Source organism: Pontibacter ramchanderi (assembly GCF_002846395.1).
GTDB classification, from domain to species: domain Bacteria; phylum Bacteroidota; class Bacteroidia; order Cytophagales; family Hymenobacteraceae; genus Pontibacter; species Pontibacter ramchanderi.
In genome coordinates, this window is record NZ_PJMU01000001.1 from 1,326,444 (window position 1) to 1,441,786 (window position 115,343).

The window sequence follows — 115,343 nt, forward strand, 5'->3', positions numbered from 1 at the left end:
ACGCTGAGAAGCCGGAAGTGACCGAGTATACCATCGGCCAGTATCGCTTCCAGTACAAACTGCGCTTGCTACATCACAACGGCGACATCCAAAAGCTATCGCCAAAAGAAACGGAGCTATTGCACCTGCTCTGCGAGCACCTGAACGATGTGCTGCCGCGCGACCAGGCACTTTTGCGTATCTGGCACGAAGACAGTTACTTCACAGGCCGCAGCATGGATGTGTACATCGCTAAGCTTCGCAAATACCTCCGCCACGACCCCAGCGTGGAGATCATTAACATTCATGGGCAAGGCTACAGATTGTGCGCCTATAATGGGGTAATGCTTTAATTTCATTTGCATAGCCCATCTTCGGGCAACCTGCCATCAATTGTTTTGCCACCACCTCCCCGGTGCAGGTGTGGTTGGCTACACCTTATGCAATTTATACCTGCCAGTGGGTTAAAATATATTTTACCATAACACTAGATATATATAACCATAATATTATATTTGATCCGCAATTTTTTAAACAAACTTAACCTCCATTCAAATTTCACACATGAAAAAAATTCTACTCTTTTTGTTGCTGGCGGTAACTTTCACAGCCTGCGGACCTCAAATCTACACGGCTGCCTCTTTTAAGGAGGTGAAGGCGAAGCATCAAACGCTGGCCATTGTGCCTTTCGATGTACTGATCGAGTCCAGAAAGCTTCCGAAAGGCGTGACACCCGACATGATGAAGCAACAGCAGAAAGACTATGGCTATGGCTTGCAGGGCGATGTGTATGGATTTTTCCTCAGGGAGATGTCGAAGAACAAGTACACGGTTAATTTCCAGGATGTGAACAAGACGAATGCACTGCTTTCGGAGGCCGGCATCACGTACGAAAACATGAACACCGTTTCAAGAGATGAGATCTGCCAGATACTGGGCGTGGATGCGATCATTTCCGGAAAGGCCACCATGTCGCAGCCGATGTCTGATGGGGCCGCTATTGCGGTGGGCCTGCTGGTGGGCGCCTGGGGGCCTACCAACAGCGTGAACACATCCATTACAATACATGAAGGCGAAAAGGGCGATCTGCTCTGGAAATATGACTACACTGCCTCCGGAAGCATCGGCAGCAGCAGAAAGTCATTGTCGAATGCGCTGATGAGAAACTCCTCCAAGAAATTCCCATACAAAAAATCTTAATCCGGAGCGTACGCTCGTCCCTAGCACTGTTCTCACTATACCTATTCAAACAAGAAATCCCTGCGGCTTATACCTGCAGGGATTTTTTTTGGGCTTACATAAAAAAAGCGCAGGCCGCTCCCAAAGGGAACGGCCTGCGCACCTCACCAAAACACATCTACAAACAGTAATACTTAACCAATCATCTATTTTTAGAAAGTAAATCCTACAGAAGCCTTGATCACCCGGTTGAAGGTGTCGAAGTTGCGGTTGGAATCCACGGTGGTCAGGCCGTAGTCGTAGCCGGCGCTGATGTTGAAACCACTGGCAAAACGGTAGCCTATACCTCCGGTGGCCGCCACATCCAACTCACGGAAGCCATTGTTTACATCCCACTCCTGGTTCAGGGCGTTAAAGCCCAGGGCGCCGGCCCGTACCTGCACTTTGTTCGAAACCAGGTATGAGAACTGCGGACCCGCAAAAATATGGAAGCCGTCGCCGATGAACACTTTGGCCAGTATCGGGAGGTCTATGTATTCGGCTTTGTTGGTTACAGTAACGCCCGCATTAAGGAAATCGAACTGTTCCAATGGAATTTTACCTGTCAGGCGCATACCTTTCTGTGAGTATAAAAGGCCCGGTTCAATCTCGAAACCAGGTGCCACAGGTATAGACACCACGCCACCCACATGGAAGCCTTCGCGCATTTCGCGGTTTAGGGAGCCGTTGGTCATATCCATCAGATCCTGGGCGCTGTTCACAGTCTGGCCTTGCCATTCGGCCATGTTCACGCCTGCTTTTATACCGATGCGCACAGGTTGTTTTTGCTGCGCATTTGCCCGAGTAGCCGCTATCCCCAGAACGACGGCCAGTAGTAAAAATATCTTTTTCATCACTCCTATCCTTAAATTTTGAATACTAAAACTCCAAGCTGCGCTGCTTGCCGGATGGAATGAAAGAACCGTGCCAATTTGTTATAAATAATTTCCAAAAAAGTTCATTATCAATTATAAATAATTAAATATCAATCTGTTAGCAATTAAAATATTTTTCAAAAGAAGAAAACTGCTTAAAATAAAGCGCATTTAATGATGCTGTGTATTTGCCCGCAGGTATAGTTACACCTTACCTTTGCAGCCCCATGGCTCCAAGACGAAGACAGGTATAAAGCAACAGGCAGATGAATGATAAAAGACAGGTGCGGCTGAACAGGCTGGCCGTGCACCGGGTAGGCAACAAGGCAAAGGAAGAAGGCGTGATCGCTTCGAAAGAACTCGTCGACTTGCGCGACGAGCAGCTGACGGATCTGCTGACCAATTACTTTCTGGCCCCCTTTAAGCAGGAGGAGTTTTTCCGCTTCCACCATACCTCCGACCTTGCCCTGAATGAAATGTTCGCCTACTCGGCGCTGATGTTCACGGAGCCCCGAAAGTTTCTGGAGTATTCGGTGCATGTGCTCAACCACCTGTACGAGCAGTCGGACCACCCCAAAGTGAAAAGCGGCGAGCTTTACGTGGTGCATCTCTCAGGGTGCGTGATGGAAGACGACATTGTGGATGCGATCGGCATTTTCAAGTCGGAGAACAAAGACACCTTCCTGACCTTTCAGGAAGAGAACGATGACCTGAGCATGAACTACCACTTCGGGGTGAACATCAAGAGCGTGGACAAGGGCTGCCTGATCTTCAACACCGAGGCCGAAGACGGTTTCCGGGTTAAGATCGTGGACGCCAACAGCACCGACGCCGTGTTCTGGAAAGAGGACTTCCTGCACGTAACCGAGCTCAAGGACACCAACTTCAACACCAAAACGGCGCTCAACCTCTGCAAGGATTTCTCGGAGGAGGTGTTTGCCCAGACCGACAGCAAAAAAGCGCAGGTGGACTTCATCAGCCGCTCCGTGGACTATTTCTCCAAAAGCGAGACCTTTGACCTGGAGGAGTTTACGAGCAGCGTGATCGACGAGCCGGAGACGGCAGAGCGCTTTAAGAACTATACCCAGGCCTTTGCCGAGGAGCGCGACATCGAAGGCTTCACGGATTTTGCCATCAACAAGAACACGGTGAAGAACATGAAGCGCAAGTTTCGCAACTTCATCAAGCTCGATACCCAGATCGAGATCAAGTTCAGCGGGTATAACCCGGAGCAGAGTGAGCAGTACGTAGAGCGCGGCTTCGATCAGGAGCGCGGCATGCATTTCTACAAGGTATACTTCCACTCGGAGTCATAGCGTTAATTGCTAAGCACACAGGTATAGAAACTATACCTAGACAGGCCGTGTTGCAAATAGACTTGTGCCAAAATACCGGAACAGTATTTGATAGAGAAGAAAGCACCGATGATAAGCTTTAAAAGAGATATGAAAAAGTCAGTTTTTGCTGCAGTATTTTTTGCCTTTACCGCCACCGCAGTGTTGGCACAAGCACCCGCTCAAAAGGCCCGAACCGCCCAGAGTGCCCCGACTACCATCGAGCAGCGGGCCGATGAGATAACCGCCGGTATGGTGAAAAACCTGCGGCTGAGCCCAAAGCAGGCGGCTCAGTTGAAGGATGTGAACCGCAGCAGCATGAAGTTTGCAGAAGAGGCACGCAAGAAATACCGCGATAATCCGCCTAAGCTGGCCCAGCAAATGGACATCATCAGCCAGACCAGACTATCACAGATCAAAGATATCCTCACTGAGCAGCAGTTTGCCCAGTACCAGTCACGACGCGAAGAGAAAATGGGTGTGCCGCGCGAAGCCAGAAGCAACCCCAGTCAAGGCCAGGGCCAGCAGTACGATAACAATTACTAAGCTGCCAAGTGTAGCCCAAACAGAAAAGCATGGCGGAGGCCATGCTTTTTCTTTTAGCCCACTTGCCTACCCCCGGTCGGGCTAATCTGTTGCTCCAATACCCCCTCGCCAGGTATAGCCGAAGCCACATGCAAGGCGGGCGCATCATCCAACACCTCATTCTCCTGTGCTCCCAGTGCCTCCTGCTCCCGTTGGTAGGCCGTCACGATGGCTCCGGGCGGCTTGAACAGGATATCCCATGCCTCCCGGAATGAACGGGCGTGCCGCAGGTCTTTCCAAATATCCACCCACTCATGAAACACCAGGTAGATGGGGTTAAATGAGTTAACAGGCTTGGTCAGGCCATAAACGGGGGCCTCTTCCTCCTGCTGAAAAGTACCGAACAGCCGATCCCAAACGATGAAAGTTGAGCCGTAATTCTTGTCGATGTACTGTGGGTTGGAGCCGTGATGAACCCGGTGGTGAGAAGGTGTCACGAAGATGTACTCGATGGGCGCGGGAAGCCTGCGCACCAGCTCGGTATGCACCCAAAACTGGTAGAGCACAGCCAACTGGTGACACACGAAAAAGGTAAAAGGGTCGAAGCCCATAAAAGGCACTGGCAGGAAGAATAGAAACTTGATGTGCTGGGTCCAGCCGGTGCGAAACGAGACGGAGAAGTTCATTTTCTCAGACGAATGGTGCGTGACGTGCGTTGCCCACCAGAAGCGCTGCTCGTGCGAGATGCGGTGCGCCCAGTACCTGCAAAGGTCCACCAGCACAAAGGCTAGCGCAAAGCCCCACCAGGATCGTGGGATAGCCCACGGCACCGCATTGTAGATCTCCAGTGAGATGTAAAAGAGCGTAACCTTGAGCATGGCCCCCAGCACCACACTCCCCACCCCAATCGCTACGGCCGCCAGAAAGTCGCGCTTTTCGTAGTAGTTTCTTTTTTTCCGGATGCCTACGTACCACTCTAGCAGCACAGAGGCCACGATTATGGGCGCGGCAAAATGCATGATGGTGAGGTTATCCAACTCCGCAATCTGGTCCATTGTAAAAATTTCTTTCTCCATAAGCCAACCGTTCGTGCAGGGGTATAGCTTATAGTAACGATGTCTCCGGCCCAGAGTTAATCAAGAAAATGAAATTGCGGACCTGAGCTCGTGTCACTAAGCCAGAGGCTGTCCATTCGGCCGAAATGCAAATCCATTAATTGCTTTTGTAGAAACCCATGCGTAATCTTGTTAAAAGCTAAAGCGACATGAACATCCGAAAGAAAGTAAAAGCTACTATACCTGCGGGCACAAACCGTTACGCCGCCATCAACCTGTTTGTGAAAGCAGCCGAGAAAGAGCATTGGAGCGAGCAGGAGATCCAATTTGTGATTGATGAAATAGTGGAAGCCGAGGACAATGCCAAAGGGTTGGAAGCCCTGCAATATTACCTGGCCTAAAGCGAAAGCCGTGCCGGCGCAACAACATGCACCGACACGGCCCTTGAATCTTGCAGCACCTGTTCTCAGGCTTCGTTTTGCGTTATAGGCGCTAGCTGCAGCTCAGCCTGATGCTGTTGCAGCACGCCAATAATAAAGTCAATGTGCTCGTTCAGGTTCACCCCGAAAAGTTCGGCGCCTATGCGCACCTCTTCGCGGTCAACAGAGGCAGCAAAGCCGCTTGTCTTCAGTTTCTTTATCACCGATTTGGCCGTTAATCCCTCCAGGCGCTGGGGACGTACCTGGGCACAGGCCACAATAAAACCAGTTATTTCGTCGCAGGCGATCAGGGCTTTGTCGAGCGTGGTTTCGTAGGGCACGCCCCAGTGGGTATAGTGCGCCGATATGGCGTGGGCAATGTGCTCCTCACCTTTCTCACGCAGCATGTCCACGATCACGTTCGGGTGCCTGTCCGGGTAGGCCTGGTAGTCGGCGTCGTGCAGCAGCCCTGCGATGGCCCATGCTTCCGGGTTTTCGCCCAGTTTGTTGGCGTAGGCCTCCATTACGAGTTCCACGGTACGGGCATGGCGCAGCAGGCTTTCGCTGGTTGTCATTTGCTCCAGTATGGTGCGGGCTTCTTGTCTTGTCATAGGTATGGCTTTTACAAACCTGAAGTTAGCAATTTCGATCCATACCTGTATACCAGGCAAGCTTAATCCCTCATGGCAAAACCAAAGTCACTTGGCTGGAAATTTATCTCGCTTTCGTCGGAAAATTCTGATTTGGCAATTTTAACGTTTTCCCACCTGCCGTAGATGTTGTCTTTGCGTCCCACCAGAATATCGATGCGGTTGCGGAAGCGGCGGTTCATGGTATCCCGGACAATGTACTGCCCGTCCAGCTCTTCTGAAACCCCACGCACCCAAACGGTGTCGCCATATTGAATGTCGCCACCCCAGCGCGCCAGCATATCGCGTGAGAGGGCAATCCAGCGGTGTTTTTTAGGGTTTTTGGGGTTGATGCGGGAGCCGTCCGCTGTGATGAAGGGGTTTCCGTCTGTCTGGCCTTTTTCGGGGTAGTAGACTGTGGCCGTTACGGTGAAGGTTTCCGGATAATCGGGGTAACTGGGGTAATCTTGTACTTTTTTTATGAGTCGGGGTGATAACAGTTCCTGTGCTTTTTCCTCGCTTGGAGGGCTTGATTCTTCTGGGTTGAATATCGCCATTTCATCGAAAAAAGTGACATAAATGGAAATCACTACTGCTAGTATTTTGACCCTAAACATATGCAATCCATTTCGTGAAACATCATTTCTATAACAATAAACCGCTTAAACGGCCAGTTTAGAAAATAGGTTTTAAGCACTGCATGAATCTAGGACTGTTAAAGGCTGTAGAATAAAGTCTTAAAAATGCCTAAATACGGGCAATGAATTCAAAATTCGAAAGGAATAGCGGAAAATTGTTATCCAGAGAAAACGACAAATGTCACTAATTTTTCATAAAATAAATTACAATAGTTTCATTATAAAGGTGTACAAACATACCCAAATAAACCATTTACTATGATCCTAATTGTAATTTATAAAGCCTACTCATTTAATGATCAGAGCCGGCCTACGGGCCCTGAGGCTACTGCCCTTTCTTGAAATACTTGTCGTAGACGACATAGCCAATAAAGACGACCAGGCTTGCTCCTCCAACCCAGATCAATCCGTTCATCAGGCGGTCTTTGTCTTCCCCGAGCCAGGCCAGCAGTATAGTGAGCGGTGTAATGCCTGCCACAGTGGCCCCTATAAATTTAAGATAGCCCATTTTAGTGAGGCCTGCCACAAAGCTAACCGCATCATTCGATAGGAAGGGAGAAATACGCGCAATGATCACGGCCCAAATTCCATAGTCCGACACAAAACCGCACACCTTCTCCTCTGCCTTGTGCCCAATGATTTTGCGCACGCCCGTTTCGCCGAGACCGCGGCCAATCAGGTACCCGATGGTGGAGGCAACCAGCACCGCCACAATGGCAATCCCCGAGCCCCAGACCGGTCCGTACGCAATAATGGCCACCAGCATCAGGGCCACCACGTTCACCACTAACAGAAACATCTGGGCCACCATTGCCAGGATAATGAAGAAAGGTCCCCAAAAGCCGAACTGCTCCACCCAACTGGAAATGCGCTTTTCTTCCCCGCTCGTCAGCACCTCCCAGCCTTCTTGAATATTGGCCTGAAAACCGGGAAAAACGAAGTAAGCCAGCACCAGCAAGGCGACAATGCCTGCCGTGACCATTAAGGGCCATTTGCTCTGCTTTGTTTCTACTTGGGGGGCGGTTGTATTTTGCGACATAGGTGCTCGTTTCTGTGTTTAGACGTAGGTTAGTCTGCCTGGGTTAGGGCTCCAGCATACCTGTTTTAGGGTGAAGCCGGGCTTTTTGGTCATACTTTCTAGCAGGTTCATCGCTCGCCAGGGTATAGCGCCAGGTATAGCGCACTGCGCCGAGCGTACTGCTTTGGTGTAGCTCCTGCGCCGTATATTCATTCTGGCTGAGTGGTGGCTCTGCAGGTATAGCAGGCTGCTTCTTATCGATGTGTTCGCCGTAAAGCACGGCCGCAACAAGTCCTGTCAGTAGGCCGCCCAGGTGCCCTTCCCAGGAGATGCGCTCCTCTGAAGGAAACAGGCCGTAAAATAAACCGCTATACAGAAACAGAATGGCCAGCGATACAGCCAGACCCGCCCTGTCGCGACGCGCGATGCCGTTGAACAGCAGGAAACCCGCCAGGCCATACACAACCCCGCTGGCGCCCACATGATACGCATCGCGGCCGATGAACCAGGTGAACAGTCCACTGAGTACGTAGACCAGCACAAACACCCGCAGCGCAACAGAACGATGCAAAAACAGGATAAAGCCCGAAAGCAGCACCAGCGGAAACGAATTAGAAAGCAAATGGATGAGCCCGGAGTGGATGAGCGGCCCCAGGAAAACGCCAACCAACCCGAGGAAATCGCGCGGGTGGATGCCCAGCCAGACCAGGTTCACATCGTTCAGGTATGAGAGAAGCGCTACCAGCCAGATGAGGCCCACAAACAAGGCGCCTGGCAGAAAACTATAGGCAAAGCGTTCATTTTCGGCTTTCAGGTTTTCGGGGCTTTGCAATGGAGTGGCTCGCATCATAGGGCTTCGTGGGGAGAAGGCAATTCTTCTCCTGCTGTGTCGTGTCAGGCTATACGTGCAAGGGTACTGTCAGATCGTAAAGAAACAGCACCCGCACAACAGCAAGATACAGGCTGCCGGGCAAAATTCGTATGCGTTATCCGTACTTTTCACGTTCTATACCGTATCACTTCCATTTCAACTATGCCCTGAAGCGTATAAGACCTGTAGTCCTAAACCTAACCCGAAAGTGAGAAGCAATAAAGGTGATTTCACCACGCGTACCATGCATGTCAACCCTCTTCACCCGATTACCTATCTATACCTTGGTCTGCTTTGCTGCCTTCTGCTATTGCCTTCCTGCGAGAGCACAGACACTAAAGGGGCATCTTATGCAAGCAATGAGGAGGTGCATCGTGAGTTTTTTCCAGAGGAGGCGCCCTATACCCGACCAAACTCCCTGATCGAGGCGATCGAGCGCCCATCGCCCTGGGTTGATTCCGTTTTCAATACGCTGAGTCCGGCGGAGCGCATCGCCCAGCTGATCATCATCGAGGCGTTCTCCAACAAAGGGCCCAAGTATGAGGCCGATGTGATGAACCTGGTAAAGCGGTATAAAGTGGGAGGCGTTATCTACTTTCAGGGAGGGCCTGTGCGGCAGGCCGTACTGAACAACCGCCTGCAGGCCGCTTCCAAAGTGCCGCTCCTGATCTCGATGGACGCTGAAACTGGGGTGGGCATGCGACTCGACAGCACGGTGCAGTATCCGTTCCAGATGATGATGGGCGCCATAGAGGACAATGGCCTGATCTACCGCATGGGCGCCGAAGTGGCGGAGGAGTTCAAACGGCTGGGCATGCACGTCAACTTCGCCCCCGTGGCCGACATCAACAACAACCCGCAGAACCCCATCATCAGCTACCGCGCCTTTGGCGAAGACAAACTGGACGTGACCGCCAAAAGCCTGGCCTATATGCGGGGCATGCAGGAAAACGGTATCATTGCGGTGGCCAAGCATTTCCCAGGCCATGGCGACACCGATGTGGACTCGCATTACGACCTGCCCATTATCCCGCACGACCGCGCCCGCCTCGACTCACTGGAGCTATACCCTTTCCGGGAACTGATCAAGCACGGCATCGGAGGCATTATGGTGGCGCACATGCACATGCAGCAGCTCGACACCACGCTTAACTTACCCTCTACCCTCTCCAAACCCATCGTGACCAACCTGCTCAAAAACCAACTGGAGTTCAAGGGGCTGGTCTTTACAGATGCCATGGTGATGAAGGGAGTTACCAAATTCTTCCCGCCGGGCGAGGCGGAAGCGCGCGCCCTGATTGCAGGCAACGATGTGCTGGAGCGGCTCAACAGCGTTCCGAAAGCCATACAGGCCATACAGCATGCCATTGCCGAAGGCTACATTACGCAGGAGGAAATTGACCGACGTTGCAAGAAAATGCTGGCTGCCAAAGCCTGGGTGGGGCTGGACAGGTATAAGCCCATTGAGTTGGAAAACCTTTACGAAGACCTGAACCCAGGTATAGCCGATAGTACCAACCACGCCCTGGCCGAAGCCGCCATGACCCTGCTCAACAACCGGAAGAACTTTCTGCCTATCCGACAGAAAAAGCGCCAGCGCATTGCCACGCTCTCCTTTGGTGCGGTGCGGCCAAGCATTTTCCAACGTGAGGTTAACAAGTATGGTCGCATTGGTGATGACTTTGTGATATCCCGGAAGGCCAACGCCAAGGAAATAAAGCAGCTCAGGCAGAAACTGAAAGGCTACGACCTGGTGTTGGTGGGGCTTTATGGCCCGAGTGTGGCGCCCAGCAACCGACTGGGTTACTCGAAGGAGGCTACGCAATTTGTGACAGAACTGGCCCGCTCCAACCGCTCTGTCATCACGCTGTTTGATAACCCCTATACCTTGAACCAGTTTCCGGACATACACAAGAGCCGCGTGCTCATACTGGCCTACCAAGCCCACAAGCACGCACAGGTGGCAGCAGCCAAATTACTGTTCGGCAAAATACCTGCCCGTGGCAAGCTGCCCGTTACCGTAAACAGGCATTACCAGTATGGCCATGGCATCAGCAAAGACAAGCCTTTGTTGGCCGTTAAACCGTAATAAGTATCTTGTAGGATTGCTTTGCGTATTATGGCAGATACAGGCACCGCCTGAGAACACCAACCCTAAAACTGTGAAAAAGAAATGATTGTTAATAGAACAACCTTGATCGCCGGTGCGATGTCTGCTTTGCTGCTCTGGGGCTGCGAAGGCAACCGCACCGCGCAGGAAACAGAAGAGATAACCGTAGACGTCCCCGCCGACACGGCCCGCGTGGAGCGCACCGGTCGCACCGTGGGCGAGCGCCTCGAATCGCTGCGTGGCTGGATGAACGAGAAAGTGGAACGTGGCGATACGGCCATACAGCGCGAGATGCCAGGTATAAAAGAAGACTTCAGGAAACGATCTGAGGAGATAGAGCAGAACCTGGACAGCCTTTCAGCCGACTCCAAAGCAGAATACGCCCGCCTGAAGGAGCGCTACGAACGCTGGGAGAACAGGCAGGAAAGACGCCTGAACACTCCGCTCGACCAGGCCGAGCTGGAGCAATGGGAAGAGCAGTTGCTTCGCGAATTCCAGGAAATTGAGAGCATCGCCCCACAGGACATGCGCGAAGCTTACCTGACCTTTATGGGTGTGATCAGGGCCAAGCGCCGCAACTGGACGCAAAACGACTGGGACTATGTGGACAATGTGTACGGGCAGCTCAACCAGCGACGCGGCCAAGTGGAGAACCAGATCTCGAACAGCGATAAACTCAAGATCAGAGCCTTGCAGGCCGAATACCTGACCCTGGAGGGTGCCGCCGACGCCCAAAGCACCATGCGCAACATGCGTAACTAAACCAAAGGAGGACATTTTGGTTTAGTACCTATACCTTTGCACAGGTATAGCACACTTACTTTTGAAGAAGAGGCTATACTTTAACTAAATCGAACAGAATGGAAAAAGCGACATTTGGAGGAGGATGCTTCTGGTGCACCGAAGCCGTGTTTCAGGATCTGGCGGGCGTTCAGAAAGTGGAGTCGGGCTATGCGGGCGGCCACCTGGAGAATCCTACCTATAAGCAAGTCACCTCAGGCACGACAGGGCATGCCGAAGTGCTGCAGATCACCTACGACCCGGATACCATCAGCTACGACGAGCTACTGGAAGTATTCTGGAAAACCCACGACCCGACTACCCTGAACAGACAAGGAAACGACATCGGGCCGCAGTACCGCTCTATCGTGCTTTACCACAACGACGAGCAGCGTGAAAAAGCCGAAAAATACCTGAAGGAACTCGACGCCTCCGGCGCCTTCGATGACCCAATCGTCACGACGATTGAGCCGCTGCAAGAGTTTTATCCGGCTGAAGACTATCATCAGAACTACTTCAACACGCACGGCCACGAGCCATACTGCAGCTTTGTGATCCGCCCGAAAGTGGAGAAGTTCAGGAAAGTGTTTGCCGGCAAGCTCAAACCCGGGGCGGTAAAATAAGCCTGCTAAAACGAGAAAGCCTCAGCTACCTGGAAACGGTGACTGAGGCTTTTCTATGCCTGTGTAATGGACACCTAGCCTTGCAGCTGCACCCACTGTTGTGCAATAATGGTCTTGGCATCGGCAAAGCTTTCTTTCAGCAGCTCTTCCCGGGTATAGCTGACCAGTTCTATGTCTTCATGCTCGTCGTCCTTGCCACCTCCTGCAGCATGCTGGTGCGACACTTCTGCATAGTACAACAGCACCTTTTCGGTAGTGCCGCCCGGCGATGAGTAAAAGGTATGCAGGTGCTTCAGGCTGTCAACGCTGTAGCCGATTTCTTCCTCAATCTCGCGGGCAATGCTGGCCTCCGGGTTTTCGCCATCGTCTACCATTCCGGCGACCACTTCCACCAGCTCCGACTCAGAGCCGACCCGATACTGCCGGGTCAGAATGTAGCGCTGTTTTTCGGTGTCATACACCATGGCGGCCACAGCGGTGCCCCGGTCAAACTGCTCCCGGGTAAAGGTATGGCCATTTTGCGCAACCGTCAGTTTATAGATCTTGAAATAGCCATCGTAGGCCGTTTCTCTTTTCTTGATTTCCATAAGGGTAAAGATAGGCAAAGCCAGGGTATAGCCCGCCATCAGGTATAGTTAATTGCTACAGTTCGTTATTTCGGAATGCCGCCTTTTGTGTGCGCTCCGTCAGGCCCGACATAGAAAGCGGCGTTTCACTCTCGTAGCCTTTTTTGGCCCGCTGCTCGCCGGTTGGCCCAGGGAGCATGCGGTTGAGTATGGCGAAGATATCAGTTGTGGTTTCCGGGGAGATGCCGTGTATGAACGCCCCGATCTTGGCGGGTATAGAAGTGACCACTTCCGCATCGCCGTGGCGGCAGGCATCCAGAATAGATTTGGCGGAGCTTTCCGCGCTGATGGACGTAACTGGGCTCGAGTCAACGATCTTGAACAGTGTGTATTCCTCCTCGTGCTGCCCTTTGATATTGGCGTGCCGTGGACTGCCCGTCTGCATCAGGCCCGGCGATGCACAGGTAACGGTGATGTTGTACTGCTTCAACTCCGCACGCAGGCCTTCGGATAACCCAACCAGAGCAAACTTGCTGGCGCTGTAAGGCACCAAATGCGGAACGCCCAGCTTTCCGCCAATCGAGGCGATGTTGAGGATCCGACCACCGCCACGGGCTTTCATGGAGGGCAGCACGGCCAGCGTAGTGTAAAGCGGCCCCCAGAAATGCGTCTGCATGGCTTCCTCAAAGTCTTTTACGGTCATCTCCTCCAACGGACCCGCCGTGATGATGCCCGCGTTATTGATCAGCACATCGATCTGCCCGAATTCCTGCTGTACCCGCCCAATCATCTGTTCTACCTGCGCCTGCTGGGTTACATCGCATGGGAGCACCATGACCTCGGCCCCATTGCCGGCCAGTTCCATACGGGCATCTTCCAGTTGCATTTCGTCGCGCGAGCACAATATTAGGCGGGCCCCTTCTTTGGCCAGTTGCCGGGCCATCACAAAGCCCAGCCCACGGGCACCGCCCGTTATCAGCACCGTCTTGTTTCGGAAGCTATAGGCATTCAGTTTACGGGAAATGGCACGGGCCATAAGCAATGCGCCTGCTCCGGCGGCCAGCCACCAGAGGTTTCTTTTCTGTTCTGTTTTCATGGGTTTCAGGTATAACGAAAATAGCCAGCACAATACAAACAATGCTGGCTATTTCCTGTACGGGAAGGCAAGGTATGTAGGTTCCTTTAGTTAGGAACGCATAGGTATAGCGGGGCTTACTTTTTCTTCTTGAAGGGCTTTATACCCTGCTTCTTGCTCGTAAACACTTCGTTCTTCGGCATTGGTGTGTACAGCAGCTTAACCGAAACTACACCGTAGTGATCTTTATTATTCAAACTTTGATTGTTGTTATCAAGGTAGTCTGTGGTAGTTAAGTGGTACATAACTTCTGGTGCCACACTAATTTGATCAGAAAAACGGAAGCGCATACCACCACCAACTGTAATTACACCAGCAATGGCTGGGTACGAGCGCAGGCGATCATAAGTAATATCAGAATTGGGAGGCCTATTTGTAGGATAAGAACTAGGTGTGTAATACACGAAGCCTCCCCCGCCCTTCACAAAAGGCACGGCAAAACGTTTGCGAAGGGAGCGATAGTTGTTGGAACCGGCATAGCTGTCCATCAGGTTATACACCAACATCCCAGACACATCTATAACCCTTGACTCAACAGTAATATTTTTAGAATCCTTCGATACCGCCTTCAATTTGAGATATTCTACTTCGCCACTAACTGACCAGAATGGGTTATACTTAAACAAGGCTCCTATACCGAAGGCAGAGCCAATGTCATTGCAACCATAACTCCCGCATACGTCACTCTTTATGGCTGCTACACCTGCACCAGCCTGGATAACGAGACCACGCTCCGGAATTTTGCTAATGCCCATCCGACGTATAACACCATCCTGCGCCTGAGCGGTAGTGTAAACTAAAATGGTGAGCGAGAATAGTAGTAGAAGAAAGTATGTGCTCCTGTTCATGCTTCAGACAGGTTTCTCTTTAAGGTTTGTGTGGCACGCAGCCCTGATACTGTCTGAGTCGGGCCCGTTCCCCCTATCTACGCAAGGCTAAAAGAAAGGATCATCAAAATTTATGAATACATTATAATATAGCCATGATAAAATGATTACAGCTATACCTGCATGTGTTCGGAGTTAATTTAGCGACTCTTCACAAAGGAGATTAAGCACCAGTCTCTGAATCAGTTGCGAGAAGAGCCGGGCGTTTCTTGTTGAGAAGCTTCACAAAATCGATTACCAAAGCAGCCGCATCCGGATAAAAAGTATGGTTGATGTTTTCATACACATCGGTGGGCTTATGGTAGTGCGCGTGGTCCTCAACGCCGAAATAAATGAATGGGATCTGGCGCTTGTGGAATTGATAGTGATCTGACTGCCTGGTCCAGTCGTTTTTCCCCTGCTCCGGCCGGTCGTGGCCTGTTAGCAGGCTGGCCTTTGGCCGGGGCTTCACCTGCTGCAACAGGGGCAGCAGTGCTGGGTAATGATAGGCCCCGCTGGCATAGAGCTCACCTTTTTCGTTCAGGCTGAGCATGTCCATGTTCACATTGAGCTGAATTAGCTCCAGTGCCAGCGGAGGATGCTCAAGAAAGGCATTGGCTCCCTGCAAGCCCAGTTCCTCGCCGTCGAGCGCAGCAAATACCAAAGTATAGTAAGGCTTGTTTTTCTTAAAATAGGCAGCCGCAGCCAGTAGGCCACCCACACCTGAGGCATTGTCATCGGCCCCATTAAAAACCTCGCCCTTTCGCTCGCCCACATGGTCGTAGTGCGCTGTCAGGACGATGGTTTTGTCGGTTTTGCCAGGTATAAAGCCGATTAAATTGACGGCTTTTTCTACTACAAAACCCCTGCCCTCCAGCCGGAAAGTATGGCGGTAGCTCTTGTTATAGGCTTCCAGCCCAATCTCATTGAAACGCTTCTCAATGTACTCCTGCGCCATTCGGTTGCCTTCGGTGCCGCTCAAACGGCCTGCCATCGAATCGGCGGACAGCACCTGTACATCGCGTAGCAGTTGCTGCGGGTCGAGCACCGCTTTTTGGGCTTGTGCAGAGAGTTGGAGCCCGCAAACAAGTAGTATAACAAAGGAGAGATAGCGTTTCATAGCCCTTATTTTATGCAAATTTACTACAAAATCGCCAGGGTGTCTCTAAAGAATATTAGCTGTTCACAACAGGCCACGAGATCCAGCTTTTCTGACGGGCAGTAGCTTTCTTCTGCTCCGCTACGCGTCGCTCCACTTCCTGCGTATAATTTCCGTCCTTCTCAAATACCTCACCTTTCAGCACCCAGCCAGTTTTCACGTAGTCTTGTACTCTGTTTACGAGGGCCTGCAAATCGTTTGCTTCAATTACATCGAATTCCATGTTCGTTCCTTTTCTAATGGTCTTACAAATGGTTGTCAGATGTGATTTAAACAAGGAGTGTGCCACTTACGTTCACCGGCTGCAAATGTTACAATTATTTTAAAACAAATTGCAGAAACCCTTTCTGGCACTTCAGGATATCGTTTTAATGGCCCAAAACAGCACGAGCCAGTCAGCTGACCGGCTCGTTTTAAACCTTCAAACAATTGTATTCTAATTCCTTACATTTTCTTTACATCAATAAAGGCAGGTACCTCTACCGGACCTACTGAGGTTTGGATAGTGGGTTTGATCTGTAGCAATATATCCGGTCGGCTGCCCCCCTCCTTCTCAGAAAGCATAGCAACGAGTCGCAACAGGTTGTTCAAACCGGAACTGCCGTTTTCCTCAGCCAGTTTGATGGGCGTACGCACATTGATGGTATTCAGACCATGCCGGAGTTCAACCGGCTCATCCACGATCCCGCTCAGTGTCTGTTTGCCATCCAGCAGCAATTGCCATTTAAGTTTGGTCACGGTCATGCTGCGGTCCTGGTTGGCTTCGTCCAGTTCTACATTCAGCCCCAGGCTTGAGAAAGCAGACAGGTTATTGTCAGAGAAAGCCGACAGCAGCAAGGCGGCCTCGCTGAATGAGAAGTCCTCGGGTCGCTTTTTGTTCAACACATTCACGCCGTTCAGCTTCACTTCATTAATACCCGACAGGCTATACTTTGCCTCTTTAAAAGCATCTACATCGCTCTTGGTGCCGCACGAGAATGCGAACAAGGCTATACCTAGCAACAGGGCAAAACTTAGGAGATTGATTTTTCTGTTCATCTGTTCTGTATTGCTCAGCGCTTTATTACTTTGCCTGAGCCTGAAATAGTTGAGTTAATAGTTGGACTTCCCTGGTAATACACATTGCCGCTTCCGGAGATCGTTACGGCCAGTTCGTTGGCTGCATGCACCTCCACGTTTCCCGAACCCGAGAGGTTTACACCGGCACTTCCGCTGCGCAGACCAAAGGCTTTTACGTTACCCGAGCCCGACAGGCTGATTTCCTGTGCACCCGCCTCCCCTGCAAGGTCGATGCTGCCCGAACCGGTCAGCCTGCTGGTTATTCTGCCGGCAAGCACGTTTATTCGGAGTTGGCCTGAGCCATCGAGCACAGCCAGGAAATCATTCGTCTCAAATTCATCCAGCAGCTCTATGCGCCCCGACCCGATCAGTTCAGCAGATCGCAATTCTGGCACTGTCATTTGCACCTCTATCGTTTTATGGCTGCGCAGGCATCTGTCCAGGCTAAGGTCCCACACGCCGTTCGATACATTGGTGCTGATCGCGTCCAGCACGTTTGGCTGTGCCCTCACCTCGATGCGCTGCGTGGCTCCTCGTCTAACAAATACGCGGGTATCGCCGTTCACTCGCAGTCCGTTCACCGCATCCAGGTTAAACTCGCGGGTTTCCACATCGCCCCTTCCCCGGATACAATCCGCTTCGTCGTCGCAGGAGGCAAGGAGGAGTACTGGCAGGATGAGCAGGAGCATCCGAGGCCAAAAATTTGCAGGTTTCATAGTTTTAGGTGGCTTAATGGTGAGCTGCAAGTTATAGAATCCTGCTGCAACTGCATAAAGCCTCCGGCACCGTCTACTCATTATTATGGTGCCACTACTAATTTTTAGCTAAAGTGCCCCACCGTTTGCCCGCGCTGATTCACCAGCACCCCGTTGGCTGTTACAAACAGGCCCTGCAGGTAATCGCTCTCGAAATAAAAAGGATAGTCGCGGTTATTGGTGCGGGCCAGCTTGCCGATGATGCGGGCGCCGCGTTCTGTCATATGCACCAGTTGCAGGCGCGTGGTAAGAAAGAACTGCTCACTTGGCGCGTTGTTGAATACGACCTGGCGGAGCACCAGTTGGCTGTCGAGCCCTCTCGATACGGTGTTTCCTCTGGTTGGCTGCTGCCGTACCTGTTCGCGTGGTTGCTGGGGAGGCTGGCTGCCGGCCAGGGGCTGCTGCACACGCGATTGCCCGTTGGCGCTGGCCAGCAGTTGGGCATCGGCATTGCCCCACCCTCTGCTGATGGCCGCCAGCCGGTAGCTGCGACCCGGATGTGTGGCAGAGCTTCGCTCATCTGAAAGCACTTTCATGGCAGCCTGCGCCTCTTCCAGACTCGCCCCCATCTTGCGGAGCACAAAACCAGAGAACTCATCGGCCTCCAGTTCGTCGGCATGGTTGCTGCCCTGACGCGACAAGGTATGGCCGTTCAGATGATGCCCGATCTCGTGCGCCAGAATGCTTACGCCAGCCCAGTCGGTATGCACGGCGTTGTTGATCGCGTCGAGAAAGCGCTCATTGTACAAGATATAGCGCTTGCCGTTGTAAATCACGGCAGCAGCGTTCTCGATATTGGCAGCGCGCACCTCGAAGCGCGGTTTCAGCCCAATCACATCGATTATCTCACCGATTACGTCACGGGGCGCGGCTTTGGTGGCTGCATAAAGCACTGGGGCGGGTACTGTTGCCGCCACCGAACCCAAAAGCGGAGCCAGAGACAGCAGCAGGGCCAGGCTTAGTTTACTCAATCGATTCATGATATTTCCCTTTCTGTAGCTAAACGAACACAGCATATCCAAAACGAAAAACGGACGGAAGCTGGTATACCCCACAATGCAAGTACTTTGCCAGAATTTCACCCAAATTATGACAAAGAGGCTTTTTGGCAGCTGCCCGAATTATTTCTATTTTAGCCCGACTGAATCTGAGGCATGCTGGTAATTTTTGTGATCCTCTACCTGTTCTTCAACATTGGGGTGGGTTTTTGGGCATCGAGTCGGGTACACAACACCAAAGACTTTCTGCTAGCCGGCAGGAGCCTGCCTTTCTATATCTCCACCGCTGTGGTGTTTGCCACCTGGTTTGGCTCCGAAACGCTGCTCGGCGCTTCCTCGGAATTTGCATCACACGGGTTGCTCGGCGTGATCGAGGACCCCTTTGGCGCCGCGCTCTGCCTGGTGCTGGTCGGGCTTTTCTTCGCCAGGAAACTCTATCGTCTCAACCTGCTCACCATCGGCGACTACTACCGCGTCCGCTACAACCGCACCACCGAGCAGATCGCGGCTTTCTTTATGGTGATCTCCTACTTCGGCTGGATCGCGGCGCAGCTGGTGGCCCTGGGAATAGTGATGAACCAGGTGTTCGGCATTTCTACGGCCTTAGGCATTATTATAGGCAGTGTAATTGTGGTGGGCTATACCTACATGGGTGGCATGTGGTCTGTCTCGATCACCGACTTCGTGCAGACCGTGATGATCATTGGCGGTCTCGTGTTCATTACCTATACCTTGCTGCAGCGCATGCCGCTGGAGCAGGTAACAGCCTCGCTTCCCGACGGCTTTTTCCGGATGACACCTCCTAACCATAGCCCTACAGCCTGGCTCAATTACATAGCCCTCTGGATCACGATCGGACTCGGTTCCATTCCGCAGCAGGATGTTTTACAAAGGGTGATGTCGGCCAGGTCGGAGAAGGTGGCGGTGGCTGCCTCTTTGGCTGCAGGTGTGCTATACCTGACAGTAGCCTTTATGCCGCTGCTATTGGCCCTGTATGCCCGCACCTTGCAGCCACAGCTGTTGCAGGAAGATGCCCAGTTGCTGGTTCCCGGCCTGATCATGGGGCTGGATTCCCTGCTGATCAAAGTACTTTTCTTTGGTGCTCTGATCTCAGCCATCATCAGCACGGCCAGCGGCGGCATATTGGCCCCGGCTGCTGTACTCAGCGAAAACATGCTGCGCCCCCTGCTCGGCCGGCGCAGCGACAGGCAAATGCTCCTGCTATCGCGTATCAGCGTGCTGATTGTGGCGGCTGTGGCGCTCGGTATGGCGCTGCTGCGCAGTAATATTTACGAACTGGTGAGCGAGTCGTCTGCTCTGAGCCTGGTGTCGCTGTTTGTGCCGCTGGTAGCTGGCCTGTACTGGAAACGCGCGACTGCCTTGGCCGCCAATGTCTCCATCTTAGCAGGTATGGGCGGCTGGTTGCTGTGCCTTTATCTGCAAACGGAAGTCAATCCTATACTTTACGGCCTGGCTGCCAGCATAGCCGGTCTACTCGTTGGGCAACTGTTTTCGCGGCGGCAGCCAGCGCCTATACCTGCCGAAGCAGTTGCCATAAAAAAACAGGTATAGCACACTGCCATACCTGCTTCGCGTCTACCTGAATTCTTTTACCTGAAAAAGGCGACTATACCTGTCGGTTTACTCACAGTGATATAGGCCGGAGATTCCACGTTCCCCACGGGTGTTTTGATCGTTGGCTTGATCTTGAGGGTGACATGCTGCCGTATATCCACCTTTTTCCCCAGCAGGGTGATCAAGCGGGACAGACCGGTGTAGTTGGGCAGGTTGCCGTCGTTAGCCAGGCCGACAGGTGTGGCGATTGGCAATGAGTTCATGCCCTCCTGCAATACCATGGTCTCGTCAATCGTGCCGGTCAGTGCGTCCTCTCCATCTACTTCGAGCAGCCACTTCATGCGCGTGATGGTCAGGTTCCTTTCTTCTTCGCTTTTCTCCTGCAGCGTTACATGCAGGGCCAGGGTAGCGCTTACCTCCAGGGTATGGCTGGTGACAGCGGCCAGCAGACTGTCGCGCTCCTCGTTCGAAAAGCCACGCCTTTCCTGAATACGCTGCTCTATGTCCATGCCGTTGAGCTTCACGTCACGCACATTTTGCAGGCTATACCTTGCCTCTGTAAACGCCTTTATGTCCTGTGCTTGCTTGCACGAAAAACCGGCCAGCAGCACTAGCAGCAAAGCCGTGTTCCATAGTTTGTTCATTTATAACTGGCTGTTATACATACCAATATACAAGTAACACAATAGTTTACAAAAATCTGTTTCGGGCAGCAGCAAAAAAAGCAGGTATAGCCCATGGCCATACCTGCTTTTTAGCGTGAATTCTGAAGCGCTATACCTACCGATCAGGTTGCACCCAATGGCTGGTGATGCTTGTGCACCTCCTCTCCTGTTTCCATGTAACGCTTAAAGTAGCGCAGGTCTTTCTCCACCATGCTCTTAAGCATCGGGTTCAGCATTTTGGCCGCCAAGCCGCCTACCGAACCTGCCGGTGGGCTATAGGAAATCACAGCCTGCACAATGGTACCATGCCCGTCTGGGGAATCAGAGAAGCGCACTTCGCCGGCATTGTCGATGTCTGCATTGGGCAGCGAGCGCCAGGCAATGAGCTCATTCTCTTTTTCGCTGATAATGTCCGCATCCCACGCCACGGTACCGACACCGCCCGGTATTTTGGCTACCCAATGCGAGCGCTGCGGACCGTTGGCCTGCACGCTTTCCAGGTGCTGCATAAACTTGGGCAGGTTTTCGAGCATGCGCCAGAACTGGTATACCTCAGTACGGGGCCGCTCCACGGTAATGGTCTTGATGATGTCCACCGATATATCTTCATTTTCGGCCGTGTCGCGCCCGATCATCTGGTTAAGAGGACAGTAGCCTGTAAAACCTCTGAAGAGCAGCAAGCCCCCGGCAAGGGCTGAGAGTATACCGGAAGTACCGGATTGCCGCAGGCCAACCAGCGCCATTGCCGCGCCGCCAACCGCCGAAAGCACGCGCTCCGGCCGGCTTACATTGATGTGGCTCGACCCGGAAGCAGGTGGAAATATATGCTCTGTGTGAAGCATTTTGGCATAATTGGGATTGAATGTATCCATAGCTTATTGGTTTTGTTCTATTTCGTTTTAATGGATACGTGCTTTGGGTCTATTATAGTTGCTGTGGGCTGACTTTAATGGACTGGTACTTGAGCAGAACGCCCTAAATGCAACAAGGCAGCCCTTGTGAGGCTGCCTTGTTGCTATTCTTGCGAATCAGTATGCTTATTTGCCGAACAAGTAGGCTACTGAAATACCGAGCACGCGGTTTCTGGATTTGCTTTCGCCAGACTCCGTTTCGTACAGGCTGGTAAGGCCCAATCCGTAGCGCACGTCCAGGTTAAGCGCGCCAAAGGCTAAGCCTACGCCAAAGCTTGCGCCAAGCTCCATTCTGTTGTCTTCGTCTTCAAACTCGTAACTTTCGCTCACTTCGTTGTCACCATATTTGATCGACGATTTGCCGCTTACCAGATAGCCTGCTGTCGGCCCCCCCGTTACAAAGCCTTTCACCTGCTCTGAACCAAAAGTGATTTTAGCAAGCACAGGTACTTCGATGTAGTTGCTTTTGCCTTTAATGTAAGCATCGCTGTCACCAATTTTAAAGCCCTTCTGCATAAAAAGGAGCTCTGGCTGAATAGAAACCAGCTCGCTTATAGCAAAGTTGGCCACTGCACCTACCTGCAAGCCTGGGTTATACTTAATTTCATCTTCCATTTCATCGTCTTCGCCTTCTGACAGGCTAATCTTTGAGAAGGTGGCGCCCACTCGTGGACCAAAAGAAACTGATTGCGCCATGGATGTGAAGGCCATACCTACAGCAAACAGCAACGTGAGTAAAAATTTGATTTTCATAAAAATGGTTTGGTTTAAAATATGCACAAAGCACATGATAAATATTCAAGTTTCAAAATATATAATAAACTTGATATATTTCAATTGCTGCCTGATCAGGCAACTGAGAACCTACTCAACTCATATTCAATTGCTAAGAAAACAACATATGACACAAAAAAAGGAGCCCCGGCTATGAATCAGGGCTCCTTTTGTACTAGGATCAGGTATAGCTCTTATTTAAACTTTCCTTTCAGCATGGCCAGTTTCGCTGCGAAATCATTGGCTGGCTCTTCTTCTTTTTTAGCACCGCCTTTTCTGCTGCCACCGCCGGTTGGTCGGGCTGCAGTTGGGTCGCCTTTCATGCTCAGGGAAATGCGTTTGCGCGGCACGTCCACTTCCAGCACCGTCACGTCTACCTTCTGCCCTACTTTCACCACATCGTGCGGGTTGGTCACAAAGCGGTCTGACAAGTGGCTCACGTGCACGAGGCCGTCCTGGTGCACGCCGATATCCACGAAGGCGCCAAAGGCAGTGATATTCGTTACAAGGCCCGGCAGCTTCATGCCTTCGCGCAGGTCCTTGATCTCGTTCACGCCTTCGGTGAAGCTGAAGGCTTCGAAGGTCTGGCGCGGGTCACGTCCTGGCTTAGCCAGTTCACTCAGGATGTCCTGCAGCGTTGGCAGACCAACTTTATCAGTCACGTAGTTTTTCAGGTTGATCTGCTTACGCAGCTCTTCTTTCTGCATCAGGTCCTGCACGGTCACGCCCAGGTCTTTGGCCATCTGCTCCACGATCGGGTAGCTTTCCGGATGCACGGCTGAGGCGTCGAGCGGGTTCTTGGCCTCACGAATTCGCAGGAAGCCTGCGGCCTGCTCAAAGGCCTTGTCTCCCAGACGCGGTACTTTTTTCAGTTCGGCACGGCTGCTGAACGGACCGTTCTGGTTGCGGAAATCCACGATGTTCTGGGCAAGGGCTGGTCCCAAGCCGGATACATACGTCAGGAGTTGTTTACTGGCGGTGTTCACTTCCACACCTACGGCGTTCACGCAGCTCATCACTACGTCATCCAGCGAGTTCTTCAGAGCAGTCTGGTCCACATCGTGCTGGTACTGGCCAACGCCGATCGATTTCGGATCGATCTTCACCAGTTCGGCCAGCGGGTCCATCAAACGACGGCCAATGGACACGGCGCCACGCACGGTCACATCCTGATCCGGGAATTCCTCACGGGCTACCTCGGAGGCCGAGTAGATAGAGGCGCCGCTCTCGTTCACCATCACCACCTGCACCGAAGCTGGCAGTTTCAGGCTCTTCACAAAGGCCTCCGTTTCGCGGCTGGCAGTTCCGTTACCGATGGCAATGGCCTCTACCTCAAAACGGGTCACCATATACCGGACAGCCTGGGCTGCTTCGCTTTCCTTGTGCGCACCTGTATGTGGGTATATTGTTTCGTTGTGCAGCAGTTTGCCTTGCTTGTCGAGCACGACCGACTTCACGCCGGTCCGGAAACCCGGGTCGAGGGCCAGCACCGTTTTTTGGCCAAGTGGCGAAGAAAGCAGCAGCTGGCGTAGGTTGTCGGCGAACACGCGGATAGCCTCTTCGTCAGCACGCTTCTTTGAGGTGAGGCGCACCTCCGTCTCCATACTCAGCTTCAGCATGCGCTTGTAGCAATCCTTCGCGGCCAGCTTCACCTGCTCAGAGGCGGCATTATTGCCTTTCACGAACATGCGTTCGAGTTTATCCAACGCCTCTTCCTCATCGGGTTGTGCACTGAGCAACAGCACCATTTCGGTCTCACCGCGGCGCATGGCCAGGATGCGGTGCGAAGGTGCTTTCTCGATCGGCTCTTCCCAGTCGAAGTAATCTTTGAATTTCTGGCCTTCCTCCTCTTTGCCCATCATTACGCGGCTTTTGAACGTGCCTTTCTTCTCGAACAGCTGACGCATGGTGGCACGGGCCTCGGCGTTCTCGTTCATCCACTCCGCCATGATGTCGCGGGCACCGGCCAGGGCCTCCTCTGCATCCTTCACTTCTTTCTCTTCGGAGATAAAATTGGCCGCCTCAGCAGTTACATCGAAGCTTTCCTGCTCAAACAGACGCTGCGCCAGTGGCTCCAGCCCTTTTTCGCGGGCAATGGTAGCACGGGTGCGGCGCTTCGGCTTGTAAGGCAGGTAAATATCCTCGAGAACGGCCATCGTTTCAGCGGCCATGATCTGCTCCTCCAGTTCCGGTGTGAGCTTCTCCTGGTCACGGATGGATTTGAGGATGCTCTCACGGCGCTTGTCGAGCTCACGCAGCTGCTCCAGTCGGTCGCGCACGGCAGCTACCTGCACTTCGTCGAGCGAGCCGGTGGCCTCTTTTCGGTAACGGGAAATGAAAGGCACAGTAGCGCCTTCGTCGAGCAAGGTTGCCGTCGCCTCCACCTGCTTGATGGTGATGGAGAGCTCGGTGGCAATCTTGATTAAGTGGTCAACGTTTAATTCCATGTATTTTTGTAAAAAATAAGCAACACAGTGGCGGGAAAAGATGCGTCAGCAGGGTATACAGACAGCCTTACATAATCCTTCCCACATTTTCCTCTCTCAGTAAGGAATACCCTTTTCGGATAAGGAACGTCAAATTTAAGTGATATTGCCTGAAAGCGAAACAACTTGAGCAGGTAAATTGGCTGCGCTGCCGAAAGGCCGATCTGCTGTTTGCTGATTATTTTTATACCTTCGTACGCTTGAGATCCCGGAAACACGCCCATATTGTCCTGCTGACGTTACTCAGTTTGCTGCTTTGCACAATGCAGGGCTGCCTGCTGAAACGCGTTGACCACACCCCGTACACACAGACCGATTATTACCGGGCTACCCTGCAGGAACTCGGGCAGCAACCTCCGGTTACGGGTGAGAGCGACTCGCTGCAGGTGGGGTGGGCCAAGGTGAATATCACGCCCCCTGCCGGCTCCCCGCTGGCCGGCTACGGCAAGCGAAGAGGACTCAGGTATAGTGCCGTGCACGACTCGGTGTGGGTGCGCACTTTCGCCTTCGACAATGGCCACACCGAAGTATTTTTTGTTTCGCTGGACATGCTGATCGCTCCCATGACCGTGACGGCAGAGTTGGAGAAGGCGTATCCCGAACTGGGGCTCAAACCCGGGCAGGTATACCTGAGCGCTACCCACACCCATACCAGTTTCGGAGGATGGGGACAGAAGCTGATAGGCTGGGTAATGGCCGGCAGGTATAGCGAGCAAATCGTAAAGCAAACGGCGGCACATATTGTGCGAAGCATTCAGCTGGCCAGACAAAACAAGCAGGCTGCCCGGCTCGGCTACGGCGAGGCTTATATTTCCCGCCTGGTCCGCAACCGCCTCACAGGCTCCCTTGCTGGTCGGGATACGACGGTCCGGTTTTTCAAAGTAGAGCAGGCCTCTGGCAAAACGGCTGTTCTAGCTACGTTTGCAGCGCATCCTACCATTCTGCCTTCCATGGATCCGGTGCTTTCGCGCGACTACCCGGGGGAGTTTGTCGACCAGTTAGAAAAAACTGTGGATTTTGCTGCCTTTTCAGCTGGTGCGGTTGGCAGTCAGGCGGTAGTGGCACTCCATGGCGATTCCTACCAGAGCACAGCCGCCGTCGGGCAGCAACTGGCGGCCGCCATCAAACGGAAACTGCCCGCCGTCGAGATGCAGTCTAAAGTCCGCCTCGGCTATTCCAGGCACAGGCTTTTCCTGCCCGAACCCCAATGGCGCCTGACTGACAATTACCGTTTGGCGCCTTCCCTGTTTCACTGGCTCTTCGGCAAATACCCTACTTATATGAACAGCATGCAGCTTGGGGAGGTAGTATTGCTGGGCGTACCTGCCGACTACTCGGGTGAGTTGCTGCCTGAGTTGGAGCAGCAAGGGCAACCCGTAATGGTCACCAGCTTCAATGGCGGCTATGTCGGTTACATAACGCCGGACCGGTACTATAAGCTCGATGAAAATGAAACGCGTGCCATGAACTTTTACGGCCCGCAGAGCGGAAGCTATTTCACAGAAATTATGAAAAGAATCAGGCGCAGCTATTTGTTAAAGGGGAGCAAAACAACTAAGTTGTAAAAAAGTTTAATATTTTTTAATACAATTACAGTACGCTATCACTGCGCACCAACTATCTCCAACAAATTTAATTTATCCTATTTTATATTATGTTAAAGCAATCCTTCGGTGCTTTAAAATCCAAAACACAAGTTGCCTGACACCGGCACATTATCCTACATCTTGCCTCCAGGATACTGATTTCGCTCTTTAGCCCAGCTCCTAACCCAACAGCTTCCCTCCAAGTTTTTATTGCTCAATAATTTAGCGGCCACCTTTACAATCATCCTTAAAAGGTACAAAAAGGGATCCAACCATCTGACGACTGATGTTATGACGCCTACATCCTGGGGCAATAAATTGCCGTAAATGCATCCATGTCAGCGAAAAACTGGTCGTTGCCCCAGGCGCTTCTTTTCGCTCAGCAGAATCGTCATACTTGTATAATGCAATACACAGTGACTGCACCCTATCTGTAATACCTTGTAAATAGTACCATATGTAACATTTTTAAAACAATTCTCACCTCTATGAAACTAAAATTACCGTGCAATCCGCTGTATCTACTGGGGTTGATCTTCCTGCTGGCTTCGGGTACCGCCAGCGCCCAGGCAAGCCTCGACATTGCCCTGCGGCACATCGACCAAACCAAGGCAGATTACAAGCTCAACACCGCTGACCTCTCCGACTATGTAGTAACTGACCAGTATACCTCCAAGCACAATGGCATTACACACATTTACCTGCGCCAGCGCCACCAAGGTATAGAAGTAGTGGATGCAAATATCAACATCAACATCGACCGCGAAGGCAATGTGATCAACATGGGCAACCGGTTTATACCTAACCTGCGCGGCGCCATCAAAGGCAATGCTGCCGTCCTCTCGCCTGAGCGGGCCGCCAACGCCGCCGCTGCCGCCCTCAAGCTCACACCCAAGCAGCCCATCAGGCTAAAAGAACGTAAGGCCCCCAGCCAAAAGCTGCCCGCTGCCGCAAAGGCCGTGGTGCTGACCGATGGGGGCATTTCGCTGCAGCCTATACCTGCCAAACTGGTATACCAACCCATGCCCAACGGCGATGTGCGCCTGGCCTGGGAAGTGGATATCTACAACACCGACGCACAGCACTACTGGAACATGCGTATCGACGCGGCTACCGGGCAGGTGCTGAAACAGCAGGACCTGGTTATACACGACAATTGGGGACTGCCTGTGGTGACAGACGACCCGCACCAGAAAATGGCCATTGTGCAGCAGAACAGACAGGGCCGTGTGGCAACTAAAGCAGAGCGCCTGAAAGCACAGCAGGATTTTTATACCCAGGCTTTCGCACCGCGCAGTGTGGCAGCGGCTGCAGTCGCCTCCAGCGGTACTTACCACGTATACGATGCTCCTTTTGAGACACCAAGCCATGGCGACAGAACCCTGGTTACGGGCAAGGAAAACCCGACTGCTTCACCGCTTGGCTGGCACAACGACGGTCTGCTGTCTTACACCATCACCAAAGGCAATAACGTGCACGCCTACGAAGACCGTCTTGGCGCCAATGCCGGCACCAGTCCCGACGGCGGCTTCGACCTTAACTTCGACTTCCCGCTTGACCTCTCCAAAGAGCCGGACACTTACGTAAAAGCGGCCACTACCAACCTGTTTTACTGGAACAACATCATCCACGACCTATTCTACCTCTATGGTTTTGATGAGGCAAGCGGCAATTTCCAGCAGAAGAACTTCTCCGGTGAAGGCGCTGGCCTGGATGCCGTGATGGCAGAGGCACAGGATGGCGGGGGCACCAACAACGCCAATTTCCTGACGCTGCAGGACGGTGTACCTGGCCGCATGCAGATGTACCTGTGGACTTCTTCGGTGCCTGCCAAACTGCTTCATATTACGGCTCCTTCTTCAGTGGCGGGCTCATATACCGGTGTGCAGGCTGCTTTCGGTCCGGCAGTCGACGAAACAGGCGTATCGGGCAAGATCGTGATGGCTGACCCAGCCAACGGCTGCAATGGCGCTCCTGACTTGCCAGCTGGCTCTGTACCGGTGCCTTTCAACAACCAGGCAGAGATCTCCGGTAATATTGCCCTGGTTGACCGTGGCGAGTGCTCTTTCATATCCAAAGCACTCAATGCACAAGCATCTGGCGCCACAGCAGTGATTGTGGTCAACAACATTGACGGTCCGGCCATGTCGATGGGCGGCGATGAAACAGGCACCGCCGTGCTTATACCTGCCATCATGATCAGCAAGGCCGATGGCGACAAACTGAAAACTGCCCTGGCCCAGGGTCTGACCGGCGCCCTGCGACTGGAAGGCGGCGTACCTCCGATGCGTGACGGCGACCTGGACAACGGTATCATCGCCCATGAGTATGGCCACGGCATCTCTACCCGCCTCACCGGTGGCCCAAGCACACAATGCCTCTCAGGCGCTGAGCAGGGCGGTGAAGGCTGGAGCGATTTCTTCGGCCTGATCATGACCATGCGCGATGGCGACACGGGCACACAGCGACGTGGCATTGGTACCTATGTGCTCTCAGAGGGTACAGACGGCAACGGTATACGTCCTGCCCCTTACAGCACCGACATGGGCATCAACCCTTATACCTACAAAATGATCGCTAACCCGGAGATCTCTGTGCCGCATGGAGTGGGCTTCATCTGGGCTACGATGCTTTGGGATATGACCTGGAACCTGATCGAGGAATACGGTTACGACCCGGACCTGCACAATGGCAAAGGCGGCAACAACATCGCCCTGCAACTGGTGATCGACGGCCTGAAACTGCAGCCTTGCAGCCCCGGCTTCATCGATGCCCGCGACGCCATACTGGCCGCCGACCGCATCAACAACGGCGGTGCCAACCAGTGCCACATCTGGCGTGCCTTTGCCAAGCGTGGCCTCGGCTACAGCGCCACCCAGGGCAGCAACAACGACCTGACCGACGGCACCGAAGCCTTCGACCTGCCACCATCCTGCGAGCCACAGTTTGCCATTAAACTGCAGGCTACTCCTTCGCCGGTGACGGATGGTGAGGAACTGACATACAAGATCACGGTAACAAACGAAACGGCCGGCTCAGTAAGCAATGTGGCCATCACCAATCCGCTGCCAGAGGGAACCTTGTTTGTTGAACAAGCAGGCACAGACGCCCCTAAGCTGACAAAAGGTGTCGTAACCTTCAAGTCAGTGAAAATGACGCAGGGCGAGACCATTGAGCGCAGCTTCAAAGTGCGCGTAAACAAGGGCACCGGCACCACGGTATACTTCCACGACGATATGGAGAACGGCGGCGGCAAATGGAAGACAGCCCGCGGCGTAGGCCTGAGCGACTGGCAGCTGAGCACGAAGAACCCGCATAGCGGCAGTACCTCCTGGTTTGCCGTAGACCCGGATGCCTTCAGCGACCAATACCTGATCACGGCGCAGCCTGTTGCCGTTGGAGAAAATGCCCTGCTGCGTTTCTGGCACAGCTTTGCCACCGAGGCCGGATTTGACGGCGGCGTGGTCGAGATCAGCACAAACCGCGGCCTCACCTGGAGCGACTTAGGCAGCAAGATGATCCAAAACGGATATAACAGCGAAATTCCACTGCTCAACGCCTCCACGATCGTTGGTCCGGCCTTTACGGGCAATAGCGATGGCTATATACAGACCATTGTGGACCTGAGCAGCTACAAAGGTCAAAATGTCCTGATCCGCTTCCGCATGGGCTCCGATGTGCTCACAGGAGCTACCGGTTGGTATGTGGATGATGTGGACATTGTGTCGAACCCGACTGTGGTGAGCAGCACCTCCTACGTTACCTCCCGATTCGGCGGAGATGCCAATGCGACAACTGAAACGCTCGTGCTTAGAACAGGTAGCCTGTCTCAAAGCAGTGTGCTTGCAGCCAAAGCATCTGAATCACGTGAGATTCTCTTCCCGAATCCAGCCCAGAACAGGATCAATCTTAAACTGGCTGAGCAAGCTGCGGGACCTGTGCTGATCACCATTGCCAATGCGCTGGGGCAGCAAGTGGCGCAGCACGAAATTCCGGCTGAGGATGCGGTAGGCGGCGCCTCTATTTCGCTGGAGGATCTGACCGATGGTATCTACTATTTCACGATCCAAAACGGAGAGAAGCGCAGCACCCACAAAGTGATCATTAGAAAGTAAGAAACTATAAACCCTGAGCAAAAGCCATCCCTGATTAGGGGTGGCTTTTCTCTTTCTATACCTGATCAGGCAAATAATTATAATATATCATTTCTATATAACTCATATTCATATCATTGTATTGAAATAGTTATAAACAATTCCATACCTATCCGGGTTTAAAATAGTGTAAGGCTTATGTGCCTTGCTTTGTGTTACTTAATACTTTGGATATGGAAACGTTTTTGCCGGATATAGCGAGTTTACTTTTTATTTTAACCTTTACTATTTACTCATTACTGGTAGTTTTTATGCTGGTATGGACTTATCATGATGCAGAGAGTCGTGGAGTGATGGGGTGGCTGGTGGTTATACCTGCTTTTATGACGGGTACCCTGCTGGGTGTGATCCTGTGGTTGGTGTTCAGGCCAGCCCTTAAGCCAGAGCCTGTATGGGTGCGGGTGCGCGAGTAAGGCACCTTTAAGAATATAGCTAAACAGCAGCCGGGCGACTTGTCCGGCTGTTTTTATTTTAGCCGCTCCATGCCACACTATTCTCGATTTTATAGACCATCAACCGGATTAAGTTCGTTAATTTGCAGTATAGTTTATGAATTTATGAAGTCAATTCGCTTGGTCTTATACCTGTCGCTGTTTGGTGCAAGCCTGTGGCTCGCCTCCTGCAACAATTGCGAAACCTCCGTAGCCCAGTTCCAGAACGGCGACAGCAGCTGGACCGTGTATAACTCCGGTGACTCGCTGGAGATGGTGGACAGCAGAACTCCTGACACCGTTCGCGTATTTCTGAATACCCGCGTGAACGCCGAGCCCATCCCTGGCGATGGCTTCGGTCCGGCCGATGTGTGCATTGAACAGTACTATACCCGCCGCGTCAGTGTGATGCAGCACAACAACCGTCGTTACCCGGCTTTAACAGTAGTGGCCGTTCGCATGCCCGACTCCATCCGCGTGAGCCTGGTAGTAGCCGACAGGGCCGAGCTGCGCATTCCGGACATCAACACGCCTGACCATGCTACACTGGCCGTGGGTGGCATCACCTATCGGGATGTGTATGATGTGACCAATCCGGAGAGCAGCCCTACTGGTGTTAGCCGCATTCTGTTTAACCGCGAGTTTGGATTCCTGCAGGTAGCCTATGCCAATGGCCGTACGCTTACGCGCTATGTTCCCTAAGCCTATTTCGTATTTATTTTGAGTTGCAACAATAATTTTTAGACTCGCTTGCAACGCTTTGCCTCCAAATAGACTCTTACTTTTAGATAGAGCTATACCTGATCTACAACAAAAGAACCATTTACCATTACAACCTAATTTCACCCCAATGACACAAAGTTTTAAACTTGTCGGCGTATTTGTGCTGGCAACCCTGCTTTTCACGTCTTGCAAAGATTGCGAAACCACCACCACCCAGTTTGACCAGAAGGATGTAGAATGGCTTGTGTACGAGCGCGGAGACACCATCCGCTTTCTGAACGAGACGGGCGACACCGTAACCTATGCCAACACAGCCCTTATAGCGGAGCAGGTACCTGGCGAAGGCTACAACATATCTGACAACTGCATTGGCCATTTTGATGTGCAGGCCTTTAGTGTGATGGAAGACATCGCCAAAACCACACCTGGCACAACCAAGAGCCCGGGCATCGCAACATATTTCCTGAAGCGCGAAAACAGCCTGGAAGTATCGCTGGCCGTGAACGAACGAGGAGAGTACAAACTCAACCTTGCCCAACCCGCCTACCCTTCGGTGGAAGTGAACGACATGCTCTACACCGATGTGTACGAGGTAACCAACAACGACGCCAGCAAGGCGACCAACGTGAAGCGGATCCTGTTTAACAAGCAGCACGGTTTCCTGAGCGTAGAGTTCCACAACGACAAGAAACTGGAACTGATCTCAAACCAGTAGGTATAGCAAAGGCCCGGTGCATATAACACCGGGCCTTTTCATTTATGGGTTTTACAAAACTCAGGCGTACTGTGCTACGCTGTCGTGGTTGATGTCGTACAATACATCCAACACCTGCTGCACGTGCTCGGCTGGCTTGGACAGTGAGTTGAACACATACTGCACCTCCCCTTTCTTGTCGATGACGTAGATGGCGCGGCCCGGCATGATGCCAAACTTGCGCGGCACCCCGTACAGGTTGCGGATCTGGGCATCGCAATCGCTCAGCAGGGTAAAAGGCAAACGGTACATCCGCTCAAAGCGCTTGTGGGCATCGGCCTTGTCGTAGCTGATGCAAACGATCTCCGTCTCCAGATCCTGAAACGTATCGTAATGGTCCCTGAACTCGCAGGCCTGCTTCGTACAATCAGCTGAGCTGTCCTTTGGGTAAAAGTACAGCACTACATTCTTCTTCTTCAACAACTCGTAAAGTCGGAAAAAACCACCATCCAATCGCTGCAATTCAAAATCAGGGGCCTTGTCTCCAATCTTAACAACTTCTCTGCTCATAATATAAAAAAGTGCTAACCTTCTAAAGTCTTTCGTCTACCGAAAGGTTCAATCTGCAAAGGTAATACACGAACTACCACAAAAGCCATACCTGACCCTCAATAGCTTAGGAAATTATTTTTGCCCAAATTGCAGCATGCCCCGAATCAGCGTTATCATCCCGGCCTACAACGAAGAAAAATCCATCGCACACGTTATCAGCGACATACCTGCAGAATTGGTGCAGGAAGTGGTCGTAGTGGACAACAACTCCTCGGACAGCACCCCTGAAGTAGCCCGGGCGGCCGGCGCCACGGTGCTCCACGAGCCACGGCCCGGGTATGGAAACGCCTGCCTGAAAGGTATAGCCTACTTTGCCGCCAAACCTGCAGACGAGCAGCCTGACATCCTCGTGTTTCTGGATGGCGATTACTCGGACTTCCCCGGCGAAATGCCGCAGGTGGTGCAGCCTATTCTGGAGGGACGGGCCGATCTGGTGATCGGTTCGCGGGTGCTGGGGCAGCGTGAAGCAGGCGCCCTGATGCCCCAGCAGGTTTTCGGCAACTGGCTGGCCACTACCTTGCTGCGCTGGCTCTACGGCGTGCGCTATACCGACCTGGGTCCTTTCCGGGCCATCCGCTTCAGCACGCTGCAGCAGCTGGGCATGCGCGACCGCAACTACGGCTGGACCGTAGAGATGCAGGCGCGGGCAGCGAAGCAAAAAGTAAGGTATGCCGAGGTGCCCGTGAACTACCGCAAACGCATCGGCGTGTCGAAAGTATCGGGTACGTTGAAGGGATCGGTGCTGGCAGGGTATAAAATTTTATTGACTATCTTTAAGCTCCTATAGCCTAAAAACAGAGCCGCCGCATGACGATTCTCCAGCTTCTTCTTGTTGCCGTGTATGGTCTTTGCCTGGCCTTTATTTTCTGCTACAGCCTGGTGCAGCTGCACCTCACCTACCTCTACTGGAACCGACGGAAAACGATGCCAGCCCCGGAGGCTATACCTGACGAACGCTATGCCTGGCCTGCCGTGACGGTGCAGCTCCCGCTCTACAACGAACGCTATGTGGTGGAGCGCCTGATCAACGCCGCGGCCGCCCTCGACTACCCCCGCCACCTGCTGCAGATCCAACTCCTCGATGATTCCGACGACGACACCAGCCAGCTGATCCTGCAGAAGATCGCCAGCTACGCCGACACCGGCCTGCAACTGGAACATGTGCAACGCCCCGACCGCAGCGGCTACAAAGCCGGCGCCCTGCAATACGGTCTGCAGCAGGCTACCGGCGACTTCATCGCCATTTTCGATGCCGACTTTGTGCCAAACCCTGATTTCCTGAAGCGCACGATAACTGCTTTCGATCACGGGCAGGTGGGGGTGGTGCAAACCCGCTGGGGACACCTGAACGAGGATTATTCGCTGCTCACCCGGCTGCAGGCCTTTGGTTTGGATGCGCACTTCACGGTAGAGCAAGTCGGTCGCAACAGCGGCGGGCATTTTATCAACTTTAATGGCACGGCCGGGGTATGGCGCAAAAGCTGCATTGTGGATGCCGGCGGCTGGCAGGCTGATACGCTCACCGAAGACCTGGACCTGAGCTACCGTGCCCAGTTGCGGGGCTGGCATTTCCGTTACCTGCAGGATGTAAAATCCCCCGCCGAACTGCCTGCCGCCATGGGGGCGCTTAAGTCGCAGCAGTACCGATGGACCAAGGGTGCCGCCGAAACCGCCCGCAAGCATCTAGGCAAAGTGCTGCTCGCGCCCATGCCCTGCTCTACCCGGCTGCATGCTATTTTCCACCTGCTCAACAGTAGCATCTTCGTCTGCGTGCTGCTCACGGCCTTGCTCAGCATACCCATGCTATACCTGAAACACAGCGTACCCGGGCTTGAACTGCTTTTTGCGCTGGGTTCGCTGCTGATCGTCAGTCTGCTGGCCCTGCTGGCCTTTTACTGGACCTCCCTTTACCAAAACACCGGTTCTGCATGGCATACCACCAAACGCTTTATACCTGAGTTTTTCCTTTTTCTATCCATGTCGATGGGGATGTCGCTGCACAACACGGTGGCGGTACTGGAGGGCTACCTGGGCCGGAAAACACCTTTTATCCGCACCCCGAAACATAACCTGCTGCACCGCCGCGACTCCTGGCGGCAACATGCCTACACCATTTCCAGCCTGCATCCGGTTACCTTGTTGGAGGGGCTGCTCACAATATATTTTGCGTATGGCATTCTGGTAGCTTTCAGGTTGCAGGATTATGGCTTGCTCCCATTTCATGCCATGCTGATGCTCGGTTTTGGTGCCGTTTTCGTATACTCGCTCAACCATAGCCGCAGCGCATGACCCTCACCCGAAAGCACATAGCGACCTATACCTTGCTGGGGATTTCGGCCCTGGTATACCTGGCACTGGGCTATGCGACACCCCGGGAAAATTTCACGCAACTGCTCCTGCTCACCTTACTGGCCTTTGGCATTTACGCCTACGTCACCAACCAGAAGCTTAACGTATGGCACGGCATCGGGGCCGGGCTGCTTTTCAGGCTGCTGTTTCTTTTTGCCATACCTGCGCTGTCCGACGACTACTTCCGTTTTGTGTGGGATGGGCACCTGCTGCTGGCCGGCGAGAACCCTTACCTATATCTGCCCTCGCAGTTTACGGGCGAAGGCGCCCCTGCCATACCTGGACTCACGGCCGAACTGTTTTTGCAGCTCAACTCACCCAATTACTACTCCCTATACCCGCCGGTGCTGCAAGGCGTTTTCTGGCTTGCAGCTGCACTTTCACCCGAAAGCCTGACGGGTAGTATACTGCTGATGCGCGTGATCATACTGGCCGCCGAGACCGGTTCAATTTTGCTTTTGCTTCGCCTCCTGCGCCGCATGGCCCTGCCCGACAGGTATGTACACCTTTACGCGCTCAACCCACTGGTGATTCTTGAGCTGTCGGCAAACCTGCACATGGAGGCGCTGCTAATCTTTTTCCTGCTGCTTTTCCTGTACCAGCTGCACTACCAGCGCTACCTTATTGCGGCGGTGCCTTTTGCGTTGGCCGTTGGCAGCAAGCTCCTGCCGCTTATGTTCCTTCCGGTTGTATGGCGCAAGCTGGGGCTGAAACGCTTTATCGGTTTCGGAGTAGTGGTGGGTGTTGTGCTGGTGTCGCTCTTTCTGCCGCTGCTCTCACTGGAGGTGCTGCGCAATATCTGGCAGAGCATCGACCTGTATTTCCAACGCTTCGAGTTCAATGCCAGTGTCTACTACCTCTTTCGCTGGCTGGGTTACCGACTGACCGGCTACAACCAGATTGCGGTGATCGGTCCGCTCCTCTCGCTGGCAACCTTTGTCATGATCCTGTCGATGGCGGCGGTGAAGAAGCTGGGCTCGGTACGCCGGCTGGCGGGCTACATGGCGGCTGCCCTGACGGTATACCTGTTGCTGGCCACCACGGTGCATCCCTGGTACATTACCACGTTGGTGGCGCTCACCACGCTCAGCCATTTCCGCTATGCTGTTGTCTGGAGTTGCCTGGCTGTATTCAGCTACTCCGCTTACCGCACCAGTGCCTACACCGAAAACCTGTGGTTAGTTGCCCTGGAGTATACCCTGGTCGGACTGTGGCTGGTGGCCGAGCTATACCTGTACCGCCAGCAAAAGAAGCATGCCAACCTGACCCGGCAAAGCGTTGTGCTACCACAGTGATTTTCATACCCTAGTCTGGTTTCAGCGTTTGTATGAAGTCAGAAACTATGCTAAATTGTATAGCTGGTGTTTGTTCAATCCGGAGGGAGGTGGACATTAAGATAACCTGTAGAGTAGCACCAGACATAGTATGGATAGTGGGTCCTCATTTCCAATTCACAGCAAATAGGTATGACAGAATTCTGGGAGTCAAGCTTTAAAGAAAAGGAAACGATGTGGGGCTTTGAGCCTGCGGACTCCGCCCTTGCAGCCCTTGACCTGTTTAAAGAAAACGGGCTGACTAAAATATTAATCCCTGGTTTTGGCTACGGCAGAAATGCAAAAGCCTTTGTTGATGCCGGCTGCGAGGTGACCGGGATTGAAATTTCGGAGACCGCCATTGCCCTGGCCCAAAAGCACTTTGGTGCCCATGCAAAGGTATACCACGGTGCCGTCGGCAGCATGCCCTTTAACCAGGAAGTATACGATGGGATTTTCTGCTACGCGTTGATTCACCTGTTGGACGAGCAAGGCCGGATAAAGCTGCTTGCGGATTGCTACAATCAACTAAGACCCAACGGATACATGGTTTTTGTAGCAATTTCGAAAAATGATGCCGCTTATGGCAAAGGGGAAATACTAAGCAAGGACAGATTTGAAACGAGGCATGGCATGCAGCTTTTCTTCTACGACGCAGCTGCTGTGGAAGAAGAGTTTGGCAGGTATGGCATGATCGGGGCAAAAGAGATAGCGGAACCAGCCAGGAATACGGGTAGCAGGCCCTCCCAGAAATTCTGGTTCATCACCTGCAAAAAACAAGAAAAGTAGAAGTACCCTTGACGAGTCTCTTCGCATAAATTCATTCCAGCCACCGCTACTATAAGCCGCGACTTACAATTTTATATGGAATTCAACAATTATATCTTGCTTTATGGTCCGCAGCCGGAAGACGTGGTTGCTGCCGTGCAACAAATGACGGACCTCTATGCTGACTCTGGCTTCACGGAGGGCATTAGGGTGTACAGGGCGACAGCCAAAGATGACCTCTTCCTTCTAAACTTTACAAATCAGCCGGATTTTGAGCGGTTCAAATACTTTGTTAATTACCTGACCTACCCTGAAGTCGAGAATTTCGAAGCGAAGACCCTGGGATATTGGACAGTGACCGCCGGAGACAAGCTGCCCCAGCAGTATACAGGTCAGCGTGCTTTGGTTTATGTATCAGAGCAGGATACGGAGGGTGACAATGTGCATGCTGTGTTTGAGGAACAGGACAACACTATCAAGATGGGTTTTGCAAGCGGTGAGGAGTTCAAGGTATTAGGGAAAAAGGAATTCCCCTTTTCTGAGCCTACTTTCGCAAGCGAGGACTTTTCACTGATGAGCACATTTACCCCTGCGCCAAGCCGCCAGAAAGAAACCAAACCTGGCTGCTCCTTTCTGATGGCCAGCTTTCTGGCCTTTGGAATATTCTGCCTGTGGTTGATCATTTAATTACCTCCTTGCCGTTTGCCTTTACAGATTCCTATACTATCATCGCTCATCTGAACCGTATCCACCGAGTCAATCGTGACGGAACTCATATAGCCTTTTACCTAACCTATACCTATGAAAAAGAGCCATCAATACCTTAAAAGATCGTCAGCAAAATCTTCGTTATGGGCGGGTGTTATATTTGTGGCCAGTTGCCTCTCCTGCCAGACACCCAGCGGCAACAAAACTAAAGCTGTAAAAGAAACCCTTAACGCCCAGCAAAGCTATACCTCCAAAACACTGGAAGTCCACCCGGTCACAGATCAGGTATACCAGCACCTGTCTTTTCTCCAGACTCAAAGTTTCGGAAATGTGCCCTGCAACGGAATGGTGGTGATCGACGGGAAGGAGGCTGTCCTTTTCGATACTCCAACTACAGAACAGGCCGCTGTGGAATTGATCGATTGGGTAGAGCAAAGTTTGGGAGGTAAGGTAAAGGCGGTGATCGCCACGCATTTTCATGAAGACTGTCTGGGTGGGCTGGCAGCTTTTCAGCAGCGAGGCATTCCTGCCTATGCCAGCCACGAGACCATCGCGCTGGCTAAGGCTAACCAGGCAGCTGTGCCGGACCATGGTTTCGACGAGGAGTTGGTTATGGAAGTTGGAAGCGAGCAGGTGCTGGTCCTATACCCAGGCAGAGGTCACACTTATGATAATGTGGTCGGGTACTTCCCGAAGGCGGAGGCTTTATTTGGCGGCTGCCTCATTAAGGAGATGGGTGCTGGCAAAGGCAACCTGGCCGATGCCGACATAGTGGCCTGGCCGCTGACTGTCACCCAACTGAAAGCTAAATTCCCTGGAGTAAAGCACGTTATACCGGGGCATGGCAAGGTGGGAGGCCCCGAACTGCTCGACTATACTGTTCGTCTGTTTGAGCAAAAGTAGTGTAAAATCTTGCTTCACTAAACCACACGGCACACGAGAGCACTGAGCTTGTTTCTATCTTCTTTCCTGCTTCAAGCGACATTTTCGCTACGCTATTACCTGGAGTTACCTGGTTATTTTCTGCTACGCTGCCAACCGTGCCAACACCTATACCGAAAACCTGAGGATGATCACCCTGAAGCATAGCCTGGTCTCACTCTGGCTGGCGGCTGAGCTACATCTATACCGCCAATAGGAGAAGCACATCAACATTCCAGGTCAAGGTGTGGCTGGATAAAATTTGAGAGTAAACCGGTCATATCTGTTACCTGATTTTTTACTATATTTAAAATGCAATATGCTTTAACCTCTACGGTAACTCATGAAATATATACTTATAATATTTCTGTCACTTCTGGCCTCAATTTCTATTGCTCAACCAAAAGTAAAAATATATTATGAGCAGACCTCTGATGGCTACAAACTCTATGCTGACAACACCGAGTACTGCCCCGTTTCTATAAAAATTAAGTTTGAATTAACCAATTACAGAGCAGTGGGTGGGGATAACCGGGTTTTAGTACTACCTGCGAGGAGCAGCCGGAAGAATGTCTCTAGCCTGCAAGTAGTGGATAAAAGCAAAGCATCCAACTTCCGCTATACCTACACAACTAATTATGGCGACCATAACCTGAAAAAGTATACGGAGGATTTTAACTATTTCCTGCCTTACAAAAAAGGAACCTCCCACAAAGTTTGGCAGGGTTATAACGGAAATTTCTCGCACCAGGGCGAGAATTCATTAGATTTTATCATGACAGAAGGTACTGACATTCATGCCGTCCGGGATGGTGTTGTGGTAAAGGTCGTGCAGGAAAATAACATCTCATGCGTAAGCCGAGACTGCGCTAAGTTTAATAATTACATCCTTATTTACCACTCAGATGGCACTTTTGCAGAGTACGCGCACATCAAGCACATGGGCGCCCTTGTGAAGGAGGGCGAAAAAGTAGCAGCCGGGCAGTCAATCGGGTATAGCGGTAATGTGGGTTATTCCTCCGGGCCACACCTTCACCTGGCCATTTTTATGCAAAAGCTGGATGAACGTGTTACATTAACTACTCGGTTCCTGACCGGTGACGGATCACACGCTGAAGCATTGCAGGAGCAAACAGAGTATATCCGTAGTTACTGAACAAAGCGATTACAGTCCTAACTCTGCTATCAATCTTCTACTCCCCCCCAATATCCCGCAGCGGCGCCGTCAGGAAGTCATTGAAGGGCTTCACGGCTTTGAAACCATCCAGCAGCGTGTGCATAAAGTCTTTACTGAGCACCACTTTGTCGGGTAGCTGCATGGTGGCGTTCCAGCTTTTGAAGCGGAGGTACTCGATGGCAGGGTTGTCTTTGTCGTAGCCCTTGGGCGTGGTTTTGAGCTGCTCGCCCTGTATGCCACCGAAGCGGTTTTTGAAGTCTGGGGCCTGAATGATGCGCTCCAGCTCACCCAGGTTATAGTCGATCTCCTGCCGCACGGCTTTCAGATAATCGGCAGGCGGCATCCACAGGCCTCCGGCCAGAAAGGAGTTGTTGTTGGCAGCCAGGTGCAGGTAGTAGCCCGGCAAAATAGACTTGCGCCCCCCTTCTGCCACGTAGGCCCCGAAATGGTCTTTGTAAGGCCTTTTGTCGTTCGAAAACCGCACGTCGCGGTAAATCCGGAACACCAAATCCTTGCCCTTCTGCCCGATCGCCACGGGCTCAAACAGCGCCATTTCTTCGAGCATTTCATCCAGAAAAGCCAGGTAGTTCTGGCGGGCGGCATCATAGCGCTTCTTGTTCTCCTGAAACCACTCGCGGTTGTTATTCTGTGTCAGATCGGCCAGGAAGGCCAGCGTGCTTTTGTCTATCGTTGTTGCCATGGGCTTGCGTTGTCGTGCTTTTAGGGCTGCGTTGGGCTTTATACTGTCAGGCAGGAGGCTTTGTTTGCTCCTGCAGCCGTGCAGCCAAGTTATACCTTTCCCGGGAGCAAACCAATCATTGTCGTAAGTTGTTAAAACAGAGCGGAAAGCACTTTATTGCGGTCATTTGCGTACATCAAAATACCACCCCTTTTCCTTTGCTCATGGCACGCCTGCTGTTTACATTTCTATTGTTTCTATACGCCCTGCCAGGTATAGCCAGCGACTCTACGGAGGTATGGCTGCTCGTGCCGAATCAGAAACAGCAACTCCGGATGGCCATTGCGCAGTACGAGCAACTGAAAGACAGCGTCTGGTATACTTTTCCCAACAACCTGCTTCTCCGCCCCGGCGACACCAGTCGCTATACCGCTCACCTGCGCGCCAACTTGCTCCTCACCGGCGACCTTACAGGCCCCGACTCAACTGAAAACTCAAGCCACTATACCCGCCAGCTGGCAACGGCCCTCGTCCGTTTTCAGGCGAGGCATGCCCTTAAGGCCGACAGCATTGTGGGCCCGCGCACGCTGGCTGCCCTGAATGTACCGCCCCTGCAAAGGCTTCGACAGCTGCAGAACAGCCTGTACCGCTGGGAGGCCTTCAGCCGCGACCTGCCACAGCCCTACCTTATCGTGAACATACCAGACTATACCTTGCGCCTGATCGACCGGAACAGCGTGTTACTGCACCTGCGCACGATCGTGGGCAAGCCCAACCTGCCAACGATCGTGAACCACACGCAGCTCCACACCATCGTTTTTAACCCGTACTGGTACATCCCCAACTCCATTGCGTCCAAAGAGATCCTACCTATTCTGAAACGGAACCCCGGCTACCTGGCCAAGCGCGACATGGAGCTTTTCAGGCATACGGCGCTGGGAGGCTGGCAGAAAATAAGTCCTTGGAGCGTGGATTGGAGCACAGTGACCGCCGCCAATTTTAACTACCGGATTGTGCAGGTAACCGGACAATACAATGAGCTGGGCCATCTGAAGTTCCTATTCCATACCCGCGTGAGCCAATACCTGCACGACACCAACGACAAGCACTTGTTTGCTTCGGAAAAGCGGGCCTTCAGCCATGGCTGCATCCGGCTACAGCACCCTGAGGAGCTTGCACTATACCTGTTGCAGGAACGCAGTGGCATGTCGGAGCAGCGGATAGAAAAGGTAATAGCTACCGACAAAGACGAGTACTACATCCGGCTAAAGAAACCGGTGCCGCTGATCATTGTATACCTGACGGCATGGGCCGACGAGTTTTCTGTGATTCAGTTTCGGGAGGATATTTATGGGTATGATAAATCGGAAGTGGTGCGACTGGAGCAGTAAGTCTAGCTGAGCTCTGGCCAGTTTTTCTGCAGGTCCTCCAGCTCGTCCACGTCTGAGAGGTAGGGCAACAGGGCGTGGCGCAGGTGCAGGCGCTCGATGTCGGCAATGGTGTCCGGAAACACATGCTCGGTGCTCCAGCGCTTGTCCTCGAAAAGGTCGCGGTAAAGCTGTGTCATCCCCAGCAGGTAGTAGCCACCATCCAAGGCCGGACCGATCACTACCTCGTTCGTTTGGAGTGCTTCAAAGGCCTGGTTGATGATCTCGGAGGTAAGTTGCGGACAGTCGCTGCCAATGATGACCACGGAGGTATAGCCTTCGGCAAAAGCCGCCTCGAAAGCCCTTTTCATTTTCTCACCCAGGTTGCCTTCCGGGTGCTGCCGCTTTTTCTGGTAGTGTTGGTCTGGCCAAAGATCGTTTTCCTCCACTTTCTCGGAATAGTAAACTACTTTGTTCAGAGGCAGGTGCTGGGTGATATCGCGGGTATGGCGGAGCAGGTGAAGGTAGATATCGAGCGCCGTTTCGGGGCCTACGCTGGCCGCGAGTCGGGTTTTTACCTTGCCCAGCTCCGGGTTGCGAACAAAGAGCATCAAGAGTCTTTTCTCAGTCATATACTTTCTCTCCTTTGCACAGCCAAATGCCCCAGGCGCGGGTATAGCCATGCACTTTTGTTGTAAGTCCTTGCGCATTATACACAGGTAGCCCCTCGTTCACCCAGGCAAACAAGCCGCCGTGCAGGTTGCGCACATCCGTATACCCTGCCGCCTGCAATTGCTCGCCTATCTTTTCGCTACGGTATCCGACGGCGCAGTACACCACCAGGGGTGTATGGGGAGGTACGTCTTTCAGAGCGGAAAGGTCAAACTCTGCATAGCCCACATACCTGGCACCAGGAAGATGGCTCACCCTGTACTCGCTTTTACTGCGGGTGTCGAGTAGCAACGGGGCTATACCTTGCTTTAACTGCTGCTGCACTCGCCCTACCGAAACGGTATCCACGCTATGGCTGTAGACTTGCCGTAGCATCAGGTGATAGGCCGCATCCGAGGGCTGCTGGCAGGACGGCAGCAGCAGGCTGAGCAGCAATGTCAGGTATAGCCGAATGTGCAGGGTATAGCGCATAAGCACGTCAGGTGGTGGAGCCGCCACAGCTGGAGCCGGCGCCTGCGGTGCATCCATAACAATGCTGGTTCAGCACGATCTCTCTTTGGTCAAGTTGTCCCAGATCGAAGTCGCGGATGTGCTGTGGTGTGCCGGGCTGTACTTTTAGCTCGAGCATTTGGTTGAAGTCGCAGTCGTAGAGCGCACCGTCCCAGCCTACCGAAATGGTGTTACGGCACATCACATTGGCCGCCGCCTCGGGATTGAATGCCGTCACCAGTTTCTCCATGTAGCTGCTGTAGTTTCCGCTTTCGATCAGGTAGTCCAGGTAACGACTGATGGGCAAATTCGTGATGCAGAACAGGCTGTTGAACACTACACCATATGCACCGAGCAGCCGCCGCTTAAACTCCGCCTCCAGCGATCTCTGGCTGGCCGGCAAAAATGCGCCCGAAGGATTGTATACCAGGTTCAGTTCCAGGCCGCCTCCCTCCTGTCCGTAGCCTACCACATTGAGCATCTGAAGCGCCTTGATAGATTTCTCAAACACACCATCACCGCGCTGGGCATCGGTGCGGGAAGCTGAGAAATAAGGCAACGACGACACTACCTGCACCTGGTGCTTCTTGAAAAACTCCGGCAGGTCGTGATATTTCGGGTTAGCCAAAATGATGGTAAGGTTGCAGCGCACGATTACCTGCCGCCCCATACCAGAGAGCTGCTCCACAAACCAACGGAAGTCCGGGTTCATCTCCGGCGCACCGCCCGTCAGGTCAACAGTGGTGAGCTGCGGAGATTTGGCCAGCGCATCGAGGCAGAGCTGCATAGTAGCACGGGTCATGATCTCTTTGCGGTCAGGGCCGGCATCTACGTGGCAGTGGCGGCAGGTCTGGTTGCACATCTTGCCCACGTTCACCTGCAAAATGGTGGTGCCGGTGGGTTGCAGCGGGTATAGCTGGTGCTCCTGCAATTTGGCCCCGAAGTGTGGAAAATCGCCTTCCTCTGTCCCCGCATGCTGCAGCACCTCCAGTTGGTAGGCAGGGTTGGCAAACTGGTGCTGCTGCGCCTTCAGCGATTTAACAGGTATAGGCATAGCTTACATGGTCAGGTCTTTGATCTTGTTCATCATCTGCACGCCGTGTACCAGCGCGGCACCACCTTTAATGGCTGCGGCCACGTGCACGGCTTCCATCATCTGGTTTTCGTCAGCGCCTTTCTCCAGGCAGTCAGAGGTATAGGAATCGATGCAGTAAGGGCACTGCACGGCGTGAGAAACAGCCAGGGCGATCAGGGCTTTTTCGCGCTCGGTCAGGGCACCCTCTTTAAACACCTCGCCATAGTAATCAAAGAATTTACGGCCCATTTCAGGCTGCAACTCTGTGATGTTACCAAACTTTTTAAGGTCTGCTGGATTGTAATAGGTATTTTCCATAGAAAAATAAAGTCTTATTTACCCTTAAAGGTAACAAGAATCTATGGACTCCGGTTTGGTTAGCTCAGAATAGCGCTGAGTTGCCTGTGCAAATGATGGTATACGGGGAGGATATCGAGTTGGCGGGAAAGCTCGATTCCGCTGCCTGCCTCTGTTTTTTCGTCGAGCACGGTCAGGTTTCCCATGCTGGCCTGCATGCGGTACCCATAGAGCACCAGTTCGTTGAGTAGTTCGTCGGTTTGCCAGTTGAGCATGGCTAGCGCTTCGGGGTCGAAACAATCGATGTGCAGGCCCACCAGGTAGGCTCCTCCGTTCGTTCCCGGTCCCACCACCATGCGGCCCTTGCTCAGCGCCTCCTGGGCCAGTAGCAGGTCTGCCGAAGTCAGGTCCACGCAGTCGGCCCCGATGCAGATCACCCGCTGGTAGCCCATGGAGTATACCTCCTGGAAGGCATTGGCTAGGCGCTCTCCAAAGTTGCTTCCCTCCTGACGCTCCGGGTAGATCACCACCAGCGGTATGCCAGAACCCTTGGCCACAAACAAGGTATGCTGCAACAGCAGGTCGGCCGCTTGCTGGTTCAGCTCAGGGCCATGCTCCTGCGTGAACGTTCTGTAGCGGACCTGCTGCTCAGAAGTCTGGGCAAACAGTAAAATGACGGTATCGTGGTATGGTGTATTCAAAAGGGGAAATTTAAAAATAGAGAGCCCGCCTCTAAAGCATGCAATCTTTTGGAAGCTCTAACGGAGGGCAATTTAGCAAGAAACCATATATAAAAAAGGGAATATTCATGAAAGAAGTAACAATATCCGCAAAATACCGCAAATTGAACTTTAACAACACTTTATTTAATCATCTTTTTACCAGCCAATTGGACGCTACAGCACAAATAGCCTAGCTTCCGTATATTTACAGCACATCGCACTAAAGATCTGAAACGAATGGCCATACAAACGCTAAACCCCGCCACAAACGAAGTACTCAAAACTTTTGAGGCCCACACTTCCCAACAGGTAAACCAGAAACTGCAGGCAGCCGATACAGCCTTTCAGCAATGGAAGAACACCAGCTTTGAGGAAAGAGCCCAACTGATGAACCGTTGCGCGGAGATACTGGAGCAGGAAGCAGACCAATACGGTCGCATCATCACGCTGGAGATGGGCAAGCCATTGAAAGACGCCGTAGCCGAAGTGCAAAAGTGCGCCAAAGTGTGCCGCTACTATGCCGAGAACGCCGCCGAATTTTTGAAAGACGAGGAAGTGGAGTCCGGCGCCAGCCGAAGCTTGATTGCTTACCAGCCCCTGGGTGTCGTGCTGGCCGTGATGCCCTGGAACTTCCCTTTCTGGCAGGTTTTCCGTTTCCTGGCCCCTGCCCTGATGGCCGGTAACGTAGGCGTGCTTAAACATGCTTCCAACGTTCCGCAATGTGCCCTGGCCATCGAGGAGATCATTCGTAAGGCCGGCTTTCCGGAGGATATCTTCCATACCTTGCTGGTAGAGTCAAAGGCCGTTGACGCGATCATTGAAAACCCGATTGTGAAGGCCGTTACCCTGACCGGCAGCGAAGGGGCTGGCTCCAAAGTGGCCGAAAAAGCGGGTAGCGAGATCAAGAAAACGGTGCTGGAGCTGGGCGGCAGCGATCCGTTTATCATTCTGGAAGATGCCGACCTCGAAGCCGCTGCCACTACCGCCGTGAAATCGCGCATGGTGAACACAGGCCAGAGTTGCATTGCTGCCAAGCGCTTTATCGTGGTGGAAGGTATAGCCGATGCCTTTCTGGAGAAGATGAAGGAGAAGATGCAGGCCTTAAAAACAGGAGACCCCCTTACCGACGACTGCGACTATGGTCCGCTGGCCCGCAAAGACCTGGCCGAAGAGTTGGAGGAGCAGGTGCAGGAATCGATCAGGAAAGGCGCTAAAATGGTGCTGGAAGGTGGTCATAAAGAAAAGGACTCTGCTTATTTCAAACCCATGATCATAAAAGATCCTAAACCCGGCTCCCCCGCTTACGAAGATGAACTGTTTGGTCCCGTCGCTATTGTGTTTGTTGTTCGAGATGAGGACGAGGCGATCCGGATAGCCAACGACCACCGCTACGGCCTGGCCGGTACGGTCTTCACCAGCGACCATGAGCGCGGCCTGCGGGTGGCACGAAAGGTCGAGACAGGCGCCATGTTCGTCAACGCCATGGTCGCGTCCAGTCCCGAAATGCCTTTCGGCGGCATTAAAAAGTCAGGCTACGGCCGCGAACTCTCCTACATCGGCATCCGGGAGTTCACAAACCAGAAGAGTATTTGGATTGGTTGATGGAGTGAGTTAGTGAATGGTTAAATTGTTGACGGTTAAATTGTCGAAGTATTGTCCTATACATGATTCATAGCCAAACTATAGATTTTTTTGTCATTTTGACCTGGGGGTAGGGGCCCTCTATTAGGGAGAAATCTGGAATAGTGCCTATCGTTTGAAATAATCCAGATCCCTCAATTCTTTCGGGATGACAATTCGAAATCCCTGCTACTTAGTGCACAAGCGTTAATCAAAATTACTTAATCGTACACAGAACAATTTAACCATCAACAATTTAACCATTCACTAACTCACTCAATCACTCATTCACTCAATAGAATTACGCATACCCTACCACCTTGTAAATAACAAAACCAGCAATCTCGTGAATGATGCGGTGCCAGAGGCGGAAAGCGTCGGGGTTGGGGATAAGCAACTCGTCGGGGGTATAGCGGAGCTCGGAGGTATAGAAATCGGTTGGGAAAATATCGGTGGCTATACCTGCTTTGTCAAAACAGGCTTTGGCGCGACGCATGTGGAAGGCGGATGTCACGAGCAGACGGCGCTTTAATTCGGGATGCTTCTGCAGCACATCGCCAGCGAAGATGGCATTCTGGTAGGTGTTATCGCTGCGGGTCTCGATCAAGATGTCTTCCTGCGGCACACCTGCCAGCAGCAGAATTTCCTGTAGCATTTCTGCCTCCGGCCGGCGGTCCAGGGCGACGGTGCCTATACCTCCCGTGATCAGAAATTTGTCTACCTTGCCCATGCGGTAAAGCTTGAGCGGGTGCAGGAAGCGGTCGGCCCCTTTATTGGTATGCACCCGGTCTTCCGCAAAGCCGATGGCTTGGGTTACACCTGTCAGGATGATGGCGATATCGTAATTTTCCACCTGTTCCAGCGGCACAGCTTTCAGTTCCCAGGCGCGCATGGTCACGTTCGCCAGGAAAGGATTTGAGAATACCAGCAGTAACACCGTAGCTGAAATCAAGGTATAGCGACGCCATTTGGCCGATCGCAGGAATATGGCCAGCAGAAGCAGCACTGCGATCCAGATAATGGGCATCAGGAAATACTGCAGCAGCTTGGAGAGGATAAAGAACATAAGGGTTGTCAGGTATAGCAGATGCCGCAAAGGTATAAAAGGGTTTTTGACAAAGGAATTTTTGACAAAGAACTGCCTGAAAAAGGACTTTTTGGCAAAAGACTGTTTGACAAAAGACAAAAGACTTTTTAATGAACGTCAATCAGATCGTAAACAAAGAGCTATTGGCTTGACTTGAATAAGACGTTGTAACAGAATCTTGCCGGAGCCCATCAGGGATAGCGGTATGTAAAGACAGGGCAATTTATGAAGTCTGGTTCAAATAGTATTCTGCCAAAAGCTACATCATCAAAAATCCCTTTGTCCAATAGTCCTTTGTCTTTTGTCAAAAAAACTCCTTTGTCAAAGATTTAAAAGAACCTGCGAAAGACCCAGAGCAACAATGAAAGAAGGATGCTCACCAGGATCATGCTGGTGATGGGCATGTAGAATTTGAAATTCTCGCGCTCCACCCGGATGTCGCCGGGCAGGTTGCCGAACCAGCCGAGCTTGTCGCCTGCCAGCCAGACGATCAGACCGATGACGACTATGGCTATACCTATGATCACAATGTATTTTCCGAATGGCTGCATAATCATTTTATTTAACGTTCAGACCTTACTTAGGGCAAAGCAAGTTTAGGGATTTATACCTTAAAAGCGTAAATTTGAATGTTAGAGTCACCCTAAAATTACCCTATACCTTGAAAGTTTGCATTGCTGAGAAACCGAGTGTCGCCCGTGAGATAGCCAACGTAATTGGTGCCAAAACCAGAAAGGATGGCTATTACGAGGGTAACGGCTATCAGGTCACCTGGACTTTCGGCCACTTCTGCACCTTGCGTGAGCCCGACGATTACCGCCCCGAGTGGAAACGCTGGAGCCTTTACGACCTGCCCATGCTGCCCGAGAGGTATGGCATCAAGCTGATGCAGGACAAGGGTGTGGTGCAGCAGTTCAACATCATCAAAAAGCTGCTCGACAATGCTGAAGAGGTGATCAACTGCGGTGACGCCGGCCAGGAAGGGGAAGTGATTCAGCGCTGGGTGCTCACCGAGGCCAACTACCGCAAGCCTTTCAAGCGCCTCTGGATCTCCTCGCTCACCGAAGACGCCATCCGGCAGGGTTTTGCCCGACTGCGCGAAGGCTCCGAATTCGATTCACTTTACCAGGCCGGTAAAAGCCGCGCCATCGGCGACTGGCTGCTGGGCCTGAACGCCACACGGCTCTTCACGCTCAAGTATGCGCAGGGCCGGCAGACGCTCTCCATTGGGCGGGTGCAGACCCCTACCCTGGCCATGATCGTGAACCGCCACCACGAGATCGCCAACTTTGTGCCGCAGGCTTACTGGGAACTCAAAACCGTATACCGCGACACGACTTTTTCAAGCACCAACGGCCGCTTCCACAAAGAGGAAGAGGGTCAGCAGATACTGGAGGCCATTCAAAAGGATGAACTCACCATCACCGACATCGAGACAAAGAAAGGCACTGAAAGTCCACCCAAGCTGTTTGACCTGACCTCGCTGCAGATCGAGTGCAACAACAAGCTGAGCATGTCGGCCGACGAAACGCTCAAGACCATCCAGAGTCTCTATGAGAAGAAGGTGGTGTCTTACCCGCGTGTGGACACGGTGTTTCTGCCAGACGATATCTACCCGAAGATTCCGGGCATTTTGCAGGGTCTGAGCGGCTATCAGCAGGAAGTGGCCCCTTTGCTGCAAAGCAAGATCCGGAAGAGCAAAAAAGTATTCAACAACAACAAAGTAACTGATCACCACGCCATTATACCTACCGGCGCACAAGCCAGTCTGTATGGGCGCGAGGCAGAGGTATACGATATCATTACGCGTCGCTTTCTGGCCGCTTTTTATCCGGATTGTATTGTGAGCAACACGACCGTGATGGCAGAATCAGCAGGCTATACCTTCCGGGTACGAGGCAAGCAAATCCTGGAACCGGGCTGGCGTGTGCTGTATGGTGCGGAAGACGTGAAATCAGACAGCAGCACGGCCAAGGACGGTAACAAAGAGGAAGAGGAAACCGCCGGAATCCTGCCCAATTTCGAGAAAGGCGAGCACGGTCCGCATGCGCCACTGCTAGACAAAAAATGGACGAACCCACCAAAGGAATACACTGAGGCCACCCTGCTGCGTGCCATGGAAACTGCCGGACGCCAGATTGACGACGAGGAGCTGAAAGAGGCGCTGAAGGAAAACGGCATTGGCCGACCTTCTACCCGCGCGGCCATCATCGAAACGCTGTTCAAGCGCCAGTACATCCGCAAAGACAAAAAGAAAATCGTGCCGACGCAAATGGGCATCGACCTGATCGGTGTGATCCGCAACCAGACGCTCAAGTCGGCGGAGATGACCGGACAGTGGGAGCGCAAGCTGCGCCAGATCGAGGGCGGCAGCTTTAAGGCCGAGGCTTTTCTGCAGGAGCTGCAGGAGTTTGTGGTGAGTCTGGTGCAGGAGGTAAAGTATGACAAAGCCACTGTGACCATGGAGGCGCAGCCGGAGCCTGCCCCCGCAAAAGGAGGAGCTGCCAAAGCCGGAAAAGAAAAGGGCGCCTCTAAAAAGCCGAAAGCCGAGGCTATACCTGGTGCAGGCCTGGGCGCCTGCCCTGCCTGCGGCGAAGGGCACATTCTGAAAGGATCAAAAGCCTACGGCTGCATCCGCTTCAAAGAGGGCTGCCGTTTTCTAATTCCGATCGAGCTGCAAGGCAAGGCCATCACCGACAAACAAATCACAGCCCTGCTCAGCAAAGGCAAGTCGCCTGTGATCAAAGGATTTAAAGACGAACAAGGCAACAGCTTTGACGCCAGCCTGAAACTCGACAGCAACAAGCAACTTGTGTTCGAGAAAGCGGAAAAAGCCCCGGAGGTTGATCCATTCGCGACATGCCCGAGATGCCAGCAGGGCAGTATGCTCAAAGGCAAGACCGCCTATGGCTGCAGCCGCTTCCGGGAAGGCTGTCAATTTGTAGTGCCTTTTGAGATGGGTGGCAAACAACTTAACGATAAGCAGATTGCTACCTTGCTCACCAAAGGCAAAACCGGCAAAATCAAAGGCTTTACCTCAGCCAAGACTGGTAATTCCTTCGATGCAGCCCTCACCATTAACGATAACTGGCAAGTTGTATACCTGCTAAACTAGGCAACTACCCGGTAACAGGTATAGCCTACAGGTATACAACTTACTTCACCGAGAAAAGCACTTCATCGGTTGCCACGTTCGTGCGGTAGTCTGTGGCGTCGATCCTTAAGGTATAGTCGCCCTGTGGCAGTTCGGTGGCGCTGAGGAGCGTATCAAATTCCAGGATCTTCTTATCGGGCATCGTAGTGAAGTTGATGTGATCTGCATCGCCTCCGACAGCCCGCACTCGCACCTGCAACTCCTTCACTTTGTCCTTGTCAGAAGCTGTCAGTTTTACCCGAAGGCCAGAAGACTTCAACAGCTTTTGGTTGTTGGTCGGATTCCGGATCGTCAGCGCAGGCTTGGAACCATCCGGTTGCAGGCTCCCATCCTCAAACACATCTTCACATGCCGTTAAAGAAACGACAGCAACCACTGAGGCCAGCAATTTTGTAAATTTCATAAAATAGTAACTAACGTAAAAGTCTAAAGGCCCGCAAGTTACTAAATCAGTATAATTTACAAAAGACAAAAAGTACAAATTTTATCTAATAACAAAAACAGATTAAGCTGCTTTTTAAAACAATAAACCTCACATAATTAACTTTATTTCAAACACAAACAACATATATCGAATTCACTCTAAAAACAGCCCGCATCCTATAATTCAATTTTATCTATATAACCTAACTCAGTTTATCAATATTCTTACACAATTTACAATTGCACTGATTTCATGCAGGCAAAGGTTCTAAATTACCACTTCTGTGTTTCACTCTCCCTCCCGACACCTTCAATAACTTAAAAGCACTATAACCGTAAAAAATACCTGCGCACCTTTTTAGGGGAAGCATTTGAATTGTTCTTTTTTTTAAACCTAAAATTTAACGAAAGCTATGAGAAGCTATGAAAATTCGGGTTCAAACCCATACAATGACAACTTCAGGACTGAGAGCAGAGGCTCAGCAAGAAACTATTATTCAGGAGATTATGACCCAAGCAGCCGTTTAAGAGGTTCTTACGGAAGCTCATCTTCGGGCTCTTCCCGTTCAGGTGACTTCGGTAGCGGACGCGACAGCTATTCTACCTCGGGCTACGGTGGCACATCAACTTATGGCCGCTCAGCCGGCAGCTCAAACTACGGCTCCGGTTCTACATATGGCTCTGGCTCAAACTACGGCTCTGGCTCTAACCGCCGCTACGGCAGCAGCGACTGGGATTCTTCTAATCGCTATGCCGATCGCGACGCCTGGGATCGTGGCTCAGACGAGGTGAAATCATGGTTCGGCGACGATGACGCAGAGCGCAGAAGAAGAATGGATGACATGCGTGACCGTGGCAGCGACAGCTATCGTTCAAACCGCGGCTACAGTGGTTCATCTAACTATAGCGGCTCCAACTATGGTGGCTCTAACTATGGTTCAGGCTCATCAAACTATGGTTCAGGCTACGGTTCAACCGGAAGCTACGGCTCTGGTTCAACTGGCTACGGTTCAGGCAGCTATGGCTCCAGCTCTTCTAACTACGGCTCCGGCTCTTCTAACTACGGTTCGGGCTATGGTAGCGGAAGCAGCTACGGTTCATCTAACTATGGCAGCAGCAGAAGCTCCAGCGACTGGGATCGTGACAGAGATCATGAAAGGGGCTTCTTTGACCGCGCAGGCGATGAAATAAAATCATGGTTCGGCGACGAAGAAGCAGAACGCAGAAGAAGAATGGACGAAATGCGCGACAGAGACCACGACAGCGACTATAACAGCCGCTACAGAACACATACCAGCTACGGCAATACCTACAGTGGTCCTCCGTACTCTTATGGTTCATCTTCCCGCAGAGACTACGAATGGTAAAGAGCAGGTAACGACTTATTAGTCAATTACCTGACCTATATATTCATTAAAACTGAAAAAGCCCGGCCAACTTTGGCCGGGCTTTTTGCATAAGAAAAATAGTACAATTTATATATATCCTCCCTTGACCTGTTTTTTCCTTCTAAGTAATTTCACCCTCATTAAACCAACCTCAAAAACAGGTATTTTCTATGAAACGATTCTTATTAGCCATGTGCTGCCTGGTGCTTGTCACAGGCACTGGTTTTGCCCAACAGTTAGGTTTTAAAGGGGGCGCTACCTATACCACCTTCAGCGGCGCCGATACCGACAATTATAAGTATCGCGTGGGGTACACCGGTGGTATATTCCTGCAGAAGCATTTTAACAACATGATGGCCATGCAACTAGAAGCGCTATACACTTCCAAAGGGGCCCGTCGCGAAATCTACTCAGGCAGCAACCTGCAAACAGCCGAGGTGTTCAAGCTCAACTACATCGATATCCCAGTGCTCTTCCACGTTTCGGCCAGTGGTGTCTTTTTTGACCTGGGCCCGCAGGTGTCTTTTATCTACAACGCCAGCCATGTACACGAAGCGCACTCCAGCAGCGGCGACAAGATCGTGACAACCAAGCATAACATCTCCGACAACCCGTATACCATAGACTTCGCCTATGTGGGTTCTGTGGGCTACCGTGCTACCAACGGCCTGGGTCTTGAGGTGCGCTATACCGGTGGTCTGAAAAAGATCGACGATGAAGGGGCTTTTGTGAACCGCGAGCGCCGAAACTCCGGCTTCAGCCTCATGCTAAGCTACCTGCTCGGCGGACGCTAGACAATACGTTTCCCAATTGTGAAGCCCTCCCAACCCGGAGGGCTTTTTTATTTGCCCTTAGCTGCCTAAGGTATAGCAAATTGTTTTTATAACTGGCATTGGCACAGCTATACCTGTTCGCGTTCATTATGCCTATACCTAGCAGATAATCTCTGCCTTCAGGCATTGTCTCACCGATAGCTGACTTACCGGTAAATATATTTTCAAGGTCAAACCCAGCCGAAAAAGGCAGTTGCCGATTTGCTGGAATTAAACAGCTGCAGCATGGCTTAAAAACACAAAACCCTCACAGATGCGAGGGTTTTGTCCGATATACATGAATCGGTAGGTATAGGTAGTAGCAGTTCTTCGTTAAGTTCCGGATTTTTCCTCCATCAGGCTGTAAATGTGCTCGTAGCGCTTTATGCTATTCTCCTGCTCCATCACATTGAGGTCTCTCAAAAGGCCTTCCTTCAGATCGTACACCAGGCCATAAAGCTTAGGCGGATCGTCTGTTTGCATGGCGTTCTGTATGATGGATGTCTTCGACAGGTTTAGCACCTGCTCAGTAATGTTCAGCTCCACCAAACGTCGCTGGCGCTGCCCTTCATCCTCAATGCTCATCAGTTCCTGCTCGTGCAGTCGGATCACATCCTTAATGTTGCGCAGCCAGTTGTCGATCATGCCGAACTGCTTGTTGCTGGCCGCCGCTGCCACACCGCCGCAACCATAGTGGCCACACACGATGATGTCTTTTACTTTTAATACCTCCACGGCATACTGCAGCACCGAAAGCAGGTTCATATCGGTATGCACGACCATGTTGGCGATGTTGCGGTGCACAAAAATCTCACCTGGTCCTGTACCCGTTACTTCGTTTATAGGAATGCGGCTGTCGGAGCATCCTATGTACAGGTAACGAGGCTTCTGGCCCATCGCCAACTTGTTAAAGTAGTCCTTGTCCTCGTTGAGCTTCTGGGCTACCCACTTTCTGTTATTCTCAAATATCTTTTGCATAATTGATCTATTTCTAGTGCATGTCCAGCACCTGTACTTCTTCTATGTTCAATACTTCCACAAATATACCACGCTCATGTGCTGTTTTCTTGAATTCCTGAATCGCCTCCAGCACATCGTAGTCTATGTATTCTGAATTGGCACCGTCAATGATCACGTGGCTGTTATCCGGCAGTTTCTCGAGTGTGAGCACAATGCTGGCTTTGTTCAGGAACGACACGTGCTCGCTCAGCTTGATGCGAATTGTTTCCTTATCCCGATGCTCCTCTTTGTGGAAGAAGTACGGCGATTTGTAATTGGCTTTCAAGATAAAGAAAATACCAACAGCCAGACCGATCAGGATGCCAACCAGCAGGTCGGTGAACAGGATAGCCACAATGGTTACCACGAAAGGAATAAACTGCTCGTGCCCCAGTTTAAGCTGCCCTTTGAAAAGAGTTGGTTTCGTCAGCTTATAGCCTACCATCAGCAGCACGGCGGCCAGTGCAGAAAGGGGTACCTGGTTGAGGAAGCCAGCCAGGAAAAGCACTGCCAGCAGCAGGAACACACCGTGTATAAAGGCCGACATCTTCGTTTTGCCGCCCGCCGCTATGTTGGCTGAGCTGCGCACGATCACAGCCGTCATCGGGATACCGCCCAGCATACCGGCTATGATGTTACCGACGCCCTGCGCCTTCAGCTCGCGATTGTTCGGTGTGCGGCGCTTATGCGGGTCGAGTTTGTCCACCGCTTCCACACTCAGCAAAGACTCCAGACTGGCTATGATGGCAATGGTAAAGGCCACCACATAGAGCGACGGATTGGTGAGTTGCTCAAAAGCCGGGAAACGAAGTTCGTTCTGCAGCGCTCCGATACTGGAAATCTCCGGAAGGTTAACCAGGTGCGTACCTGCAATAGCCAGTTCAGGAAAATAATGAATGAACATATAGTTTATACCTACAGAGCCAACCACCACGATCAAAGCGCCAGGCACCAGCTTAAACAGCTTAATGCGTTTCATAAACGGCTGCTCCCACAAAATCAGCACCGCTATGGAGATAAGACCAATGATCAGGGCCCCCACCTGTATGGCACTGAACGCATGGATGATTTCAGAAAACGTGTTGCGGCCATCCGGTTGAAAGAAGTTCATCTCTCCGAAGAAATCATCGTCAGCTCCCATGAAATGGGGTATCTGCTTCAGGATCAGGATCAGACCAATGGCCGCCAGCATCCCCTTGATAACAGAAGAAGGAAAATAGAGACCAATGACGCCGGCTTTGAGAAAGCCCAGCGCTACCTGCAGAACACCTGCCAGCACAACCGCCAGCAAAAAGGCCTCATACGACTGCAAGGTCTCAATGCCATTCAGCACGATCACGGTAAGGCCAGCTGCCGGACCGCTCACACTCAGTTGCGACCCGCTCAGCCAGGAAACAACCAGCCCACCGACCACACCGGTAACGATACCGGCAAAGAGAGGGGCGCCAGAAGCTAATGATATACCTAAACAGAGAGGAAGAGCAACCAGAAAAACAACCAGGCCTGCCGGAATGTCCTTTCCAAGGCTTGCCAGGTAGTTTGGCTTTAGAGTAGTATTTTTCATATAATAGGGAATGCTAAGAGAAGGGGTCCCAACTCATATCCCTGCACCGACCAAAAGGTCAGCAGCAGGAACACAAGTCAGAATACTCACCTTATGTGTACAAAAGTACGGGGAGGGTATTAAGGCAGCATTAAAACCACATTAAAAACAAATTAAAATGTGTTTTTTGCTGAAATTAATCCGATTGCCTGGGGCAAACGCAATGTCACAACGGTTCCTTCATCCACACGCGAATCGATGGAAATAGAGCCTTTGTGTAGTTTTATGATGCTTTCCGTAAGGGGTAAACCGATGCCGTGCCCGGTAATGTTACGCACATTGTTTGCCCTGAAAAATGGCACAAACACGTGCCGCAGGTCATGCGGCGCTATGCCCACGCCCTTGTCCGTTACCTGCAATACCACCTCCCGCCTGTCAGCCGAAAGCCGCACGGTGCTATACTCCCCTTTAGGCGAGAACTTGGCCGCATTTTCCAGCACATTCACAATGGCGATCAGCAGCAGCGCATCGTTTCCTTTCACAATCAGGCGGTCCTCGTCGTCGGGCAGGTTGTCGAAATCAATGTCGAACAGCGCGCCCGGGTGGCGTTTCATTGCCTGCTCATGGGCCATCCACAACAATTCATCAAAGCGAAGGAGTGAGAGCTTGATTTTGGAGGTGTCCACGCTGGCCTGCGCTATCTGCAACAAGCCGTTGGAAAGCTCTGCCAGCAAACGGGCATCTTCCAGTATGGAGGCCAGCACCCGCTGGTATTCTTCTTTCTCACGGGGTTTCATCAGCGCCACTTCCAGCTCACCGATCATGGCTGTGAGCGGGGTACGCAACTCATGCGAGGCATTCGACACAAAGGTGCTTTGCATCTCAAAGGCCATCTCCAGTCGATCCAGCATTTTGTTGAAGGTCTGCGCCAGGTGCGAGAGTTCGTCCTTGCCTTCTGCGTCGCTCAGGCGCAGGTGCAGGTCCGAGGCGCTTATCTTCTCTACCTCCCCCACCACCTTGGTGATGGGCCGCAGTGCCTCCCGCGCAAACGCCCAGCCGGCCAGCACCACCACCACCATGGAGCCCAGAAATCCGACGATCAGGATAACTTTCAGGTGCTGAAGCTTGCGTAGGCTGTAGGCATCCACTGAAGAGGAGAACACGGCGAATTCGCCTTCATTATCTTCATAGAGCATTCCTACTACCTGGCGCTCTTCCTGCTCGTAATGTACCATGCCCTCCTGCTTCACACGTTCCAGCACGGTGGGTGCCACTTCCAGCTGCCCGTCTCCATCTGAGAAAAACAAGGTCCCGTCCAGCCGGTATATGCTTACTTTTTCGAAAGGAAGCACCTGGTAATAACGGATCTGGTTGCTGCGGCGGGCCCGCTCGCTCACTTCATCCGCCTCCAGCACATGCGCGGCCGTGTTATAGGCGCGGCCTTCAATGCGCTTAAAAAAATCGTCCTGCCGGTAAAGGGAGGTGAAGTAGTAGATCACCAGCGAAAACAGGAAAAGGATAAGGGCGAATATACCTGCAAACTGCAGGGTTAGTTTATTGCGGATCGTCATGCCTCGTCCTCCTTCAGCACATAGCCCATGCCCACCAGGGTATGGATCAGTTTACCGGGAAAGCCTTTGTCTATCTTTTTGCGCAGGAAATTGATGTATACATCGATCACGTTGCTGCCTGTGTCAAAAGAGGTTTCCCACACGTTCTCTGTTATATCCACGCGGGACACCACACGCCCTCTGTTGCGCAACAAATAATGCAGCAGCGCAAATTCACGGGCAGTTAGGTTGATGGGCTTACCGCCACGGGTCACGGTCTTGCTCCCCAGGTCCATTTCGAGGTCACCGATCGAGAGTTTCTCGCTTCCCCCACCCTCACCGGATCGGCGGGCCAGGGCGCGGAGGCGGGCCAGCAACTCTTTAAACTCGAAAGGTTTGGTCAGGTAGTCATCAGCGCCGGCATCCAGGCCGGTTATCTTGTCATCGGTGGAGCCCAGGGCAGTCAGCATCAGAATCGGGACCTGTGGCTTTTTCTTACGAACAGCCTGGCAAACCTCCAACCCGTTCATGTGGGGCAGTATTATGTCCAGAATGATCAGGTCGTATTCGTTTTGCAGCGCCATCTTCAGCCCAAAGTTTCCGTCGTAGGCCTGGTCCACTTCATACGACTGTTCTTCCAGCCCCTTTTTGATAAAGGAAGCTACTTTGGGTTCATCTTCTACCAGCAGTATTCTCATAATCCTGTCACTATTTGTGTGTGTTTGCCCGGACAAGATACGATTTCTGCAGCACTGAGCCGTCCGGCAGCTTGCAGTTGCGCCAATATCTGCATATTTTAGATGAAGTTAATCAGTTTATGGCACACGATCATCACCAGCACGAGGGCCACGGCCATCACCATCACCATGGAGGCGATAACATCAAGGTAGCTTTTTTCCTGAACCTGAGCTTTACCGTGATCGAGGTGTTTGGCGGACTCTGGATCAACAGCATGGCCATCCTGTCGGATGCGCTGCACGACCTGGGCGACTCACTTTCGCTGGGCCTGGCCTGGTATTTTGAGCGACTCTCGCGCAAGGGGAGCGATCAGCAGTTCTCGTATGGGTATAAGCGCTTCTCGCTCCTTGGCGCCGTCATCAACTCGGTGGTGCTACTGCTTGGCTCTGGCATTGTGCTTTGGGTATCTGTTCCGCGCCTGTTCAACCCGGAACCGGTGCACGCGCCCGGCATGATCGGCTTTGCCATACTGGGGGTGCTGGTAAACGGCGCCGCGGCCTTTCGCCTCAACAAAGGGGAGTCGCTGAACGAGCGGGTGGCCATGCTGCACCTGCTGGAAGATGTGCTGGGCTGGGCGGCTGTATTGGTCGGCGGCATTCTGCTCTACTTCTTCGACTGGCCGATCATTGACCCCTTGCTTTCGGTGCTGATCACGGGGTTTATTCTCTACAATGTGGTGCGCAATCTCCGTAAAGGCCTCCAGATTCTGCTGCAAGGCACGCCAGCCAACATCAGTTTGCAGGAAGTGCGCCGCCGGCTGGAGCTACTGCCTGAGGTGCGCTCCGTGCACGACCTGCACCTGTGGACGCTGGACGGGCTCAGCCATGTACTGACCCTGCACGCCGTTGTGGGAAATAATTTGAACCTGGAAGAGGCCCATGAGGTGAAGCAACGCATACGCGGCGCCATGCAGGACGCCCAAATAGACCATGTAACGGTGGAGCTGGAAATGCCCGGCCAGGAGTGCAGTCAGGAGCACTGCACGCCGGATTTGCCTAGTTCTGATTAAGGAGCACTGCCTGGCGCACCAAGTCGCTGAAGTACTCACTGTCTATATCCTCAAGCGTGCGCAATTTAATGTGAGGCAGTTGTCCGTTGCGGCTTACCAGGCGTTTGTGCGGATCCGACAGTTCTTTTCCGCGGAAAAAGCCGAAATGCAGCCCACTGCGGGAAGAGGCAAAGTAGCATACTGGTCCGTAAAAGAAATAGCAGGGATTTTCCCAGCGCACACATTCCTCCAGGTGCGAAGCCGTCTGGTTAATGATCTGGCGTACTGCCTGTGCTAACAGCTGTTTCTCAGTCGATAATTTGTCGATGTACTCATCGACCTGGTTAGTAGATATCTTGCTTCTCATACAGGGTATGTATTGGCCTTTTGGCCAGAGCCGTTAATTGACAGCTAAATATACATATCTTTTAATATTAGCGCAAAAAATCTCTCGTGGTCGTTATTCAAACGGCTGTGCTACTTGGTCCGCCCAGTAAGGTAGGCAGTAGACTAAATTCGTTGCTACCAAATACTTATACCTGGCCGCAAGCTTATACCATCTCTAAATGCTTCAGCAACCTTTCTTCCAATTCATCGAGCTGGCAGAAGCCACTAGTCAGCAATTCGGGACCCATGCCGCCCTCCATATAAACACTGGGCAGATTCGTGACACCGAGCATCTCCACAAACTCAAACTCCTTTTCGGTGGCATCAATTATCTCTTCGGCTTCAAACAAGGTATAGAACAGGTTTTCGCGGATGCCGAAGGGGCGGACCACATGCGCCAATACCTGTGGGTCAGCCAGGTTGAGGCCATCGGCGTAGAAAGCCGAGTGCATGGCCCGCAGTATCTCGAGTGTGAGGGCAGGCCTGAGTCGGCGCACCACGTGCAGGGCGCGGCAGGCAGGCTCCGTGTCGTACACAAAGTCTTCCTGCAGGAAGAGCCCGTAGTTGAATGGCAGGCTGGTGCGCTCCTGTACCCGATGCCAGCTCACGGCCAGACGCTCCTTCTGCTCCCGTGATAAAGGTTCCTGCGCAAATGGGTGCAGCCCCCCTGCAATGACCTCCACTGTCAGTCGCCCGTACCATAGAGCACGCAGCCGGCGAATTACGTGCGTGAAGCCGTAGCACCAGGCACACATCGGGTCGGTTACGTAAAGCAGAACCGGATTATAAGGACTGTTGACCATAGGTATCTTATACATCTTCCTTAGAGCTTGTACCCCAATGCAGGGGCTTAGGTTCAGGCGTAAATCATCTTTATCGTCATTCCGCCATCAATGACCAAATGCTGGCCCGTAATAAAACCGGCTTTTTCGGAGCACAGGAAGAGGGCGGCTTCGGCAATATCCTGCGGCTCCCCTACCCTTCCGGCTGGGTGCTGTTCTTTGTCCTGCTGGGTGTGCTGGGGCTCGTAGCGGTCACTCTTCTTTTGCCAGGGGCCTGTCTCTATCCAGCCCGGCGCAATGGCATTTACCCGGATGCGGTCCTGGGCCAGGCTTACGGCCAGGGAGTGGGTCAGCGCCTCAAGCCCGCCTTTGGAGGCTGAGTATGCAAAGGTGTCCGGCTCCGACATAAAGGCCCGCGTGCTGGTGATGTTGAGAATGGCGGGGTGCTTTGCTTTGCGTAACAGCGGAAGCGCATACCTGGCGCAAAGCACTGGCCCCCGCAGGTTCACCGCTAAGACCCGATCAAACTCCGATAACTCCATCTCGTCCAGCTTACCGATAAAAGGGTCGGCTATACCTGCGTTGTTCACCAGTGCATCCAGCTGACCGTGGGTTTCCTTCACTTTTTCCATCAGTGCCACCACCTCGGTCTCAGCGCTCACATCGCAAGGTATAAAAGTGGCCTGCAGCTTTTGGCTCTGCAACTGCTGTAGGGCCTCCTGACCGGCCTCCTCGTCGGCATCCGTTAGCACTACCCGGGCGCCCGCCTGCCCAAAGGCCAATGCCATACCTAAGCCTATACCTTGCGCAGCGCCGGTGATCAGTACTGTTTTGCCTTTGTACTCGCCTGTTGCCATTGTCTGTGATTTTTATACCTGTCTATACCTAACAGCAGACCCGCTGCCGGCCGGTGCTATACCTAACCTTGCAGCGGGTCTGCCTGGCGGCGCATGGCGCCTTATCTTTTCTCGAGCTGGCGCTTGAGCTTTTCTTCCACGTTCTTCAGGAGTTCATACCAGTTGTCGCCGTTGTCTTCTGCAAAGGCGTCGTTGCCAGGTATACCTACGCGCATGCTCAGTTTCTTGGCGTCGGTGGCATGGTTGGTTTCTTCTTTAAAGTACACGTCTACCGAGTCAATCTTTTTGGCGTGGCGCTTCAGTTTGGTGATGGTGTTGCGGATGTGCTGTTGCACGTCGTCCGAGATCGAGATGTCTACCGCCTGCACATCAATCTTAATTCCTTCGAAGTTTTCTGTATAATTCATGTTCTGTTTTGTAAGTAATTGCTGGTAACGGGAAGCCCAAATGGCGAAATCCCAATGCTGAAATTAAACGGAGGCAGGGCATTAAAGTTTAGCTAGCCCAAACAGACTCAGCGAAGCAACATCCCAAACCCCTGGTTCGTTTTTATGCATATTCACCCAAGGTTTACCGTTATGCAAAACTTACCGATCAATTGGCTGACAGAAGGATTGCTTGACTTTGAATACAAGAAATATCGCCTGCTGGCTTACCTGCAGGCCGTCCGCTCGGAGTTCGGACAGCAGCGGCTATACCCTGTTTTTTCTGACCTGATCATGCACTACCGCCACCTGCAGCAGGTGCGGGAGCACAAAAAGCTGGTGTACGAATCCTTTCCGCAGCAGATTACCCGCGCCGATTTCGAGAAGCTTGAACTGGTGTATGAGAAAATCGTGGAGGACGACGAAACCATGGCGCAGATAGAGGAGGTGATCCGGTATGCGGCGCCACTCTTTAAAGATGCTGTGAGCCAGGGCAAGGAACTGTACGACTTCATTGAGCGCCACCTCGAGATCAACCCGGTAGGCATCACGCCCATGTACTTCAACGAGGGCTACCTTTTCCTCGACGCCTTTCCGGGAAAGGAAACGCAGGTATACGTATACCGCATCACCGTTTTTGAGAACACCTACGAGAAGTACAGGGGCATCAACACCCAATTGCTGCGCACAGTGCGTCGCGGTTTGGCCCTGACACATGAGCACCTGAAGGTACAGCTGGTGAAAGAAAACCAGGAACTGCCCAACCCCGCCACCTTTGTGGTAGTGGCCAAAGTGCCCTGCCCGCTCGACAGCGCGCTGCTGCCCATCGCCAAGCGCTCACTCGTGAAGTATGTCACGCACCTGGCTGCCTGACTTGTCACAACGGGTAGAATTGCATACCTTCGAACCTCAGAAAACGAGACAAGCAACATGGAGATCAACCTCACCCGCGTAGACCAGGACTTTCATTTCGAAGCCCGAGGCGCTGCCAACGTAGCCATTAACATAGATGCCAACCCCGAAATTGGCGGCCATAACGCCGGTGCCCGCCCGATGGAGCTCATGCTGATGGGCCTGGGGGGCTGCAGCGCCATCGACATTATCAGCATCCTGAAAAAACAACGCCAACCGATCGACAGCTTCGACATTAATGTAAAGGCCGAGCGCCAGAAGGTGCAGGAGTTCAACCTGTTCAGCACGATCCATGTTCACTTCAAGCTGGGCGGCCAGCTGGACGAGGACAAGGTACGCCGCGCTATTGAACTCTCTTTGGAGAAGTACTGCTCGGTGGCGGCTATCCTTTATAAGACTGCCACCATCACGCATTCTTTCGAAATCGTGTAGATAGAATTGCATCAAAAAGGCCTGTCCATCTTATTGGGCAGGCCTTTTTTGAGGTAAAACTTACTAAGGCTATACCCTGGCCCTGCTATACCTTGGCCAGTGCCTGCTGTATATCGGCGATCACATCATCCACATTCTCCAGGCCCACCGATATGCGCACCAGTCCGGGCGTGATGCCGGTCGCCTGTCGCTCTGCCTCCGTTAGTTTGGAGTGCGTGGTGGAGGCCGGATGTGTGACGATAGTACGTGTATCACCCAGGTTGGCGCTGATGCTCACCAGGCGTAGGCTGTCCAGAAACTGTTTCGCTGCCTCGTAGCCGCCTTTCACGGCAACGGTTACAATACCACCACCTCGCCGCATCTGTTTTTTGGCCAGTTCAAATTGCGGGAAAGATCTCAGGAAAGGATAGCGTACCTGCTCCAACGCCGGGTTCCCCTCCAGCTCCTCTGCTAACTTCAGGGCATTCTCGCAGTGCTTTTCCACCCTTAGCTGCAACGTTTCCAGACTCTTGGACAGCACCCAGGCATTGAAAGCCGACATAGCCGGACCAGTGTGGCGAGCGAAAAAACGTATCTCGCTGATCAGTTCTTTACGCCCGACAGCTATACCTCCCAGCACCCTTCCCTGCCCATCGATGTACTTCGTGGCAGAGTGCACAACAATATCGGCACCGTAGTCCGTGGGGTTTTGCAGGATGGGGGTGGCAAAGCAGTTGTCTACGATCAGCACCAGGTTGTGCTTCCGCTTCAGTTCGCCGAGCCACTCCAGGTCGATCAGCTCAAGTCCCGGATTAGAAGGCGTTTCGATCAGGATCACCTTTGTCGCGGGCGTGATCAGCTTCTCCCATCCCTCCGGGTCGGCCACATCGGCATAGGAGTGCGAAATACCCCACTTAGGAAGCACTTTGGACAGCAACTGGTGCGTGGAGCCAAACACGGCACGGCACGCCAGCACATGGTCGCCCGCCTGCAGCAGGGCCGCCAGACTGGCAAAGACAGCGCCCATGCCGGAGGCAAAGGCAAAGCCGTCTTCTGCTTTTTCGAGGTGGCACATTTTGGCCAGCAGCTCATCTACGTTGGGGTTGGAATAACGGGAGTACACATTCCCTTCTTCTTCTTCGGCGAACACGGCACGGGCCTGTTCGGCGCTTTCGAACACAAAGCTGGAGGTGAGGTAGAGCGGTACGGAGTGCTCCCGGTGGTGCGATCGATCGGCCTGTAGCCGGATCGCGCTGGTTTCATTGTGAATGGACATGTATGTAATCGTTTTATATTTCCCTTTTTGGGCAGGAATTGGCACCTTTCCATGCGGATGGTTGCCAGAGGATCGCAGAGCCTGTTCTCTCACCTCTTCTTTATAAAAATTTGCCTGGGCAGGAATTATTATGCCGCTAAAGTAAGCGCTAAATCTGAGAATGCCCAACGAACGCCCCAATCTTTCCACCAACCTCCCCTATTTACCGACGAATGCCTGATAGGTTATATTAGGCTATTCATATAGAAATGGAGCTCCTTGGTATATTCTGTTTTCGGGTCTCAGAAACTAGCTTTTCCTTTACACTGAAGATTTATTACAGAAGACCGGAGATATGAATAAGACACATTTACACCAACTAGAAAAAACTATGAAAAAGAGCCTGCTGCTTGCCCTGCTGGGACTGAGCACTGTGCCGGCTCTCGCACAGGCGCCGCAGGCTGCCCCACAACAAGCCACTGCAGTTATGGCTGCCCCGCGAGGCAATGCCACCATCGTGGGCATCGTACAGGACGCTGACACCAAAAAACCGGTGGAGTTCGCCACGGTGGCTCTTATCAGCATGGCAACCGGCAAGCCGATCGATGGCGCGATGGCCGACGACAAAGGCCGCTTTACGATCAGCAAGGTAGGCGTGGGCAAATACAGACTGCAGGTGAGCTTCCTGGGCTATCAGCAAAAGTTGGTAGAGGATGTGACTGTAACGTCTGACAACGCCAGCGTAAACGTGGGCGTGGTAGCCATCGCCTCCGATGCCAAGAAGCTGAACGAGGTGGTGATTACGGGTGAGAAGCCGCTGGTGGAAGAGAAGATTGACCGCACAGTATACAACGCCGAGAAGGACATCACCAACACGGGTGGCAACGCAGCCGATGTATTGCAGAAAGTCCCGTCGCTGGCGCTCGACAACGATGGCAACGTGCAGTTACGTGGTAGCTCCAACGTGCGCGTGCTCATCAACAACAAGCCGTCTGCGATCATGGCGGGCAGTGTGGCCGATGCCCTCAAGCAGATCCCAGCCGACCAGATCAAGTCGGTGGAAGTGATCACCAGTCCGTCTGCCAAATACGATGCGGAAGGCACGGCCGGTATCGTCAACATCATCACCAAAAAAGACGGTGGCCTGCAGGGTGTGACCGGTTCGGTGGCAGCAACAGCCGGCACCCGTGCCAGCAGCGGCAACGCCAGCCTCAACATCCGTCGCGGCAAACTGGGCATCAACGGCACCTTTGGTGGCAACATGTTCTATAACCACGGCAACATGACCAACACCATTATTTCAGAGAACAACACCAGCTTCCAGTCAGGTAAAACGCGCATAAACGGCAGATTCATGAACGCGCTGCTTGGCTTTGACTATGATATCAATCCAAAGAACAACATTTCGGGTGGTATCCGTAGCAACGGTGGCATTTTCCGGATGGAAAATGACCAGGACGTGTTCAGTGGACAGGGTAGCGCACTAAGCCAGGATTTCCGCAACGAAATCCGTAACCGCAATGGGCGAATCGGCACTGACTATAACCTGGACTATACCCATACCTTCAAAAAGCCAGGCCAGGAACTGGCACTGCTGTCGCTCTACTCCATTACCGACACCGAGAACAACATCCGCCAGGATAACTTTAATACAGGCCAGGATCCATTCAGGCTGATCCGTAACATGAACGATGGTGCGAACAAGGAGCTTACTTTCCAGGCAGATTATACGCACCCATTTGCCAATAAGACCCTGTTTGAGATTGGCACCAAATCAATTCTCCGCGATGTAGAAAGCGACGCCCTCAACAGAACAATTCCTGTAGGAAGAAGTGAAGACCGTAATCTAGTCGACTTCCTGTACGAACAGGATGTGTACGCGTCTTACATGACTTACGGATTCATGCTGAAGAAAACACTGAACGTGAAACTGGGCGGTCGCTATGAGTATACGGACATCAAAGGTCAATATAAGTCCATCGCAAACGACAACGAGCCACAGGAAAGCAATTTTGTCGACGACTATGACAACTTCATCCCGAGTGTAGCCTTGTCGTATACGCTGAATCAGAAGCATACCTTTAAGGCGAATTTTACGCAGCGCATCCAGCGTCCGTCATTTTTCTTCCTAAACCCATACGTGCAGGAGCAGACCTCCAACACTCGTGTGCAGGGTAACCCAAAACTTGATGCCGAGCTGACCGATCTGTATGAATTGGGCTACAGCACTTTCTTTAAAACCACATCGCTGAATGTGACTGGTTACATGCGTCAGACTGATAATGCAATCGAAACGGTGGCAAGCATTTCCTCTGAGTTCGACGAGCAGACTCAGAAAAACATTGACATCACAACGCTGACCTTTGCCAACATCGCTAAAAATAAAACCTATGGCGTAAGCTTGTTCGGTAATACCAAGCCTACCAACAACTGGACCATAGGCGGTAGCTCCAACTTTTACTATGTTGACTTGAATGCAGGTGATAACAGAAGAAATAGTGGCTGGATGTACAACGTCAACATGAACTCCTCTTACAACCTGGGCAAGGGTATTACAGCGCAGTTCAACGGGGGCTTCAACTCCCGCCGCATTCAGTTGCTAGGTGAGTTCGCAGCCTTTTCCTACCATACCCTGGCCTTCAAAAAGGAGTTGTTCGACAAGAAAGGGGGCATCAGCCTGGGCATGGATAACCCGTTCCGCAGAAGCATGAAGATGCGCAACGATGTGGACGTAGCAGGAACTGAAGAATCGAGAGGCTATACGCAGCAGATCCGCATCAACAACTTCAACCGCGGCTTCCGGGTGAGCTTCGACTACCGCTTCGGCAAGATGGACCAGCAGCGTGCTCCTAAGCGCAAGAAGAGCATCCGCAACGACGACGCCAAGCAGGGCGACAGCAATGGCATGAATTAAGCATTAAAACCCAAAACCCTTAACCAGCAAAAAGCCCTCCTGATAGGAGGGCTTTTTGCTTATGCTTTAAACTGTGAGAGCCATTGCACGGCTTCTTCTTTGCTCGTAAACATGCGGGTTGGATTTTTTGGCTTGTTTACATGAATGTAAATATTGGCCGCCATCTTCACCATCGGCGAAGTTACCAGAATGGCACTGGCTACCACACCGGCATTGCCTTCAACGGCCATGTAGTCACGTGCTTCTTTGGTAGAGTGCTTTACCTGCGTAATGTCGAACAGGCTCGGGTATACCTGTCCGTCGATGTAATCTAAGCGGTCCTGCACGCATACGCGGGCTGTATCCAGGTCAAGTTCCTTCACCTCGTTATAAATACAGTACAAGATTCCCTCCCTCAAATAAAGTTCGAGGCACTCTGTTTTCTTTGGACTCTTTTCGCCTTCTTTTTCGAAATTTGCCATTCAAATTTGAATTGGATCTAATGTTTGCATGTTCAGCTAGGGCAATAGTGCAGGCATAACAAAACACATGGCAAAGATACGATATAATAACATCATTGATACGGTAGATTCCGTACTTTCTGTTTCTAAAAAAAAGGGGATTATTCACCTGCATGCCGAGGACCAAAGCCTTAATGGTCAGCACTTAACGTTGCACGGCCAGAAGGTTCTACACTTTGGCACCTGCGGTTATTTAGGTCTAGAGCACCACCCGCAGGTCAAGCGCTGCGCCATCGATGCCATCGAGCGTTACGGCACACAGTTCCCGATGTCGCGCACCTACATCTCCAATCCCTTGTATCGTGAGCTCGAGTCTTTGATCAAGCAGCTATACAACGCGCCTGTCGTTATCTCTAAAAATTGTACACTTTCGCACCTCACCGTCATACCTAGTATCATACGCCAGTCGGACCTGGTTATACTTGACCACCAGGTACATGCCAGCGTGCAGGAAGCGGTAAAGAAACTGCTCAGCCAGGGCGTAACCGTGGAGATGGTGCGCCACAATAACCTGGAGATGCTCGAAGATCGCATCAAAAAGCAGCGCGGCAAGTTCGAGCGCATCTGGTACATGGCCGATAGCGTCTACTCCATGTATGGCGACTTCGCCCCGATCAAAGACCTGATCGCCCTGGCCGAAAAATACGAGCAGCTATACCTGTACGTGGACGATGCGCACGGTATGAGTTGGGCTGGCAAAAACGGTACAGGCTATGCCATGAGCCAGATGCCAGACGGCCTGTACCGCAAAATGATCCTGACTGCCAACCTGGGCAAGGCCTTCGGCGCCTGTGGTGGCTTATCGCTTTTCCCGAACGAAGAGTGGTATAACAGGGTCAACAATTTCGGCGGCCCGCTCACTTTTTCGGTGCAGATAGAGCCGGCCACACTGGGAGCCGCCATTGCGTCGGCCAAAATTCACTTGAGCGACGAGATCTATACCTACCAGCAGGAACTGCAACGCAAAATCGCCTACTTCAACCATTTGCTCAAGCAAACGGACCTGCCCCTGGTACACGAAAGCGAGAGCCCGATCTTCTACATCGGCACAGGCACTATGGAAATGGGCAACCACCTGGTACAGGCCTTGCTGCAGGATGGCGTGTATGTCAACCTGGCTACCTTCCCGGCCGTGCCTGCCAAAAACATCGGGGTGCGAATCACCATCTCGCTCACCAACTCCGACGAAGACATAGAGGAACTGGTGCGTAAGCTGCAACACCACTTCCACCTGGCCCTGACCGCTACCAACCAGACGCAGGAGAACATCCGGAAGGCCTTCAAAATGACACCGCTCGCGCAGCCCCTCGCTCCGGCAGCAATTCAGAAAGCTGTTGCCAGTGGCATCCAACTGCAGTGCTATACCTCCATCACGCAAGTTGAACCCGGACAGTGGGACGAGTACCTGGGCCACCGGGGAATGTTTGACTGGGAAGGCATGCGTTTTCTGGAGGATTCGTTCAGCAGCAATCCTGAGAAGGAAAACAACTGGGATTTCCGCTACTATACCGTGCAGGACCCGACAGGAAAAGTGGTACTGATGACCTTTGCCGCCATTGCCTTGCTCAAAGAGGACATGTTCTCGCAAGCCTCCATCTCCAAAGCACTGGAGCGCGAACGGGAAGCCAACCCCTACTACCTCACCACCACCGGCATTGTGCTGGGCAGTCTGTTCACAGAGGGCAACCACCTATACCTGGATCGCAACAGCCCCTACTGGAAAGAAGCCCTCAAGGCCTTGCTCTCGGAACTCAGCAAAGAGCAGGAGGCAAACCAGGCCAGCAGCATTCTGCTCCGCGACCTCGACGACCATGATCCGGAGTTGGATGAGTTTATGGTGGAGCAGGACTTCGTGAAAATGCACCTGCCGGAGTCCTGCGTAGTGGAGAACCTGAGCTGGACAGACGAGGAGGGTTTCAGAAAGACACTCAGCAAAAAAGGCCGCGAGAACTTTGTGCAGAAGATCAAGCGCAACGAGCACTTCTTCGACGTGCAGATCAAAGACAGGCTCGAAGCCGAAGAATTGCAGCACGCCATGGCCTTGTTCCGCAACGTGAAAAACAACAACTTCGCCATTAATAACTTTTTATTTCCGGAGAAGATGTTTCAGCTGCTCAACGAGAGCAAGGCCTGGGAGTTTGTCGTACTCTATATAAAAGAGGAGTACTCGATCAACCGAAAGCCGGTAGCCGTCGCCTTCTGCCACAGAAACGCCGCCAATGTCTACAGTTTTATGCTGATCGGGATGGACTACGAGTACCTGATGACCTACGGTGTGTACAGGCAGACGCTTTACCAGGTGATAATGCGTGCCAATGCCCTGCAGTGCACGCAGGTGAATATGGGCATCTCGGCCACCATCGAAAAAAAGAAAGTTGGCGCAACCCCTTACCCGAAAGTTGGTTATTACCAAAGTAAAGACAACTTTGCACTGGAAATGATGGGCGCCACCTTTGCCGTTGAAAAAGAATAGAACAAGACCACCGGAAGCGGTGAAAAAACAAAGCAAGTGAAAGTACTGAAAGAGCGAATAGAGGAGATCATGTCACTGATCACCGAGGTTGCCAGCGGAAACTTCGACTACCAGATCGAAACGTCCGAAACAGGTGATGAAATGGATGCTGTGATCGCAGGGATCAACATGCTGGGCCAGGAACTCAAGACTTCCACTGTGTCCAGGGATTTCATGCAGAGCATCTACCAGGGCGTGGTAGACATGATGCTTATTCTTAACCCGGACTTCACCATCCGGTCCGCCAACGAGTCGGTGGAGGAAGCTTTGGGTTACAAGGAAGAAGAGCTGAAAGGCAAGCACCTATCCCTCTTGCTCACCAAGGCACACATCCCTACGCTTGTTTCGCTGATGGAGCAGTGCCGCTCCCAGGATAAATGCCTGAACAAAGAATTGCTTTTCAAGACAAAGCAAAACCAGGAGGTACCCGTGGCCTGCTCTTTCTCGCACATACGCAACAGCCACAAGGAGGTGGACGGCGTGCTGATTGTCGCCAAAGACATCACGGAGCTGAAACAGACTGAGAAGGCGCTGCGCAAGGCAAAACGCAAGGCAGAGGAGGCGAACGAGGCCAAGAGCAATTTCCTCTCCAGTATGAGCCACGAGATCCGGACGCCGCTCAACGGCATCATGGGCTTTACGGACCTCCTGCTCAGCACTGAGCTCAATGCCACCCAAAAACAGTACATCAACCTGATCAAAACGTCGGGCGCAACGCTCACCAAGCTGCTCAACGACATTCTGGACCTGCACCGGGTTGAGCAGAACAAGATATACCTGGAGGCCATCCCCTTTGAGCTGCGCCACGAGCTGGATGCCAGCCTGAGCCCCTACCAGCATCTGGCCCAAAGTAAAGGGCTGCGGTTTGCGTGCTCTTTCGATGCATCCGTGCCCCAATGGGCCATTGGCGACCCCACCCGCATCAACCAGGTGGTCGTGAACCTGGTGAGCAACGCCATCAAGTTTACTGAAGAAGGCAGCATCGACGTGCTCTTTAAGGCCGAACCGCTGTCTGAAGAGGAGTTGCTGCTGTACTGTTCCGTAAGCGACACTGGCATTGGTATACCTGCTGACAAGCAGGCGATGGTATTCGAATCCTTTACGCAGTCCGACCAGTCTACCTCGCGCAAATACGGTGGCTCCGGGTTGGGGCTGGCGATCAGCAAGAAACTGGCCAAGCTGCTCCAGGGCGACCTACAGGTGATCAGTCCACTGCCTGGCCAGCAAAAGGGCTCCCTGTTCTGGTTCACGATCCGGCTCAAGCGCATGCAGGCCAAACAGCCGCTGCAGCAGGAAACCGAAGACGACAGCAACTACCAGGTGCCCGCAGGCAAGCACCTGCTCGTGGTGGACGACAACGAGATCAATGTGATGCTGCTCGAGACAGTGCTCGAAAATTTCGGGGCAAAGGTGACCACCGCTTTCAGCGGACAGGAAGCTATTGACCTGGTGCGCAAAGATAAGTTTGACCTCATTTTCATGGATGTGCAGATGCCTGGCATCAGCGGTCTGGAGGCTGCCCGTACCTTGCGCCAGGAAAATTATACTACCCCGATCATCGCCTTCTCGGCTAGCGCCTACAGCAGTGACATCGAAAACAGCCTGGCCTCGGGCATGAACGACTACCTCTGCAAACCCTTCGAGCAAAGCGAACTTATCGGGCTGCTCAAGAAGTGGGTATAAGCGCCCCTTCAAACGACTCCGCTGTTTCAGCCGTATAAACAGGTATAAGATTTGTTTAATTCAAAACGGAACATACGATGAACGAGACAGAATATAGAGCCCGAGGTAACTGGAATGAACTGAAGGGCAAGATCAAGAAATCTTACGCCGACCTGACCGAAGACGACCTGACTTACCAGGAAGGACAGCAGGATGAGTGGCTGGGCAAACTCCAGCAAAGAACCGGCAAAGCCAAAGGCGATCTAAAACGATGGATCGACTCCCTATAGGCTAAAACAAGTATTTAACAGCAAAAACACCCTGCATCGGCTACGGCCTGATGCAGGGTGTTTTTTTATGCTTGCACAAAAACGCACAAGGTTATAACAATTAATTCTTTTATATTAATTAAATATATCCTATATTCAACATATCTAACCTCACCACTTTATAACAACTTATCTAATTATGGGAAAAAAATTACTCTCGATCATTTTACCGCTTATGGTGCTTTGGTCCGCCAGCGCCTTTGCCCAGGAGAGGGCAGTGAGCGGCAAGGTGACAGACGCCTCCACAGGTACTGGCCTGCCCGGAGTGAGCGTGGCCGTTAAAGGCACAACAACCGGTATTGCCACCGATGCCGAGGGCAACTACCAGCTTCGGGTGCCTGATGCCAACGCCACCCTGGTTTTTCGCTTTCTGGGCTATGTTACCCAGGAGATGGCCGTGGGCAACCTGAGCACGATCAACGTCAGCCTAAAAACAGACACCCGCCAACTGGACGAGGTGGTGGTAACCGCACTAGGCATTGAGCGCAGCGAGCGCTCGCTGGGCTATGCCACCCAACAGGTACAGGGCGATAACCTGACCTTCACAAAAGAGCAGAACGTGCTCGGCTCCCTGGCTGGTAAAGTGGCCGGTGTGCAGGTAACGGGCTCCTCTGGTGCCAGCATGGGCGGTACCCAAAAGATTAAGATACGGGGCGTGAACTCGATCAACGGTGGCGACCAGCCCCTGATCGTGGTGGACGGCACGCCAATCTCCAACGCCAACTTCGCCGGAGCCGACCAGGCAGACTACGGCAACCTGGCACAGGACATCAACCCAGAGGACATCGAATCGATCAACGTGCTGAAAGGCCCTGCGGCCTCTGCCCTGTATGGTATCCGCGGCCAGTTCGGTGTGATCATGATCACCACCAAGAAAGGCCAGAAAGGTCCGAAGAAAGTAGGTGTACAGATCAACTCGGCCTTCTCGGTAGAAAAGGCTGTGAACTTTATGCCACTGCAGAACATGTACGGTGGCGGCTCGAGCCAGACCTGGCGCACCCTGCCAAACGGCGACAAATACGTAGACATGTCCGTGGACGAAAGCTGGGGCCCTAAAATGGACGGCACACCGGTTCGTCAGATCTTCAGCTTCTACCCACAGGACCCGGAATACGGCCAGCTCACGCCGTTCGTACCGCATCCTGACAACATCAAAGACTACTACGAGACAGGCTACAACCTGAACAACGGGGTGACCATCACAGGTGGCAACGAGAACAGCACCTTCCGACTAAGCGTGAATGATACCCGCGTGGAGGGTGTGGAGCCTAACACCTGGCTGAATCGCAACAACGTGGGCCTGAGCGGCAGCCTGGACCTTTCCAAGAAGTTAATGGTGTCTACCAACATTAACTATGCCCGCAACAATGCCCAGCGTCCTGCGCAGGGCTCGGAGTACGGCTCCCGCTACATGGTGCAGTGGTTCCAGCGTAACGTGGACATGAAGCGCATGAAGAACTACAGGTATGCAGACGGCACCTTCCTGAACTGGAACCTGCGCAGACCAAGCACCACCACAGGCGAGATCACCAACTTCAACCCGCTGTACTGGAACAACCCTTACTTTGAGGCTTACGAAAACATCAGCAACGACAACCGTGAGCGTGTATTCGGCGACGTGGGACTGACTTACCAGATTCTGCCTTCGCTGAAAGTGAGCGGCTTTGTGCGCAACGACAGCTATACCCAGAACATCGAAACGCGCCAGGCCTTCGGGGGCAGAAGAGTGCCTGCTTTCACGACCGGTAAGTACCAGGGCCGCGAAACCAACTACGAGTTGCTGGCACAGTACACCAAAGAGTTTGGCGACTTCTCGCTGAACGTGAATGCCGGTGGCAACATTTTCGACACCCGCTACACAGCCCTCTATATGGCTTCTGAAGGTGGACTCGCCAACCCAGGCTTCTACAACATCAAAGGCTCCATTGACCGCCCTACGACTAACCAGACGCTCCGACGCAAGCAGATCCGCAGCTTGTACGGCATGGCTTCTGTGGGGTATAAAGACACCTACTTCGTTGATGCCTCCCTGCGCAACGACATCTCCTCTACCCTGCCGCCAGATAACAACTCATACTGGTATCCATCGGTGTCTGGCAGCATGGTCTTCAGTGAGTTGATCGACTGGTCGCCGCTGTCTTTCGGTAAGATACGGGCCAGCTACGCACAGGCCGGTTCTGACCTGTCGCCATACGAAACGACGCCTTTCTACAGCGTAGGAACCGTGTACGGTGGTCCTCCGACAGTGAACACCCTGTTTGTACCGGATAACCTGAACAACCCGAACGTAAAGCCATCTTTCGCGCACTCGTATGAAGCTGGTCTTGATATGCGCTTCCTGAACGGTCGTCTGGGACTTGACGTAACGCTTTACCAGCAGAAGAACAAAGACCAGATCCTGCGCCTGCCAATTTCCGGCACCAGCGGCTATAGCAGCACCACCATCAACGCCGGTCTTATCCGGAACAAGGGTATAGAAGTGGTGCTCAGCGCCACACCGATCCAGACAAGCCTTTTCACCTGGAACACAGTGTTTAATGCTAACCGCAACCGCAACATGATTGTGGAGCTTCACCCGGACATCGACGTGCTCACGCAATACTCAACCACGTACTCCTCTGTTACTTCTTACCTCAACCACTACGTTGGGCAGCCTTACGGTAGCCTTGTGGGCCAGGCCTACCAGCGCGACCCGGCCACAGGCCAGAAGCTGATCGGAGCCAATGGCATGCCGCTGTACACGGACGCTACCCACAACTTTGGCACGGTGCAGCCTGACGCGACAGGTGGCTGGCAGAACATTTTCAAGGTATGGAAGTTCGACCTTTCAGCCATGATCGACTACCAGTTTGGCGGCCAGTTCTTCAGCCGCTCTAAAATGCTGGCCGTGCGTACCGGTCAGGACCCGATCACGGTGGCGACCAACGACCGTGGCGCGAACGTGCGCGACGCCCTGGAAGCAGGCGGTGGTGTGAAAGTGGAAGGCATTTACGCACCAGGCACAAAAGTAAATGGCGTGGATGTGAGCGGTCAGCCGGCCTCTAACTACGTGAACGCACAGTCTTACTACAACACCGTGGTAGGCCGCCGTGTGTATGAGGAGTGGCTCTACGACGCTTCCTACATCAAGCTGCGCGAACTTCGCCTGGGCTACACCCTGGATAAGTCGATGCTGGGCCGCCTGCCGTTCCAGAGTGTGGGCGTGGCGCTGATCTCCCGTAACGTAGCACAACTGTGGCAGAAGGCGCCGGAGGGCATCGACCCTTCTGAGATCTCGACCGGTTCGCAGTCCATAAGCTGGTACGAGTCCGGCATGAACAACTCGGTTCGCTCGTACGGCATTAACCTAAACATTACTTTATAAGGAAGATGAGAATGAAGAAAATATATGCAGTGCTTTTGTCTTGCTTTATGCTGGCCAGCTGCGATAAGTTTGACGAGGACATCAACATTAACCCGAACGAGCCAAGCGCAGCCACCGCTACGCAGCTGATTGCCAATGCGCAGCTGTCGCTGTCGAGCCTGAGCGCCACGCCTGCGGCCCAGTTCCATGCCCAGTACCTGTCCGAGACCCAGTACCCGGGAGCCTCCCTCTACCCCGACGGCGGTACCAGTTTTTACTGGATCTACCAGGGGCCGCTTATGAACCTGGAAACCGTGCTGACAACGGCTAAACTGAGCACAACCGAAGGCCCGATCAATAACCAACTGGCAGTGGCCAAGATCCTCAGGGCCTACTACTACTGGCACGTGACCGACCGTTGGGGCGATGTGCCGTACAGTGAGGCCCTGCAAGGCGTCGAAAACTTCACGCCGAAGTACGACACCCAGGAGTCAATCTACAACAGCTTGTTCGCTATGCTGGAGCAGGCAAACAACGAGATCACGGCCGGTAACATTTCCAACGACATCATTTACAACGGAGATGTAAATAAGTGGAAGCGCCTGGGCAACACCATCCGGATGCTGATGGCCCTGCGCCTGTCGGAAGTAGACCCGACTAAGGGAGCCGCCGAGTTTAACAAGGCGCTGCAGGCCGGCATCATGACCTCCAACGCCGATAACCTGGTGTTCCGCCACCTGGCCGATGCCAACAACCAGAACTACTGGTATGGGCAGGTATCGAACCAGAACCGCGAGTGGTGGGCTTTGACGGAAACGCTTGTAAATAAGCTGAAACCGGTAAATGACCCGCGTCTGCAGGTATACGGCGCGCCGGCACGGACCTCAGGCGAGTACAGAGGCCTGCCATATGGCACCGTGCAGGGTCTGCCAAACGTGACCAATTACTCGCTGCTGGGCCAGGCGATCTGGAAGCAGGACGCGCACATCCAACTGGTGACCTACGCTCAGGCCCTGTTTGCCAAGGCCGAAGCCGCCAAGCGTGGCTGGATACCAGGCGGTGACGCCGAAGCAGAAGCTAACTACAACAAAGCCATTGAGCAATCGCTGTTACAGTGGACAGGCAGTGCAGCTGGCGCTTCGACCCTGCTGAGCCAGGAAGGTGTGACCTATAACGCCGACAATGCGATCGAGCAGATCGCAACGCAGCGTTGGATCCACCTGTTTATGCACGGCTACGAAGCCTGGGCCGAGTGGCGCCGCACTGGCTACCCTGCCAATCTGGTGGAACCTGACGGTGGTCGTGCTGTGCCACGCCGCAACAGCTACCCGGCCAACGAGGCATTTAACAACACCACAAGCTATAACGAGGCAGTGCAGCGCCAGTTCGGCGGACAGGACAACCTGTATGGCCGCGTTTGGTGGGATAAATAGAAAATCTGTTTGTTTGAGTGTGTAAGAGAAGGCCGCTCCCTGGTTTGGGAGCGGTCTTTTTGTTTAGCATCCTTTGAGCCACTCCATCCCCTCCCGTTCCATGAGAAAGTACTGGGTATCGAAGAAAGGCGTTTGTTCTTTTACCCGGCTGTCGAGCTTCTCGTTTGTATGCTGCTGAAAGAAGTCGGTAGAAGAGATAATAGCTAGCTGCTTCAGGTTGCTCTGCGAGATCATCCGGATCGAGATGGCTGCCAGCCAACCCTGGTCATCCATTGTTAGCACGCCCATCCGCTGGTTGTTCACAAGCAGTTTCTCCAGCCCCAGTTTGAGCAACACACGCCCTGTTTCCTCTATACCCAAGCGGTATTCATGGCTCTGCACGGGCCGCAGCCAACGCACAAGCAACGTAGCGTGCAGGGCATCGTGTATGATCTCTACAAAATCGTTTGAGAGCAGATATACCTGCTGCAGGTTTTCGGAAGGGGTACTGGTAAGCATCATTAAAATTGCACCCTGCTATATGAGCAAGGGTTGATGATAAAAAGTAAATAGTAGGCAGGAGCCCGGCTTTCCAGCGCAGTCATCAACCTTAAGTAATTGAATAAAAACTTCTTAAAGAAAAAGGATCCTGTTCCACAAAAGTAGCTCTCTGCCACGATATCCCCAGTATTTTTTGCACTTTTTTTAACAAAAAGCAGCTACATATGCCTAATTCCGTATTTACACGGAACAAACAGGTATACATAAACCACACAAGATATGAAGGTAATTAGAATGGTGATCGGAGCGATGAGGTCTGGGAGTGGCAGTTCTTTTTAACCGGGGAGGGGTATAATCCAGGTATAGCGGTCTAATTTCCTACACTAAAACTGAATTATGATATTAGATAAAACTGATAAGTTTAAGCCTTACTAGTATAAAAAGTTAATTATGAAATGAGCTGGATAAGAACTGCTCTTAAGAATTGCACTAATATTAATAGTGTTTTAACAATATATTATTTATTTTGCAGTAATATACTTTCTTATTACCAAGGGCCTGAACCTAATGGAGCACGTCGCCTTTTTTGACCTGGAAGTAAGCCTGCAGCCTAAAAAAAGGATTCAAAGTATTGGATCTTGGTTTCAAGGTCGGATCCTCCATTCCCAATCTGTCTACAACTTTGAGCAGTTTCAGCAAGAGGCTAAATTCCTTTGCGGCCATAACATTCTGGCGCACGACCTCCCTATTCTAAAAGCTGCCGGTGCATCTGAGAGTTTCTTTCGTAAGCGGTTCATTGATACGCTCTATCTCTCTCCACTTTTCTTCCCAAATAGGCCTTATCACCGGCTTGTAAAGGATTACCGGTTAGTTAGCGAGCATTATAACAACCCGGTAGAGGACTCAAAAATAGCGGCTGATTTGTTGGAGGACTGCATTAGCGCTTACTTCAATCTTTCTGCTCAATTAAGGAAAATCATTTACCGGCTACTCTGCAAGCAGGAAGCCTTTCGTGCTTTTTTTGAGCTGTTGGATGAAGACAATTCAGTACAAGTAAATGATTCATTGGCAGAGGACATACAATCCTTTTTTGATAACAGGATCTGCACGAACGCAGGTCTTTTTCCACTCATCTACCAGCAGCCTGTGCCTTTAGCTTATGCACTTGTGCTCCTTAATGCTCCAGACCAAGGCTCTATCATTCCTCCCTGGCTCCTGCACCGATTTCCGGAGATCGTTACTGTTCTGCAACAGCTCAGAGGCACTTCCTGTCAGCGGCCCTCCTGCCACTATTGCGAAAAGTATCTTTCGTCGGTAGCAGGTCTTAAGAAATACTTTGGATATGAGGGGTTCCGGAAGTTTACCGAGAGTGAGCAAACTCCACTGCAACAGCAGGTAGTGGAGGCTGGTTTAAGGGGCGAATCACTCGTGGCAATTTTCCCGACGGGTGGTGGTAAATCGCTAACGTTTCAATTGCCTGCCCTTATGAAGGGGGAGGCAAACCGGGGATTAACCGTCGTCATCTCTCCCCTGCAGGCGCTCATGAAAGACCAGGTGGATGTGCTCCGAAACCGCTTCGACATCACGACTGCCGTGGCCATCAATGGACTGCTTTCTCCGTTGGAACGTGCCGATGCTATTCAGACGGTGCAGGAGGGTGGTGCAACGCTACTATACATATCACCTGAGTCATTGCGCTCCAATACTATTTACCGGCTCCTTAAAGGCAGACAGATCGAACGCTTTGTGATCGACGAGGCCCACTGCTTTTCTTCCTGGGGACAAGACTTCCGGGTAGATTACCTGTATATCGGCCGCTTCTTAAAGGAGCTGGCTGAAGCTAAGAACCTACAACATCCTATACCTGTCTCCTGCTTTACTGCAACGGCTAAGCCTGAAGTGGTGCAGGACATTATTAAGTATTTCAAGGAGCAGACAAACCTGGACCTCAAGCTGTACCAAACCAATGCCTCTCGTAAAAACCTGACCTACAATGCCTCAAAAGCTGAAGGAAAGGAAGCCAAGCTACAGCAGTTAAAAGACCTGTTGCAGGACATGACGGAGCCGGCCATCGTGTATGTAAACCGAACCAAAACGGCAGAATTTGTTGCCGAAGAGCTTAAAAAGTCAGGTATTCAAGCAGCGGCTTTTCATGGCAGAATGGAGTCTGATCTGAAGATCAGAATTATGGACAGCTTTATGGCCGGCGACACCAATGTGATTGTGGCCACTTCCGCTTTCGGGATGGGCGTTGACAAGGAAAACGTAAAGCTGGTTGTGCATTATGATATCTCCGACTCGCTGGAGAACTACCTGCAGGAGGCAGGTCGTGCCGGAAGAAAGCCTGACTTACAGGCTGACTGCCATTTGCTCTTCGACGAGAACGACCTGAACGACCACTTTGCCCTCTTAAACCAAACCAAGCTCTCCAAAAAAGAAGTGGGTCAGATATGGAAAGCGGTAAAAGATTTTAAGCGGCTCAAGTTCACGAAATCGGCCCTGGAACTGGCTAAGCAGGCGGGTTGGGACACAGACATGATGAACCTGGAAACGCAGGTAAAGGCCGCCATAGCTGCGTTGGAAGATGTAGGCTACCTTAAGCGGCAAATGAACTCGCCCCGGATATTTGCCCAAAGTATCCTGGTGCGCAATGTAGAAGCGGCGAATAAAATCATACATGCCAATACGGATAAGTTTCCGGGCGATCAACTGCAACAGGCTATAAGGATCTTTCAGTACCTCATCTCCCGCGAAGACACGATGGTTGACGCGCTTTCTGATCATTTGGGTATTGAAAAAGAAACAGTAGTCAGAATCCTGCTTCACTTCAAGGAGCTCGGTTTGCTTGGCGATACCAGAGATCTGACAGCACTCATCAATCCTGCCCGAAGCGAGAAGAACTCTGAGCGTTGCTTCAAGCGCTATGCAAAACTGGAGAAGGCGCTACTGGAGGTATTGTTACCGTCTGATGAATCACCTGCTGTCTTCCAGATGCACCTGCGGGACATCAATGAAAAGCTGATCGACAAAGGATGTGATGACAGTTCCATAGAGGCCATCCGAAACCTGCTGCAATTCTGGGAGCACAAGCATTACATCAAGAAAGAACGGATAGATGCCCATACCCTGCTTTACCGCATTGGCTTCCGTAAAGAGAAGCAGGAGATAAAAAAGGCAATCTATGAGCGCCTTACCCGGGCAGCTGACGTCGTGCAGTGGCTGTGCCAACAGAACGCGCTCGAGATAGCCAACAAACAGAAGCAGGATGAGGCTGCCTTCGAATTCTCGATGGTGGAGATGAAAAAGCAGGTGGAGCGGAATAACATCATGCTCCCTAAAGCCTCCCTTACGGAGTATGAGGCTGACCTGCTATACCTGCACATCATTGGCTCCATCAAACTGGAAGGTGGTCTGTTTGTACTCTATAACCCGATGACCATTGAGCGGCTCATAGAGGATAACCGTAAGCAGTACACCATTGAAGACTACAGCAAACTGGAGCGTCATTATGAGAAAAAAGTAGAGCAGATCCATATCATAGGCGAGTATGCTAAAAAGCAGCTCCGCAACCACATCGAAGCACTTAGCTTCGTGGATGACTATTTCCGCCTGGGCTACGAAAACTTTGTGCAGCGGCATTTCCGAAATGAAAAGGGTAAGCTGAAACAGCCTATTACAGATAAGAAATATCGGGAAATCTTTGCGGCTCTCTCTCCTGATCAAATGCAAGTCATCAAAGACAACAAGAGCCCTCACATATTAGTAGGTGCCGGGCCTGGCAGTGGTAAAACGCGGGTGCTGGTGCACAAGGTGGCCGCTTTGCTGATGATGGAAGACATTAAGCCGGAGCAGTTCCTGATGCTGACTTTCTCCCGCCCTGCCGCCACCGAGTTTAAAGAAAGGCTGCACAAGCTGATCGGAAAATCTGCCTATCACATTGACATCTATACCTACCACGGCTTCGCCTTTCAGCTTTTGGGCCGCGTTGGGGATCTGAAGAAATCTGACAATGTGATCAAACAGGCTACAGAAGGTTTGGCAAATGACGATGTGCCAAGCGACCGGCTCAAGTGCAAGAGCGTGATTGTGGTAGATGAGTACCAGGACATCAGCCAGCAGGAGTACGACTTCCTGAACAAGATTATCGAGTTGGCAGATGATGTGCGGGTGATCGTAGTCGGAGACGATGATCAGAACATCTATGAGTTCAGAGGTTCTTCCGTGTCCTTTATGCGTGATTTTGTACGGGACAAGCAGGCAACAACATACCTGTTTAGCCTTAACTACCGGGCCCGCTTCAACTTGGTGAGCTTCTCTAATCAGTTCCTTAAGCTTTTCAAGTCCGACAGGCTAAAAGCCGCAATGCCCCTAAGGGCCTATAAGCAGACCTTTGGGGATATTTGCCTAACGCGTTACAAGCCGAGTTCTGACCTGGTGACTCCTTTGGTGCAGGATGTAGTAAAGCAAAAGCTCACAGGCACCGTAGCCGTATTGACGCACACCAACGAGGAAGCCTTGCTGGTACAAAACCTGTTGCTTCAACATCATATTCCTACCCGCCTGATCATGGCGCAGGATGGCTTCTCTTTGCGGCAGCTGCTGGAGCTAAAGTGTTTCAGCTGGTACATTCGGGATAAAGTCAGCAGCGAGCTTGGCTTTATCACAAAAGAGGACTGGAATCAAAGTCGCACCAGGATCGAGCAGGAGTTTGCCGGTTCAACAAATTTAAGCCTGAGCTTAGACGTGATAGCTGAATTTGAGCGAACAAGTGGCGAACGGAAGTTTTGGTCTGACTGGCTGGCTTATGTACAGGAGGCACGTGCCGTGGATTTTATTTACCCGGAGGCGAACAAGGTGTTGGTATCCACTATGCACAAGGCCAAAGGAAAGGAATTTGACCATGTGTTTTTGCTACTAAAAAATTACAAGCTGAAGAAAGAGTCGAATAAGCGCGTTGTATATGTGGCCATTACCCGAGCCAGGCAATCCCTGCATATACATACCGACCAGTCTTATTTTGACCAGATAAAAGTTGATCAGCTGACGAGAGCCGAAGACCATACCCTATACCCGGCGCCGAAAGAGCTGCAACTGGAAACGAGTATGAAAGATGTGAAACTAGGTTTATATAAGCAGCCGCATACTAAAGAAGTGGTTAGACAACTAAAGGCCGGTACGTCTCTGGAGTTATCAAAAGAACCCGCAGCTGGTTTGTTGTTCTCAGCTGCCCCTGTCGTAGCCTTCTCTCAGAAGTTTAAACAAGAGCTCGCGAAATTACATGCACAAGGCTATACCCTGCAAAGCGCCGAAATAGCGCATGTTGTAGTTTGGTATTGTGAGGACTATGGGAAAGAATACCGAGTGGTTTTGCCAAGGCTCTTTCTTACAAGACAAACTAACAGGTCTAATCTAGACAAATACGGCATAGATATTTCTTCCCTTACTAGTTGCGAATATGAATAAAGAAGAGGCTTATATTATTCTGGATGCATTGGCCGAAGGATGTTCCCCTTTCACCGGTGAACTTTTAGAGAATGAATCTATATTGAACGAGCGGAAAGTTATCAGAGCCTTACAGGTGGCACTTGATGCACTAAATGTTAAGCCTATTCCGAATCAGCAGCTTAGCCCTAAATTGACAAGTTTAGTGGATGCAAAAAATGTGATGGCTGTGATAGGAGTTATGAAAGTTGCTAGTTTGGTACCCACTGTAAGTAAGCTAACAAAATACCTATTGGGCAGCAAGCAGTTCAAAAACAGTGAGATTACACAGCATGCACTTTATGGCTCACTAAGACATGAGTTTACTTACACATCCCTAAAACCAACGATAGCTCAATTAGCAAAAGATAATCACGACATTTCAGCGGCTCTGGTTGTTGCTCCGAAAGTAAAACCGTGGGACAATGTTGATTATTTTGAGCAACCGACATTTTGTACCCTATCAGATAAAGGTATTAATCAATTAAAAGAAAAAATAACTGAATTAGGTATACAAAAGCATCCCCCGCTCCTTTCAGACTATATCATCCAGGCACGAACTGTTTATGCAAGAGCATATGAACCTTGGTCAGCAAAAGAACTAGAGTTTTTAAATAAGGCTTTAAAATACACCAATGATTTGCAGCTCCTGTCTTCATGTTTCCAACGAGGTGAAAACTCACTTAGAGGAGTAGGTAAAAGATTAATATATGAGGGTAAGGTAAATGAGGCGTAGTTTGACTTAATGAGTAGTTAATATTTAGGAAAAGGTTAACCTAACAAAAAAGCCATCATACTTTTTTAGTAGAATGGAGTGAGTTTCTACTATTTATTTTATCAAAAATAAAACAGAAGTTGTTTCATGCATCCTATTCGCTGTTGTGTAGCACTTTATTTTATATTTTCTATCCAATTCCGCCCCACCTCAGTTAAAATAAATTCATTAAAAACTTTTTCAATCGAATAGATGATTATATTCTTTTCATCTCTAGGATTATCTGTTTTACTAAATAAAATAAGAACGTTATTCTCATTTCGGTACTTCAATAACTTGTTTATCTTAAATTGAGGTTCTTTACTATATGTTACTTGAGCAAAAATTTTAGTCCCAGTTGCAGAAATCCCAACTATATCTACATCCTTCATTGTCCTACCTACAGGTGTAAGCAAAGAAACCAATCTAGGTAGTCGGTCATCCGAGTGCACTCTCAAAAATTCAGAACACATTACTTCCTGTAAGTCTGGAGTTAAATCACCTAAAATCTTACTACTTATTTTACCATGAAAGATGTTCTTTACTCTTGCACCTGTGCTTCTCCAAATACAAAGTGTTCCTTGTCGTGGTTGTGCACAAGTGAGTGAAATAGCTTCACTACTATTAAGAGTTAAGCTTGACTTAAATTTTAAACCTTTTAAAACTGCTACCCTATTTCCAACCCCATTTTTATTTCCCCACTTTCCTTTTATAAGCTCAATCTTTGTATTAGGGGCTACGAAACCAATTTTATAGTTGCGTTTATTTTCATACACGCAGAAGATATATCCTCCATTCTTAGAAATATTTATAAGAGCATTTAATGCTTTCTTTCCAGAAGTATCGTAATCATTTGGATTTAAACTTTCAGTATCCTTATATCCATTACTACTTTTAGTATGTGGGTAATGAATTGCCATGTAGTCATTGTCCCACAAAAAATTAAATGTATCAACGTCAATATCAAGTGATGACGAATGTCTGCAAAAAAAAGTCTGCATAATCTTAAGAGTATATTTTATCAGAAATGATATTAACAGAGATTATATGCTGACATTAACTTTTTACAAAACTCTACTTCTTTATCACTAAATAATTTTTGATACTTAGGCCTAGATACTAAGTACTCCAATGAGAGGTCGACTCTGTGAGGAATTGGTTCTTCTAGTTTTCTAAACCCCGACTTCATTTCACCTGAAGTCATTTCATCATGAAGGATCCGTTTAATGAACTCCACTCCGCCTCCGTCTAATTTCATTCGTTCTAAAAGTAAAATGCTGATTGGAATTTCAATTCTCAAAGCTTCATCAAATGATTTCTTTACATCATCTTCTAACTCCTGTCTTAGTCGGATTTCATCTTCGTCAAGTTGTGCAAGCAATAATGCAGCAACTTTACCTTGTTCTTTAAATTGATTTAAATCCGCAATTTCATTCATTAATTGCGATGCTTTGTCGCAAAAGAATTTATGTTTGGCTTCAAATGCAGTCAGCAATTTGGTGTCTTCGTGAATGGCAGTGTCTAACGTAATAACCAGGATATTTTCATCATTGCTTTGAGCAAAATAAGTCCAGTTATATGATCCGTTAATAATGGTTTTGTTGTCAATGATGCAAAACTTGTGATGCAGAAACTTGGGAGTAGCGATATGTAATTTGCCACCGTGCCTCAAAAAGTCTTTCCACTTTGAAATGTTACGGAAGTTTTCTTTGGATTCACTCATTACAACAGTTACATTCAATCCGCCTTCTGCTCTTTGTGTTAGTGTCCTGATAATATCTTCATCTGTAAGCCAAGCAATTGCTACTTTGATTTCTCGGGTAGCTTTTTTGAGTTGCCCAATAATTTCATTTCTGATATTACTAAAGTGTACAGATGAACGCATATTATATATTCATTCCTGCTTCTTTGCAGCGTTTGATATAAAGTTTTACATTTTGGTTAGCAAGTAATTTCTTGATTTCAATCACGGTTTCAATTGCTTCCTCAATTTCTTCTTTGAAAAGAGGTGATTCATTAAAATGAGCACCTGGATTCAAACATCTATTCTTTATTACTTTAATCTGTGAAACTAACTCATTCAATTCTTCTGATTTTGATTTTTCGTTCTTTAATTTGATAAGGAAGTTAGTCCAATGTCTTCTAAATGATTTGAGCTCGCCCCTTCTAATCTTTGTTTCTTGAGAAACATCATATTTTGCATTGCTATCTAAGTCTTGTTTTAAATCTTCCATTTCCTCTATTGTAATATCATTCCTAGAAACAAGTCTTCTTAGGTCTACCATTAATGCTGATTCGTCTGTAGAATTTATTACCTTTTCAATCATTGAACCGAGGCTTGTCCAGCTTGTGTTTGCCCAAATGTATTTCAGTTCCGGGTCAGTATATTTTCCAAGTATTGATTCTGTCTCTTTTCGTAAATACAACGCACAAGCTTCATAATCTCCATTTTTATAATTGTCAATCGCTTTGGTAAGTAAATCACTCCTGTCATATCTGATTTTCGGGTTTTCATGAATTGGAGTTGGTTCAAAAACCATTAATTGCCATTTGCTAATATTGTCGTGGATTTTCCTTTTTAGTTCGTTATAAAAGCCTTTTTCATGCGTTAGAATTATAATTTGATAATCATCAGAATACTTGTCAATTATCAAATCAATTACTTTTAGGCGATTATTTAAATCTAAACTTATTAGTAAGTCGTCTAATACTAACAAGTTCAAATCATCTTCATGACCTGCAATATTATTCTTCTTTCTGACCTCCATCAAAACAAACCTAATAGCTAATGCGATAGCGTTTATTCTGGCTTCATTAAAAAAGATGTGTGGTTTACCGATATTAATCAACCCTGTATTGGCATCACCAAATGTTGAAGTTAAGTGGATTTTGATTTGCGACAACTGACGTTTCTTGTCAATTTCCGCCAATGCACTTTCAACGTAAACTCCAATAACAGCTTTCTCTCCATTCCTTGCCAGATAATCATTATAATAATCACTAACTAAGCTTGTACTTCCCTTTAATTTAAGAGGGTCAATAAGATCTTCCAGAGCATTATTAAATTCCGTTCGCCACTTATTAAGTGTGGCAATTTTTTCTGTTGTTAAACCATCAAGAATCTTGTTATAAAGCTCAAGAAGATTAACCCCAGTACTGCTTTGAGCAAATGGAATAATATCTCGCCAGAAAAATGGCCAAAGGTTAAGTGGTTCTGAGTTTCTGAAATTGCTGAAATTTAGAAGAAGTCTATGCGTAATAAATTCACTAGATGAATTTACCTGTTTGATGAATGTATCTTTGCATTCATCATCTGTTTCAGAGAGTTTAAAGGAATGAAATGTTTTACTGTTTTTCTCTTTGAAGTTTAATTGAACGAAAGAATCCACTTCGTCTTTTTGATAAACATTTCTTAAGCTTTGAGAAAGCGGATCAATTTTTTCAAAATACTTTTTATGCTCGTTCGGTTTTTTACTGCTACACTGAAGTGCTGTATATAAGGCCCAAAAAATGGACGATTTACCACTACCATTAACGCCAAAAACCAACGCATGACGACCATTAAATTTGATTTCTGCATTATCAGGAAATGCCTTAAAGTTCTGCAATTCTATACTGTGCAAGTATTTCTTAGCCATTCTGTATAATATTGATAATGTCTGGACTTTTTACAGGAAAGTCTAAAATGCGTCGGCGGATAATGTTGTCGGTGCTTTTGTATTCGTCATAGACCACATTGATGATGTTTAAAATCTTGTCTACCTGTGTTATCTCATCCAGATGATCTATGGGTTTTAGCAGTTCGTTTACTTCTTTGAGCACAGTAATACCTTTTTCCTGCATATGCTCTTTGAAATACAACTCATACACACAGGCATCTGCCAATTCTTCAAAGTTTGCAGCCATATGGTCGTTAGGAGTGTATGGACTGATTCGTTCATGACATGTTTTAATAAAAGTGATGTAATCCACCAAAATCTCAAACGGCCTCATTTCAGCTTTTGGAATTTCAGGAATGGGAATCTGTTCAATGTAAACCTTTTCCCATTTATTTGTTCCAACCCCTGAGCTATTAGTGATTTTATCGTAATACCATTCAGAAACTTTTGAATTTAGTACAGCAAGAACAAACTTTAAATTATTGCCAGTAATTATAAACGCTGCGTTATTTGTAAATGCTCCTGTTCTATCAATGCAAAATTTTGCCCTATCAGTAAGAACTAGCCAAACAATCTTTTCTCTGCTGAACTCATTATAATATGTACTGGCACATCTTTGAAGAGCGTACCATTCATATCGTATACCAGTTTCTGTTTTATTTCGAGACAATAGCTCCTTTTTAAAAGTCTCTAGATGTTTATAGACTGACGGGAACTTCTTTATAAATGCTAATTCTGCTTCCTTTGAAGATCCTGTAATTGTAGCATCTTCATGTAATGGAAAGTGCCATGGAATAAATAAAAGATAAATGTTTTGAAATCTTGGAATGAACCTATCAATGTCTCTACCTCTTAGTAATGGTTTAATGTATTCACTTATTTCAGGATGCTTTCTTATAAAGTCATCCTTTTGCTCTGCGGATATTACGAATGCATTATTGAAGCCGGTAACAACACCACGGTAAGAATTGAAATCCCAGTCCTTGAAAAGCTTACCTGATTTGCTGATTTTTTCTTTAATATTTTCAACATCTTTATCTCCAAAGGTCCAACCTTCATCACCAAGGTAATGTGCCGGGTACATGTAGCCACTATCATTAATATAGTTTATAAGTGGTTGATTCTTTGGGAGGTCATTCACAACTTTACAAAAAGAGAATGTGTAATTGAGAGTATTAACTTCACGTTTTTGAAAGAATATAATGGATGTATCAACAGTTGCTCCAAAAACCTGCACCTCGTTAAAATCAACATATCCACTTATTTGAGTTTTTGAGAGGAGATATTTTCGTAAGTTTTGACCATATTTAGCTCTGGTATATTTCTTCGAGCAGATAAAAGAGAAGACACCTTTATCTGACTTTAAAATTTTATGTCCCAATTCAAAAAAGTAAGTATAAATATCACTAGTGCTGTTATACACTTCATAGTTGGGTTTACCGTCTATTCTTTCTATGTATGGTTTTATGTCGGTAATGCTTTCCTGCCTGATATATGGTGGGTTACCTATTACAATGTCAAAGCCACCTTTGTCAAAAACGTCTTTAAAATACAAGTGCCACATAAACCAAGGCTTTTCATCCTTCTGCAGATATGGCTTTATTTCGACCAAAGCATCCTTAGCTTCATCAATTTCCTTATTCAGACTGGCTAGTAATTTATCCTGCTTCTTTCGCTCTTTAGAGCCCTCAGGTTTTAGGTTTTTGGTTATAGAACTGATGTTCTTTTTTTTCTCAGAAATGAGTTCTTTAAACGACTCTTCAATGCTATAAGCTACCAGAGAATCAATTTCTGTTCTGATTGCTTCTTTTCTGTGGTTATTTTTAGGATCGAAAAAGTCTTTTTCAAGAGCGACTAAGTTGGTATGGCTCTTTTGAAAGATGTTGATTTGGGCTTGCTTCTGGAACAAATCTATTTGTTCAGGTTCTTGCTTCTTGTCGTGATACTTTAAAGAATAGCCTTTAAAGCTCTCGAGCAATGAATTACCCTGCATGATTTTGTAGTCGAAGTTTGGTAGAGGCTTAGGTTTTTTACCACTTTCCACCTCTTCATCCACGATCAAGCTTAACCAAAAACGTAAACGGGCGATATCTACAGCTCCTTTGTCTTTATCTACTCCATAAATGGAGTTTTGGATAATTGCACGTTTTACTTCACCTTTTTTGTCAAGTAGTGTCCAATCTAAAGCCAATTTTGCATGAAATATTTCCTGCAACAAACCCATAGGGAAAGCACCCGAACCAATGGCAGGGTCACAAACCTTTACATCATCTAGTAGCTTATCAATTTTAGAAGCATTGTTACGGATAAAATTGTCTTTGGCATTTTCATCACCACGGTCTTTGTAGCGTATAAAATTGGCGATAGCTTCATTTTTTTCTAAGTGCAGTTCAAGATATTGAATCAGCACTTCCTGACACATGTATTGTACGATAAGCTTTGGCGTATAAAATGCCCCTTTCTCTCGGTTATCTTCCAGAAGGTTCTCAAAAATATGCCCGAGCATTTCAGGGTCTATACCTACATCCAAATCATCAGGTGTACTTTCATCAATAGTGAAATTATACTCGCCAAAAAAAGAAAACAGGTTTTCAAACAACTCTTTTTTGAAAACGATGAAATCAGCTTTCGCCTGCTTTTCAATTTCGTCTCGTTCAAATAGACCACCGTTAAGGTAAGGGAACTTAGTGTTCGTTACCTTGAAAATTTCATCATTTGGGTTGTTCAATGTTTCAAAGAACAAGGGAACAAGACAACTGGTGTAAAAGGCGTCACTATTATTTGCAGCAAAAAATTCAGCTAAAAATTTTTTATTGCCTTCACCGTAATTCTTGTCAACTGCAACATCTAACCAACCCTTTTTTTGCAGGAATTGTAGGAAGACAATTCTACCTAACATTTTCTTTACAAAGTCGCGAATGGCCTTTTCATTGCTCCCAAAAATGTTGGACTTATATGGTGAATCATTAAGACAATCAACAAATGACTGGTAGTGCTTTTTATACTTAATGAAAAACTCTTTTGAAACTTTTTCAACTGAGAAAGCTTCCAAAACATCTTTGATTGTGCGTGTTCGCTTTTCTACCAAATGCCAGAAGCGTTCAAGAGGCGTCATGCAGGTTTCGCCTTTGCCTAATACATAGGTATATCGTTTAGGATGAGTTTCTTTTTTTATCTCATTGCCTTCATCATCCCAATATTTTGATTTTGAATAAAATGAAAATCGCCAGTCTTGTGGTAACGAAAGATTTATGTCCGTTTCATTTTTTTCAGGATAGTGATAAACTATTAATGCTCCATCTACAATTCCAGGTATTATTTCTGAATCTACTAAACTCCGTAGGCCGACACGGTTGCGAATTAAATTTATCGACTCTGGTTTTAATGTTATATCATACAAAGCCAATTGATTGCCATCGTCTAACAACACATTGCCAAAACGAATTATAGATAAGCACTTATCTTTCTGTACATTTTTAGTAAATGGCAATGTTTGCTCGGTAGCAAAAAAATCCCGGTTGGGGAAGATCGCGTTTATAATCTTCTTCCAATTATCCCTTGTATATTCTGATCTTAAGTGTTCGTGTAATTCTTCTTTTGTCATTACCCTACGAATGATTCTGATATGATGATTTGTGGTGCATTGTATTTGGTTTCAACCTTTTTTGGCTTCGGTAGCTGCTCGTCTTCTTTGATAGCATCAATTAACGGATAGGCTTTAAGAATTTTGACCAATTTTTGGAAAGCATCAACGTTTGTCATAGGCTTTACCGTAGGATTCTTCTTTGAGTCATCTGAAAGTTCTTTCCGCTCTTTTGCTAATTTGTTTATTTCTCTTGGCAATTTTTGAAATTTACCTTTTGAAATAGCGGCTTTAGCAGCATTCAGTAACTCCTTTTCATCAGCACTTACAAAGTCAAAATGTATTTGTCCATGCAGGTATTCAATTGCTCTCTGGTCGTTCGGACCCATTTTTACCGTTCCAGCCTGACCCAACGCAGCAAGATTTTCTTCTTCTCTGAAAGTTTGCAGGGCTGTTCCGATTTGGTCGTGATGTAAATGATGTAGCTTAACTGCTTTTTCAGTTATATGTGCTTTAAAAATTCGGGCTGCTTCAACAAAAGTAAGTTCCTCAAACTCTAGTTTGTTGTTGATATAGTAGAAGCTATCCCGCTTCTGATTTTTGATATACACCAAGGAAGTTTCTTTACGGCTTTTATCGCTTCGTCCTGTTCTTGCTCTCTTGGGGACACGGTCTCGAATTTTCTTATAAAGCTCTGGTTGTTCATCTCTAAACTTCCTCAGTTCATTTAGGAAGATAAGTCTTTCATCTCTATCTTCTTCGGGTACTTTTTCAAACAACCCGAAAGTACCATATTCTTCATCATCAGAATAAATTTGGCTGTCTTCGCCCAATGCAGAGTGAAAGGCTTGTAGTTTTATATATGCCTTCTTGTTCAGCTCTATTTCATTATCAGTCTTAGCGGTAGGAAAAAAGTTGTAGATATATACTCTGTCCGAAGGCGTTCCTATACGATTTACACGTCCGATACGCTGCATTAAACGAGTGGCATTCCAAGGAATATCATAATTCACAATTACATTTGAGCGATGTAAGTTTACACCTTCTGCCAGAACCTCAGTTGTGATAATGATATCAAAATCATTCTTTTGCTCCCCAACTTTCAGATTTGCGTCAAAGTTAGCAGCAATGGTATCAGATAAATCTTTTTGGTTACTACTATCAACTGATAATATTTTCTCAAAGCCATCTGATTTTAACCTGTTGCTTATGTATTCAGTTGTTTCTTTCGATTCGCTAAAGAGAATAAGTTTTCCATGGTCATTGATGTCATTCTTCATTAATTCATTATGAAGCCGGAAGACTAATTCATCATATTTGGGATCTTGCTGAATTTTGCCCCAGCTGTCAATTAATCTGTTAAGTACCAGTTGATCATGGTAGATGCCCTCAATAAATTCTGAATTGAACTCTTCTATAGAAAATGCTTGAATGATATTTGGGTCTTGAGTGTCTTCAAGTATGGCTTGTAGTGTTTCTTCATCATCATTAAGAATATACTCGTTTACCCCCAATTTAGGAGCAATAAAGATCCTGCCGTTTTCGATCATTTTCATCATGGCAGTATTAGCTTCATGGTAACGTTTTAAGCTCATCTTGAAAGCTTCAAAACTGCTGTCAATACGCTTAACTAGAAGCGTCTTCATGATTTTAGCCAATGAGTCAGAAATGACATCGGCGTTTTTATTGAAAAACTTTTTCTTTATTTCATCAGGTAAAAACTTGATTGCCTGATAGCGAAAATATCTCAAGCCATTCTTTGTGTCTTTTAGCTGCCGAAGTGTTTCATCATATAAATCACTTAACTCTTGATCCATTTGATAAAGAATCTGCTTGGGAGCTTCAATGTCAGGAAAAGTATAACCTTGTGCTTTAATGTCTTTCCAGTATTCTTCAGTATTTCTAATATCGGTTCTAGTTCTCCTTACAATGATAGGTTCAAGAACTTTTACCCTGATTTCATCATAGATTTTTTTGACTTCCGAAGCTATAACTGCTTTATCTTTTTGCTTTTTAAGCTTCTCGTATCTTTCAATCAAAGGCCTAAAAAAATGCTGTAAGTTTCCAATCTCTAGAGTAGAGTTTTTGGCATCCTGGAATAAGTATAATTGGTTTCGGATGTCGTCAGGCCGGTTGTTCAGCGGAGTTGCAGTAACCAAAATCACCTTCTTTTCTCTACTGCCATCAGGTGCAGGATTCTTTCTAGAAGTCTTGCAAATCTTTTGCAAAAAATTGAACATTTCGGATTCATCGCTTCTGAATTTATGGGCTTCATCGACAATGATTAAATCATAAATTTCGGGGTGAGTAACTTTATGTAAGCTACCGTTGGTAATCAGCGTTACGTTCGGTACCTCAAAGTCCCGAATAGTCCTTTCCCAATTATTTTTCAGAGCAGGAGGATGTATTATGAGAATCTTGGTCCGATAGCCATTAGAAAAATAAAACTTCTTGGCAACGATTGTAGCTATTATGGTTTTACCTAATCCAACTACATCAGCCAACACAAATCCATTATGCTGAACTAATTTGTTGTATCCATCATTGACTGCGTCAATCTGATAATGTAGTTTCTTATAGCCTTTAGGTAAATCTGTTACTGATTCTGGATCATACTCAATGCTTTTCCCAAAGTATTCTATGAGAAACTTGATGTAAACTTCAAAAGGAGTGAAGTCTTCGTTTAGGTAGGTCTCTTTTTTGAGATCTCCAATGGATGCAGGTAAAATACTTACACCCTCTTCCCAAAGCTCATTGAATGTTTTTAAAGCAAAAGCAACATCATCAAAATCTCTTAATTCCACATTGAACTCAAAATTCCTTTCAAGTCCTGATTCCGATAAATTGCTTGAACCTGTGATTACTGAGCCTGAATTATGTTCATTGAAATTCTCAGGACGGAAAATGTATATTTTTGAATGAAGCTTCTGGCTTGGATGCGCTTTAATTTCGATTTTATTATCGAGTATATCATTTACAAATTCAATTATTCCTTCCTCAACATTTCTCTTATACTCGGCATTTTGAATATCATTTTTAAGCTCAGTAATAAACTCATCTCTTGTTACATCAGCATTAAAGTTGAACTCGAGCCCTTTTCGAGCTGCTTCACTTATTAAGTGGTCAACATCAATCCCAACCAAAATTCTGATATTGGAAACATTTTTTAGTAGAGGTCTTACTCTGAAATAACCCGATGCTCTAAAAAAGCCTACTAAAGCATCAAAGTAATGAACTTGTGTATTATTGAAGATCCCTTCAAACTTATTAATTAATGTTTTGCCTTCTTTATTGGTAAAAAATTTAGTAGCCATTCTTATTCTCCCCCTTTACTATCTGCTGCAAAAATCACAATGAAACTCATCAAATGATCGTACCGGTTATGCTGTACAAATGCCCTTATGATTACAGGCTTGTGAAGTTAGAACATTATATAATATGATAGAGAATAATATTCAGGAAATCATATAAGTTTTTATATGGGTAAATTTTCAAATGAAAGACAATTCATCAGCCGCAGAAAAGATAAATGATACATGGAATCAATTCTCTAGTGGCAGGAAAATCCTTTGGATGCTTTTGGTTAAACGTTCTTTAGCATCCTCAAATAGTTCAGCCAAACCAACAGCTGTCCTCTTCTCTTGCACCAGCAGGTTCTCGTTAATAATCGGAAGCTGAAATGCCCTGATCTTTACCTGCTTTCCTCCTGCCAAATTATCCTCAATAAGCACCTCACTTACCTGCTCCTGGTAACCTTGTATGGTATTGGGGTAGAACAGAACAATTTCATCTGTATTGAAGCGCACGGCATAGGCCAGCATCTGGTACAGGTCTCCTTGTGAAATGCCTTTCTTAGGGTCTCTTTCATCAGAATAAACGATTTTATACTTCGTGTCCGCTATAACGCTCCTCTCCCCTATCTTCAAGAGTAAGTCCGGGCGAAGAGCAAAAGCTTCCTCCTTATCCAGATAAGTAGAGCTAACCTGTGCCTTTGCCTGCACCTCCTTGACCTCTTTTTCGATGAAGCCAAAGATGAAGTCTTCAAAAACGTACTCCATCGGAAGCAGGAAAGCAAAAAGCTTCAGGTCCTGCTTATAGTTAAAGGATATGCAGTTGCTTAAGAATAAGTAACAGTAGTCCCGCACTGTTTCGAACTCCCCAAACATGGGGTTAAACTGTATGTTGGCACACTCCTCGGCTGTAGCCTGTACATCAGTCACTTCGTCCAATATAAACAGGATCTCCCTTAGATACTTTTTATTCTCGGAGCTGGTCGTATTCCGGAACAGCAAGCTCGCCACATACTTGATGATCCGGTTAAACTTGTTATCCAGCACGAAAGCGTTATAGGTACAGTTTAGTTTATGCCACCTGCCCCTGGCGATATTCTCATGAATGTAAGTACTGGTATTCAGCCGGCCTTTAATGAAGGGTAATTCATGGCTGATTTCTTCATACTGCTGGTAAATGGAGCTGGTCAGCAGCACACGGGTATACTTGGAGAACAGGTAGATCAGCACCTCAAAGAAGTCACTTTTCAGGTTACCGAGTGCCGTCTGGTAATTGGGGAATTTGATCTTCCGGCAGTAGCTCAGCCACCAAAGGATATGACACTGCATCGCCTGAATTTCCTCGGGAGAGCTCTCAGCATCTGGCTTGTAAAAGATCTTCGGAAGCAGGTTGATGCGCTGCCCTTCAAAGTGAATGACGCCTACATACTTGTTTGACTTTACTTCTTTGGTCTTGTGCAGAAACTGCACAAACTGCTGCACTTCTATTTTATCCGCCTGCCCATTGAGGTAGAAGTCTGTCTTCTCCCTGTTCTTCCATACCTCATCCAGGAACTCCTCAAGCCCTTCCCATGAACTGGGTAGGGCTACCTTATTCTGGTATTCGAACAGATTAATCACGCTTTCCCTTTATTCTGAGTGGCCAGGCATTATCCTCTGCTTCAAGACCGGCATGTGCCAAAATGCCGCTTACCTCTTTCTCATCATTCAGGAAGTACTCGAGTAGCAGCGGGATCACTTTCTTGTTCATCCGTTCCACCAGGTTGTTGTTCTCTCCCATAAAGTAAGCATGGCCAATCTGGAAGTCGTGCCCCTTCAACTCCACCACCTTCTTGTTGATCTTCTCCAGCACCTCCGTGTCGTATACCTGTTGCCCATCCAGCTGATACTTCGGATACATGGCTTCAAACTCAAAACGCCTGCGTAAGGCAATATCCAGCAGCGCAATAGACTTATCTGCTGTGTTCATGGTACCGATGATGTAGAGGTTGGAAGGCACCACAAACTCTTCGCCGGAGGGAAGTGTACACTTGAGCGGTATAGCCCCGTGGGAACGTTTGTCAGGCTCTATCAGGGTGATCAACTCACCAAACACCCTGGATATATTGGCGCGGTTAATCTCATCTATGATGATGACGTAGTTCTGTCGCTTAACTTTGGCTGGTGCCTCAACATTTTGAGGTATGTGTTTTAAGATTTGCTGATAGACTAGAAAATAGTATGTGATATCATGATAAGCTGAACGTGATATACTTTTCAAGCTTTTAGCTTCTTGCCTACTAGCTATACCATGTATGTATAGCTCACGCAAATCGCTAAATTTCATCCGCAAACCATTGGCATGGTTCCATCTGTCCCCTTTGTATCGAAAGGCATCTTCTTCTACTTCAAAAATGTATGCAGCTTCTGTGATCTTATATTTCCCCTCACTTTCCTGTAACTCCTCAATAAACTCATCAAGGGCTTCCTCAAATTGCAGTTCTCTTGAAACTTCCTCAGGCGCCTTTTCAGAAAGCCTCAAGTTTTTTAAGGCTCTGTCTGCAATGCGCTTGAAAACACCGTCCACTTTTTTGAAAGACAACTCCGCACCGTTATCCGTATCTGGCCTCAGGCCCTGAATAAAGTCCTCGTAGCTGTAATTCTGATGGAAGGTGATGAACTCAATTCTGTCACCCAAATTATCATTGAAAATCCTTTTTGCTTCCTCGTAGTCTTCTATTTCTCTATTTTCAATTATCTGTGCAGCTCGAAGGAGTGTGGTATAGGTCTTCCCTGTGCCGGGAGGACCGTAGAAGATGGTATTAAGCGGAAAGTTCATAGATACTGGTTCTGCAAGTTTATTATTCCAAATAGCCTCGATGTGATCTTGATTGGTTACTTCCTTTATAGTTGCCCAATAGCCGCCTGGGAAGTCTACTTCGAAAGGCTTGAATCCAGACTCCCACTGGACATTTAGTCTTCTCCCATCTTTCGGATTGCCCGTCACTATCCCTCTTGCCTTAATAGCCATGACAGATTTCAATTTCTCTTTGGTGAAGACCGCTTTAATGGCAATTTGGCTACCAACAGGCACCTCGTTCACTTCTTCCAAGAACTTGTCATCATAGCCATTCTCCCAGATACCATTTCCTACAAAACTTTCTGTCTGATTCTCGGGTGTTGCACCTTCCCAATAGGCCCCTACTACATAGTATTTTGAGATACTAAAGAGATTACTTCTGACAGCAGGATTCAAAGCCGCCTCAATAATCCACTCATTGTGCTGTTTTGAAAACTGGGAGCGATGGGGTGACTTTTGCCCCTTCTTGTTCAACCTGGCCAACTCTAAAACAGGCTCTAAAAAGTCACCAATCTCGGCTTGGTCTGCCTTAATATCCAGCCAGACGAAATCCTGTGCATCACTTATACTATCTGCTTCATGCTTTAAGTTTGGATACTTTTGACCAAGTCCATTAAGAAACTTAGCAGGGATATAGAACCCTAATACAACAGAGCCATTCTTTCTTTTGATGTTCGTGACGTACTTCCCTCCTACAGTTAATTGAATGTTGTTGATCGCGGAGGCATAAACCAGTTCGTCTTCATTGGTTAGCCCTAACTCGGTCAATACGTGCTTTGCTGTATCAAAAAATTTGTTGACTGCTTCCGAATCGTTGATCTTATTGATTACCTTTTTCAGGTCCTGCCATTTATCCATGCGATAGATTCTATTTCCTCATAAATATATAATATTTTATATAAGATACAAGAGCAATGCAAAGAAGTAATCACATTCATTGGTAGAGTTATAACATAAAGGTCATTATGCTAAAGGTATATGAAAGCTTCGGGGGCTTATTTCAATTTCTGTTCAGTTTAACAGAAGGCATCATTTGAAATTAAAAAAGAATAACTTGAATATTAAATATTCAGTATAATATGTATGATTGATATATAAAATTTAAAAATATAGTTTTTAATTAATATATTTTAATTAAATTAGTACTGGACATCAAATCTACTTTCGAACATAAAGGCAAATTTGCCATTCCTTCTTTAGCTACTCTGCTTCAGAGTTGATAAAGAAAGCGCCCCCACAAATTACCTAGTACAAAATAAGACTATTGAATTTCCTTTAAGTCTTTGGACAGCGGATAGCTATGTCCGATGAATATCCCTTTTGTAAGATCCGCACAACTGGCGCATCTATAATCTCACTTTATAACCCTTAAATTCAAATTTTATGCAAACAACTGTACTGGATCACGAGCTTAAAACACATTTTCTCAATCTCTATTTCCTTGCCCTCTCCGATACCCAAATCGATACACAGGAGCTCGAAATGCTTTTTAAATTGGGGCAGGAAAGGGGTATCCAGAAAGAAGAAATCGAGCAGATCATTCTGCAGCCCGACAGCACGAAATTCACCATTCCTCAGGATACCGTTACTAAAATTGAGTATCTCTACGACTATGTGACCATGATTCTGGCCGACGGCAAAGTAGACGAACATGAACATCTTACATTAAAAAAATTCTGCCTTAAGTTCGGATTCGACGAGCGCAACGTCCCGGCTATCATGCAATTCCTGATTGAGGAAGCCATGAACGGGACAGACAAGAGAGAAATAATTGAGCAGGTAAAGCAAACGCTATAGTCATGGTCAAACTATTCAAAGGCATATTCGATAGTGCAGCACCAGCCGAAGTACTGGAGCGCACCCCATCTTACCAGGATTTTGTACTGATCGACTGGTACGACGAAGGCAAAGCAAAAGCACAGAATCACGGCGCTTCTGAGACAGGGCTAAAAACCTGCATTGGCAAAATTTACCATAACCATAAGGAGATTCTGCGCCAGGACGAGATAGAGCAGGAAAAGGCGAAGCAGCCTTTTCGGGTGAAGCTTAGGGAATACATGATGAAGAACGAGGTATACCACAACCGCCTTGAGAAGATCAAGCATGTAGAGGTACCTAAGATTGAGGAGAAAATTGAAGCTCTGCAGGAAGAGATCCGGGAAATGAAAAGGAACCCGCAGGATTTCATCGGCGACAAGGTGGGTAAGGCCGGTTTTGTGATCGGCACCATTATCCTCACTTTCCTGACAGTATACCTGTTTATCTTCTATAGTTCAGCTTCTTTCTCCGCTTTCTTCAAAGAATTCACAGTAGGTGAACTGGGAGTTGCTAACTCCATCTTTGATGCACAAGCCCTCTCAAAGGCTTACAAAGACGGGTTTACAGAATTGGTGCTCATCCTGACTATTCCCTTTGTGTTCCTGGGCCTCGGCTACCTCATTCACAAATTTCAGGAAGTAAAAGGCTGGGGCAAATATCCTAAAATTGTCATGCTAATAGCTGTTACTTTCATTTTTGACGCTATCCTTGCTTATGAGATTACAGAGAAGATCTATAATATAAAGGCAGAAAACAGCTTTGACGACATCCCGCCATACACCGTAGCCATGGCATTTCAGTCAGTCAACTTTTGGCTCATCATCTTTGCAGGATTTGTGGTGTATTTAGTCTGGGGTTTAGTATTTGACTTTGTGATGGAGGCCTACGGCAAATTAGATCAGTTAAGCGTGATTGTAAAAGCAAAAAAGGAGGAAATCGCTAAGAAAGAAGAGCAACTGCATAAGCTTGATGAAGAAACAGATAAACTGAACAATATTATTGGCAGCAACAATACTGAGATAGAAAAGCTCAAGACCATTCTTGACCATTCGGACATCATTAAACCAAAGGAGTTGGAGCACTCCCTCATGCGGTTCCTGGATGGTTGGCTGGAGTTTCTCAATTTCAACAGCCGCGATGAAACAGCACGCCAGAACGCACATAACCTGGTAGTAGAATTTATACAAATGAATGTTAAACCCATGGAAGCCCTCGCCCAAGACAATGAAAAATAAGCTCCTATCCCTGTTTCTTGCCTTCGCCCTATTCAGCTGCGGCAGTTCTGAAGAAGCAAATATTGAGAAGGCATCTGTAGAGCCACAGACTGCAGAAGTTAAACCCCAGATGCTGAACATCAGCATTGTACTAGACTTGTCAGACAGAGTAATTCAGCCCATGCAGCCCACGCAGGCTGAGCGTGATATCCAGATTGTAGGTAAGCTGACGGAGGTATTCAGAAATAACATGAAAGCAAAGGGCTCTTTCCAGTCGAAAGACAAAATAAGAGTGCTGTTTAAACCTGCTCCTAATGATCCGAACATCAATAATATCGCCAAGAAGCTGTCGGTGGATCTTTCGAACATGAACAGCAAACAGAAGAAAGAAGTATACGACAACATCACTACCAATTTCGAGGAAGGTCTGAGAGAAATCTATACCCAGACCATCAACAGTAAAAACTGGGTAGGCTCTGATGTCTGGCGCTTCTTTAAAAATGATGTAAAAGATCTTTGCATAGAGTCTAATCCTGAATACCGCAATATCTTGGTTATAGTGACAGATGGCTATCTCTATCATGAGCAGTCAAAGGACCGTCATCAGAATAAAACCTCTTACATCACACCGAAGTTTCTGCAGGACGAAGGCTTTAGAAAAGGCGGTGATTGGCGAGAGAAAATGAAAAAGGAAAGCTATGGCTTACTGAGCACCAACCAAAAAATCGAAAACCTGGAAGTTATGGTGTTGGAAATTAATGCATCTGATTCTCACAAGAATGAAGAGGATATTATCAAAGCATATCTTAACGAATGGTTTCGGGATATGAGCATTGAAGATCCGGTGCTGCATACTACCGATCTACCCTCGAACACAGACAAGAGAATTGAGAACTTCTTTAGAAGCTAAAAAGAAGGGCCCCAGGATTGGGGCCTTTCTTTTTGAAAGTGTTCAGTTTTAATCAGGATTACAATTCCTTTGGGTAGTTTAATCTAAACTGTGTCATTTCCTGATTTCAAATTACCAGTCATAGCTATTTTACAGATCAGTAGCCAACTCAAATACCTCCCGGTACGCCTGCTCCATTCTCTCGATTTCATCGTCGGTGAGCTTAGCAAAGTCTTTTCTCCGGCGCTTCGGGAAACTACCCTTGTTCTGGTGCAGAAACAGGATCATCAGATTCAGCTCCTTGTCGGGCATGTCCACAATTTGCTGCAGCTCCCTTTTTGCCTCGTTATAGCGCTGAATAAAGGTAAGTTCCTGCGGCATATCATCAGTAATTGTCGACTGTATCGTGTGGGCAAGAAAAATAGTTTGGTCCGTCAAATCCGGGTAGCGGAAATACCCCTCCACTTCCTTCTTGTTGGTCACCTCCAGTTCTCCATTGGCTGTTTTGGTGTACTGCACCAGCCGCATCAAAGGTTTGGAGTAATTTTCAAGTGTTTTATCGTAGTCGCGCATGTGGCTAAGCATGTGGGCCGACACCGGAATGATCAGCCCATCGGGTACCACTCCGTCCCGTACGAGCATGTCATGGATCAGAAAACGGTGCAGCCTGCCGTTGCCGTCTTCGAATGGATGGATAAAGACGAACCCAAATGAAATGACAGTTGCTCTTACCAGAGCAGAAGCTCCCTCCGATTTGGAAGCGGTTTCTTTCAGACCCTCCATCAGTGAAAGCACAAACTCTGGTGGCGGACAAATGAAATGAATCATTTCCACGTAGTTTGGGAGTGTCTGCCCGATATAGTTCTGAAAGTTACGGTAACCGGAAGCCGCAAACCGGGGATCGACAATGGCATTTTGCAGTTGCGTCAGGTTTTCTTCGCTCAACAAATGTTCGCTTGTCCCCCTGCCGGCGTGGCTGAGCAGCGCTATAAAACGCTCCATTCTTTCGGGAGAGGGCTTCTCTTTTTCAATTTCATAGGAAGAGCGGGTTTCCTTACTATACAAGTAATGTATCGCTCTGCTGAACGTGTCCAGGTCAAAGCTTTCTTTCAACTGGTCCACTTGCTGCCGCAGGTCTTGTTGTAGTACATCTGCCAGTGCACTTGTCTTCCGTACGATGGGGCAATAAGCAGCCGTACCCAGCAAATTGTTGTTAATGCGCCACTTCTGGACTTTTACCGCCTTGCCTGTAAAGTATTTACCCTCTTCCAGCAAGTCAACATAATTTCCTCCTACCGCTACAGCAAGTGCTACTTGCCTGCCGGTTAGGAATTCGTACAGAAAACCGATCTTTCGGGCATACTTACCTGTTGGGGAGCTTTCTACATAGGCTACAATTTCCACTTCCGAAACGAGCGCAAAAACAGCCTGCAGGAAAGCGAGATGGAGGTCATCATACTTTAAAGAGAACTCCAGGTGCGCCATTACTGTATTTGAAGCCGGTGCATATTTCGAACCATAAACCTGATTGACCTCCCCGCTAGGGGTCAGCTCCAATTTAGCGTTCTGTCCGATGTATGAACGGTGCGTCAGTGCAAAACGCATCAATTTAAAATGCTCCTGCAGCCACAGACTACCGACTGTTTGCAATTTCATCTGTCTCTTTATGTAAATTGATTAAAATTACAGTAAAATAGTTAAAATGAATTTATTTTACAGTAAAACATATAAAAATTAAACAGGACATATTACACATACTAGAATTACTGTAAAATGAATATAACAAGCAATAGCTACTGTAAAACAATTAAATTATTAGGCGAAACAGACGGCATAAGCTTCATAAAAATGAACCGACACCAATATCCTGAAGCGGAGATGTGTCATTATTACTAAATATATGCATATTCACACTATCGCTAAAGCAATTTTGCTTTTTTAGGTCTGTGTGCAAATCGTGTGTAAACAAAAAAAGCACCTACCTCTCTGCGAGATAAGTGCTTGATTTTGAGTGGGCCCACCTGGAATCGAACCAGGCACCTACTGATTATGAGTCAGTTGCTCTAACCGAATGAGCTATAGGCCCGTTCCCTTAAGAAACCCCTTTTAAAAAGCGCTTTCTTTGATTTGGGAGTGCAATTCTACATATTTGTGGGGACAATTTCAAATACCAGACCAAAATATTTTCGTGGACCTGACTACTGTTAAAAACATCATCTTCGACCTCGGCGGGGTCATCATCAACATAGATTACTTCAAAAGCATTCGCGAACTGGAGCAGTACTGCACCCAGGGCCATACCATCGAGTACAGCCAACGCGCACAGTCTCACCTGTTTGACCTCTTCGAGACCGGCAACAGCAGCCCCGAGGAGTTTCGCCAGCACCTGCGCGAAGCCTACCACCTCGATGCCACCGACGAGCAGATCGACGAGGCCTGGAACGCCATGCTGCTCGACATTCCGGCCGAACGCATTGAGCTGCTCCGTGAGCTGGGCAAGAAATACCGCATCTTCCTGCTGAGCAACACCAACGCCATCCATTTGAAGCGCTTCAACGAGATGGTGGCCCACAGCTTTACCATGCCGAGCCTCGACTCGCTGTTTGAGCAGGCTTACTACTCGCACCTGATCGGGCAGCGCAAACCCGACGCCATTGTGTTTGAACAGATCCTACAGGAGAACGGACTGAAGCGCGAAGAGACCCTCTTTATCGACGACAGCATCCAGCACATCGAGAGTGCCAACAAGATCGGCCTGCAGACGTTATTCCTGGAGCCGCCGCTTACCATCAACCAGGTATTTAAGAATGTGGATGCCTAAGCAGCAGAACAGGTATAACCTGCACCTGCTGCTCTTTGTGCTCACTCTGATCACGACGACCATTGCCGGGGCCGAGTGGCGCTTCGGCAAGTTGTTCTTCTGGGGGCCGGAGGGTTTTTCGTGGACGGGTTCTTTTACCTGGGCCGAACTGGCAGCCGGGCTCTACTTCTCGCTGCCTTTTCTGGGCGTTCTAACGGTGCATGAGTTCGGGCACTACTTCACGGCCAAGCACTACCGCACCAATGTCACGCTGCCCTATTACATCCCGCTGTGGTTCGGCATCACGTCCACCATCGGCACGATGGGCGCTTTCATACGGATCCGGAGCCGCATCTTCTCAAGGCAACAGTTCTTCGATATAGGTATAGCCGGTCCCCTGGCTGGCTTTGTGGTGGCGATCCCGCTGCTCTGGTATGGCTTCACGCACCTGCCCGAGCCTGATTTTATCTACAGCATTCACCCGGAGTACCAGCAGTTCGGACAGGACTACGCCCGGTATGTCTACCAGGGAGAGGGTAATTTTTCGCTGGGCAAAAACCTACTTTTTCTATTTTTTGAACGATATGTCGCAGATCCGGCGCTGGTGCCCAATGCCTATGAAGTAATTCATTACCCGCTGCTTTTTGCCGGCTACCTGGCGCTGTTTTTCACAGCCCTCAACCTGCTGCCCATCGGTCAGCTGGACGGTGGACACGTGCTCTACGGCCTGATCGGGTACAGGCGCTTCAACCAGCTCTCGCCCATCTTCTTCACGCTCTTCATCGTGTATGCCGGTATGGGGATGATCTCGCCGCATCGCCAACCGCTCTGGGACGATAGCCTGTTGGTGGTGCTGGCGCCTTTTGTGTTCTTCGCCTTCCGGGGCATTCTGCACGACAATCGCCGCGGCCTGCTGGCGGCGCTGGGGATGCTGCTGGCGCAGTACAGCCTGGCCGAGACCTTCCCGGACCTGGCAGGCTACATCTGGGCATGGCCGCTATACCTGCTATACCTGTTCTTTGTGTTGGAACCCGCCACCCCAAAACTGCGCTTCACGGCTTACCTGGTGCTGATCGTGGTAGTGGTGCAGGTCCTGATCGCCTGGCTATACCCTGCCGCCGACGGCTACAGCGGCTGGCTGGTTTTCGGCCTCTTACTTTCGCGTCTGATGGGCATCTTCCATCCTTCCTGTCCAAACGAAGCGCCAATCACGACCGGACGTAAGGTGTTGGGAGTACTAGCCTTTGTGATCTTTCTGCTGTGCTTTACGCCTACGCCGTTTGTAATTGGGTAGTTCCCCGGCCATTATCACCTCCCCCCAAGCCCCACCTTTTGTAGTGGTCCCCTTCCCCCAAAACAGGAGGGGGAAGGGGACCTCGATTTGTGTCAAGACAAAAAGGAAGGCCCGCTGGGCCAGGGCAAGCAATGCGACAACACTGGTTGCTATACCTGCAGCAAGCAGCCGCTACACCAGTTACAAACTGCCCTCATGTGTAACAACATTTGCGCTAGCGCTAAACTTGCGGTATAGCTAAATAGAAAAAGGGGCCAAAGGCCCCTCTATAGTAGTCACAAACGAAGACGCTCGCGCCATATCCAAAAAACTAATTATCCCTGGTAGCCAGTAATGCCCCCAAGCAGGTTACGAACCTGCTTGAACCCCTGCTGCTGCAAAAACGCTTTGGCAGAGGCAGACCGCATACCCGACTTGCAGTGCACGATCACTTCCTGCTCTTTGTAATCTTCTAGATCATCCAGGCGCTGTGGCAAAGCTCCCAGCGGGATATTCTGTGCGCCTTCAATTCTGCTTTCCTGGTGTTCCCAGTCTTCGCGCACGTCAATGATAACGGGTGTTTCCCCTTTGGCCAGTCGTTCCTTGAGCTCTTCGGCCGTGATATCTGTTGTAATCATAATTTTAGTAGGATGCGTTTGGTGGTGAATGTATGATGGTCGGTTTCAATTCGGATAGTGTATAAGCCCGGCGCTAGCCTGGGAAGTTGTATGGGCTCTTGCCAGACCGTTGCTTTATGACGCAAAATCTCGCGCCCGGTTACGTCGTAGAGCGAAAAAGAACGGTAAGGCCCGGAAAAATGGAGTATACCGGTATTCGGGTTAGGGTATACCTGCAGACTCGCCTCTACTGCCTCTTCCTCCAGACCCAATGCCTGGCCCGCCATAACAGGGCGCAGCATCACGGCACCGGTATTCACGCTGTCCTGTTGCCAGCCGCTGACTACGGTGTTGTAAAACAAGCGGCCAGTAGCACCGGCATTGCGGTCAAACCCGATGTTCAGGTATAAAGTAGCAGGCTGACTGAAGCCAACATAAAACGTCCCCTCTACCGGTACCGGCTGATTCAACTCAACTTCATAAAAGGTGTTAAGCCCTTCGTTCTGCTGCACCGGAAACGACTGTTCGTGCAGCGTGCGTCCCGGGTGTCCATTGTCATCAGCCCATATTCTGAAAGTGATCGCAACATTGTTATGCCTCACCCCTACCTGCGGGAAATGCACCCGGAAGGCTCGCACCATGTCTGCAGTGGCCACCTCGAAGCGCTGTGCCACCTGGGTATTGCCATAGGTATAGAGGCTGCTGTAACCGGCTTCGGCTGTACCATCGTCCAAGGCGAAGTAGTCGCTGAAGGTAGTGCGCTGCAGGGTGCTGTCGTTGGCACGTTGGCGGGCGTTCTGCTCCTTGGTGTCGAGCCAGAAACCGTGCTGCAGCACGAAGCCCTCCGGATTAAGGTTGAGGTTGTTGATGCGCGGTGTGGCCGTGATCTGGCGCTGTCGGGCCTGTCCAGGTATGAGCCCTTCTTCGCGCTGAAAGGTGTCGGCTGGTGTAGTGCCCACCTGCTGGATGAAGGCCCGCCAGCCGATGGCGCCGGGCAGGTCACCAAGGTTGTTCAAACTAGCAGAGATTTCATCGCGCAGGTATAGGTCGGGGTTGGCCAGGAACTGACGTGCAGGCACGGCACTGTAGTCCATAAGGGATGTTACGCTTTCGCTGATGCCGATGTCGCGGGTCGTGTTCTGGCCGCGGCGGCGGTTACGGTCCAGCTCCACATAGTCCAGGTTCCAGACATCGCGCATGGCATTGCGGGTGCCTTCCGTCCGGAAGCGGAACTGGAATTCGTTATGCAGAAAACGTTGCTCCCGCACGGCTACCCAAGCCTGGGCAAACTCCGTTACCAGTCCCGGTGCAGGTTGTTGCCATACCTGCACCCAACTGCCATTCGCATCCTTAAACTCCAGGCGCAGCAGACGTGGGTTGTTATTGTTGCGCTCCGGTGCGCTCCCAAGCCCACCCGACTGCCAGTAAAAGCTCAGGTATACGGAGTCGGCCGGTGTAAGCCCACTTAGCTTAATGGACTGGGAAGTAAGCGTATCGGTTGGTCCGCCAATATTGCTGCCATAGGGGTCTCCCTGTGCATTAAGCCCGTCGAAAGTGGCAACATTGCGGGTAAGGGGCCGCAGTGCGAAGCGGTTGTTGACGTAAGTGCCGCCATTGATCCAGTAGGCTGGATCGGGGGTAATGGAGGCACCGGAAAAATCGTCGAAAAAAGGAAGGGAAAGGTGGTTGCTTTCTGTTCGGAGCTGGTAGGGACTGGCTGTAGGTATACGCTGCGGATCCTGCTGCAAGGGCGTCAGGACGCCCTGCGCCGAGGCAAAAGAGCCACAACACAGCAGTACTAGCGTAAACAGAAACCTTCTTATACCCATACCTTGGTTATATAAAATACGCCCGCCACAAAGCGTAGCGGGCGCACCTATTAGTCTATACCTTGCACAGGCTCCTCACCGGCCACCCAAAGGTCCACCAGCTCGCCTGTTCGTATCTTGGCTTTCACGTCTGCGATCGGACGCTGACGAATGACAGTGCCATCCGGCTTACCGCTGCCCGCCACATAAATGATGTTACCCAGCTGCAGCTTCTGACCCACAAGCAGTACCGAGGCTTCGTCGAGCGGCATACCTACCACATCCGGCACTTCAAACTCGGTATTGCCCAGGCCATCGCCTACATGCAGGTCTACCACGGCACCTTTCGGCACCAGATCGCCTGGCTGTACTTCTTTTCCGTCCACAAACTGCTTCAGCACGGCGCCATGCTGCAAGTCGGGCACGTTGGTGATCTTACCGCGACGCAGGCTGTAGCTTTTCAGGATCAGTTCTGCATTTTTCACCGAACCATCAATCAGCTTAGGCATCTTGATCATCGGCGGGTTTTTCATGTTGATGCTGATGTAGATCTTGCGGTTCTCCTTTACTTTGGAGCCCGGCGACGGGTCTTGCGTCAGAATCTCGAAAGGCTTGTATTCCGGGTGATAGCTGGAGTCGTTTACGAAATAGCGTAGGTTCTGTTCTTCCAGAAAAGGCTCCGCATCCGGCAGCTGCATGCCCGTGATTTTAGGTACCGAAATGGTCTCGCCATGGTTTGTAGCCGACGGCAGGTATAGGTAGAAGAATCCGAAGATCAATCCCGCCACGATCACTCCCATCAAGGCCAGGTGCACCAGCACTCCCACAAATGAATTCGTCTTTAGCATTTATATTTTATTGTTGATTGTTCGCCCCATAGGGGCTTTTGTTGATTGTTTATTGTTGGATTGCTGATTGTTAATTGTTGATTGTTAAAAGATGGAGTAGGCTTCGTAGGGACAGGTCGCGACCTGTCCGAATCGTGCACCGAAATTCCCCTCCTCGAAGGGGCAGGGATGGGTGAATCATGCACCCAACAATCAACAATTAACAACCAACAATTTAACTATTCCTCGCCTTATACCCCTGCAACTCTTTGGCTCGCTCGTTGCGCTCCACACCAAAAGTCAAAATCCTGTCGATGAACTCGTAGGGCTTATAGCCGTTAATGGCGGTCTGGTGGAAGATGCAGGTGGCTGGGGTCATGCCGGGCAGGGAGTTCACCTCGATGATGATGGTCTCCACCTCGTCGTTTTCCAGCACGCGCACAAAGGCGTCGATGCGGGCATAACCTTCAATGTTCAGGATCTGGGCCACGCGCTTCAGGTCCTCTTTCACCTGGTCCGATATCTTCTGGCGGCGCTCCGGGTCGGTGGCATAGCGGGCTGGGGTGATGTTCTGCCCCTCCCCTGCCAAAAACTTCTCTTCCAGCGACAGCACCTCGCCCTCGGCTAAGGCTTCGGAGGCTTCGAACACCTCGTACTCCACCGTGCCATCTGGGTTATACCTTGTCAGCAAACCGCCAGTGATCTCGAGGAAGTGCTTCGCGCCGTTTTTGCTGATGAGCGTCTCTACAAGGAAGCCCTGCTTGTTCGGGAATTCCTCTTTAAAGCCCAGCGACAAGGTACGGGCGCATTCTGTGTCCAGTTCCTCCATCTCCCGGAAGATCAGGGTTGTGAAGGCGTCTAGTTCTGCGCGGTTCTTGATCTTTTTCACAGCCGAGCTACAGCCATCATCGGCTGGCTTGGCGATGAACGGATAGCGGAACTCCGATTCGAGACTCTGATAGAAAGCTTCTTTATCTTTTTGCCAGTCGTCCTTCCAGGCCATACGGTGATGTGCTACCGGTACGCCGTGTTTGGCCAGGATTTCGTTGGTGTCGTATTTGTTGATCGTGATCTGCGACGAGCTGATGCCGGAACCGTTGTAAGGTATAGCCAGCTTCTCGAGCTCCTGCTGCAGGGCACCGTCCTCACCCGGACGACCGTGCAGGGCAATGAACACCGCATCCACCATATTCTGCAACTGGCTATAGGTGATGCGCTGTGGCTCCTCCAGGCTCTTGCCAGTATACTTGCGGGTAATTCCTTCCGCCTCCCGGATGATCTCCTGCAGCACCGGGTGCGGCTTACCGCCCTGCTCGAAGTACAGTACTTTCTCCTTGATGTCGTCGGCATTGTCTTTCAGCATGATGTTGATCGGAATGCTGTAGAGACGATGCTCCTCGTTGCTACCCGTCAGAAAGATCGGCAGCGGCTCGTATTTGGTTGAGGAAGAAAGTTTTTCGTAAATGTTACGACCGCTCTCTACCGAAATATGTCTTTCAGAAGAATAACCACCCATGATTACACCCACGCGGATCTTGTCGTGGCGGTGGGCGTTTTCTTCGCGGATCGCATTGTCCAGCTGGCTCAGCAGCCTGGTCAGGGTCACGGTGTCTTTACCGGTCTTGAGTCGCTCTGCCACCGAAGTACGGATGATATAGGTCAGGAACTGCGACGGGTTCAAACCGATCTCAGCCGCCTGATGGAAGAAGAACGATGAAGGCAACATACCTGATGTCGTGTTCGGGTCATTCAGGAAAATGGTACCATCTTCCGAAAGGAAGCCATCGAGACGGGCGTATACGTTAAAGCCAAGATCCACGAACAATTTGCTGCAGTTCTTGCGGATCTCTTGGATCTGCTCGCTTGGCAGGTTGATCGGCGTGATCTTACGGGCCAGGCCCGGCAGGTATTTGGAGCGGTAGTCGAACACCTCGCTGCCCTTCACAATTTCGGTCGGTGGCAAGGCGATTGGCGCACCTGTCTCGTCCTGCACCACGATGCAGGAGAACTCGCGCCCTTTAATGAAAGCCTCTACCAGCACCTGTTGCTCATGCTCTACGCTTGTCAGCACGATCGTTTCAGTATCGGTTGAGGCGAAGGTATGGTTGATGTGGTTCAACAGCTCCTCTGGGTGATATAGGATCTTACCATCCTCGAGTACAACCGGCATGCCGATGCCCTCGCGGATGTCAACCAGCTGCTTCATGCTGGCCACCTGTTTCTCCTCGCCCAGCGCCTGCCATTGCGCTTTGTAAATATTCTTGGTAAAGAAACTGCGGTCCATGCCCTGCTCAAAAAGCTCGTAGTTGTGCTCCTTGATAATGGACACGCCAATAGAAGAACCCTGATGCGGGGCCTTGAGTACCAGCGGCAAACCTAAATCTGCCACAAGCGACTCGAACAGCTGCTGGCGGTTGCTTACATCTTTCCACTCCGCATACTGCACCTTGCGGTAATCCGGCGTTGGGAAGCCGTGCTGCTTGAGCATTTCCTTTTGCGCGGCTTTGTCTATACCGATGGAGGAAGGCAGTATGCCTGATCCGGAGTAAGGAATGTGGTACCACTCGAGTAAACCCTGAATGCTGCCGTCCTCACCGTACGGTCCATGCAGGGCGAGGAAAGCAAAGTCGAAGTGGTTTTTGAATTCGTGCGGCAACAGGCGCTTGCCGGCTTTGGCAATGATGCGGTCCTGCTCCTCGATGCTCAGTTCGCCCAGCGACTCCAGGTAGATCTGCAGTCCGTGCTCACTCTCCGGCAGAGCCTCCACTGGTGGGTAAAAGTCGCGGATGGTGCCTTTGTAAATGTACTGCCAGTCCAGCAAGATGAAATTGCCGAGGCTGTCGGCAAACACCGGAACGGCTTCAAAAAGGGCTTTATCGAGGTTATCGTACACGGTACGGCCGCCTGCGAAAGAAATCTCGCGCTCACGGGACGGTCCGCCAAAAATTATTCCTACTCTCATGGTATGCAAAGGTAACAAATACGCTCAGTATTTTAAGGGGCAAAAGATACAGGATGCTTTTGGAAATACATAGCAAATTCGGGATTTATGATTGTTTGCTATAGGTATAACGTTAAGGCGTAGGGAAAATTCAATGTTTAACCAAGGGGGAGTTCGTTTAGCGGGGTGCCTGCTAGCGTTGTTGAAGTTACTTATGCCGTTGAGCGTCTTCGCTTGTGACGGCTATGGTGGGGCGGTATAGGTACTTTGTAGCGACGGCTGTAGCGGGTATAGCAACTGATTTGTTTCATGGCTTCGCCTGTGCGGCGGGCACTTCCTTTTTCCTTGATGAAAAAAGGAAGCAAAAAAATCAAGACGATTTTGAACTCGCTGACCGCTCAAACAAAAAATCGTCGTTTATGCACATGGCTAATGCTATACCTTCGTAGGCTCAGGGGCAAGTTAGTTTTACTATACCTGCCAGGGGTCATGTGCTACAAAGCTTATACCTGTTGAATGGCAATAGCAGAAAGTCCCCCTTTGAAGGGGGCAGGGGGATGACAATCGTGCACAGGAAACTGCAGCCACAAAGTTTATACCTTAGAATGGCAATTACAGATTCCCCGCCTTGGAAAAGGAGGGGTAGGGGTGGTTGGACCCGGTATCTGCCAAAATCCTGTTAATCCTCTAATCCTGTAAATTCTTGGGGTAGGGGCCCTATAGAAAGATTCAGACAAACATGGCAGGAGGATGACAATTATATCCTTAGCGCCCACCCCTGCTCTTAGGGGAGGGCTGGGGTGGGGTAAATCATACCCTTTTCCCTATATTTGTCCAACCATTTACACATACCGGAAACAAAAACTCCGCAAAAACGAAAAACGAGTAAGACTAACGAAAAAGACAAGTACATGAGAACTGTAGACGCGTATAACTTTGCCGGCAAGAAAGCTTTGGTCCGGGTGGACTTCAACGTGCCCCTCGATGCTGACTACCGCATTACCGACGACACCCGCATCCGCGCGGCCGTGCCGACTATCCAGAAAATATTGAACGATGGCGGCGCTGTCATCCTGATGTCGCACCTCGGTCGTCCGAAAACCGGGCCGGAAGAGAAATACTCGCTGCGCCACCTCGTGGACCGTCTTTCAAAGGAATTCAACACTACCGTCAAGTTTGCCACCGACTGCGTAGGCCCTGAAGCGGCACAGTTGGCCCAGGACCTGAAGCCGGGCGAGATCCTGCTGCTCGAAAACCTGCGCTTCCACAAGGCCGAGGAAAAAGGCGATCTGGAATTTGCACGTGAGCTCTCCACGCTTGGCGATGTGTATGTGAACGATGCCTTCGGAACTGCGCACCGCGAGCACGCCTCTACTGCCGTAATCGCCCGCTACTTCCCGAACGACAAGGTGATGGGCTATGTGATGCACGCAGAACTCGACAATGCCCGCCGCGTGATGGACAACGCCGAGCGTCCTTATACCGCCATTATGGGTGGTGCCAAAATCTCCGACAAGATCCTGATCATCGAGAAGCTGATGGACAAGGTGGACAACCTGCTGATCGGTGGTGGCATGAGCTATACCTTCGTGAAGGCGGACGGTGGCGAGATCGGTTCTTCGCTGGTGGAGGAAGACAAAGTGGAGCTGGCAAGACGCCTCATTGCAATGGCCCGCGAAAAAGGGGTGAATCTGATGATCCCGGTTGATTCGATCATCGCTGATGAGTTCAGCAACGAAGCCAACGTGGACACTGCCCTCAGCCACCACATCAAACCGCTCTGGATGGGCCTCGACATCGGACCTAACGCCCGCGAAATGTACGCCGACGTGATCCGCAACTCGAAGACCATCCTCTGGAACGGCCCGATGGGTGTATTTGAAATGTCGAACTTCTCGGTAGGAACTGAAGCCGTGGCCGAAGCGGTGGTAGACGCCACCCGCCGTGGTGCCTACTCGTTGATCGGCGGTGGCGACTCGGCCGCAGCCGTGAACCAGCTGGGTTACGCCGACCGCGTGTCTTACGTGTCGACTGGCGGTGGTGCCCTGCTCGAGTACATGGAAGGCAAGACGCTACCAGGTGTGGCAGCCATCGAACGCGATGATTATTAAGGATTAAACTAAAGGTATAGCACGAGCACCCTTGTTCGCGCTATAGAATTATCAAGATAAAAATCCCCCGCTGCTCCCGGTAGTGGGGGATTTTGCTAAGCGGTAGCCAAAAGTACTTCTCACCCACTTCTGCCTGCCGCTAAATCATACCTGACCACACCGGTGCTTCTTTAGCTCTGATGCCCGGCTTTATCAACCAAGAGCAAGAGACTGAACATGAAAATTTATACCCTGTTGCTGGCGTTCCTGCTGGCCGGTTCCGCTGCGGCTGTGGCACAAACCCCGGAAGGAAATCCTCCTCTATTTAACTTCAAACGTGGCGTAGGCCTGGTAACGCCAGACAGTTCCTTTTCCATCAACATGCGTTTTCGTGTGCAAAGCCGGGCCATCTACAACTCAACTTCAAAGGATGATTTTGGGGTGTCGGAATATGAGATGCGGGTGCGCCGCCTGCGCCTGCGCTTCGAGGGTTTTATGTACTCACCCAAACTGACCTACAACATCCAGCTCTCTTTCTCACGGGGCGACATGGATTGGAGCTTACGCGACGATACCTACATCAACATCAGCCCCAATGTGGTGCGCGATGCCGTGGTATACTACAAGCCAAATGACCAGTGGCAGTTCGCCTTCGGGCAGACCAAACTCCCCGGCAACCGCCAGCGGGTGATCTCATCAGGCGATCAGCAGTTTATCGACCGCTCCATCGTCAACATAGGCTTTAACATCGACCGCGACTTTGGTTTTCAGGCTGTCTACAACAACAGCATCGGCACTTTTCATTACCTGATCAAAAGCGCGCTGACGGCTGGCGAGGGTCGCAACGTATTCTCGACTGACGGTGGTCTTGCCTATACCGGACGTGTGGAGCTCCTCCCCTTTGGCAGGTTCACCAACGGCGGCGACTACTTTGAAGGCGATCTGGAGCGCGAGCCTACCCCAAAGCTTTCGCTGGCCGGCGGTATGAGCCATAACGAAGACGCACGCCGCATCGGGGGCCAGATAGGGCGCGACCTGTATGAGCAAACCGATATCCAAACTTATATTTTCGATGGACTACTTAAGTACAAAGGCATGGCCCTGTACGCCGAATACATGGCCCGCGAAGCCGACAACCCGGTCACTCAGAATGCAGCAGGACAGCAACGCAACATTTTAACCGGCCGTGGGCAAAA

Annotated in this window: 96 protein-coding genes, 1 tRNA gene and 1 riboswitch (2 of these 98 cut by a window edge); of the genes, 44 read left to right on the plus strand and 53 right to left on the minus strand. The window is 50.0% G+C overall.

Annotated features, from left to right (window positions below; translation table 11 throughout):
• Nucleotides 1-332 carry the 3' portion of a response regulator transcription factor gene (locus tag BD749_RS05540; RefSeq protein ID WP_101443342.1) on the plus strand. The gene continues 385 nt to the left of window position 1, outside the view, so only the last 332 of its 717 coding nucleotides appear in the window; its start codon lies off the left edge, out of view; it ends in the stop codon at nt 330-332.
• A 211-nt stretch (nt 333-543) separates the two neighbouring features.
• On the plus strand, nt 544-1,179 hold the full coding sequence (locus tag BD749_RS05545; RefSeq protein WP_101443343.1) for a hypothetical protein: 636 nt from the start codon (nt 544-546) through the stop codon (nt 1,177-1,179).
• A gap of 191 nt (nt 1,180-1,370) precedes the next feature.
• Here BD749_RS05545 and BD749_RS05550 read toward each other — a convergent pair whose 3' ends face one another.
• The gene (locus BD749_RS05550) at nt 1,371-2,051 is read right to left on the minus strand and encodes a porin family protein (RefSeq protein ID WP_101443344.1); all 681 of its coding nucleotides are present in this window, start codon (nt 2,049-2,051) and stop codon (nt 1,371-1,373) included.
• A gap of 287 nt (nt 2,052-2,338) precedes the next feature.
• Between BD749_RS05550 and BD749_RS05555 the strand changes: the two genes are divergently transcribed.
• Together BD749_RS05555 and BD749_RS05560 are read left to right on the plus strand one after the other, a co-directional pair.
• On the plus strand, nt 2,339-3,388 hold the full coding sequence (locus BD749_RS05555; protein ID WP_101443345.1) for a nucleoid-associated protein: 1,050 nt from the start codon (nt 2,339-2,341) through the stop codon (nt 3,386-3,388).
• Between the two features lie 129 nt (nt 3,389-3,517).
• Nucleotides 3,518-3,952 (plus strand): hypothetical protein, encoded by a 435-nt coding sequence (locus tag BD749_RS05560; protein ID WP_245868761.1) that lies wholly within the window; start codon nt 3,518-3,520, stop codon nt 3,950-3,952.
• Between the two features lie 53 nt (nt 3,953-4,005).
• Here BD749_RS05560 and BD749_RS05565 read toward each other — a convergent pair whose 3' ends face one another.
• Nucleotides 4,006-5,007 carry a sterol desaturase family protein gene (locus tag BD749_RS05565; RefSeq protein ID WP_101443347.1) on the minus strand — a complete coding sequence of 334 codons (1,002 nt, stop codon included), beginning with the start codon at nt 5,005-5,007 and terminating at the stop codon, nt 4,006-4,008.
• A gap of 188 nt (nt 5,008-5,195) precedes the next feature.
• Here BD749_RS05565 and BD749_RS05570 point away from each other — a divergent pair, with 188 nt between their 5' ends.
• Nucleotides 5,196-5,387, plus strand: coding sequence for a hypothetical protein (locus BD749_RS05570; protein WP_101443348.1), 192 nt, complete (start codon nt 5,196-5,198; stop codon nt 5,385-5,387).
• Nucleotides 5,388-5,452: 65 nt separating this feature from the next.
• Here BD749_RS05570 and BD749_RS05575 read toward each other — a convergent pair whose 3' ends face one another.
• The 4 genes from BD749_RS05575 to BD749_RS05590 form a co-directional block, all read right to left on the minus strand.
• Entirely contained in the window at nt 5,453-6,016 is a 564-nt protein-coding gene (locus tag BD749_RS05575; RefSeq protein ID WP_101443637.1) for an HD domain-containing protein, read from the minus strand.
• 62 nt (nt 6,017-6,078) lie between these two features.
• The gene (locus tag BD749_RS05580) at nt 6,079-6,591 is read right to left on the minus strand and encodes an RlpA-like double-psi beta-barrel domain-containing protein (RefSeq protein ID WP_101443638.1); all 513 of its coding nucleotides are present in this window, start codon (nt 6,589-6,591) and stop codon (nt 6,079-6,081) included.
• A gap of 406 nt (nt 6,592-6,997) precedes the next feature.
• Nucleotides 6,998-7,711, minus strand: coding sequence for a TVP38/TMEM64 family protein (locus BD749_RS05585; RefSeq protein ID WP_101443349.1), 714 nt, complete (start codon nt 7,709-7,711; stop codon nt 6,998-7,000).
• 43 nt (nt 7,712-7,754) lie between these two features.
• Nucleotides 7,755-8,540 (minus strand): rhomboid family intramembrane serine protease, encoded by a 786-nt coding sequence (locus tag BD749_RS05590; RefSeq protein WP_101443350.1) that lies wholly within the window; start codon nt 8,538-8,540, stop codon nt 7,755-7,757.
• Nucleotides 8,541-8,769: 229 nt separating this feature from the next.
• Between BD749_RS05590 and BD749_RS05595 the strand changes: the two genes are divergently transcribed.
• The 3 genes from BD749_RS05595 (at nt 8,770) to msrA (ending at nt 12,074) form a co-directional block, all read left to right on the plus strand.
• Nucleotides 8,770-10,650, plus strand: a complete 1,881-nt coding sequence (locus tag BD749_RS05595) for a glycoside hydrolase family 3 protein (protein ID WP_245868764.1) — start codon at nt 8,770-8,772, stop codon at nt 10,648-10,650.
• A gap of 84 nt (nt 10,651-10,734) precedes the next feature.
• A complete protein-coding gene (locus BD749_RS05600) occupies nt 10,735-11,433 on the plus strand; it encodes a hypothetical protein (RefSeq protein WP_101443351.1) in 699 nt (232 codons plus the stop codon).
• 98 nt (nt 11,434-11,531) lie between these two features.
• Nucleotides 11,532-12,074 (plus strand): peptide-methionine (S)-S-oxide reductase MsrA, encoded by a 543-nt coding sequence (gene msrA / locus BD749_RS05605; protein WP_101443352.1) that lies wholly within the window; start codon nt 11,532-11,534, stop codon nt 12,072-12,074.
• A gap of 74 nt (nt 12,075-12,148) precedes the next feature.
• Here msrA and BD749_RS05610 read toward each other — a convergent pair whose 3' ends face one another.
• The 8 genes from BD749_RS05610 to BD749_RS05645 form a co-directional block, all read right to left on the minus strand.
• A complete protein-coding gene (locus BD749_RS05610; RefSeq protein WP_101443640.1) occupies nt 12,149-12,661 on the minus strand; it encodes an NUDIX domain-containing protein in 513 nt (170 codons plus the stop codon).
• A 55-nt stretch (nt 12,662-12,716) separates the two neighbouring features.
• On the minus strand, nt 12,717-13,736 hold the full coding sequence (locus BD749_RS05615; RefSeq protein WP_101443353.1) for an SDR family NAD(P)-dependent oxidoreductase: 1,020 nt from the start codon (nt 13,734-13,736) through the stop codon (nt 12,717-12,719).
• Between the two features lie 116 nt (nt 13,737-13,852).
• The gene (locus BD749_RS05620; protein WP_245868766.1) at nt 13,853-14,623 is read right to left on the minus strand and encodes an outer membrane beta-barrel protein; all 771 of its coding nucleotides are present in this window, start codon (nt 14,621-14,623) and stop codon (nt 13,853-13,855) included.
• Nucleotides 14,624-14,825: 202 nt separating this feature from the next.
• Nucleotides 14,826-15,761 carry a M28 family peptidase gene (locus tag BD749_RS05625; protein ID WP_101443354.1) on the minus strand — a complete coding sequence of 312 codons (936 nt, stop codon included), beginning with the start codon at nt 15,759-15,761 and terminating at the stop codon, nt 14,826-14,828.
• Nucleotides 15,762-15,816: 55 nt separating this feature from the next.
• Nucleotides 15,817-16,023: a DUF1737 domain-containing protein gene (locus BD749_RS05630; RefSeq protein WP_101443355.1), complete on the minus strand. Its 207-nt coding sequence runs from the start codon at nt 16,021-16,023 to the stop codon at nt 15,817-15,819.
• A 221-nt stretch (nt 16,024-16,244) separates the two neighbouring features.
• Nucleotides 16,245-16,838: a hypothetical protein gene (locus tag BD749_RS05635; RefSeq protein WP_101443356.1), complete on the minus strand. Its 594-nt coding sequence runs from the start codon at nt 16,836-16,838 to the stop codon at nt 16,245-16,247.
• A 14-nt stretch (nt 16,839-16,852) separates the two neighbouring features.
• A complete protein-coding gene (locus BD749_RS05640; RefSeq protein WP_101443357.1) occupies nt 16,853-17,575 on the minus strand; it encodes a head GIN domain-containing protein in 723 nt (240 codons plus the stop codon).
• Nucleotides 17,576-17,679: 104 nt separating this feature from the next.
• Complete coding sequence (locus tag BD749_RS05645; protein WP_245868769.1) at nt 17,680-18,594, minus strand: M48 family metalloprotease; 915 nt, start codon at nt 18,592-18,594, stop codon at nt 17,680-17,682.
• A 174-nt stretch (nt 18,595-18,768) separates the two neighbouring features.
• On the opposite strand from BD749_RS05645, the gene BD749_RS05650 reads away from it, so the two are divergent.
• Entirely contained in the window at nt 18,769-20,184 is a 1,416-nt protein-coding gene (locus BD749_RS05650; RefSeq protein WP_101443359.1) for a sodium:solute symporter family protein, read from the plus strand.
• Between the two features lie 38 nt (nt 20,185-20,222).
• On the opposite strand, the gene BD749_RS05655 is transcribed toward BD749_RS05650, so the two are convergent.
• From BD749_RS05655 to BD749_RS05670, 4 genes are all read right to left on the minus strand, one after another.
• Complete coding sequence (locus BD749_RS05655; protein ID WP_101443360.1) at nt 20,223-20,831, minus strand: hypothetical protein; 609 nt, start codon at nt 20,829-20,831, stop codon at nt 20,223-20,225.
• Nucleotides 20,832-20,974: 143 nt separating this feature from the next.
• A complete protein-coding gene (locus BD749_RS05660) occupies nt 20,975-21,724 on the minus strand; it encodes a YgaP-like transmembrane domain (protein WP_101443361.1) in 750 nt (249 codons plus the stop codon).
• A 165-nt stretch (nt 21,725-21,889) separates the two neighbouring features.
• A complete protein-coding gene (locus BD749_RS05665; RefSeq protein ID WP_180336325.1) occupies nt 21,890-22,516 on the minus strand; it encodes a porin family protein in 627 nt (208 codons plus the stop codon).
• 215 nt (nt 22,517-22,731) lie between these two features.
• Nucleotides 22,732-24,984: a Tex family protein gene (locus BD749_RS05670; protein WP_101443363.1), complete on the minus strand. Its 2,253-nt coding sequence runs from the start codon at nt 24,982-24,984 to the stop codon at nt 22,732-22,734.
• Between the two features lie 239 nt (nt 24,985-25,223).
• Between BD749_RS05670 and BD749_RS05680 the strand changes: the two genes are divergently transcribed.
• The 5 genes from BD749_RS05680 (at nt 25,224) to BD749_RS05700 (ending at nt 32,632) form a co-directional block, all read left to right on the plus strand.
• Nucleotides 25,224-26,588: a neutral/alkaline non-lysosomal ceramidase N-terminal domain-containing protein gene (locus BD749_RS05680; RefSeq protein ID WP_245868772.1), complete on the plus strand. Its 1,365-nt coding sequence runs from the start codon at nt 25,224-25,226 to the stop codon at nt 26,586-26,588.
• A gap of 509 nt (nt 26,589-27,097) precedes the next feature.
• Complete coding sequence (locus BD749_RS05685) at nt 27,098-30,724, plus strand: T9SS-dependent M36 family metallopeptidase (protein WP_180336326.1); 3,627 nt, start codon at nt 27,098-27,100, stop codon at nt 30,722-30,724.
• Between the two features lie 290 nt (nt 30,725-31,014).
• Nucleotides 31,015-31,176, plus strand: coding sequence for a hypothetical protein (locus BD749_RS05690; protein WP_245868776.1), 162 nt, complete (start codon nt 31,015-31,017; stop codon nt 31,174-31,176).
• A gap of 144 nt (nt 31,177-31,320) precedes the next feature.
• Complete coding sequence (locus BD749_RS05695; RefSeq protein WP_245868779.1) at nt 31,321-31,896, plus strand: hypothetical protein; 576 nt, start codon at nt 31,321-31,323, stop codon at nt 31,894-31,896.
• 148 nt (nt 31,897-32,044) lie between these two features.
• Nucleotides 32,045-32,632: a hypothetical protein gene (locus BD749_RS05700; protein ID WP_245868781.1), complete on the plus strand. Its 588-nt coding sequence runs from the start codon at nt 32,045-32,047 to the stop codon at nt 32,630-32,632.
• Nucleotides 32,633-32,692: 60 nt separating this feature from the next.
• Here BD749_RS05700 and BD749_RS05705 read toward each other — a convergent pair whose 3' ends face one another.
• Entirely contained in the window at nt 32,693-33,181 is a 489-nt protein-coding gene (locus BD749_RS05705) for a peroxiredoxin (protein WP_101443367.1), read from the minus strand.
• A 136-nt stretch (nt 33,182-33,317) separates the two neighbouring features.
• On the opposite strand from BD749_RS05705, the gene BD749_RS05710 reads away from it, so the two are divergent.
• The 7 genes from BD749_RS05710 (at nt 33,318) to BD749_RS05740 (ending at nt 40,438) form a co-directional block, all read left to right on the plus strand.
• Nucleotides 33,318-34,010 (plus strand): glycosyltransferase family 2 protein, encoded by a 693-nt coding sequence (locus BD749_RS05710; protein ID WP_101443368.1) that lies wholly within the window; start codon nt 33,318-33,320, stop codon nt 34,008-34,010.
• A gap of 20 nt (nt 34,011-34,030) precedes the next feature.
• Nucleotides 34,031-35,512, plus strand: a complete 1,482-nt coding sequence (locus tag BD749_RS05715; RefSeq protein ID WP_101443369.1) for a glycosyltransferase — start codon at nt 34,031-34,033, stop codon at nt 35,510-35,512.
• A complete protein-coding gene (locus BD749_RS05720) occupies nt 35,509-36,867 on the plus strand; it encodes a hypothetical protein (RefSeq protein ID WP_101443370.1) in 1,359 nt (452 codons plus the stop codon). Before BD749_RS05715 ends, BD749_RS05720 begins: the two co-directional genes overlap by 4 nt.
• A 171-nt stretch (nt 36,868-37,038) precedes the next feature.
• Nucleotides 37,039-37,674 carry a class I SAM-dependent methyltransferase gene (locus tag BD749_RS05725; RefSeq protein WP_101443371.1) on the plus strand — a complete coding sequence of 212 codons (636 nt, stop codon included), beginning with the start codon at nt 37,039-37,041 and terminating at the stop codon, nt 37,672-37,674.
• A 75-nt stretch (nt 37,675-37,749) separates the two neighbouring features.
• Nucleotides 37,750-38,340 carry a hypothetical protein gene (locus BD749_RS05730; RefSeq protein WP_101443372.1) on the plus strand — a complete coding sequence of 197 codons (591 nt, stop codon included), beginning with the start codon at nt 37,750-37,752 and terminating at the stop codon, nt 38,338-38,340.
• A gap of 114 nt (nt 38,341-38,454) precedes the next feature.
• On the plus strand, nt 38,455-39,264 hold the full coding sequence (bla, locus tag BD749_RS05735; RefSeq protein WP_101443373.1) for a subclass B1 metallo-beta-lactamase: 810 nt from the start codon (nt 38,455-38,457) through the stop codon (nt 39,262-39,264).
• A gap of 607 nt (nt 39,265-39,871) precedes the next feature.
• Nucleotides 39,872-40,438, plus strand: coding sequence for a M23 family metallopeptidase (locus BD749_RS05740; protein WP_180336327.1), 567 nt, complete (start codon nt 39,872-39,874; stop codon nt 40,436-40,438).
• Between the two features lie 37 nt (nt 40,439-40,475).
• On the opposite strand, the gene BD749_RS05745 is transcribed toward BD749_RS05740, so the two are convergent.
• Complete coding sequence (locus tag BD749_RS05745; protein WP_101443375.1) at nt 40,476-41,159, minus strand: DUF2461 domain-containing protein; 684 nt, start codon at nt 41,157-41,159, stop codon at nt 40,476-40,478.
• A 203-nt stretch (nt 41,160-41,362) separates the two neighbouring features.
• On the opposite strand from BD749_RS05745, the gene BD749_RS05750 reads away from it, so the two are divergent.
• A complete protein-coding gene (locus tag BD749_RS05750; RefSeq protein ID WP_101443376.1) occupies nt 41,363-42,529 on the plus strand; it encodes a L,D-transpeptidase family protein in 1,167 nt (388 codons plus the stop codon).
• A 2-nt stretch (nt 42,530-42,531) separates the two neighbouring features.
• Here BD749_RS05750 and BD749_RS05755 read toward each other — a convergent pair whose 3' ends face one another.
• Genes BD749_RS05755 through BD749_RS05775 form a run of 5 tightly spaced genes read right to left on the minus strand, consistent with a single transcriptional unit; the run spans nt 42,532 to nt 45,739 of the window.
• On the minus strand, nt 42,532-43,137 hold the full coding sequence (locus BD749_RS05755) for a TIGR04282 family arsenosugar biosynthesis glycosyltransferase (protein ID WP_101443377.1): 606 nt from the start codon (nt 43,135-43,137) through the stop codon (nt 42,532-42,534).
• Nucleotides 43,130-43,705 (minus strand): rhodanese-like domain-containing protein, encoded by a 576-nt coding sequence (locus tag BD749_RS05760; protein ID WP_245868785.1) that lies wholly within the window; start codon nt 43,703-43,705, stop codon nt 43,130-43,132. Before BD749_RS05760 ends, BD749_RS05755 begins: the two co-directional genes overlap by 8 nt.
• Nucleotides 43,656-44,720, minus strand: coding sequence for an arsenosugar biosynthesis radical SAM (seleno)protein ArsS (gene arsS, locus BD749_RS05765; protein ID WP_101443378.1), 1,065 nt, complete (start codon nt 44,718-44,720; stop codon nt 43,656-43,658). The genes BD749_RS05760 and arsS overlap by 50 nt, the downstream gene beginning before the upstream one ends.
• Nucleotides 44,721-44,723: 3 nt before the next feature.
• Entirely contained in the window at nt 44,724-45,059 is a 336-nt protein-coding gene (locus tag BD749_RS05770; RefSeq protein WP_101443379.1) for an arsenosugar biosynthesis-associated peroxidase-like protein, read from the minus strand.
• 59 nt (nt 45,060-45,118) lie between these two features.
• Nucleotides 45,119-45,739 (minus strand): TIGR04282 family arsenosugar biosynthesis glycosyltransferase, encoded by a 621-nt coding sequence (locus BD749_RS05775; RefSeq protein WP_180336328.1) that lies wholly within the window; start codon nt 45,737-45,739, stop codon nt 45,119-45,121.
• A 258-nt stretch (nt 45,740-45,997) separates the two neighbouring features.
• On the opposite strand from BD749_RS05775, the gene BD749_RS05780 reads away from it, so the two are divergent.
• Nucleotides 45,998-47,362, plus strand: coding sequence for an NAD-dependent succinate-semialdehyde dehydrogenase (locus BD749_RS05780; protein ID WP_101443381.1), 1,365 nt, complete (start codon nt 45,998-46,000; stop codon nt 47,360-47,362).
• Nucleotides 47,363-47,681: 319 nt separating this feature from the next.
• Here the strand turns inward: BD749_RS05780 and BD749_RS05785 are convergent, their stop codons facing one another.
• Nucleotides 47,682-48,476 (minus strand): YdcF family protein, encoded by a 795-nt coding sequence (locus BD749_RS05785; protein WP_245868786.1) that lies wholly within the window; start codon nt 48,474-48,476, stop codon nt 47,682-47,684.
• Between the two features lie 320 nt (nt 48,477-48,796).
• The gene (locus BD749_RS05790; RefSeq protein WP_101443646.1) at nt 48,797-49,018 is read right to left on the minus strand and encodes a DUF2905 domain-containing protein; all 222 of its coding nucleotides are present in this window, start codon (nt 49,016-49,018) and stop codon (nt 48,797-48,799) included.
• A 110-nt stretch (nt 49,019-49,128) separates the two neighbouring features.
• Between BD749_RS05790 and BD749_RS05795 the strand changes: the two genes are divergently transcribed.
• A complete protein-coding gene (locus tag BD749_RS05795; protein ID WP_101443383.1) occupies nt 49,129-51,582 on the plus strand; it encodes a type IA DNA topoisomerase in 2,454 nt (817 codons plus the stop codon).
• 40 nt (nt 51,583-51,622) lie between these two features.
• On the opposite strand, the gene BD749_RS05800 is transcribed toward BD749_RS05795, so the two are convergent.
• Nucleotides 51,623-52,024, minus strand: coding sequence for a hypothetical protein (locus tag BD749_RS05800; protein WP_101443384.1), 402 nt, complete (start codon nt 52,022-52,024; stop codon nt 51,623-51,625).
• Nucleotides 52,025-52,457: 433 nt separating this feature from the next.
• Here BD749_RS05800 and BD749_RS05805 point away from each other — a divergent pair, with 433 nt between their 5' ends.
• Nucleotides 52,458-53,411, plus strand: coding sequence for an SWFGD domain-containing protein (locus BD749_RS05805; protein WP_101443385.1), 954 nt, complete (start codon nt 52,458-52,460; stop codon nt 53,409-53,411).
• Between the two features lie 191 nt (nt 53,412-53,602).
• A complete protein-coding gene (locus BD749_RS05810) occupies nt 53,603-54,226 on the plus strand; it encodes a porin family protein (protein WP_101443386.1) in 624 nt (207 codons plus the stop codon).
• A 351-nt stretch (nt 54,227-54,577) separates the two neighbouring features.
• Here the strand turns inward: BD749_RS05810 and BD749_RS05815 are convergent, their stop codons facing one another.
• From BD749_RS05815 to BD749_RS05830, 4 genes are all read right to left on the minus strand, one after another.
• Nucleotides 54,578-55,222, minus strand: a complete 645-nt coding sequence (locus BD749_RS05815; RefSeq protein WP_101443387.1) for a carbonic anhydrase — start codon at nt 55,220-55,222, stop codon at nt 54,578-54,580.
• Between the two features lie 13 nt (nt 55,223-55,235).
• Nucleotides 55,236-56,807, minus strand: coding sequence for a SulP family inorganic anion transporter (locus BD749_RS05820; RefSeq protein WP_101443388.1), 1,572 nt, complete (start codon nt 56,805-56,807; stop codon nt 55,236-55,238).
• A gap of 152 nt (nt 56,808-56,959) precedes the next feature.
• Nucleotides 56,960-58,357: an ATP-binding protein gene (locus BD749_RS05825; RefSeq protein WP_101443389.1), complete on the minus strand. Its 1,398-nt coding sequence runs from the start codon at nt 58,355-58,357 to the stop codon at nt 56,960-56,962.
• Nucleotides 58,354-59,034: a response regulator gene (locus tag BD749_RS05830; protein WP_101443390.1), complete on the minus strand. Its 681-nt coding sequence runs from the start codon at nt 59,032-59,034 to the stop codon at nt 58,354-58,356. The genes BD749_RS05825 and BD749_RS05830 overlap by 4 nt, the downstream gene beginning before the upstream one ends.
• Nucleotides 59,035-59,153: 119 nt before the next feature.
• On the opposite strand from BD749_RS05830, the gene BD749_RS05835 reads away from it, so the two are divergent.
• Nucleotides 59,154-60,083: a cation diffusion facilitator family transporter gene (locus BD749_RS05835; RefSeq protein WP_101443391.1), complete on the plus strand. Its 930-nt coding sequence runs from the start codon at nt 59,154-59,156 to the stop codon at nt 60,081-60,083.
• Here BD749_RS05835 and BD749_RS05840 read toward each other — a convergent pair.
• The 4 genes from BD749_RS05840 to hpf all read right to left on the minus strand — a co-directional run bounded on the left by BD749_RS05840 (nt 60,070) and on the right by hpf (nt 62,495).
• Nucleotides 60,070-60,429 carry a DUF1801 domain-containing protein gene (locus BD749_RS05840; RefSeq protein WP_101443392.1) on the minus strand — a complete coding sequence of 120 codons (360 nt, stop codon included), beginning with the start codon at nt 60,427-60,429 and terminating at the stop codon, nt 60,070-60,072. The genes BD749_RS05835 and BD749_RS05840 overlap by 14 nt on opposite strands.
• A gap of 184 nt (nt 60,430-60,613) precedes the next feature.
• Complete coding sequence (locus tag BD749_RS05845) at nt 60,614-61,267, minus strand: DsbA family protein (RefSeq protein WP_245868788.1); 654 nt, start codon at nt 61,265-61,267, stop codon at nt 60,614-60,616.
• Nucleotides 61,268-61,305: 38 nt separating this feature from the next.
• Nucleotides 61,306-62,088, minus strand: a complete 783-nt coding sequence (locus BD749_RS05850) for an SDR family NAD(P)-dependent oxidoreductase (protein ID WP_101443393.1) — start codon at nt 62,086-62,088, stop codon at nt 61,306-61,308.
• A gap of 101 nt (nt 62,089-62,189) precedes the next feature.
• Entirely contained in the window at nt 62,190-62,495 is a 306-nt protein-coding gene (gene hpf, locus BD749_RS05855; RefSeq protein ID WP_101443394.1) for a ribosome hibernation-promoting factor, HPF/YfiA family, read from the minus strand.
• Nucleotides 62,496-62,666: 171 nt separating this feature from the next.
• Between hpf and BD749_RS05860 the strand changes: the two genes are divergently transcribed.
• Together BD749_RS05860 and BD749_RS05865 are read left to right on the plus strand one after the other, a co-directional pair.
• A complete protein-coding gene (locus tag BD749_RS05860; protein ID WP_101443395.1) occupies nt 62,667-63,386 on the plus strand; it encodes a hypothetical protein in 720 nt (239 codons plus the stop codon).
• Nucleotides 63,387-63,443: 57 nt separating this feature from the next.
• Nucleotides 63,444-63,857, plus strand: a complete 414-nt coding sequence (locus BD749_RS05865) for an OsmC family protein (RefSeq protein WP_101443396.1) — start codon at nt 63,444-63,446, stop codon at nt 63,855-63,857.
• Between the two features lie 85 nt (nt 63,858-63,942).
• Here BD749_RS05865 and BD749_RS05870 read toward each other — a convergent pair whose 3' ends face one another.
• On the minus strand, nt 63,943-65,112 hold the full coding sequence (locus tag BD749_RS05870; protein WP_101443397.1) for a trans-sulfuration enzyme family protein: 1,170 nt from the start codon (nt 65,110-65,112) through the stop codon (nt 63,943-63,945).
• A 10-nt stretch (nt 65,113-65,122) separates the two neighbouring features.
• Nucleotides 65,123-65,221: riboswitch (SAM riboswitch) on the minus strand.
• Between the two features lie 261 nt (nt 65,222-65,482).
• Here BD749_RS05870 and BD749_RS05875 point away from each other — a divergent pair.
• Nucleotides 65,483-68,005 carry a TonB-dependent receptor domain-containing protein gene (locus BD749_RS05875; protein WP_101443398.1) on the plus strand — a complete coding sequence of 841 codons (2,523 nt, stop codon included), beginning with the start codon at nt 65,483-65,485 and terminating at the stop codon, nt 68,003-68,005.
• A gap of 59 nt (nt 68,006-68,064) precedes the next feature.
• On the opposite strand, the gene BD749_RS05880 is transcribed toward BD749_RS05875, so the two are convergent.
• Nucleotides 68,065-68,466, minus strand: coding sequence for a DUF7793 family protein (locus tag BD749_RS05880; protein ID WP_101443399.1), 402 nt, complete (start codon nt 68,464-68,466; stop codon nt 68,065-68,067).
• Nucleotides 68,467-68,533: 67 nt separating this feature from the next.
• Between BD749_RS05880 and BD749_RS05885 the strand changes: the two genes are divergently transcribed.
• The 5 genes from BD749_RS05885 to BD749_RS05905 all read left to right on the plus strand — a co-directional run bounded on the left by BD749_RS05885 (nt 68,534) and on the right by BD749_RS05905 (nt 77,784).
• Complete coding sequence (locus BD749_RS05885; protein ID WP_101443400.1) at nt 68,534-70,978, plus strand: bifunctional aminotransferase class I/II-fold pyridoxal phosphate-dependent enzyme/GNAT family N-acetyltransferase; 2,445 nt, start codon at nt 68,534-68,536, stop codon at nt 70,976-70,978.
• A gap of 36 nt (nt 70,979-71,014) precedes the next feature.
• The gene (locus BD749_RS05890; RefSeq protein WP_101443401.1) at nt 71,015-72,700 is read left to right on the plus strand and encodes a PAS domain-containing hybrid sensor histidine kinase/response regulator; all 1,686 of its coding nucleotides are present in this window, start codon (nt 71,015-71,017) and stop codon (nt 72,698-72,700) included.
• Nucleotides 72,701-72,777: 77 nt separating this feature from the next.
• The gene (locus BD749_RS05895; RefSeq protein ID WP_101443402.1) at nt 72,778-72,969 is read left to right on the plus strand and encodes a CsbD family protein; all 192 of its coding nucleotides are present in this window, start codon (nt 72,778-72,780) and stop codon (nt 72,967-72,969) included.
• A gap of 178 nt (nt 72,970-73,147) precedes the next feature.
• The gene (locus BD749_RS05900) at nt 73,148-76,372 is read left to right on the plus strand and encodes a SusC/RagA family TonB-linked outer membrane protein (protein ID WP_101443403.1); all 3,225 of its coding nucleotides are present in this window, start codon (nt 73,148-73,150) and stop codon (nt 76,370-76,372) included.
• A gap of 11 nt (nt 76,373-76,383) precedes the next feature.
• Nucleotides 76,384-77,784 (plus strand): SusD/RagB family nutrient-binding outer membrane lipoprotein, encoded by a 1,401-nt coding sequence (locus BD749_RS05905; protein WP_101443404.1) that lies wholly within the window; start codon nt 76,384-76,386, stop codon nt 77,782-77,784.
• A gap of 63 nt (nt 77,785-77,847) precedes the next feature.
• Here BD749_RS05905 and BD749_RS05910 read toward each other — a convergent pair whose 3' ends face one another.
• Nucleotides 77,848-78,285: a hypothetical protein gene (locus BD749_RS05910; protein WP_101443405.1), complete on the minus strand. Its 438-nt coding sequence runs from the start codon at nt 78,283-78,285 to the stop codon at nt 77,848-77,850.
• A gap of 1,146 nt (nt 78,286-79,431) precedes the next feature.
• On the opposite strand from BD749_RS05910, the gene BD749_RS05915 reads away from it, so the two are divergent.
• Nucleotides 79,432-83,727: a RecQ family ATP-dependent DNA helicase gene (locus BD749_RS05915; protein WP_180336329.1), complete on the plus strand. Its 4,296-nt coding sequence runs from the start codon at nt 79,432-79,434 to the stop codon at nt 83,725-83,727.
• Nucleotides 83,720-84,481, plus strand: coding sequence for a hypothetical protein (locus tag BD749_RS05920; protein WP_101443407.1), 762 nt, complete (start codon nt 83,720-83,722; stop codon nt 84,479-84,481). The genes BD749_RS05915 and BD749_RS05920 overlap by 8 nt, the downstream gene beginning before the upstream one ends.
• Before the next feature lie 155 nt (nt 84,482-84,636).
• Here BD749_RS05920 and BD749_RS05925 read toward each other — a convergent pair whose 3' ends face one another.
• From BD749_RS05925 to BD749_RS19715, 7 genes are all read right to left on the minus strand, one after another.
• The gene (locus BD749_RS05925) at nt 84,637-85,500 is read right to left on the minus strand and encodes a hypothetical protein (RefSeq protein WP_101443408.1); all 864 of its coding nucleotides are present in this window, start codon (nt 85,498-85,500) and stop codon (nt 84,637-84,639) included.
• Between the two features lie 32 nt (nt 85,501-85,532).
• Nucleotides 85,533-86,384: a phospholipase D-like domain-containing protein gene (locus BD749_RS05930; protein WP_101443409.1), complete on the minus strand. Its 852-nt coding sequence runs from the start codon at nt 86,382-86,384 to the stop codon at nt 85,533-85,535.
• A gap of 1 nt (nt 86,385) precedes the next feature.
• Nucleotides 86,386-88,137, minus strand: a complete 1,752-nt coding sequence (locus BD749_RS05935) for an ATP-binding protein (RefSeq protein WP_101443410.1) — start codon at nt 88,135-88,137, stop codon at nt 86,386-86,388.
• Entirely contained in the window at nt 88,130-91,762 is a 3,633-nt protein-coding gene (locus BD749_RS05940; protein WP_101443411.1) for an Eco57I restriction-modification methylase domain-containing protein, read from the minus strand. Before BD749_RS05940 ends, BD749_RS05935 begins: the two co-directional genes overlap by 8 nt.
• A complete protein-coding gene (locus BD749_RS05945; protein WP_101443412.1) occupies nt 91,762-95,055 on the minus strand; it encodes a helicase-related protein in 3,294 nt (1,097 codons plus the stop codon). Before BD749_RS05945 ends, BD749_RS05940 begins: the two co-directional genes overlap by 1 nt.
• A gap of 228 nt (nt 95,056-95,283) precedes the next feature.
• The gene (locus tag BD749_RS05950; RefSeq protein WP_101443413.1) at nt 95,284-96,651 is read right to left on the minus strand and encodes an McrC family protein; all 1,368 of its coding nucleotides are present in this window, start codon (nt 96,649-96,651) and stop codon (nt 95,284-95,286) included.
• On the minus strand, nt 96,644-98,728 hold the full coding sequence (locus tag BD749_RS19715) for an AAA family ATPase (protein WP_101443414.1): 2,085 nt from the start codon (nt 98,726-98,728) through the stop codon (nt 96,644-96,646). Before BD749_RS19715 ends, BD749_RS05950 begins: the two co-directional genes overlap by 8 nt.
• A 525-nt stretch (nt 98,729-99,253) precedes the next feature.
• Between BD749_RS19715 and BD749_RS05960 the strand changes: the two genes are divergently transcribed.
• The 3 genes from BD749_RS05960 to BD749_RS05970 are packed head-to-tail and all read left to right on the plus strand — an operon-like array spanning nt 99,254 to nt 101,812.
• Entirely contained in the window at nt 99,254-99,667 is a 414-nt protein-coding gene (locus BD749_RS05960; RefSeq protein WP_076422581.1) for a hypothetical protein, read from the plus strand.
• 2 nt (nt 99,668-99,669) lie between these two features.
• Nucleotides 99,670-100,923, plus strand: a complete 1,254-nt coding sequence (locus BD749_RS05965) for a hypothetical protein (protein WP_101443415.1) — start codon at nt 99,670-99,672, stop codon at nt 100,921-100,923.
• Nucleotides 100,913-101,812 (plus strand): hypothetical protein, encoded by a 900-nt coding sequence (locus BD749_RS05970; protein ID WP_101443416.1) that lies wholly within the window; start codon nt 100,913-100,915, stop codon nt 101,810-101,812. The genes BD749_RS05965 and BD749_RS05970 overlap by 11 nt, the downstream gene beginning before the upstream one ends.
• Nucleotides 101,813-101,941: 129 nt before the next feature.
• On the opposite strand, the gene BD749_RS05975 is transcribed toward BD749_RS05970, so the two are convergent.
• On the minus strand, nt 101,942-103,447 hold the full coding sequence (locus tag BD749_RS05975) for a Fic family protein (protein WP_101443417.1): 1,506 nt from the start codon (nt 103,445-103,447) through the stop codon (nt 101,942-101,944).
• A gap of 356 nt (nt 103,448-103,803) precedes the next feature.
• Nucleotides 103,804-103,877: transfer RNA gene (locus tag BD749_RS05980), tRNA-Ile, on the minus strand.
• Nucleotides 103,878-103,979: 102 nt separating this feature from the next.
• Between BD749_RS05980 and BD749_RS05985 the strand changes: the two genes are divergently transcribed.
• Nucleotides 103,980-104,612 carry an HAD family hydrolase gene (locus BD749_RS05985; protein ID WP_101443418.1) on the plus strand — a complete coding sequence of 211 codons (633 nt, stop codon included), beginning with the start codon at nt 103,980-103,982 and terminating at the stop codon, nt 104,610-104,612.
• Nucleotides 104,599-105,885, plus strand: a complete 1,287-nt coding sequence (locus BD749_RS05990) for a site-2 protease family protein (protein WP_245868791.1) — start codon at nt 104,599-104,601, stop codon at nt 105,883-105,885. Before BD749_RS05985 ends, BD749_RS05990 begins: the two co-directional genes overlap by 14 nt.
• Nucleotides 105,886-106,199: 314 nt before the next feature.
• On the opposite strand, the gene BD749_RS05995 is transcribed toward BD749_RS05990, so the two are convergent.
• The 5 genes from BD749_RS05995 to BD749_RS19335 form a co-directional block, all read right to left on the minus strand.
• The gene (locus tag BD749_RS05995; protein WP_101443419.1) at nt 106,200-106,502 is read right to left on the minus strand and encodes a rhodanese-like domain-containing protein; all 303 of its coding nucleotides are present in this window, start codon (nt 106,500-106,502) and stop codon (nt 106,200-106,202) included.
• Nucleotides 106,499-108,310 (minus strand): T9SS type A sorting domain-containing protein, encoded by a 1,812-nt coding sequence (locus BD749_RS06000; protein WP_101443420.1) that lies wholly within the window; start codon nt 108,308-108,310, stop codon nt 106,499-106,501. The genes BD749_RS05995 and BD749_RS06000 overlap by 4 nt, the downstream gene beginning before the upstream one ends.
• 50 nt (nt 108,311-108,360) lie before the next feature.
• Nucleotides 108,361-109,137, minus strand: coding sequence for a PASTA domain-containing protein (locus tag BD749_RS06005; protein WP_101443421.1), 777 nt, complete (start codon nt 109,135-109,137; stop codon nt 108,361-108,363).
• A gap of 214 nt (nt 109,138-109,351) precedes the next feature.
• The gene (locus BD749_RS06010) at nt 109,352-112,078 is read right to left on the minus strand and encodes a D-alanine--D-alanine ligase family protein (RefSeq protein WP_101443422.1); all 2,727 of its coding nucleotides are present in this window, start codon (nt 112,076-112,078) and stop codon (nt 109,352-109,354) included.
• Between the two features lie 191 nt (nt 112,079-112,269).
• A complete protein-coding gene (locus tag BD749_RS19335) occupies nt 112,270-112,422 on the minus strand; it encodes a hypothetical protein (protein ID WP_180336330.1) in 153 nt (50 codons plus the stop codon).
• A 546-nt stretch (nt 112,423-112,968) separates the two neighbouring features.
• Between BD749_RS19335 and BD749_RS06020 the strand changes: the two genes are divergently transcribed.
• Both BD749_RS06020 and BD749_RS06025 read left to right on the plus strand, forming a co-directional pair.
• Entirely contained in the window at nt 112,969-114,168 is a 1,200-nt protein-coding gene (locus tag BD749_RS06020) for a phosphoglycerate kinase (protein WP_101443424.1), read from the plus strand.
• Between the two features lie 216 nt (nt 114,169-114,384).
• Nucleotides 114,385-115,343, plus strand: the 5' portion of a protein-coding gene (locus BD749_RS06025; protein ID WP_101443425.1) for a porin. The gene runs 250 nt beyond the window's last position; the window shows 959 of its 1,209 coding nt (coding positions 1-959); its start codon is at nt 114,385-114,387; its stop codon lies beyond the right edge, outside the window.

Bases quoted from the DNA above. Each gene is read 5' to 3' on its own strand.
- BD749_RS05845 (WP_245868788.1), bottom strand. From the start codon at position 61,267: ATGTATAAGATACCTATGGTCAACAGTCCTTATAATCCGGTTCTGCTT.
- BD749_RS05665 (WP_180336325.1), bottom strand. From the start codon at position 22,516: ATGAAAATCAAATTTTTACTCACGTTGCTGTTTGCTGTAGGTATGGCC.
- hpf (WP_101443394.1), bottom strand. From the start codon at position 62,495: ATGAATTATACAGAAAACTTCGAAGGAATTAAGATTGATGTGCAGGCG.
- BD749_RS05860 (WP_101443395.1), top strand. From the start codon at position 62,667: ATGCAAAACTTACCGATCAATTGGCTGACAGAAGGATTGCTTGACTTT.
- BD749_RS05640 (WP_101443357.1), bottom strand. From the start codon at position 17,575: ATGAAACCTGCAAATTTTTGGCCTCGGATGCTCCTGCTCATCCTGCCA.
- BD749_RS05570 (WP_101443348.1), top strand. From the start codon at position 5,196: ATGAACATCCGAAAGAAAGTAAAAGCTACTATACCTGCGGGCACAAAC.
- BD749_RS05840 (WP_101443392.1), bottom strand. From the start codon at position 60,429: ATGAGAAGCAAGATATCTACTAACCAGGTCGATGAGTACATCGACAAA.
- BD749_RS05825 (WP_101443389.1), bottom strand. From the start codon at position 58,357: ATGACGATCCGCAATAAACTAACCCTGCAGTTTGCAGGTATATTCGCC.
- msrA (WP_101443352.1), top strand. From the start codon at position 11,532: ATGGAAAAAGCGACATTTGGAGGAGGATGCTTCTGGTGCACCGAAGCC.
- BD749_RS05910 (WP_101443405.1), bottom strand. From the start codon at position 78,285: ATGATGCTTACCAGTACCCCTTCCGAAAACCTGCAGCAGGTATATCTG.
- BD749_RS05920 (WP_101443407.1), top strand. From the start codon at position 83,720: ATGAATAAAGAAGAGGCTTATATTATTCTGGATGCATTGGCCGAAGGA.
- BD749_RS05560 (WP_245868761.1), top strand. From the start codon at position 3,518: ATGAAAAAGTCAGTTTTTGCTGCAGTATTTTTTGCCTTTACCGCCACC.
- BD749_RS05810 (WP_101443386.1), top strand. From the start codon at position 53,603: ATGAAACGATTCTTATTAGCCATGTGCTGCCTGGTGCTTGTCACAGGC.
- BD749_RS05700 (WP_245868781.1), top strand. From the start codon at position 32,045: ATGACACAAAGTTTTAAACTTGTCGGCGTATTTGTGCTGGCAACCCTG.
- BD749_RS05830 (WP_101443390.1), bottom strand. From the start codon at position 59,034: ATGAGAATACTGCTGGTAGAAGATGAACCCAAAGTAGCTTCCTTTATC.
- BD749_RS05670 (WP_101443363.1), bottom strand. From the start codon at position 24,984: ATGGAATTAAACGTTGACCACTTAATCAAGATTGCCACCGAGCTCTCC.
- BD749_RS05965 (WP_101443415.1), top strand. From the start codon at position 99,670: ATGGTCAAACTATTCAAAGGCATATTCGATAGTGCAGCACCAGCCGAA.
- BD749_RS05905 (WP_101443404.1), top strand. From the start codon at position 76,384: ATGAAGAAAATATATGCAGTGCTTTTGTCTTGCTTTATGCTGGCCAGC.
- BD749_RS05720 (WP_101443370.1), top strand. From the start codon at position 35,509: ATGACCCTCACCCGAAAGCACATAGCGACCTATACCTTGCTGGGGATT.
- BD749_RS05550 (WP_101443344.1), bottom strand. From the start codon at position 2,051: ATGAAAAAGATATTTTTACTACTGGCCGTCGTTCTGGGGATAGCGGCT.
- BD749_RS05650 (WP_101443359.1), top strand. From the start codon at position 18,769: ATGCTGGTAATTTTTGTGATCCTCTACCTGTTCTTCAACATTGGGGTG.
- BD749_RS05970 (WP_101443416.1), top strand. From the start codon at position 100,913: ATGAAAAATAAGCTCCTATCCCTGTTTCTTGCCTTCGCCCTATTCAGC.
- BD749_RS05760 (WP_245868785.1), bottom strand. From the start codon at position 43,705: ATGGATGCACCGCAGGCGCCGGCTCCAGCTGTGGCGGCTCCACCACCT.
- bla (WP_101443373.1), top strand. From the start codon at position 38,455: ATGAAAAAGAGCCATCAATACCTTAAAAGATCGTCAGCAAAATCTTCG.
- BD749_RS05750 (WP_101443376.1), top strand. From the start codon at position 41,363: ATGGCACGCCTGCTGTTTACATTTCTATTGTTTCTATACGCCCTGCCA.
- BD749_RS05820 (WP_101443388.1), bottom strand. From the start codon at position 56,807: ATGAAAAATACTACTCTAAAGCCAAACTACCTGGCAAGCCTTGGAAAG.
- BD749_RS05770 (WP_101443379.1), bottom strand. From the start codon at position 45,059: ATGGAAAATACCTATTACAATCCAGCAGACCTTAAAAAGTTTGGTAAC.
- BD749_RS05875 (WP_101443398.1), top strand. From the start codon at position 65,483: ATGAAAAAGAGCCTGCTGCTTGCCCTGCTGGGACTGAGCACTGTGCCG.
- BD749_RS05695 (WP_245868779.1), top strand. From the start codon at position 31,321: ATGAAGTCAATTCGCTTGGTCTTATACCTGTCGCTGTTTGGTGCAAGC.
- BD749_RS05930 (WP_101443409.1), bottom strand. From the start codon at position 86,384: ATGCGTTCATCTGTACACTTTAGTAATATCAGAAATGAAATTATTGGG.
- BD749_RS05925 (WP_101443408.1), bottom strand. From the start codon at position 85,500: ATGCAGACTTTTTTTTGCAGACATTCGTCATCACTTGATATTGACGTT.
- BD749_RS05685 (WP_180336326.1), top strand. From the start codon at position 27,098: ATGAAACTAAAATTACCGTGCAATCCGCTGTATCTACTGGGGTTGATC.
- BD749_RS05870 (WP_101443397.1), bottom strand. From the start codon at position 65,112: ATGTCCATTCACAATGAAACCAGCGCGATCCGGCTACAGGCCGATCGA.
- BD749_RS05780 (WP_101443381.1), top strand. From the start codon at position 45,998: ATGGCCATACAAACGCTAAACCCCGCCACAAACGAAGTACTCAAAACT.
- BD749_RS05660 (WP_101443361.1), bottom strand. From the start codon at position 21,724: ATGGATACATTCAATCCCAATTATGCCAAAATGCTTCACACAGAGCAT.
- BD749_RS19715 (WP_101443414.1), bottom strand. From the start codon at position 98,728: ATGGATAAATGGCAGGACCTGAAAAAGGTAATCAATAAGATCAACGAT.
- BD749_RS05940 (WP_101443411.1), bottom strand. From the start codon at position 91,762: ATGACAAAAGAAGAATTACACGAACACTTAAGATCAGAATATACAAGG.
- BD749_RS05705 (WP_101443367.1), bottom strand. From the start codon at position 33,181: ATGAGCAGAGAAGTTGTTAAGATTGGAGACAAGGCCCCTGATTTTGAA.
- BD749_RS05725 (WP_101443371.1), top strand. From the start codon at position 37,039: ATGACAGAATTCTGGGAGTCAAGCTTTAAAGAAAAGGAAACGATGTGG.
- BD749_RS05835 (WP_101443391.1), top strand. From the start codon at position 59,154: ATGGCACACGATCATCACCAGCACGAGGGCCACGGCCATCACCATCAC.
- BD749_RS05710 (WP_101443368.1), top strand. From the start codon at position 33,318: ATGCCCCGAATCAGCGTTATCATCCCGGCCTACAACGAAGAAAAATCC.
- BD749_RS06010 (WP_101443422.1), bottom strand. From the start codon at position 112,078: ATGAGAGTAGGAATAATTTTTGGCGGACCGTCCCGTGAGCGCGAGATT.
- BD749_RS05730 (WP_101443372.1), top strand. From the start codon at position 37,750: ATGGAATTCAACAATTATATCTTGCTTTATGGTCCGCAGCCGGAAGAC.
- BD749_RS05880 (WP_101443399.1), bottom strand. From the start codon at position 68,466: ATGGCAAATTTCGAAAAAGAAGGCGAAAAGAGTCCAAAGAAAACAGAG.
- BD749_RS05800 (WP_101443384.1), bottom strand. From the start codon at position 52,024: ATGAAATTTACAAAATTGCTGGCCTCAGTGGTTGCTGTCGTTTCTTTA.
- BD749_RS05575 (WP_101443637.1), bottom strand. From the start codon at position 6,016: ATGACAAGACAAGAAGCCCGCACCATACTGGAGCAAATGACAACCAGC.
- arsS (WP_101443378.1), bottom strand. From the start codon at position 44,720: ATGCCTATACCTGTTAAATCGCTGAAGGCGCAGCAGCACCAGTTTGCC.
- BD749_RS05590 (WP_101443350.1), bottom strand. From the start codon at position 8,540: ATGATGCGAGCCACTCCATTGCAAAGCCCCGAAAACCTGAAAGCCGAA.
- BD749_RS05620 (WP_245868766.1), bottom strand. From the start codon at position 14,623: ATGAACAGGAGCACATACTTTCTTCTACTACTATTCTCGCTCACCATT.
- BD749_RS05960 (WP_076422581.1), top strand. From the start codon at position 99,254: ATGCAAACAACTGTACTGGATCACGAGCTTAAAACACATTTTCTCAAT.
- BD749_RS05555 (WP_101443345.1), top strand. From the start codon at position 2,339: ATGAATGATAAAAGACAGGTGCGGCTGAACAGGCTGGCCGTGCACCGG.
- BD749_RS05585 (WP_101443349.1), bottom strand. From the start codon at position 7,711: ATGTCGCAAAATACAACCGCCCCCCAAGTAGAAACAAAGCAGAGCAAA.
- BD749_RS05990 (WP_245868791.1), top strand. From the start codon at position 104,599: ATGTGGATGCCTAAGCAGCAGAACAGGTATAACCTGCACCTGCTGCTC.
- BD749_RS05655 (WP_101443360.1), bottom strand. From the start codon at position 20,831: ATGAACAAACTATGGAACACGGCTTTGCTGCTAGTGCTGCTGGCCGGT.
- BD749_RS05580 (WP_101443638.1), bottom strand. From the start codon at position 6,591: ATGGCGATATTCAACCCAGAAGAATCAAGCCCTCCAAGCGAGGAAAAA.
- BD749_RS05895 (WP_101443402.1), top strand. From the start codon at position 72,778: ATGAACGAGACAGAATATAGAGCCCGAGGTAACTGGAATGAACTGAAG.
- BD749_RS05635 (WP_101443356.1), bottom strand. From the start codon at position 16,838: ATGAACAGAAAAATCAATCTCCTAAGTTTTGCCCTGTTGCTAGGTATA.
- BD749_RS06000 (WP_101443420.1), bottom strand. From the start codon at position 108,310: ATGGGTATAAGAAGGTTTCTGTTTACGCTAGTACTGCTGTGTTGTGGC.
- BD749_RS05545 (WP_101443343.1), top strand. From the start codon at position 544: ATGAAAAAAATTCTACTCTTTTTGTTGCTGGCGGTAACTTTCACAGCC.
- BD749_RS05565 (WP_101443347.1), bottom strand. From the start codon at position 5,007: ATGGAGAAAGAAATTTTTACAATGGACCAGATTGCGGAGTTGGATAAC.
- BD749_RS05805 (WP_101443385.1), top strand. From the start codon at position 52,458: ATGAGAAGCTATGAAAATTCGGGTTCAAACCCATACAATGACAACTTC.
- BD749_RS05865 (WP_101443396.1), top strand. From the start codon at position 63,444: ATGGAGATCAACCTCACCCGCGTAGACCAGGACTTTCATTTCGAAGCC.
- BD749_RS05630 (WP_101443355.1), bottom strand. From the start codon at position 16,023: ATGGAATTCGATGTAATTGAAGCAAACGATTTGCAGGCCCTCGTAAAC.
- BD749_RS05975 (WP_101443417.1), bottom strand. From the start codon at position 103,447: ATGAAATTGCAAACAGTCGGTAGTCTGTGGCTGCAGGAGCATTTTAAA.
- BD749_RS05625 (WP_101443354.1), bottom strand. From the start codon at position 15,761: ATGAAACGCTATCTCTCCTTTGTTATACTACTTGTTTGCGGGCTCCAA.
- BD749_RS05850 (WP_101443393.1), bottom strand. From the start codon at position 62,088: ATGGCAACAGGCGAGTACAAAGGCAAAACAGTACTGATCACCGGCGCT.
- BD749_RS06020 (WP_101443424.1), top strand. From the start codon at position 112,969: ATGAGAACTGTAGACGCGTATAACTTTGCCGGCAAGAAAGCTTTGGTC.
- BD749_RS06005 (WP_101443421.1), bottom strand. From the start codon at position 109,137: ATGCTAAAGACGAATTCATTTGTGGGAGTGCTGGTGCACCTGGCCTTG.
- BD749_RS05900 (WP_101443403.1), top strand. From the start codon at position 73,148: ATGGGAAAAAAATTACTCTCGATCATTTTACCGCTTATGGTGCTTTGG.
- BD749_RS05715 (WP_101443369.1), top strand. From the start codon at position 34,031: ATGACGATTCTCCAGCTTCTTCTTGTTGCCGTGTATGGTCTTTGCCTG.
- BD749_RS05615 (WP_101443353.1), bottom strand. From the start codon at position 13,736: ATGAAAACAGAACAGAAAAGAAACCTCTGGTGGCTGGCCGCCGGAGCA.
- BD749_RS05600 (WP_101443351.1), top strand. From the start codon at position 10,735: ATGATTGTTAATAGAACAACCTTGATCGCCGGTGCGATGTCTGCTTTG.
- BD749_RS05690 (WP_245868776.1), top strand. From the start codon at position 31,015: ATGCTGGTATGGACTTATCATGATGCAGAGAGTCGTGGAGTGATGGGG.
- BD749_RS05790 (WP_101443646.1), bottom strand. From the start codon at position 49,018: ATGCAGCCATTCGGAAAATACATTGTGATCATAGGTATAGCCATAGTC.
- BD749_RS05935 (WP_101443410.1), bottom strand. From the start codon at position 88,137: ATGGCTAAGAAATACTTGCACAGTATAGAATTGCAGAACTTTAAGGCA.
- BD749_RS05610 (WP_101443640.1), bottom strand. From the start codon at position 12,661: ATGGAAATCAAGAAAAGAGAAACGGCCTACGATGGCTATTTCAAGATC.
- BD749_RS05995 (WP_101443419.1), bottom strand. From the start codon at position 106,502: ATGATTACAACAGATATCACGGCCGAAGAGCTCAAGGAACGACTGGCC.
- BD749_RS05755 (WP_101443377.1), bottom strand. From the start codon at position 43,137: ATGACTGAGAAAAGACTCTTGATGCTCTTTGTTCGCAACCCGGAGCTG.
- BD749_RS05945 (WP_101443412.1), bottom strand. From the start codon at position 95,055: ATGGCTACTAAATTTTTTACCAATAAAGAAGGCAAAACATTAATTAAT.
- BD749_RS05815 (WP_101443387.1), bottom strand. From the start codon at position 55,222: ATGCAAAAGATATTTGAGAATAACAGAAAGTGGGTAGCCCAGAAGCTC.
- BD749_RS05745 (WP_101443375.1), bottom strand. From the start codon at position 41,159: ATGGCAACAACGATAGACAAAAGCACGCTGGCCTTCCTGGCCGATCTG.
- BD749_RS05885 (WP_101443400.1), top strand. From the start codon at position 68,534: ATGGCAAAGATACGATATAATAACATCATTGATACGGTAGATTCCGTA.
- BD749_RS05645 (WP_245868769.1), bottom strand. From the start codon at position 18,594: ATGAATCGATTGAGTAAACTAAGCCTGGCCCTGCTGCTGTCTCTGGCT.